This is a genomic window from Bartonella schoenbuchensis R1, from assembly GCF_002022685.1.
Taxonomy (GTDB): Bacteria; Pseudomonadota; Alphaproteobacteria; order Rhizobiales; family Rhizobiaceae; genus Bartonella; species Bartonella schoenbuchensis.
The window spans coordinates 1,252,501-1,367,843 of the sequence record NZ_CP019789.1 but is presented as its reverse complement, the minus strand read 5'-3'; the positions used below and the strand labels follow the sequence as shown (position 1 = coordinate 1,367,843).

The window sequence follows — 115,343 nt, the reverse complement described above, 5'->3', positions numbered from 1 at the left end:
TGACCGTAAGTTAGTAACGGAGGGCTATTCTGCGCTGTTCGCTCGAGAAGGAGTGGCTACAACAGGTCTCCTTCCTTCAGATTTTAGTGAATGGATTTCAACAGCTCCTGAGCATGAAGTAAATTCGATTGAAGCGATTCTTTTAGGAAAATGCGAAAATCAAATTGAGCTTCCAAAGGAAATCCGCACATACAGCTCTGCACCTATTTTAGCTATGACGGAAACAAACGTTCTAGATCATACAATAGAGCTTTTTCAAGCAGGCATCGATGATGTTTTACGCAAACCAATACATGTGCGTGAGATTCTCGCACGTATTGCTGCCATTCGCCGCCGCATCGGAGGTGATGTTCGTAGCGCTAACGCTGCAATAAAAATTGGCCCCATCAGTGTCTTTAATGATGGACGCGATCCGCGCATCAACGGTATAGACTTTCCTCTTCCACGCCGCGAAAGACGTATCCTTGAATACCTTGTAACAAACTACGGTAAGCGCGTTAACAAAACACAAATTTTTAACTCTATCTACGGCGTCTTTGACGACGCTATTGAAGAAAACGTTGTTGAAAGCCATATTAGTAAACTCCGCAAAAAGCTCAAATTGAAAATCGGTTATGATGTTATCGATTCAAAACGCTTTCTTGGTTACAGTTTAATAGTTAAAAATTAATGTTTTTAAAAACCTCTACTTTTTTTCTATTTTTCTGCTTTTTTCTTAAAATACACTATAGTTAGCGCTCATAATTTCACTCTCTATCTACGCCAAAGATAAAGTTATTTGTAAAATGTGTCTTTTTTAAGATCATTTTATTTCGATAGAAATATTAAGCAAAAGTTTCGCGCAAGAAAGTTTGCTTATGATAACGTAATAGGCTAACATTAACAGGAGATAATATGAGTATTTATGGAATGATGCGTACGGGTGTTTCAGGTATGAACGCTCAAGGGACACGCCTTTCTGGTGTAGCAGAAAATGTCGCTAATGTTAATACGATTGGATATAAACGTACAGATGTCCAATTTTCTAATTATGTGATACCTTCTGGAGATTATGCTTATGTTCCTGGTGGGGCGAGGAGTTATGTTGGTCATGACATTTCAATCAGTGGTCCGGCGCGTGCGACAGGTCGGATGGGTGATGTGATGATTGATGGTAATGGTTTTTTCCGTGTCGCAGATGAAAATGGAATAGAATATTTAACGCGTGCAGGCTCTTTTTCTCGTGATAAGGATGGATATGTCCGTAATCTAGCTGGTTATTATCTTTTAGATGAAGATGGACAAAGAGTTCAAATTAAAGGTGGACCGACTGATTTATTTGGTCCTGAGGTCACGACAAAGATTGATTTTAAGGTAAATTTTGACGCCAGTGCAGAGGCTTTGGATGTTCATGGAGATATTGATCCTAATGACCCTGAAAGTTATAATCATAAAAAATCGGTAACCACTTATGATAGCCAGGGTAAGAAGATTCAAGTTGATTTCTATATGCGTAAAACTGATGATAATAAGTGGACAGTTGATGCCTATGTTGGAGGGGAGAAGGTCGGTACCACGGATTTAGTTTTTGATAAAGATGGTAATCTTAAAGATCCGGTAGATGATTTTACATTAACGCTTCCAGAAAATGATGGGGAAGATGGTACTTTTGAAGTTGCTGTAAACTTAGGTGGGGTAGGAAAAGATTCCTTGGTTACCCAGGTAGGTAATTTATCTGCTTTCGAACTCGAAGCAGATGGTATGGAATCGGGTGCTTTTGACGGTTTCACTTTTGGTCGCAATGGTGAGATTGAGGTAAGATATACTAATCACCAGATGCGTGTTGTGGGGTACGTGGGTATGACCACTGTGACATCCCCAGAAAGTTTGACTGTTTTAAGTGGCTCTGTTTTTGGAACTAATAGTCGCACAGGAGGCCAAATGATGGGACGTCCTGGAGATGGTGTATTTGGTTTGTTGTTCTCAGGCTATCTTGAAGATTCAAACGTTGAGATGAGCGATGAATTAACGGATATGATTGAGGCTCAACGTAATTATACGGCCAATTCCAAAGTCTTTCAAACAGGCTCTGAATTAATGGATGTTATTGTTAATTTGAAACGATAATTTAGGTAAAATTTAAAGGGATTTCAAATTATGGGGTTTAACTCAACAATTAACACAGCACGAAACTCTCTCAAGGCGACTACAGGTCAATTGGGTATTGTTTCGCAAAATGTAGTTGGCGCTCAAGACCCGAACTATGTCCGGCGAACTTCATATATAGAATCAGGGCCAAAAGGTGCTGTTCATCTTATGGTTCGCCGTGATGGTGACATCCATTTGTTGAATAATTATTTGGTCAAATCGAGTCAAGCTGCTGTTTCTGGCAGTGTCGCTAATGGGCTTAATCGTTTGTCTAACATTTATGGGGTAGATGAGTTTTCACGTGCACCTTCACAATTGCTTAGCGATTTTCAAAAAGCACTACAAACTTATGCGAATGATCCGCAACAACGTTTTGCAGGAGATGCGGCCGTTGATCGTGCGCGTGATTTAGTTTACAGTTTAAATGAAGGCAATCGCGAAATCGAAAAGCTACGTAATGATGCAGATAGCGATATTCAGGACTCTGTTGATCATATTAATGATTTATTGCAACAGTTTCATGAGCTTGATCAGTATGTAGTTCGAGAAAGGAATGCGGGGCGGGATGATAGCATCTATATGGATCAGAGAGATACAGTCTTAAAAGCTTTATCTCAAGAAATTGGCATCAATACAGTGTATCATTCTGATGGAAGTATGACCATTTATGGTATGGATGGCAGTACTTTATATGATAAGACCCCACGGGAGGTAACATTTCAGTCGAGCGGCTCCTTGCCAGCTGGTGTTGCGGGAAAGCAAGTCTTTGTTGATGGCGTGCCATTAGGTCACCCATCTTTTGTTGAACCCAATGGGGGTGGCAATCTTGGTGGATTGTTGAGGATACGTGATGAAATAGCACCACAGTATCAAAAACAGCTGGATGAAATGGCAAATGCTTTACTGCAGATGTTTCCAGGGCCTCCTTCCTTATTTTTAGATGATAATCAGCCAGATGGTGTTATTGGTCCTATTGAGGGGTTATCAGGGAGAATACGGCTTAATTCTGTATTTGATAGTAACACAGAAGGCGGCGGACCAGAACATTTTGGTGAGGATCTTCAATCGTTAGTGGATGCTTTTGATCAAAAGCGGACATTTGGAACAGATACAGGTTTGTTTCCCGAACAATCTATTATGGATTTTAGTAAAAATTCAATTGGTTGGCTTGAAGGATTACGTTCAGATGCGGATAAAGACGCAAAATATCACAGTACAATGTTTTTACATGCGTCTGAAGCATTATCCAACGGAACAGGTGTAAATACAGATGATGAAATGGTGTTAATGTTACAATTAGAACAGACATATGCAGCCACCACACGTATTATTAGTACGGTTGGTAAAATGTTAGACGATCTTATGATAGCAATTCGGTAGGTATGAAATGAGAGTTCCATCAGTTTCAACATATGTTTTAAGTAATGCTCGGCGTGATGTAATTGCTAATGGGCAGTCTGAATTAATGCAAGCAAGCTATGAAGCGACTACTGGAAAATTGTATGATCCAGGTCTTACATTAGGGCGCAGAACAGGACGCTTGGTGAATATTGAAAGCCAGATGAGTTATCTTGAAGGTTTTAGTAATACCAATAAATTGACGATGTTAAGAATGTCCTCTATGCAAGCTGCAATACACAGTTTGGTTTCATCAGGTGATGAAGCAGCTGCACCAGGAGCGTTGACTCTTTTTAATAATATGCTTGTGGGCGATCCAGGAAGTGCAGCGCCATCTGTGATACAAGCAGTTGCACAGGATTCTTTGAGTGCATTTATTTCTGCTTTAAATACCAATTATAATGGTGAATATGTATTTGGTGGGACTAATACTAGTGAACAGCCGTTGAACTTTTATACAGTTGGTGGTGAAACTGGGCCTAGTAAGGTCGTAAGAGATACATTTGATGAATTTCTAGGCGGTAGAAAACCGGAAGATCTTACCAGTGAAGAGATGGAAGAATTTATTGATGGGCCATTTAGTAGCTTGTTTGATGAAGAGAATTTCACTCAAATTTTTTCAAATGCTCAAGATGGCTCTATTGAAAAGCGTATTTTGTCGAATGGTGAGACAGTCAATGTTGCAGCGAGTGCTAATGAAAAAGGATTTCGCGATGCCATGAAGAGTATGGTTTTGGTGGCAGAGTTTGGCGATATTGGTTTGTCAAAAGATGCACAAGAAGGTCTATATTCAAAGGCGCGGACTTCTAATGATCAAACATCTACAAGTAGTTCTACGAGTGAAATTATTGCTATAGCCTCCAGAATAGGGAGTGCTGAAGCGAGAGTAAAAACAGCTACACAACGAATTGAGATTCAGAAAGATCTTCTCATGAAAGCAAAGATTGATTTGATTGGTGTTGATTCAACAGAGGCTGTTCAGAAAGTTCAAGCGTTAGAAGCGATGTTAAATCTTTCTTATACTTTGACAGGGCGGATAAGCCAGTTAAGTCTTGTTAATTATTTAAGATAAGAGGTGCAGTTATTTGATGTACCAAATGCGATATGAAGATGTCATGGAAGATGATGCAATGAGCGCGCGTGAGCGTGAACGTTCTTTGTTTGATCGTTGCATTAAACTTTTTTTGGATGCAAAAGCAAAAGGTCCTGGTTCACATGAGGTTAATGAAGCAGTTCAATTTGCTCGGAAGCTTTGGATCATTCTTATTGAAGATCTCGGACAGGCAGAAAATGCTTTGCCACCAGAATTGAAGGCATCTCTTATCTCTATTGGTTTTTTTATTTTAAAGGAAATTCAGAAATTAGATGAGGGAAAGGTTGCTGATTTTGATGTTCTCGTTGAGATCTCAGAATCTATCCGCGATGGTCTTTCCACTAATCCAGAAATGTGTGAATGAGGAGGCAACCAATGTATTTAACATTAAAGCCGAATGAAAAAATTTTTATTAATGGTGCAGTTTTACGTGTAGATCGTAAAGTGACTTTTGAATTGCTCAATGATGTGACTTTTCTTTTAGAGGGGCATGTTTTACAAGTGGAAGATACTGATACGCCACTTAAACAACTTTATTTTTCTGCTCAACTTATGTTGATTAACCCAGGAGAAGCTGAACAGGCATTGGCAGTTTTTGTTGGATTGTTAAAAAAATTACTTCAAACTTTTACGGATAGTGATCTTTTGGAAGGGTTGAAAGAGTGTATCTATTTAACCGAGCAAAATAAAATGTTTGAAGTGTTGAAAGTTATTCGTGGTTTATTCCCAAGAGAAGCGCAAATTATGGGGAAAATACCTTTAACAAATGCAAACGCAAGAGAAGTTAGACAGGTTAGCGAGGTGTGATATGACGTTAGGTGCGATTGGTAGTGGTAGTCTTGAAAGTTTTCTGCGCAGAGATAGTGGAAGACAAGATGTTGTTGAAGCTAAGAAAGACACAGATTTCGATACATTTATAAAATTGTTGGTAGCACAGATGAATAATCAAGATCCAACCAATCCTATGGATTCAACAGAATTTGTAGCACAATTAGCAAGCTTTTCAGTTGTTGAACAAACTATAAAGACAAATGATAAACTTGATCAGATACTTTCAAATGGTTCCATTAATGGAGCAGAAGGATATGTTGGAAAATATATTCAATTTGAGGATGCTGATGGTAAGATAATTGAAGGATATGTTGAATCTATAGATATCTATACTGATGGTATGGTTGCGACATTAGATAATAATGAAAAAGTGCTTATCGGTCCGGGTATTACGGTAATGGGCAGTAAACCTGATTCAGATACTGATCAATCTCATGTTGAGGCTGAGGTTGAAGTATGAATGAAGCTGATGCTATTGATATGGTAACGGCTGCTATATGGACCATTTTAATTGCCAGTGGTCCAGCAGTCCTTGCTGCTATGTCTATAGGGATTTGTATTGCGTTATTTCAGGCGTTAACACAAGTGCAGGAAATGACTCTGACCTTTATTCCAAAAATCATTATTATTTTTCTTGTTTTAGCGCTGACAGCTCCATTTATTGGAGGGCAAATTTATGCGTTCACGCAGTTGGTTTATAATCGAATAGAAACGGGTTTTTGAAAATTTAAACATCATGTTTTAGCAACAATGTATTGGGAAATTTTCATCAATCTTTGATTATTTGTTTTTAATGAAATTTACCCTTTATATTTGAACATATCCGCTTATTTTTGTGATCAATGGGTTTGCAAGGAAATTCTACAATTTTAAAAATACTTAAAGCAAATAGATTTTTTCAAGAAGAAATTTGGCAATTATTTCTTCAATTTTGAGAAGGGCTTTTTGGATTGTTGTTATAAGAGGAAATTTATTTTAGCTTATAGCTAAACATACGTAAAGTATAATCTCTACTGTATCAATCTTCTATTCAAATGCTGACGTACCGTTTTTATCTATTTTTCTATAACAATTTATAGGGTCTATAGAGTTTTTAGCCAAAATGCTTAATATCTATCTTGATGCTGTCGAATAAGCTAAAATAACTATGAGACTCAACAAGTTGTTTTTGTGATCTACCGGTATTATTCTCGAAAACCATTATCGATGACTTATTTATTTGTTTACAGTGTATCTACATGGTCTGATTGAGGGAGAAAAAGCGGGGAATTAAATCTTGACCGTTCTACCTATGGATTACTTTGCTTAATTTAAGTGATAGATAGGTATGAAGGAAGGCCCCATAAGTCATAAGTTTCTCAGGTTCAGTTTTGGATTGTGGAATGTAGTCTCTTCCTTACTGATTTGATTATGATAAGCTTTTGCTAGTTCCTACAGCAGTATCCACTGATCAACGAAGTTTATAGTTTATATCTATAGAGGAAGCATGGGAGAAGGAAACAACACATCAAGCTTTTGCATAGTGTGTATATGGTTGAATTATTTCAGCACAGTCGAAGATCTGTTTAGAGCGTTTGAAGAATGAATGGTTGGTGTTGGTAAGATAGTATGCAAGTCATTGTGGGGTTTTATAAATGCGTGCAGGTAACTGAATTATGCTTTCTCCAGTGTATGATTGAGTTTAGTGAGCTTAGTAATATTTGGCGGTAGTTAGTTTTTGAACACATACCCTATTTGTTTATAAGTTTGATTTATCGTTTATGGTTTAGGTGTGTTTATTTTCCCTTTTATGTTTTGTAGGTTTATTTTTTTTATTTTGGGTCTGTGTTTAGGATCGTGTTTAGAGAGCATTTTGTTTTGTTTTGATGTTTTTTGTAGAAGGCTTTCTGGGGGCGTTTGATTTGGGGATCAAGCCATTCATGTGTGTTTTCATTTTTGTTTTTTCTTTTTTTTAAGAAGATTTTGTCTCTTTTAATCAGGGTGATTTAAAGAGGATGTATGGGTTTATGGTTATGCGTTGTGTGTTAAAACATCATGTTTGTTTGTGTGTTCTCTCGACAGCTGTTCTGGCGGGTCTTGCTCTTATTACGGCTCAAACAAAAGTGTATGCCAAATCACTGAATTGTAATGGGTTTGTTAATGATAGGGCTAGTGGGGATCCTGATGATCCTAGTGGTGATAGTAAAACTGGGAAAATCGAGTGTGATGGGGAGGGGAGGTATGAGAAGAAGTATGGGAAGGGGAAGTATGAGAGGGTGACGGGTGGTATAGGTGGTAGTAGTGGGGAGCTGAGTGGTGATCGAACTATAGATATGGGTGCGGATCTTAAGCCTGCTGTGAAGGTGCATGGGGGGAGGGCTGAGATTACGATAGTAGGTAAGCTGACGATCACGGATAAGAGTAGTAAGAGTACTGGTCCGGCGATTCAGGTGGAAAAGCAAGGGAAGCTGACGTTGAATGATGTCAATGCTACAGGGGTGTATAAGGGGATATTGGTTAAGGATTCAAAGTCTTCTGTTACGGTACTTAAAGGATCGATAGGGGTTAGGAGAGATGGAGATTATGTGATTGGGGTGAAGGATGGGGGAGAGGTGACGTTGATGAGGGGGGTGACGGTTAATGGAGGGGGGATAGTGGTGGGTCAGGGTGGGGGGACTGTAACGTTGGTGGGTACGAGTTTTAGTAATGTCAAGACGGGGATAGTGTTTATGGGGAATGGAAAGGCTAATGCTACTGTGATGGGGGGAGGGGCGAAGATTAATTTAGCAAGTGGGGGTACGGGAGTGATAATGCAGGGGAAGGGGAGGGGAGAGGTGATGAATATGACGATTCAGGGAAGGGGGGGTATTGGGGCTGATGTGACGGATGGGGCGTTGATGTTGAATATGGTGACGATTGAGGGGGTTGGAGTGGGGGCGAGGGTGACAAAGGGGACGTTGACAGTGATGGGAGAGGCGATGATTAGTGGAACTACGATGGGGGCTGATGTGTCGGGAAGTGGGGTGTTGACGGTGATGGGGAATGTGATGATTATGGTTACGGGGCGTAATGGTACGGGGCTTAAGGTGACGGGGGGGAGTGCTACTATGGTGGGGGGGTCGATTCAGGGAAGTGGGGGTGTTGGGAGTTATGGGGTGATAGTGGATACTTCGGGGACGGTTGAGTTGAGTGGAGGGGTGGAGGTTTCAAGGTTTGAAACGGGGGTGTATGTGAAGGGGGGGTGTTTAAGATGACTGGGGGGTCGATTACGGGAATGGGAAATAGTCAGGGCACGGGGATATATGCGGCGGGGGATGATGTGACGTTGAGTGGAGGGGTGGATATTTCAAGGGTTAAAACGGGAGTCTATGCGGAAAAGGGGACGTTTAAGATGACTGGGGGTCGGTAACAGATTTTGCGAGTTATGGGGTGATGGTGGGAGATGGGGTGAAGAGTGCTACTTTGATGGATGTGACGATTACGGGAAAGGATAGTGGGGATAGCTATGGGGTGTATGCGAGGGGAGGGAAGGTGACGTTGAATATGGTGACGATTTCAAAGGTTGGAGTGGGGGTGAGGGTGGAGAAGGGGGTGTTGATAATGAATCAGGGGTCGGTAAAAGGGTTTACGGGAACGGGGGTGATGGTGGGGGATGGGGTGGAGAGTGCGAGTTTGATGGGGACAACGATTACGGGAAAGGGAAGTGGGAGTACGGGGGTCTATGCGAGGGGAGGGAATGTGACGTTGAATATGGTGAATATTTCACAGGTTGAAATGGGGGTGGAGGTGGAGAAGGGGGTGTTGATAATGAATCAGGGGTCGGTAAAAGGGTTTACGGGAACGGGGGTGATGGTGGGGGAGGGGGTGGAGAGTGCTGAGTTGACAAGGGTGATGATTACGGGAGGGGGAAGTGGGACGGGGGTGTATGCGAGGGGGGCGGAAGGGATGGTGATGAGGTTGGAGGGGGTGACGATTTCAAGGGTTGGAACGGGGGTGGAGGTGGAGAAGGGGACGTTGATAATGAATCAGGGGTCGGTGAAAGGGTTTACGGAATATGGGGTGATGGTGGGGGAGGGGGTGGAGAGTGCGAGTTTGACGGGGACAACGATTACGGGAGAGGGAAGTGGGACGGGGGTCTATGCGGTGGGAGGGAATGTGACGTTGAATATGGTGAATATTTTAAAGGTACAAACGGGGGTGAGGGTGATGGGGGGTAAAAGTCTGACGATTACTGGGGGGTCGGTGAAAGGGTTTACGGAATATGGGGTGATGGTGGGGGAGGGGGTGGAGAGTGCGAGTTTGATGGGGACAACGATTACGGGAAAGGGAAGTGGGTATGGGATACATGCGGTGGGAGGGAATGTGACGTTGAGTGAGGTGGAGATTTCAAAGGTGGCAATGGGGGTGGAGGTGGAGAAGGGGACGTTGATAATGAATCAGGGGTCGGTAACAGATTTTGCGGGAACGGGGGTGAGTGTGGGGAGTGGGGTGAGGAGTGCGAGTTTGATGGGGGCGAAGATTATGGGAGATGGAAAGGGTACGGGGGTGATGATGATGGGGGGTGATGTGATGTTGAATATGGTGAATATTTTAAAGGTTAAAACGGGGGTGAGGGTGGAGAAGGGGATGTTGAAGATTCTTGAGGGGTCGGTAACAGAGTTTACGGGAACGGGGGTGATGGTGGGGAGTGAGGTGAAGAGTGCGAGTTTGATGGGGACAACGATTACGGGAGATGGAAAGGGTACGGGGGTGTATGCAGAGAGGGGGACGAACTTGACGATGATGTTGGAGAATGTGACGATTTCAGGGGTTGGAACGGGGGTGAGAATGATGGGGGGTAAAAGTCTGACGATTACTGGGGGGTCGATCAAAGAGGTACAAACGGGCATAGTTATGATGAAGGGGGAGAGTCTGATGATTAGGGAGAACTCGACGATTAATTTTATGGGTGAGTATGGGGTGTATGTGGGGAATGGGGTGACAAAAGCTGATTTGGTGAGGGTGATGATTGAGGGGAATGGAAAAGGAACGGGAACGGGGATATATGCGGTGGGGGGGAATGTGATGGTCAGTGGAGGGGAGATAAAAAGGTGCAAATGGGGATAGCTATGTCAAGTGGGTGGTTGACGGTGAAGGATGGGACGAAGATTGAGTTTATGGGGGATTATGGGGTGTATATGGGAAGTGGGGTGAAGAGTGCGAGTTTGACGGGGACGGTGATTAGGGGGAATGGAAAAGGGAAGGGTACGGGGGTGTATGCGAAGGGGGGGACGAACTTGACGATGACGTTGGATAAGGTGGAGATAAAAGGGGTTGAAATGGGGGTCTATATGGAGAAGGAAGGTAAGAGTTTGACGATTAGTGGGAGTTCGACGATTAGTTTTATGGGGGATTATGGGGTGTATATGGGGAATGGGGTGACGAGTGCTGAGTTGAATGATGTGACGATTACGGGAAAGAATAAGGGTATGGGGATACATGCGATGGGGGGACGAACTTGACGATGACGTTGGATAAGGTGGAGATAAAAGGGGTTGAAATGGGGGTCTATATGGAGAAGGAAGGTAAGAGTTTGACGATTAGGGGGAACTCGACGATTGAGTTTGTGGGGGATGGAGTTGGGGTTGGGGTGTGGGGAGAGGTGAAGAGTGTTAGTTTGACGCAGACGGTGATTACGGGTGGGGGAGTTGGGAGTATGGGGGTGTATGCGATGGGGGGTGGGACATTGGAGATGACGTTGGACGATGTGAGGATTTCAAAGGTGGCAATGGGGGTAGTGATGGGGCGGGGTAAAAGTTTGATGATTAGTAGGAACTCAACGATTGATTTTAAGGGGGATTATGGGGTGTATATGGGGAATGGGGTGACGAGTGCTGAGTTGAATGATGTGACGATTACGGGAAAGAATAAGGGTATGGGGATACATGCGATGGGGGGGACGAACTTGACGATGACGTTGGATAAGGTGGAGATAAAAGGGGTTGAAATGGGGGTCTATATGGAGAAGGAAGGTAAGAGTTTGACGATTAGGGGGAACTCGACGATTGAGTTTGTGGGGGATGGAGTTGGGGTTGGGGTGTGGGGAGAGGTGAAGAGTGTTAGTTTGACGCAGACGGTGATTACGGGTGGGGGAGTTGGGAGTATGGGGGTGTATGCGATGGGGGGTGGGACATTGGAGATGACGTTGGACGATGTGAGGATTTCAAAGGTGGCAATGGGGGTAGTGATGGGGCGGGGTAAAAGTTTGATGATTAGTAGGAACTCAACGATTGATTTTAAGGGGGATTATGGGGTGTATATGGGGAATGGGGTGACGAGTGCGAGTTTGATGGGGACAACGATTACGGGAGATGGAAAGGGTACGGGGGTGTATGCGGTGGGAGGGACGAACTTGACGATGACGTTGGATAAGGTGGATATTTCACAGGTGGCAATGGGGGTGTATGCGAGGGGGGGTAAAAAGCTGACGATGAAGAAAGGGTCAGTTGATTTTACGGGAAATTATGGGGTTGGGGTCTATCTGGGGAATACGGCGATGGCTGAGTTGAATGATGTGACGATTACGGGAAGTGGAAAGGGGAGTACGGGGGTCTATGCGATGGGGACGGAAAATGTGAAGGTTGGTTTGACGGATGTGAAGATTGAGGCGGTTGAAATAGGGGTGATGATGTTGGGGAAAGGGAACTTGACGATGGAGAATGTGACGAGGATTAGTTTAGCAATTGGGGGTGGGTACGGGGTGATGGTGGGGGGTGATGTGACGGCTGAGTTGAAAGATGTGAAGATTATAGGAGGGAGAAGTGGAAAGGGTATGGGGGTCTATGGGATGGGGGGGACGAACTTGACGATGACGTTGGATAAGGTGGAGATTTCAAAGGTTGAAATGGGGGTGATGATGTTGGAGGGTAAAAGTCTGACGATTACTGGGGGGTCGATAAAAGAGGTACAAACGGGGGTAGCTATGATGAAGGGGGAGAGTCTGATGATTAGGGAGAACTCGAGGATTAATTTTATGGGTGGATATGGGGTGATGGTGGGGGGTGAGGTGACGGCTGAGTTGAAGGGGACAACGATTACGGGACAGGATAAGGGAGTGGGGGTCATAATGGAGAGCTCGGGAAAGATGACGTTGGAGGGGGTGGGGATCTCAAAGGTTAAAACGGGGGTCTATGCGGAGAGGGGGACGTTGATAATAGAAAAGGGAACAACCATTGACTTTAAAGAGAGTGGATGGGGCGTTTATGTGGAGAAATTGGTGAAGAGTGTTAACTTGAATGATGTGACGATTAAGGGAGAGGATAATGGGTACGGGGTGTATGCGGGGGGAAGGAAAATGTGAAGGTTGATTTGACGGATGTGAAGATTTCAAAGGTTGGGAAAGGGGTCTATGCGAGGGGAGGAAAGAGCCTGATGATTAGGGGGACAACAGAGATTAGTTTTATGGGTGAGTATGGGGTGAAGGTTGAAGGATTGGTGAGTACTTATTTGACAAAAACAAGGATTGTGGGAACTGGAAGTGAGAGGGGTAGGAATAATGGGGTGAGTGTGGGGGTCTATGCAGTGGGGGGTGGGATAGTGACGTTGGAGGGGGTGGATATTTCAGGGGTACAAACGGGGGTGAGTGCTGAGGGAAGTCAGCTGACGGTGACGTTGAGTGGGGGAGTAAAGATTTCAAATGTACGAACAGGGGTAGCTATGACAGGGAGTGGGACGTTGGCAGTGGAGGATGGGACGAAGATTGAGTTTAAGGATGGATATGGGGTGATGGTGGGAGGGGTGAATGCTCGTTTGACGGGGGCGAAGATTATGGGGAGTGGAAGTGGGTACGGGGTCTATGCGATGGGAGGGAAGGTTCTCTTAGAAAAGGTGACGATTGAGGGAGATGGAAAAGGAAAGGGTACGGGGCTGTATATGACACGAGGAGCAGTGCGGTTGAAGGATACTATCTTGAGAGATGTTGCAAAGGGTATGACTATCTCACAAGGGGTTGTCCACATGGTGGGAGGATCGGTTACCTTTAGTGGAAGGTATGGTATCAGTGTTTCAGGGGGGAATGCTTTTTTAAGTGGTTTCAAAATTACAAGACAAGAGAATAAAGGTACAGTTGCAGTTGCAGTTGAAGATACAGTTGCAAATACAGTTGAAGATACAGTTGAAGGTGTAGGGGCAGGGGCAGGGGTGGAGGTGAGTCACTCAGCAAAAGTCATGATGAAGGGGGTGAATATTGAGGGGGTTAAAACGGGGGCTTATGTGATGGGGAATGGGTTTCTGGTGATGGGTAAGGGATCCATTAGTTTTAAGGGAGACTACGGTATTTATTTTGATCAGGGGTATGCTGTATTAAATGATGTCCATATTACAGGGTCTGGTCATAAAGGTACGGGGATAAAGATGGGGTATGGACAGCTGTTGATGGTTGATACTACTTTGAAAGAGGTTGCAGAGGGTATGACTATCGTAAAGGGGAATGTCAGTATGGTGGGAGGATCGATAGAGTTTAAAAGAGAGCACGGTGTTTTGCTCAAGCAGGGGAGTGTTTTGTTAAATAATTTGTCTATGAAGTATAGGGGTAGTAATTCCGATGCTACTTTCTTAAAGGTCGAGGCAGATAGCGTTGTAGACAAAGAGGGTAAAAGGGTTTTAAACACTGCGGATATTAAGGGAATAGGCATTAAAATCGACGGGCAGGATAAAGCAAGGGGTGTGTGATGTTGTTATGGTTCAGGTGTGTTTATTTTCCCTATGTTTTTTATAGGCTTATTTTTTTGTTTTGGGTCTGTGTTTAGGATCGTGTTTAGAGAACATTTTGTTTTGTTTTGATGTTTTTTGTAGAAGGCTTTCTGGGGGCGTTTGATTTGGGGATCAAGCCATTCATGTGTGTTTTCATTTTTGTTTTTTCTTTTTTTTTTAAGAAGATTTTGTCTCTTTTAATCAGGGTGATTTAAAGAGGATGTATGGGTTTATGGTTATGCGTTGTGTGTTAAAACATCATGTTTGTTTGTGTGTTCTCTCGACAGCTGTTCTGGCGGGTCTTGCTCTTATTACAGCTCAAACAAAAGTGTATGCCAAATCACTGAATTGTAATGGGTTTACTAATACTAGTGCTAGTGGGGAGGCTGGTGATCCTAGGGGTGATAGTGAAACTGGGAAAATCGAGTGTGATGGGGATGGGGTGTATGAGGGGGGGTATGGGAGGGTGAGTATGAGGGGGCAGTATCAGAGGGTGATGGGTGGTATAGGTGGTAGTAATGGGGAGCTGAGTGGTAATCGAGATATAGATATGGGTAAGGATCTTAAGCCTGCTGTGAAGGTGCATGGGGGGAGGGCTGTGATTACGATAGTAGGTAAGCTGACGATCACGGATAATGGTAAGCGTAATACTAATCCGGCGATTCAGGTGGAAAGGCAGGGGAAGCTGACGTTGAATGATGTCAATGCTACAGGGGTGTATAAGGGGATATTGGTTAAGGATTCAAAGTCTTCTGTTATTGTGACTAAAGGGGTGATTGGGGTTAGGGGAGATTATGTGATTGGGGTGAAGAATGGGGGAGAGGTGACGTTGATGAGGGGGGTGACGGTTCAGGGAAGTATGGGGATAGTGTTTATGGGGAATGGGGTGGCTAATGCTACTGTGATGGGGGTAGGGGCGAAGATTAATTTAGCAAGTGGGGGTACGGGAGTGATAATGCAGGGGACGGGGGGAGCTAATGCTACTGTGATGAATATGACGATTCAGGGAGGGGGAGTATTGGGGCTGATGTGACGGATGGGGCGTTGATGTTGAATATGGTGAATATTTCAAGGGTTGAAATGGGGGCGAGGGTGACAAAGGGGACGTTGGAGGTGATAAAGGGGTCGATTCAGGGAACTACGGTGGGGCTTAGTGTGACGGGGAAGGGGAGTGCTACTATGGTGGGGGGATCGATTCAGGGAGGTGGGACTGGGAGTTATGGGGTGATTGTGGAGAGCTCGGGGAATGTGACGTTGAGTGAGGTGGAGATTTCAAGGTTTAAGATGGGGGTGTATGTGAAGGGGGGGACGTTTAAGATGACTGGGGGGTCGATTACGGGAATGGGAAATAGTCAGGGCACGGGGATATATGCGGTGGGGGATGATGTGACTTTGAATATGGTGAATATTTTAAAGGTTAAAACGGGGGTGAGGGTGGAGAAGGGGGGGACGTTTAAGATGACTGAGGGGTCGGTAACAGAGTTTACGGGATATGGGGTGATGGTGGGGGATGGGGTGAAGAGTGCGAGTTTGATGGGGACGGTGATTAGGGGGAATGGAAAAGGGAAGGGTACGGGGGTGTATATGGAGGGGGGTGAGACGTTGGAGATGACGTTGGAGAGGGTGGAGATAAAAGGGGTTGAGACGGGGGTGAGGGTGGAGAGGGCGAAGAGCTTGACAATGGCTGGGGGGTCTGTAACAGAGTTTACGGGAACGGGGGTGATGGTGGGGAGTGAGGTGAAGAGTGCGAGTTTGATGGGTGTGGAGATTACGGGAGGGGGAGATAAGGGGATTGGGGTGTATGCGAAGGGGGGGACGGGGATGGCGATGAGGTTGGATAAGGTGAATATTTCACAGGTTGAAATGGGGGTGGAGGTGGAAAAGGGGGTGTTGATAATGAATCAGGGGTCTGTAACAGATTTTACGGGAACGGGGGTGATGGTGGGGGATGGGGTGACGAGTGCGAGTTTGACGGGGACAACGATTACGGGAGGGGGAAGTGGGAGTACGGGGGTCTATGCGAGGGGAGGGAATGTGACGTTGAATATGGTGACGATTTCAAAGGTTGGAGTGGGGGTGGAGGTGGAGAAGGGGACGTTGATAATGAATCAGGGGTCTGTAACAGATTTTACGGGAACGGGGGTGATGGTGGGGGATGGGGTGACAAAAGCTGATTTGACAAGGGTGACGATTACGGGACAGAATAAGGGTACGGGGATACATGCGATGGGGGGTGGGACATTGGAGATGACGTTGGATAAGGTGGAGATTTCAAAGGTTAAAACGGGGGTAGTGATGGGGCGGGGTAAAAGTTTGATGATTAGTGGGGGGTCGATAAAAGAGGTACAAACGGGGGTAGCTATGTCAAGTGGGTGGTTGACGGTGAAGGATGGGACGAAGATTGAGTTTATGGGGGATTATGGGGTGTATATGGGAAGTGGGGTGAAGAGTGCGAGTTTGACGGGGACGGTGATTAGGGGGAATGGAAAAGGGAAGGGTACGGGGGTGTATGCGAAGGGGGGGACGGGGATGGCGATGACGATGACGGATGTGAGGATTTCAAATGTGGCAATGGGGGTGATGATGGGGAAGGGGGTGTTTAAGATGACTGGGGGGTCGGTAACAGAGTTTACGGGAACGGGGGTGATTGTGGGGGATGGGGTGACGAGTGCGAGTTTGATGGGGGCGAAGATTACGGGAGATGGAGATAAGGGGATTGGGGTGATGATGATGGGGGGTGATGTGATGTTGAATATGGTGAATATTTCAAGGGTTAAAACGGGGGTGAGGGTGATGGGGGGTAAAAGTCTGACGATTACTGGGGGGTCGATAAAAGAGGTACAAACGGGGGTAGCTATGATGAAGGGGGAGAGTCTGATGATTAGGGAGAACTCGACGATTAATTTTATGGGTGAGTATGGGGTGTATGTGGGGAATGGGGTGACAAAAGCTGATTTGGTGAGGGTGATGATTGAGGGGAATGGAAAAGGAACGGGAACGGGGATATATGCGGTGGGGGGGACGGGGATGGCGATGACGATGACGGATGTGAGGATTTCAAAGGTTGGAGTGGGGGTGTATGCGAAGAAGGGGGTGTTTAGGATGGAGGGAGGGTCGACGATTAGTTTAGCAAGTTGGGGTAACTATGGGGTCTATGTGGGGAGTTTGGTGACAAATGCGAGTTTGATGGGGATGAGGATTACAGGAAGGGGAAGTGGTCAGGGGGTGTATGCGAGGGGGGGACGGGGATGGCGATGAGGTTGGAGGGGGTGACGATTTCAAGGGTTGGAACGGGAGTGAGGGTGATGGGGGGTAAAAGTCTGACGATTACTGGGGGGTCGATCAAAGAGGTACAAACGGGCATAGTTATGATGAAGGGGGAGAGTCTGATGATTAGTGGAAGCTCGACGATTAGTTTTATGGGGGATTATGGGGTGTATATGGGGAGTTTGGTGACAAATGCGAGTTTGAAGGGGATGAGGATTACAGGAAGGGGAAGTGGTCAGGGGGTGTATGCGAGGGGGGGGACGGGGATGGCGATGAGGTTGGAGGGGGTGACGATTTCAAGGGTTGGAACGGGAGTGAGGGTGATGGGGGGGTAAAAGTCTGACGATTACTGGGGGGTCGATCAAAGAGGTACAAACGGGCATAGTTATGATGAAGGGGGAGAGTCTGATGATTAGTGGAAGCTCGACGATTAGTTTTATGGGGGATTATGGGGTGTATATGGGGGACAAGGTGACAAAAGCTGATTTGGTGAGGGTGATGATTGAGGGGAATGGAAAAGGAACGGGAACGGGGATACATGCGATGGGGGGGAATGTGATGGTCAGTGGAGGGGAGATAAAAAAGGTGCAAATGGGGATAGCTATGTCAAGTGGGTGGTTGACGGTGAAGGATGGGACGAAGATTGAGTTTATGGGGGATTATGGGGTGTATGTGGGAAGTGGGGTGAAGAGTGCGAGTTTGACGCGGACGGTGATTAGGGGGAATGGAAAAGGGAAGGGTACGGGGGTGTATGCGAAGGGGGGGACGAACTTGACGATGACGTTGGATAAGGTGGAGATAAAAGGGGTTGAAATGGGGGTCTATATGGAGAAGGAAGGTAAGAGTTTGACGATTAGTGGGAGTTCGACGATTGAGTTTGTGGGGGATGGAGTTGGGGTTGGGGTGTGGGGAGAGGTGAAGAGTGTTAGTTTGACGCAGACGGTGATTACGGGTGGGGGAGTTGGGAGTATGGGGGTGTATGCGATGGGGGGTGGGACATTGGAGATGACGTTGGACGATGTGAGGATTTCAAAGGTGGCAATGGGGGTAGTGATGGGGCGGGGTAAAAGTTTGATGATTAGTAGGAACTCAACGATTAATTTTATGGGTGAGTATGGGGTGTATGTGGGGAATGGGGTGACGAGTGCTGAGTTGAATGATGTGACGATTACGGGAAAGAATAAGGGTATGGGGATACATGCGATGGGGGGGACGAACTTGACGATGACGTTGGATAAGGTGGATATTTCACAGGTGGCAATGGGGGTGTATGCGAGGGGGGGTAAAAAGCTGACGATGAAGAAAGGGTCAGTTGATTTTACGGGAAATTATGGGGTTGGGGTCTATCTGGGGAATACGGCGATGGCTGAGTTGAATGATGTGACGATTACGGGAAGTGGAAAGGGGAGTACGGGGGTCTATGCGATGGGGACGGAAAATGTGAAGGTTGGTTTGACGGATGTGAAGATTGAGGCGGTTGAAATAGGGGTGATGATGTTGGGGAAAGGGAACTTGACGATGGAGAATGTGACGAGGATTAGTTTAGCAATTGGGGGTGGGTACGGGGTGATGGTGGGGGGTGATGTGACGGCTGAGTTGAAAGATGTGAAGATTATAGGAGGGAGAAGTGGAAAGGGTATGGGGGTCTATGGGATGGGGGGGACGAACTTGACGATGACGTTGGATAAGGTGGAGATTTCAAAGGTTGAAATGGGGGTGATGATGTTGGAGGGTAAAAGTCTGACGATTACTGGGGGGTCGATAAAAGAGGTACAAACGGGGGTGAGGGTGATGGGGGGTAAAAGTTTGATGATTAGGGAGAACTCGAGGATTGAGTTTATGGGTGGATATGGGGTGATGGTGGGGGGTGAGGTGACGGCTGAGTTGAAGGGGACAACGATTACGGGACAGGATAAGGGAGTGGGGGTCATAATGGAGAGCTCGGGAAAGATGATGTTGGATAAGGTGGGGATTTCAAAGGTTAAAACGGGGGTGTATGCGGAAAAGGGGACGTTGATAATAGAAAAGGGAACAACCATTGACTTTAAAGAGAGTGGATGGGGCGTTTATGTGGAGAAATTGGTGAAGAGTGTTAACTTGAATGATGTGACAATTAAGGGAGAGGAAAGTGGTATGGGCACGGGGGTGTATGCGGTGGGAGGGGCGGGGAATGGGGAGTTGACGATATCGTTGGAGAAGGTGGAGATTTCAAAGGTTGGGAAAGGGGTTTATGCGAGGGGAGGAAAGAGCCTGATGATTAGGGGGACAACAGAGATTAGTTTTATGGGTGAGTATGGGGTGAAGGTTGAAGGATTGGTGAGTACTTATTTGACAAAAACAAGGATTGTGGGAACTGGAAGTGAGAGGGGTAGGAATAATGGGGTGAGTGTGGGGGTCTATGCAGTGGGGGGTGGGATAGTGACGTTGGAGGGGGTGGATATTTCAGGGGTACAAACGGGGGTGAGTGCTGAGGGAAGTCAGCTGACGGTGACGTTGAGTGGGGGAGTAAAGATTTCAAATGTACGAACAGGGGTAGCTATGACAGGGAGTGGGACGTTGGCAGTGGAGGATGGGACGAAGATTGAGTTTAAGGATGGATATGGGGTGATGGTGGGAGGGGTGAATGCTCGTTTGACGGGGGCGAAGATTATGGGGAGTGGAAGTGGGTACGGGGTCTATGCGATGGGAGGGAAGGTTCTCTTAGAAAAGGTGACGATTGAGGGAGATGGAAAAGGAAAGGGTACGGGGCTGTATATGACACGAGGAGCAGTGCGGTTGAAGGATACTATCTTGAGAGATGTTGCAAAGGGTATGACTATCTCACAAGGGGTTGTCCACATGGTGGGAGGATCGGTTACCTTTAGTGGAAGGTATGGTATCAGTGTTTCAGGGGGGAATGCTTTTTTAAGTGGTTTCAAAATTACAAGACAAGAGAATAAAGGTACAGTTGCAGTTGCAGTTGAAGATACAGTTGCAAATACAGTTGAAGATACAGTTGAAGGTGTAGGGGCAGGGGCAGGGGTGGAGGTGAGTCACTCAGCAAAAGTCATGATGAAGGGGGTGAATATTGAGGGGGTTAAAACGGGGGCTTATGTGATGGGGAATGGGTTTCTGGTGATGGGTAAGGGATCCATTAGTTTTAAGGGAGACTACGGTATTTATTTTGATCAGGGGTATGCTGTATTAAATGATGTCCATATTACAGGGTCTGGTCATAAAGGTACGGGGATAAAGATGGGGTATGGACAGCTGTTGATGGTTGATACTACTTTGAAAGAGGTTGCAGAGGGTATGACTATCGTAAAGGGGAATGTCAGTATGGTGGGAGGATCGATAGAGTTTAAAAGAGAGCACGGTGTTTTGCTCAAGCAGGGGAGTGTTTTGTTAAATAATTTGTCTATGAAGTATAGGGGTAGTAATTCCGATGCTACTTTCTTAAAGGTCGAGGCAGATAGCGTTGTAGACAAAGAGGGTAAAAGGGTTTTAAACACTGCGGATATTAAGGGAATAGGCATTAAAATCGATGGGCAGGATAAAGCAAGGGGTGTTTATGTAAATAATGGTGGCCGTGTGATGTTGTTATGGTTTAGGTGTGTTTATTTTCCCTTTTATGTTTTGTAGGTTTATTTTTTATTTTGGGTCTGTGTTTAGGATCGTGTTTAGAGAGCATTTTGTTTTGTTTTGATGTTTTTTGTAGAAGGCTTTCTGGGGGCGTTTGATTTGGGGATCAAGCCATTCATGTGTGTTTTCATTTTTGTTTTTTCTTTTTTTTTAAGAAGATTTTGTCTCTTTTAATCAGGGTGATTTAAAGAGGATGTATGGGTTTATGGTTATGCGTTGTGTGTTAAAACATCATGTTTGTTTGTGTGTTCTCTCGACAGCTGTTCTGGCGGGTCTTGCTCTTATTACGGCTCAAACAAAAGTGTATGCCAAATCACTGAATTGTAATGGGTTTACTAATACTTATGGTACTGGGGAGGCTGGTGATAGGAGTGGTGATAATCCAAATGGGAAAATCGAGTGTGATGGGAGGTATGGGGGTACGGGTGATGGGGGGACGCTGAGGGGTCCGAGAACTATAGATATGAAGGATGAGCCTAGTAATCCTGCTGTGAAGGTGCATGGGTCGAAGGCAGATATTACGATAGTAGATAAGCTGACGATCACGGATAAGAGTAGTAAGATGCCGGCGATTCAGGTGGAAAAGCAAGGGAAGCTGGTATTGGCGGGAGAGGTTGATATTCAAAATGTGTATAAGGGGATAGTGGCTGATGGTAAGGGATCTTCTGTTACGGTGACTAAAGGGGTGATTGGGGTTAGGGGAGATTATGTGATTGGGGTGAAGAATGGGGGACTGTGACGTTGATTGATGGGGTGAAGGTTAATGGAGGGGGGATAGGGGTGAAGGATGGGGGACTGTGACGTTGGGGGGAGAGGTGAAGGTTCAGGGAAGTATGGGGATAGTGTTTATGGGAGATAAGGGGACGGCTAATGCTACTGTGATGGGGGTAGGGGCGAAGATTAATTTAGCAAGTGGGAGTACGGGGGCGGTGATGATGGGGGATGGGGCGTTGATGTTGAATACGGTGACGATTGAGGGGGTTGGAGTGGGGGCGAGGGTGACAAAGGGGACGTTGGAGGTGACAAAGGGGTCGATTCAGGGAACTACGGTGGGGGCTGAGGTGTCGGGAAGTGGGGTGTTAGAGGTGAATGGGAGGGCGACGATTGTGGGAACTACGATGGGGCTTAGAGTGACGGGGTCGGGGAAGGCTACTATGATGGGGGGGTCGATTCAGGGAGGGGGAAGTGGAGGGAGTTATGGGGTGATTGTGGATACTTCGGGGACGGTTGAGTTGAGTGGAGGGGTGGAGGTTTCAAGGTTTGAAACGGGGGTGTATGTGAAGGGGGGGACGTTTAAGATGACTGAGGGGGAGATTACGGGAGATGGAAAGGGTACGGGGGTGTATATGGAGGGGGGTGTGACGTTGAGTGGAGGGGTGGATATTTCAAGGTTCGCAACGGGGGTGAGGGTGGAGAAGGGGGTGTTGATAATGAATCAGGGGTCGGTAAAAGGGTTTACGGGAACGGGGGTGATGGTGGGGAGTGAGGTGAAGAGTGCGAGTTTGATGGGTGTGGAGATTACGGGAGATGGAAAGGGTACGGGGGTGATGATGATGGGGGGTGATGTGAAGTTGGATAATGTGAGGATAAAAGGAGTGGCAATGGGGGTGATGATGGAGAAGGGAGGTAAGAGTTTGACGATTAGTGGGAGTTCGACGATTGAGTTTGTGGGGGATGGAGTTGGGGTTGGGGTGTGGGGAGAGGTGAAGAGTGCTGAGTTGACGCAGACGGTGATTACGGGAAAGGGAAGTGGGACGGGGGTCTATGCAGAGAGGGGGACGTTGATAATAGAAAAGGGAACAACCATTGACTTTAAAGAGAGTGGATGGGGCGTTTATGTGAAGGGAGGGATAAAGAATGTTAGCTTGACGGGGACAACGATTACGGGAGAGGAAAGTGGATACGGGGTCTATGCGGTGGGGGGGGACAGATATGACGATGACGTTAGATGATGTGAAGATTTTGCAGGTCACAAAAGGGGTGAGTATGGAGAAGGGTGAGAGGCTGATGATTAGGGAGAACTCGACGATTAATTTTATGGGTGAGTATGGGGTGTATGTGGGGAATGGGGTGACGAGTGCTGAGTTGAATGATGTGACGATTACGGGAAAGAATAAGGGTATGGGGGTATATTGATTAATATTATGCAAGAATTTTGTGATGGACAATTCTTGTTATATTTTTTACTCGAGCGTTTTTACAATCATGTGTTTAGAAAGAAATGAAATTATACATAATTTGATTATGTAACAGAAATATAAATATCGCTACACATTACTAGAAGCTCTATTTGCATTTTTCATCACATTGATAACAAAATATTACATTAGCGACTAAATCAGAATATTCACAAACTTACTTTGGTGTTATGAATAGTAATCTGACTATGTGACTCTACTTTAATTATTAGTTACTCTTTCTACTACTCTTGTTGCTTCATAGAATCCTTCTTGTTCTATTACTGCACCTTGCTGAATTGATTGCTTTTTTTGCTCTTTATGTTTTTCTAACGAGAAAACGTGATTAATTTCTGTAACAAGTTTTGTCGTTTTCTGACTAATAAGCTCATTAATATGTGCTATCATATCAGAGATATTTGCAGAAAGGGGATAATGAGGCATAGGTTCGATAATAGGAATAGGTTTTGCCATTTTCTGTGTTGGCTCCACCCCATTGTTAGAGGCTTCCATTGTCCCTATCGTTGTTGAAGCCAACGTTATAGAATGCATAGCAGACGCAATAGTTTCTGGCTTCATTGTTGTATTCCCTCATTATTTACCAAACCATACCTAGATATATAGATATAATGTTTGTGAAATTATTATTGTCACTTTTTATAAAAGTGTCCTTTAGATTAATAGATTTGTTTTATAAAATCAAGCGTTTAAGAATCCCCCTTTGAATTCAACAAAGAATTTAGTTTTTAGAGATAGAGAATTATAGTTTTAATAAGCGTGAGAGAAAGACGCATAAATTAAAGTCGTTAAATCAAAATGGCTGGGGAACCTGAATTCGAATCGTTAATTTATAGTATATAACCTATTGATTTTATTGATATTTTTTTAAGGTTAGGGATAAAATAATCAGGTTAGGGAATAGGATTTTTCAACTTGTCTTAACAAACTGCATTAAAATCACCCTGATTTTTTATTAACAGGCTTCCACTCACATAACTGTTTACCGTGCTCATTATGCTTTAAAATGTCTCGTGCTAGGTTTGGACTGATCGTATTGAGATCTTGTCTGTCTAAATAAATAGGCATCCACCCCACACAAGAAGCATGTTTATTTGTCGCGCAGCCAGTTAGAGAGATCAGCGCGCACATTATCATCACTTTTTTTGTTAATCTCATCTTCTATTTTTAACCTTGTTTTGGCTGCCTTTAAAGCTTCCTCTGTCTGTTTGTGCTGTTCAACTTTCTTTCCAATCTGACAAACATTCATCAAAATCTCGAAAAGAGCAGCGGATGTATCAAGTATAATCGCAAGGTATTTTTGCACTTAGATAGCTCTGCCTTTCTTGTAATCTTTTAGATAAGTTCTTTTGACACGATCTGAGACGAGAACAATAATCAATCCTACAAAAATAGCAGCCATCCACCAATGATCCGAGATTGCTTTACCAATATGAACAAGTGGCTCTACAAGAGCACTCATTTTTCCTATAGAGAGTTTAAGATTATCAAATAGCCCCATTTGTTCTGCTCCCATGAGAGCTGAAGTGGCAGCAAGACCATAACCCGCCGTTTGGGTTTTATCTGCATCTTTAATAATGTTTGTACCCTTTTTTCTCAAATCCGCTATACTTACACCAGAGCGACGGGGACTAATCATTGGAGTGGCCACGTCAAGCGCTTCTTGAGTTTTGGTACCAACAACACCATCAACTTCTAAATTATGATCAGCTTGAAAAGAAAAGATTGCACTGCGTGTATCTGGTCCATAATCACTATCAATGGCAACAGGATAACCAAGATCATTGAGACGTTTTTGCAGCGCTTCAACACGGTAGCCTTTACACCCTAGTCGTAAACCATTGGCACGAACTGAATTACTAACCTCTGCTGATTTTTTTGTGATGGCACAATAAGCATTACGCATGCGTCGGCCATATTCTTTAACCATACCACTGCCATTGTAAACGCGTGCAATGGCATCAAAATCTTTGTCTCGTAAACTTGAAGCAAGGCCACGTCTTTTGAAAAAAATAAACATCGCTCTTATTTGTTCGTCTTCACACGAACACATGCTGGTGACAAAATCTTGGACACTATTCCAACCAAGGATACCATAGTTATTTCCCATAATTTGACCAGCACCATAAGAAGCAGATTTTAAGGCAGCTTCTTCATCAATGGTCATAGCTGCAATGAGCAACTTCAAAGCTTGAGTGTTGGTTTTTTGTTCTTTATATCCCCCGTCTTTAGGGCTGATCCACTCCTGTCTCGCAAGATCTTCTGTAATAGCTTGTTTACGCTTATGAGGGGGTAAATTCTTATAAAACTGATGTTTTTCAAAAAGTACTTTTACACGCCCTTCATCATCAAAACCTTTACCATTTGACTCAACAGAAATAATGGCAGAAACTACAGTTTCTTCACACCCGATCTCTTGTGCTAAAGATTTAATCAAACCTTGGGTACGCGCTTTACAGTCACCATTGAGTAATTGTTCTACAATCTCTGTCATGTATCTTCCCCTTCCATATGAATAACACCTTCACCTTCATCATAAGCATGAGGTGGGGCGTTATCATCTATTGTGTCATCTTTATCGGGTGTAGTGTTTGTGACGTTTTGCGCCGTATTCTCTTGCGCTTCATCAAATAGCTCACACTCTATGCTTGTTGTATAACCGCCTTGTGTATCCAACCGATGTTTGACACTTTTAATGCGCCATTGCTCTGGAATGTAAGGACGGAAAGGTGGTGCTTGAATAAGCTTCATTTCAGATTGAATGAACGGATCTCCGCCCATATCACACGAAAAGGTCGCTTTACCACGTAATGATTGATTACGATAAGCAGCAATAGCAGCAACAGCTTCTGATTGATTGTGGTAAGTATATTTTAATTCATGAAAAGGTGCCTGACCGGTTTTGACCTCTTTCTTTTCACCACTGCGTAAATCATGATAGGTTGCTATCACACCTCCTTTTTTTTCTTCCTCTTGCTTTTCAACTTTGTCTTGTTTTTGAAGTGGTTTTAATGAACGCAAAGGTGATTCATCCATATGAATGGATGTTTCTTCATCATACTCTTCAATATCTTCTGGGTTTTGTGCTGCTGATGCTGCTTTTTGATCATCCCCTTCACCTGGTGTTAAGCCCTGTGCTTCACCTGCTTCATCGCGTGCATTATATTTAAAATCCCAAGAGCTACACATCCTTTCATGAATAGCGACCACAGGCAACATCTCTCCAGTGGTAGCCTTGCCTTCACCACGTTTGGCCAGAACAAGTCTGCTATCCATAGGTTTTGTTACAGCGTCATATTCTGCAGCAAGACGTGCTGCAAAAGCCATATCGCTTTCACCCGTTTGATCAATGTGACGTACGACAATCTTTGCAAGAGAAGGATCAATCTCGGGAATATAGCCATTGCGCGTTGCTATTTCTTGAATGATCTTGCCTAGTGTTGTCTGATGATAAGACTGGCTTTTTGGAGTTCGGTAAGATGTATTCATAGAAGCCGCTCGTCCCGTCACACTTAAACTTTGTGGTGGACTGCTGACAGATATTTCATCAATCAGGTAGGATCCCATGTCACGCGCTTTACCGTCTTCATAGCCAAGTGTTATAGAAAGAACTGTCCCAATTAAAGGGATCTCTAAAAAACCATTATCACTGATACGAGCACGGTCATCGAGTTCTATGGTGATCCGATCACTTTTGTCTTCTGCTTCATCAGTTATTTCAATGGATAGAACATAATCCATTAAAGCTTTTGTGACATCCTCACCATTAGACATCACCCTACAGAAAGGTTTCATTATTTGCTGCCCCAGAGCCTAATGACAGGTGTTGCTTGAGGGTAGGGAAGGGCAGGTAAAACAATTGTGACCCCCGCTTTTAAAATGGGTCCAAGATCTGCCAGTCTGTGGTTGGCTGTATAAACACGCTCAACAGCCAGTGCTTGCTGACCCTTTGGATAGTGTTTCCAGCAAATGGCATCAACCATATCTCCATTTTTGGTAACGTAAATATCACTCACCAAATGCCTCCATCTCCACCATATTCTCTAAGTTGTAATGTGAATTCTTGCTTGCGTGGATCACCGTTTAGACGAAAAAAGCTCTGTTTTTCATCTACGGAAAGAATAACAAATTTGCCGAAAATTTTGCCTTTTCCACTGACCAGCAAATGTGGCCCCATATGAGCCATACTCCGTAGTCTGTTTAACTGGCCATAACTTCTCTTAAAACCCGGACAAATCACGCCTGATAAAGAATATTCTGCATTGGCAATGGCCGGCAACTGAAACGCTGCTTTACTACCCAGACGTCCTTGTTCTACCCATGGAACATCATAAGTCATCTCAAGTTCTTGATAAGCAGCTGTTTGAACAGAAAAAATAAAATCCCCCAATGCTAACATCATGACGCTTAATCCGAAAAACTTGAGTTAATCGCTAAACGTTGCTGTCTAGCCTGATCTGCAAGAGCTTTTTTGATAGCAGCACTGATCTCTTGTGGAGAGCCGTTGCCCCCATTGATGATTAAATCGCCAGTTTTAATAGATGCATCAAAATTAGTGGGCTTATTATTATGTTCCTTATATGGCATAATCGGTTCAGGCGCTTGAAATACCACTACGGAAGGTTGTTTGCCTCCATCGTTAACATATTCTCCATTTCTGTAATCACGTTGTTCAGGAGGGATGTTTGGAACAACAGTTGAATGAATAATCTTTTGTGCGTATGTTGTTGTCTCTTGTGTGAGATTCTTTAAACTCTCGGTCGTGCTTTTGCTTACTGTAACGTTGAAGCCTAACTTGTCTTTGACAAAATCAGGCATCCAACTCATTAATTTTTGCACCGCACCATGAAGCCATTGTGCCATAGCATTCCATTTGCTTTTAATGCCATCCCACAAGCCCATAATCAGATTGGAACCGGCTTCAGATAAATTGAGATTAGAAAACCAATCAAAAAATTGATTAATTGTTTCCCCAAGAGAGTCCCATAACCGCCCACAGGAGGCCATGACCTCATCCCAATTTTCATAAAGCCAAACAGCTGTTGCAACAAGCTTCTTAATACCATTAACGATATAACCGATAAGCGTATACTTCATGATGAAGTCACCCAGCTTAACAAAGGCATCGCAAATCTTATTGAGTGCTATAGTAAGCACTTTCTTGACTTTATCCCAATAGACATAAAGTGCGACCCCTGCTGCAATAAGCCCTATAATAGCTGCCGCAATCCACCCAACAGGTGTAGTCATAATGGCTGTACCAAATGTAAAAAAGGCTGTAGTAAGTGTGTAAATCGCTGTTATAAGTGGCCCCATAATAAGGGTAACAATAGTTGTACCAAATGTAACAAACGCTGCACCAACCACAGCAAGTGCTGAAACCAGTGGCCCCACAATGAAGGCCACAAGGGCTGCAAGACCTATTTTAAAAAGAGTTATTTCACCAGTGAGTGGCTCTAACCATTTAAACCAGCCTTTAATACTTTCTGTAACATTTGTGATATTTTGCCTTAATTCAGAAGTAGGATCACATAAATCCCGTATAGCTTTCTTTAAGGTTTTCGCCCAATTTGCGACAGTTGTTTGAATGAGATCACGATTTTCATCAATCAGCTTTGAAAAGGCATCAATCATATCATTGATTACCGGCATGAACCGTGCCCCAATAAAAGTGGCAACACCACCCAGTTTTTTCTTAAAAGCCCCGAGCTTATCACTTAAATCTGCGGCATAGTGGGCAACATCAGCCCCCATAAGCCAACCGCTCTTTTTTGCCTTTTCAAATAACTCTTTAATGGGCTCCATACCTTGCGAGAGCATGGCGGCCATTTCTTTACCATCGCCGCCAAAAAGCAAGGCGGCGATATGTTGTCTTTGTGCTTGATTGTCTATCTTACTCATCTTATCGGTAATTTCTTCCAATAGATCTGAGTTTGATTTAAGCTCTCCAGAGGCATCTTTTACAGAAATGCCAAGCGCTTGAAACCCCATAATCCCTCTTCTTTGTCCAGCTAAAGCTTGTGCTGAACGCCTGTTTAAAACAGCCAGAGATTGTTGGAATTTCTCGGCAGAATAACCTGAATTATCTGCTGCATCACCCCATAACTGAAGATCTTTAACGCTCATACCTAAATGGCGTGAAGCGTGGTGAAGACTATCCCCCATATGCATGGTTTTCATAGTCACTGCAGTCAAGCTTGCAGCAAGACCGCCACCAGCAAGGCCTAATGCTCCTGATAACATAGAAACACGGTTGGTTACTGTACCAAGAGCATTGTTGACCCCTTTTAAGCTTGCTGTCATTTTGCGTGTTGCCGCTATAAGGCGAGGAATTTTAAACTTATTTGATAGTTTATTTGATAAGTGCGTCAAACGCTTTTGAATACGTTTAATGGGTGCGGTTATCTTGTCTTCAAGGGTCAATCGCACCTTAGCGTCTGCAACTGTTTTACTCATTTTTTCTTATACCTTTCCGCGGCTTCATTGCGCCAAAACCAGAGCTCTTGAGGTTCCATTTCCATCATCTCTGATGGGGGCCAATGAAACACGACAGCAATGTCGGCCATGAGTTTAGCGGCTGTTTCCCAGGTTAGATACCCAGCCGCTTCATAAAACCCTCCAATATTTTTCCGATCTTTATCATATCAATCATAGCAAGTTCACTAATAGCCTCTTCAGGCCACTCAGAAAGACGTGAAATCAGAATTACCGTTTGCTCAACACCTTCTGTTTTTTCAATAGCTTGAGCGTCTTTTACCTTTGGAGGGCGTAAGGTGATTTCAGTGCGCTCTTTTCCTTCAACTTTAATGGGCGAAAGCAATTTATAAGTAATATTTTGTTTTATAGTCATTTTACATTCCTAAAAGTTCTCTATGTTTTGCTAATTGATCAACGCCATTGAATCTTCTCACCATGTTGTAGATATCAATCTCAACGATTTCCTTGTCATTTTGAACATATTTGAAATAATGCAATGTATAATTGATTGTTGTGGTAGACTTAGCACCAGGCTGCCATTGGCCAGGTTCATAGCTCTTGCAAAATCCACGCATGGAGATTACAATTCCTTCTTCTGCTGCACCTTGTGCTTGAATTGCACCACGCAGAGAAATATCAATATTGGGTTTACCCAAAAGACCTAGAAGTTCGTCAGAACAATCTGCAACAGTCATAGAAAGTGTGAGCTCTTCCATTCCCATTTCGATTCCAACGGGAGCATCCATGCCACCTGCACGGAAACTTTCAACAACGAAATTTAAGCTTGGTAAAGTAACACTGTCACATTTTTCTCTATAGGGAATCCCATCAACATAAATGTTAAAATGCTTCAAAGCTCTTGGTATTCTTGGTGCAATCATTAAAGGATCTCCTCTATGTAATCATTAACAATACGCGAACGGAACGTAATACGTTCTGCTGGCGTGGTTGGTTGGAATTCGACATTGAAATAGACTTTTCCGCTTTCAATGGCGCTTGGTGTATTAAGTTCTGGGTCGGGATAACAACGCCCTTCAATAATGGCGCCTTGTGTTTTCAAGTCACGCAAATAAGCATTAACGCTTTCACTCACATCGCTCATGTAAGTCTTTGTGATGTTTCGATCGACTGCCCACATATGCCCATGCAAAATGGCATCATTGATCATATCTGCAGTTCTCACCACGGATATAAAAGCAAACTTTGGATCTGATGAAAGTGTGCGATTTCCCCATAAGCGATAGCCATTCTCACGAATGATTGTTGTGATATTCTTTTCATTAAGCAAATTAGCACGACTAGAACTGTCACCAATGGCAAAATCAATGGGCCGTGCTGTGCCACTAATGCTATTGATCACTTTGTTTGAAGGAGAATGCCAAAAACCGTGAGTGAAATCTGTTTTAGCAATAATACCGGCAACTACTGAACTTGCTGGTTCTTGTAAAATTCTTCCTTTACGCAAAACGCTTACAAATGGATCAGCTATGATAGCACGCTTGGAACCGAAATCTCTTCGCGCTTCAATAACTTCTTCATCCGTTGTGTTTGGTCCATCAATCACCACAATAGCGCGTAAACGCTCAGCAATACCAATCAGCTCTGCTGCTACGGGATTAGACATTTTTTTGATTGTAGCTTCAGCTGTGGCACCTTCTCCATCACCTTCAATGGTGACACGGGGTGCTTTTTCATAACCACTTCCACTCTTACTAACAGTAATGAAGTCTACTTTATTGTTCCAAACACTAGCTGTTGCCTTGGCATTGCCTTCTATTGTAACAGTAGCCTTAGTGTAACCACTGCCTCCGTCTGTGACTTTTATCCGATCCACGCCAGTAGGGCGTTTGTGAGTAAAACCAGGAGCAATCAGAATGCGTGGCGTTTGCCCAACGATGGATTGTGCTCCTATTAAAGCATGGACACCTTCGTAAGCGCCATTGGCATTGACGCCACCTAAAACATTCGCCAGTGTTTCGTTTTCATCTTTGCTTTCTTCTACTCGCACTACAACAACAATGGCACCTGCTTGTTTGAAAATCAGATCAACAGCATTGGGTAGTGTACCTTTACCTGAGTTATATTTATCGAGTTTGGCTGCTTTGAAACGAGATCCCGATATTAAAACCGGTGTGTTAAGAGGAAAAACGTCCTCATCTGCACTGGGTGCTGTACCTACAATGCCTATAACTGCCGATTGAATTGGCGTAATAGGACGTGTGCCGTCGTCATTCTCAATGACTTCAACACCATGTAAAAAACTTGATGCCATTCTTTGTGCTCCTTAAAATGATTGGCTGATAAAAAATAAAGGCCAAATAAATCTATTTGGCCTTGGAGAAATTTCTAAAAGATCTTGACTTAGTCCCAAAATGGTACTAATCTAAATAAAAAGTCAGGATATCCTTATGAAGATTATTAAAATTTCCACACTTCAAACTTTTTGGATACAACATCCTGATGCTGAGCAACCTTTAAAAGCGTGGGTAGATGAAGCAAAAAATGCACAGTGGCGTTCTCCTCATGATATTAAAGAGAAATATAAAAGTGCGAGCATACTAAAAAATAATCGCGTTGCTTTTAATATTAAAGGCAATGACTATCGCTTAATTGTATCAATTTTTTATCCAGCAGGTTGGCTTTATATAAAGTTCATAGGAACGCATAAACAATACGATGCTATTGATGCTAATACTGTAGAATTAAAGGAGTTTTAGCAATGAATATCAAACCCATTCGCACTGAAGAAGATTATCAAAAAGCATTAGAAATTGTATCTACAATGTTTGATAATCAACCTGAAATGAATACCTCAGAATTTGATAAAATGGAGATCCTTGTTTTGTTAATTGAGGCTTATGAAACGGAACATTTTTCTGTTTCTCCTCCTCATCCAATTGAAGCAATTAAATTTAGAATGGAGCAAATGAACTTGAGTGCTAAAGATTTAGTTCCTGCAATTGGCCATTTAAATCGTGTTTATGAAATATTAAACGGCAAAAGAAAATTAACTCTGCGTATGATTAAAAATTTGCACCAACAATTTAATATTCCTCTTGAAAGCCTTATAGCTTAGATGATTATCCTTTCATACAATTTATTTCACAAACTCTACAGACGACTCTAAAACGCCTCCCTCATCAACAGGAGGATAAAATTGTCCGTCTTTATAAGTCCAACCAATTTGGGCTTCATTTGAGACAATGGCTTCACCTTCAAATGGGTAAACATAATCCTCTGGTGCAACAATAATGTTGGTTACCACACCATTTTCAACAACTGCGTATTGCATAAAAACTCCTTTGTAAAAATCTTTAAAGCATTAATTAATTCTTCCATAGTCTTATGAGGACAGCACCATTAGCTCCCTTGCCGCCGATACCGTTAATCCCACGAGCACCACTACCGCCACCGCCATAACCTGCCCCTCCAACTCCTGAGACAAGGTTACCTAAACCACTTCCCCGCTCTCCAGTAGCTCCTTTTATGGCATTGCCTGCATTACCACCAAAACCACTTCTTGTTTTATATTCTCCATGCCCTCCACTATAACCATTACAAGCTTTGACGAGACCGGGGCGTTCATCAGTTACCAAGCCAAAGTTATCTCCTCTACTTCCGTATCCGCCGCTTCCTATGCTCTGTGTAGTACCAGGATTGCCACCCCCCCCACCTGCAACGGCAATAAAATTATTGCCTATAATTGTGTGTCCTCCAGAACTGCCACCATAGCCTGGTTTAAGACCTTCCCCCCCACTACCAATAACGATATCGTGATGTCCATTCAAACTTGATTTATAACCATACCACGCTACGCAACCACTACCACCTCCACCACCGGCAGGATAATCATTATTCTTTGCAGTACCGCCACCTCCACCACCGCCCCATGCTTGGATCTCAACTTTGGTTTTATCAGTTACCCAATATGGCCACTGGATTCTCATACTTTGAGTGATAAGTAACTCAGCATCAGCAAGATTAGAGTAATCTGTACTTTCATCAGGTAAAGACTGTTTCAGTTTTTCGATTTCTTTTGACATAGCTTCATCCAATTGCGATTTGGTATAAACGGGTTTGCCATCAACCTTAAGAGGCCCTTTAAGCAAGCTTTCAGTTGCATTTAACTGTGTCACTACTTTATCATTTTGTTTCAAAGTTAAAGAAGAGGTTTCAGTTAATTCAACACCTTCTTCAATACTAACTTTTCCTTTAAAAACATTCGTATCTTCCCATTCATTTTTACCCGACAAACGCCCATAACCTGTTAATCCTTCGTTGATGCTTTCTAAATGCTCCTCAAGACCTACAATATCTTCAATCGTATGCTGATGTTCGCCTAAGAGTGAGAGAGCAGAGCCAAATGCAAAGTGATCTTCACCCGATTTATATAAAACATGATTTTCAGCTGCATTCTTAGCACCTTTAACATCAGTTAAATCAATCAGAGCAAAGGTTTTATCTGCTGCCATCTTGCCACTTAGTGCATCTTCAAGCTCGCTTACTTCACTTATCACATGAGTGTGCTGTAAAGGTGCTTTACCATCTGCTTTTTCATCAAGATCAGAAACCGCATGATCAATTATTATCAAATCTTCGCATGTAATAGGAAATTCAGTGCTAATAAAACGGCCTTCTAAAGGTAACTCCATTGTTAACTTCTTTGTTTTTGCCATTGTATTACTCCCTGTCAAACTTAAATACTAAAAGCTTTATAATTTTAGATTTATCTATTCTTTTTCATATGGTTTTTTCCATATTCGTATAAGAACAGCACCGTTAGCTCCAGGACCGCTGGGATTAAGTTGAAAATGAGAACCAGCACCGCCACCACCAAATCCACAACCTGGTTTGCCTGAAATAAAATGACCCCTGCCAGTCCCTCCACAGCCCCCCCTTGATGTATCCCCTCCAGCATCACCACCAAAGCCACTTTTAAATCTAGCGGATCCTTGCGTTCCCGGACTGCCATTGCCTCCTTTGGCAATACCCGGGCGACCGTCCGTTAATTCGGTAATGGTTTTTCCAGCTCCACCATCAACACTTTGTCCTGACCCCACGTCAGTGGCTCCCCAGCCGCCTCTACCGCCTCCGGCTACGATAAGATCCTGTCCGACAGTTGTTTTCCCTCCAGGATTGCCTGTTTCATTTTTATTTTGTACAGAAGATCCCCCTTTACCAATGACAAAATTTTCATGTCCATTTAAATGTTTTTTAGGGCCATACCATACTGAGCAGCCACCGCCACCGCCGCCGCCACCGAAATATGTTATATTAGCACCGCCACCAGAACCGCCACCGCCCCACGCTTGGATCTCAACCATGGCTTCATCGGTTATCCAATCTGGCCACACAATCCTCCCACTTTGCGTGTAGACTAATTCTGCATCAGCAAGCTCTGGCCAATCAATGAACTTATCAATTAAACTTGTGTTTTTATTAGGTAAAGACTCTTTCAGCTTTTCGATTGCTTCCGATATGGCTTTATCGGCTTGCGGTTTGGTATAAACGAGTTTACCATCAACTTTAAGGGGACCTTTAAGCAAGCTTTCAGTTGCATTTAAATTCGTCACTATTTTATCATTTTGTTTCAAAGTTAAAGAAGAGGTTTCAGTTAATTCAATACCCTTTTCAATATTGACTTTTCCTTTGAAAGCATTCGTATCTTCCCACTCATTTTTACCTGACAAGCGCCCATAATTTTTCAAATCTACATTGATGCTTTCTAAATGCTCCTCAAGACCTACAATATCTTCAATCGTATGCTGGTGTTCTCCTACGAGTGATTGAGCAGTACCAAATGCAAAGTGATCCTCACCTGATTTATATAAAACATGATTTTCAGCTGCATCGTTGGCACCTTCGATATCAGTTAAATCAACTAAAGCAAAGGTCTTATCTGCTGCCATCTTACCACTTAGTGCATCTTCAAGCTCGCTTACTTCACTTATCACATGAGTGTGCTGTAAAGGTGCTTTACCATCTGCTTTTTCATCAAGATCAGAAACGGCTTGGTCAATGATTGTCAGGTTTTCACGTAAAATAGGAAACTCAGCACTGATAAAGCGACCTTCTAATGGTAATTCCATTCCTAATTTCTTTGTTTTCGCCATTATATTAACCCTTGTTACATAATTCCTGCACCAAAATCACTCACCATGGAACGTGCAGCAGGACCGCCAGTCAATGTCAGTTTCAAACGCGCTTGCTCAGCTGTTTTGTCTTCACTTACAAATTTACGTTCCGTCCAAAGTGGTTGTTGGAGTTGTTCTATTTCTTCTAATTTCAAAGAAGTAAAATCACCATCATCCAGCTGGATCTCCATTTTGAAAGTTGAGCCACCCGGTAAAAAAGTTTTAATATAGCTGGTTAGTCTCGACTTTTCGCCAAAGGAAAAAGCACGTGTGACGTAAGTTGCTTCCTTTTTAATCTTACCCGAGATCAATTCAACGGGAGCAAATAACACTGGCGATAGTTTCTCGGTCCCTTTTAAAATGGCTCGTAACTGGACTTTTTCACTGATGTATTCCGTTAAACTAAGTAATTGGAACGGTAAGAGTTGATAAATTGTACCGTTGTTGCGTTCAATTTCAAAGATGACAGAACATTCACTGGAGGGCAGTTCAATTGCTGCACGCACCTGTAAATCAGAACATTCCTTAAGATCAAATTCACCTAAATCGACAGTTTTTTCTGTTTGTGTATAACGAGCAGCAAGTACACGAAATGCTAAGGCCTCATCTTGGTGAGCTGTCCATGTTTGTGCATTAACAGAGGAAAAACGAGGTCCTGTGATATAAGGATGACTGGAGACGTATCTTTGGTTTTCTTCATCAAAATCTCCAAGTTTTGCAAGAGAAACAGAATGATCGCCATCATCTGTTTTAATGACAAAAGCTGTTAAGCGATCGTTTTGTACTGTCAATGGGACACTATAGCGTGCTGCAGCCCATCCCGTTTCAGCCTCTTTCATCGAATAGAAAGCTTGTGCTTGAATGTCAGCTGTAGGATAGCCATTGTCCGTTGTGACTAAGTCAATCATCAAATCATTGGAACGATTGCCAATCTTACAAATATGAAAGTCAATTCCTGTTATTTGCCGCGTTTCATCAGGTGTAAAGACCTGCGCTTGTGGATCAGATTTTTTCCATACACGCACTGTTGTTACACGCCGCATAACCTTCACATCAATCGTACCTTGACCCGTAAAAAGGCCCGTAGCCGTCGTTTTTCCTTTACCAACAGCAATGACGTTCTTTGTTCCTGCTGTGATATTTTTAGGAATTTTAAATTTCCCTTCAATAATGCCTTGAGCATTGGCAGCAAGTGTTTCCTTTGGTAAAACACTAACGCCATCAAATGTTAGACTTTCTAAAACCTCTCCTTTACCAAAGCCTTCAATCTTAAAGTTGAGATCAATTTGCCTTAAGAAATCAATTTGCTCTTGATGTGTACTGACCAGTTCATCCTTTACTTCTGTTTCACGCCCACCGCCAGGACGACTGCCCATAGACAGTTCATTTGTTACACCTGAAAGCCAATCTGTGCGTTGAACACGCCAGAAGTCAGTTGCAGGGGTGAGGGCAAGTGTGCCTGGTAATGGATCAAAGTTTTGATAAGGATTGATTTTCTCGCAAGCAGTCATCAACTCTTGCGCAATGATCACTTCATTCTCCCAATCAAGGGTAACAGGCTCATTTAAGGTAGCGTAGTAAAATGTAGGCTCAATCGCAAGGCGTAATAAGCCATGACCTATGGCCCCCGTTTGTTCTATTCCTTCGTCGCGAAGGCTATCATCAAGAAAAGGATCAGCAATCATCCCTTTTTTGGAGACAGGTTCTTTTGAATCAACATTGCTCTTAATCTTTTCAAGCTGTAACAACCGATCAAGATCAAGAACACGGTTAAAATAGCGCCACATTTCAGCATAAGGGGCAACACGCGTGCCATTATTATCGACACGTGGATAATCAAGCCAATTGTTTGTGATCGTTGCAAGTGATAATATATCATCAGGAACACTGGGTGCTATGGGATTGTCTGCTGAAATTCCCTGAATATAAACTACATTCCCTTGAGCATTTAAGCCTATGCGGTCAATACGAGGGAGTTTATAGGTGTAACTGACAATAATATCTCCACCTTCAGCACCATCTAAGACAGTAATTTCTCGTGCTGTAATCTTATCAGCATTCACCTTTGCACGATAATGATAGGTGACTTCATAAGTGCTACCTGGTTTAGGTTCATCACCGGATAAAGACCAGTCAATCGTATCACCAGTCTTTTTAAAGTCTACGCCTTCTTTAAATTCCTTTTTATCCTGAGTCACCTTAACAAAACTGACAATACTTTTATCGGGAACACCATCACGCCCTGAGGCTACTGCACCACGTGTGACATTAGTGGTCTTTTCTTTTGTGAGTAAAATAGAGTGAACAGTTGCGATGGGAAAATAATAAGTTTCAAACGTAAAGCTTGCCTTCTCCGATTTAGTTGCCTTGGCTTTCTTGGATGTAAAGAGATGTGTTTCACTTGGCACTATGCCTTCACAATAGTCTTCTGGCTCTTCATGCCTTAAAGCAGCAAGGCGTTTATGTTTAAAGCCATTAATATTGGCTTCACCTTCTTCTATACTAAATATTTGTTTGCCGTCATTTTGTCCTAAGGCTGTCACCCGACAACCATTGACAATGTAATGTCCATGAGCGCGGTCATAAGTTGCAATAGCTTGCAAAGCAGGTTCTAACAATGAAGGGGGCTTTTGATCAATCAAAGTGCCATCTTGCAAGACATAGACAGGGAAGAAAACACCTTCTTGCTTGTCATTTTGTAAAGCCCATACAAGTTTTGCTGTTTCCCTTGCTGCTCCTGGTTCACCTTCTGCCAATGTGCCTGGAATTTGACCTAATAACTGTGGATCATCTTCATGGGTTATCCATTGTTTTTGGAGTTTCACACCGATCTCTACACGTCCAAACATGGGGACATTGTTTAAAACGGTTTCTGATACAGGGAAGATATCACCTGCAATAAAGATCTTTCCCTCTGTCAAAGTAACTTTTTTGTTTTCTTGATCAACAAAAGCATCGGCACGCTCAATACGGTCACCTTCTTTAGCGACAAGTCTTCCTAAACGATCATGACGGCCACGAATAATGGTTTGAACTTCATTGAGTTCTGCGCTTTGAATAAAGGAACGCTCTCCATAGAATACAACACTTTGTTGCTCGTCTTTGCCTACAGATCGGTCAATTGCAAACGGTAAACCGCTTTCATGCTCCATATTAAAACCTCAATAAAATTTTGAATTGTTCACGAACATCTTTACGTAAAGATAGAGAGACAGGGGTTTTAAGAATCTCCACGCCATCAATAAGCCCATCTGGCCCCAACCACAGTCTTCCAAAGGGAATAAGCTTTGTAGGGGTCGCATGAACAAAAATAGAGACAGATGCTGCTTGTTTATTATCAACATCATGAAATTGCGTTCGCGCAGCAAGCAAAACTTTTGTACCCTTTATAAATGGTGTAAAGTGATGACCTGAATGACTGTAAACTCCATCTGAAACTCTTGTCACTTGCTGGACAATGTTACATCTTCGATAACCAATCAGCTTATCATCGTTATCTCTTAAAGCCAGATAAAGGGTGCGACCTTTAAACCAATCCGCCATCAAGATATCGCGCCCATTTTTTTGATCTGATACCCAAGGAACATTTGCTTCATTCCATGGATAATCTAAACTTTTCCAGCTGAACTCATCATCCTCATCATCAACAAAATTCAATAGGTTATGTTCGCTTTTTTGTGCTGAACCCCAAGGGAAATTGGCTCTATCCCATGAGTAATCCAAACCTTCCCAAACGAGCTCTTCTTGATCATCAATCCAATTGCCAATGAGCTTTCCGTCTTCTTCAGTTAAAGTAAGGCTTATTTCTGTAGAACGCCCAAAGGAAAATACTGTGCCACCTTCTGTCGCGCACGCACCACTTTGAGAGTCAAATATGCTGTCATCTAAGCGAGATATATTCCCCTCTACAATGGGGGCGTCATAACCATGAACACCACGCCAAAAATCAGAACGTAAACATTCAGAAAGCTTGACGATCCCTTCAATGGCTTTAAGTTTGTCTGTATCAGGCAATTGATCAAAATAAAGCTGAAATGAATTCCACCATTTTCGCTCTGGCCATGCTCCTACGAAATGTGCACTAAGGTCTAACCATTCAAGCCCTTTATCAATAGCCGCTAAAGATCCACGTACCCGCTGCCACCCAGGTCCCGTTTCAAGCAAAACATAGAAGTCTGGAACATAAGATGTCAGTTCTCCAAGCCCATATTCTTCAACTAACCATGGCAAGAAGCTTGGGTCTATGATATCAAGCTTTGCACGAGAGATAAAATTGATTGAATCTTCAATACTTTTATGAAAGTCACAAGCATCGGCAAGGCGCTTTTCAAATTTTGTTGTGTTTGTTGGAAGTAAGCACCCAAGCATTACTATAGACGACCTTTGAAGTTGAGTGTTACTTTACCAATGGCTAAAACCTCTTCACTGGAGACGGCAGTATCATGCGTAGGGGTAACAGCAATGACTTTCTGCACACCAGGGATCATCAGTTTTGAAATCCACCATGATGAACTCAATTCACGACCAAGGGCTTGCTCTTTCTTCCAAGCTGCCCGTAAATTTGCCTCCATTTGTGTTAAGATCTCTAAAGAAATTTCAGGTAAAAGCCAAACATCTGCTTCTAAATCTAAAACTGTTGTTACTGCAGCGTGAACTTCAATTGTATCATTCGTCATAATCACGCTTTTATCCGTCAGCACTTCTTTGACTCTTTGTAATAAATCCTCACTGGCTGTTCCTTGTTCATTCTTGCCAAAAATAGCCACGTGAATAGTAGGATTTCTCCCTTTTCGATAAATGATCGCATCCTTCACACGGTTATCTGCTGATAAGGCGAAATATCTGTAATAAGGCTCTGTTCCACCCCCTTTACCAGCCCGTACACGAAGCTTAATGCGTTCACGATAACTGTCATCACTTTCACCCTCCAAGCGTTCAACACCATGCCATTGCCCTAAAGCATCAAGAGCTTCCCCCTTGGCAAAGTCAAGAACGGTATTACGTGCAGCCTCATTAATACGCTGCCTTAATAAAAACTCCCTATAACTTGCAACCTCAATGATTTTAACTGCTGGATCACTTTCCAAAGGTGTGTAATTAGGCAAAAGCTGTTTTAAACTCTCAAGAGAGGCAGCACGTATTTCTTCAATAGAAAGCTCTGGAATGATTTCTGGTTTTATGAAATCCTCATTCATCCTATCTGTAATCCTTCCATAGTTATTGGCTTTCCTGAAGGGACGTAAATTCCTTCAAAAGATATGGAAATTTTTCCCTCTTCAACAGAAGTTAAATTCACTTGTTTAAGCTTAAAACGAGGCTCCCATCTATCTAAAGCCTCTGCAACGGCTGCATAAATGGCCACCTTAAAGGTTTCATTGACCGGATCATCAATCAGATCAAGAACACGTGATCCGTAATCACGACGCATAACCCGTGTACCTATCCGCGTCATTAAAATATCCATGATGGACTGACGCAAGTGGTCAAGCCCGATCATGGATTTGCCTGTTTCACAATTCATTCCTATACTCAAATGGGGCCTCCCGTCATAGCACCACCAGATGTAACACCAGGGTGTTTATGTCCGCTTCCGACGTTAACGCTATTATGTTTTAACCCACTTGACTTAACAGACACCTCACCACCCGCTTTGAGAGAGGTGCCACTACTTGATTTAAGGGACATATGACTGCCTGACTCAAGGGATGCACTACCACTTGATTTGAGTGACATATCATTGCCTGACTCAAGAGAAACTCCATCACTTGATTTGATAGAAACATCTCCTTGTGCTTCTAGTGTCATGTTTCCATCTGCCTTTAAAGTCATATCGCTTTCTGAAATAATCTTTATGCCCTCTGGAGCGGTGATTTCTAATTCACCTCCTTCACCTTTTATTGAAACGCCATCGGAAATTGTTAAAATGAATTTGCCTTCTGACTTAATCGTCAATGAATAAGTGCTTGTCTCATCATCATATTCAACCGTTGTGCCATCAGGGTATATAGTTGTATGAATATTGCCCTTATCAGCTGCTTGATTGGCATCTGTATGAATAGAGCCAATAATCATCCCTTGTGATAAATCACCTGATGTGGAAAGGACAATGACTTGCTCGCCCACATCACGCCCTTCATAGGAACGCGTTTTTCCTGCACGGGCCTGTGTATCTGGAATCCAATCACTTACAATATTACCACTTTGAACACGATAGCGTGCGTTTTTATGATCAACGTGGCTAATCTTGCCTACCATAACCATATTGGCCACACGCCTTTTTAAATCTGTAATTTCGCTATCACGCCGCTCTAACATGGGGAATTTCCAGTGGTTTGATATTGATCCTTATTGTTAAGACCTGTATCGGGATCAAAGCCTACACAAGGCTCAAAAAAGGCAGCATCTTCTTCTTCAGAAGGGATATTGGTTACATAAGTGACTTCAAAGGTTAAAATAGAACCATGCAATGCTAAGGAGCCATTATCACCAAAAGCCATGGCAATGTTTTGTAAGCGACAGTTTTCAACTGTGTTGTTAAGACTAGGATTGCTATGGAAAATCGCTTCAATTTCCCAGGCTAATTGATCAACAAAACGTGCTCCATTGTCTCTCGTGTCATAGCATTCAACATCAACCGTTAAAATACGTCGTCTTGCCCCATAATCGTGCCCATCTTCTATTGTTTCGTTTTGGGTCGACACATTAACGAACGGATGCTCTTCATTAAAGAAATTAAAGTCTCGCATGTTGTAAACTTCATCGCCAGCAGATGTCTTGCCAGCTTTAATCAACTCAACAAACGTTTCTCTTAATGTATCTCGTGGATGCATCTTAAATCCTGTTATATTGTCAAATGAAAAATTCATTACTCCATGTAATAAATAGTTGGTTAAGTAAGGTGGTAGTTTTTTGTTTCTCCACCCCGGTAAAATTTACCGTAGTTATAAAGTTTTTTCTTTCATTAAAATACTGTTCAATACGATTTTTAATTCAGTTTCTAAATTCAGATTTCATTTCTGAAAAGGCATGTAAGTCATGGGCATTGACTGTAATTCGAATAGATGTATCTCTTCGAAGCTGTAATTCTTTTCTTTATAGCTCTATATGAATTAAAGTACACTTTTTTGTTGACGATATCATATTTTAAGTGTACATAAAATATATGAAGATAGTGTGGGATGAACCAAAAAGAGTTTCGAACATTGATAAACATAAGCTTGATTTTTCAGATGTTATTTATTTTGACTGGGAGCACGCCTTTATTGATGCAACACATTCAAACCGCATGAAAGCTATTGGACATTTTGCTGATAACACAGCAGTTATTATTTTTGCAAAACTGGGTATTGAAGCAATATCTATTATCAGTTTTCGTCAAGCAAATAAGAAAGAAAGAGAGGTTTTTAATGACTATCAAAAAAACCTTTAAAGAAGGATGTGGCTACACAAAAGAAGATTGGGATGCAGTGGATTCGCCACCACTTACAGACGAAGAGCTTGCACGCTTAAAACCAGCTAAAGAAATTTTACCTACCTCCTTCTTTAAATATGTAACAGAAGAGCGTCGTAAGCGTGGACGCCCACCAGTTAAATCTCCCAAACAAGCGATTACTCTACGTCTTGACCCCAAAGTTATTGCCTCTTTTAAGGAACAAGGTAAAAACTGGCGCACGCGTATGGGTGAAATCTTAACAAAAGCAAGTGGTTGCTAAAACCAAATGCAAAAAAGGAATTAAACCACAATGTTAATTATCTCTCCACCTGTGGAGATGAGAGAGTAATAAAAAAATTTACTTTACATCAGACACAGCGTCCTCACGAAGGATAAGCTTATACATATTTGATTCCGAAGCTTGTACATTTGCGACAGAAAAATTCTCTTGAGAAGCAAGAAGAACAATACGATCTCCTAGTTCAGGAAGCACGCCTCCAATATCATTGATGCAAACATCAAGTTCTTTTCTTGGGATTGTTGTTTTTACTCTTCCCCCAGCTTCTGGCTCTGCATGCTTAATGCTATAAATCGCTATGATATGAAAAGATTGCCCTGTTTTCTTTCGTGTATAGATAACGGGCTGCCCAAAAGTGTCGCGTACATCTTCAATCATTTGACTGAGCAGCCCATACCATTGCATTTTATTGTGCTTTCACTACTGCTTTGAAGAGCATTTCAGGACGCGCGCAAATGAAGAGTGGATAACTGTATACTTCAGCTCTCACCCACGCGTCATTATCGCGATCTATAACAAGTGTAGGATAAAGAGGTTTACCGACTGTATTAACAACCTTCCAACTTTCACCTGGAGCAAATGTTTTTTGGAATACACCAGGCACATTAACAGGAACAAATTGACATTCATCAGGCTTAATACCTATGCTTCGTTTTGTCTTGGATTTAGTATTCATATTATAATCATGAATGTTGCAGTAATTAACAAACGTCGCACCAGCAAAATCAAAACTTCCAAAGCTTCCTAATTCAATAGCTCCAGGCGTTGCGATACCTGCTGTACTATTTAATGTTTGTGCTAAAGATGTGTTGAGATAAGTTTCACGAATTGTTTTGTGATTTTTTAACTTGAAAAAGAATTCATCTCCACAAAACCCAATAATTCGTGAACGAGTGGAAAATGTATTGCCTGAAGCTTTAACCATCTTGATGCGAATTTGATTAACCATATAAGAAACATCGGTTGTGTCCTCATTTAGTTTAAAATCAATAGGCTCTGGTGGTGTGATCCCCCATTCCTTATACCAATCATAAAGCACTGATCCATCAGCATCGAGAACAATACCTTGGATAGCTCCAAGCTGCATATTTTCCCAAGTCAGTTCAATTTCCTCAATCAGCTTCTTTTGCCTTTTAGCGATAAATTTCATCGCTGTTTCAAGCTGATCTTCTGTACCAAATTCTCGCCGATCTTGAATTTCTTCCGCCTTTATTGTGTCGCTTTTAGCAATACGTGTTGTTGGAAAAAACCGAACGTTGCGACTATCTCTACCTGCTTCTATTAAAGGTGAGCCGCGTTCACTTGTTGGAATGAGTGATAATTTGTTGTCACGTCTCTCAATGCCAACTGTTGTCTTGTTTGTCTCAACTTCCTCAAAAAGGTTAAGTGAACCAATCAGATCAGGTTTAAACGCGTAATTCTCAATCGCTTTCATCATTGTTGCCATTGAGAATGCGTTGTGATTAAAAAAACTTATATCCATATTTGTATGTCTCCTATCGCAATAGAATGTTATTTTTTTCTAAGATCTGAATGGCTGTTTTCTTTTTCTTTTCGTCAATTTTGTCAGGCCATATCAGTTCAGATTTTTTTACTGTGCATAAACGCACTGTAATCGTTGCACGTTGATCGCTTTGTGATACATCAACATTGGCATAAGAAATTCCCGCTGGAATTTCACTGCCATCTGATGCATCAGGATTAAACGGCACATATTTACCCGTTGATGTCACAAGCCCCATGACGGTTCCCGCTACAACTTCATCTCCTTGTGCAAAGATTACTTCCTCGTTTGACATGTCAGGATCATAACGCCCAAGATAAGCGCTATTACGAGGGCCTTCATAAAAAACTTTACTCATTGTATTGTGCTCCAAACTTTATCCCATTTTGCATAAATATTTGCTTGAGTGTTTCCTTCCGGATGGGGTGCATAAGGCGATACGGCTAAAGCCTCGCTTTGTGACGTAGCATTAGCTAGAATAATGCTCTTTGCTTCCTCTAAACTCATACCATCTTGAATAGCTTGTGCAGCATTAAAAGAAACACCTAGACGCTGAGCTTGCTTTTCCAGAGTCATAAAGCTCTGAGCACGCTTTCTTTCTTGTTCAAGTGCCGCTTGAATACCTGCATCCTTGTCTTCATTAAAGACCTCAGCGTTAACACCAGTGTCGACAGTGCTTACTTCTGCAGAAGCTTCAATTTTTTCGCTTTCCTCTCCTGCAGGCAATTGTGCGGAAAGCTCACCATCATCTTTGGCGCGATATCTTGTCCGTAATAGATTCACCATATATTTAATTCCTTTGTTTGATTTCATATTCATGATTATTGAATGGAAGCGGTTAGAGCTTCCAAAGCTTGTGCAAATGTGCCTTGCGCATCTGCTAACCCAAGCTCTACAGCTTGGGTGCCTATAAATGTCTCTGCTTTCGTGTCGCGGATCGCTTGAGCACTTGTAGGTCTGTTTTGTGCAACTAAATCGACAAACATGTCATAGAGAAGCGCACAATCTGCTTGCATCTTTTCAAGGGCTTTATCAGCCAATGGCTCGTGAGGATTACCGTGAACTTTGTGATCTCCTTCATAGACAAAAGTCCATTTATATCCGTCCATTTCATCAGCACGGGACTGATCAAGGTGAGCACACACAACCCCAATTGATCCAACAATACCCGTGCGTGCAACCCAAATTTGAGAAGCCGCACAAGCAATGGCATAAGCTGCTGAACAGGCCATTTCATTAGCATGTGCCCAGATGGGTTTATTGTATTCTTGTGAAAGCGCACGAAACGCGTCAACTAAATCAAAAACACCACCTGCTTCGCCGCCGCCACTATCAATATCCAGTAAAATTGCACGAACATCAGGTTGCCCAATGGCTTCTTGAAAAGCCTCGCGCAGACCATTGTAAGAAGTTAATCCTGACGCAGCACTAAGCCACGCACCACGACGTACAAGCGTGCCATGAACCGGAAGAATAGCGACATGATTTTTAACCACATAAGTTTCTGGAGGAGCTTGAAAGATAGAATCCTCTTGAGAAAATGCCCCAGGGGAAAATTTATTTCCCTCAAAAAGGCGTGGTGTCATTAAATTGAGAATGACATCAAACTTTGTAGGGGCGAGCATATGCGGTACATTAAAAAGTCGTGAAACCAAAAAGGGCATATCAATGTTATTCTTCATCTTCATGCGCTTTATTGTTGTGATCATTTTCATCGGGTTCGTCAGTGTTACTCAAACCAGTAGAAAAATCTTCACCATCTGTGTCGAATGATAATCCTCGTGCTTGTGCGTCTTTTTGCTCTTCTTCAAATTCTGCATGAATGGTATCAATATCAAAACCACGCTCAGCAAGTGCCATGCGTCGTGTTTTTAAACCTGCTCGGATTTCTTCTTTCTCAGCTGAGATGTCTTTGTTTGGATCAATCATCTCAAGTGGTGGCGCAAAGCTTTCACATTGGATCCATGGTAAAGGATTTTCTTCCCATCCTGGCAACTCAACACACCCAGCAAGCACGGCTAGTTGGACAAAGCGTTCCCAAATAACGCGATTGAATTGAAAAGCGATGATGTTTTCACGCCATTGTTTGATGTGACGTCTAAACTGAATAATGGATGTGCGTACGTTAGAAAAGTTACCTCGTGTTACATCACCTGTAACAATGGCATAAGGTATATTTAAAGCTGCACTAATTTTTAAATTATTGCGATATTGAAAGGCTTCATAAGAACCTCCAACTTCTACAGGATTGGAGAATGTAATTTGTCTATTGCCATCCACGACATTGATTGATCCTGGCGTCATTGGCAAGTCGGGAAGTGTTTGTGAAGGAGGTTCGGATTTATTTTCACCATGATTGTCTGGCGCTATCGTCTCACCAGAGTCTGATCCTGTGATAAAGACAGCAAAAAGAGCAGCGGTTCTTTTTCTCTCAAGTTCTGCATCATCATAACTTTCAAGTTGAAAGATCTTCGTCATACAGCGCGTGACTTTGGGGCATCCACGCAGTTGTCCTGCAGTGCGGCGATCTTTAATATGAATAACCAATTCAGCAGGCACTCTAATGCGTTCTTGACCTGTAAATACCTGAGTTATCTGAGGATCATCGTGAGGGTGACGTTTCCAAAAATGATAAGCGACACGCTTACCCTTTGCATTAAATTCAATTCCCATACGAATGGTGTTGCCTTTAGTTTCTGCTGGTCCGTTATAGGTTAAGTCCAGCATTTCTGAAGGGTAAATTTGTAATTGAAGTGGTACACGTGAGCGCTCATAAAAGTCGGTATAGTGTAGTCTTACAAAACACTCACCAGTTAAAAAAACCTCACGAGCAATTGTTGCTTGAAGACCATAAAAATTAGCATCTTCATCATAATCAGCTTCATCGACCCATTGCCACCAAAGATCAAGAAGCTTTTTCTTTTCTTCCTGAAACCCTTCAATTCTAGGGTAGGGCTTAATCCCATCACTTACTGCTGCTGAAACCCATTCTTCCGTTGCAGATCCGTAAAGGGGTTCATTATCGTAAAGCCATCTTGAACGAGCAACAATTGTATCGCCACATTCTTCAATAGCTTTATTGATGTGTTTTTTTGCAGGGTCAAATCCATTTAATCGACGGCTACGGCTTGCGGCTTCAAAATGTGGGTTATGATTGATTTGATTTACAAGAGAAGACATCATTAATAACCTCGTGATGTGTTAAGATAAAAAGAGTAGAAAGGGTATAAAGGCTTGTACCCTTCAAGAATTGCTATTTCCTCAGCCAGCATTGTAAGGGCTTTGCGTATATCTTCAGTAGAACGATGATTGACTTGCTTATCACCGTGACGGACAGATTGTGCTCCTGAATAAAGTGCGTTTTCCAATTGCTCGCGTCGTTTTTTAAGCTGTGCAAGTCTTTCGTATTTCCAGTTCACTTGGTTTGATTTTTCGTACATAAATTGCTCCCTATTCCCTTGCATGTAAGCACTGATCGATGTTCTGATAAATTGCTTTTCAGGTTCTGGTTTTAGTCTTTTTGGGTAGTATGAATCTGTTGAAGGGCTTTCAATGTTTTTCAAGCGCTCTTCTAAGATGTCGACTTCTTTATTGAGATTAAGTCCCGCTAAAATCAGACCCTGTAAGGCAGCATAAGCATAAACCCTACAGTCGAGAGCCTCGTTTCTTGCTGTGTCACTTTTATGCCATTCCATTCGCTGATGGCCTTTAAAATATTTGACCACCTTTTTTTCAGCAGTCAGCTGCTCAAAATATTCTCGATCAAGGTTTTTATGAAAGTGCGTTGCACCAGCTCCTGACGCTTCAGGACCTGAATTTTTAAAGCGACTTGTGATGGTATTTTTTGCTGAATCAACACCAACGATATATAAATTAATTTGTCCTTTGTTATTTTTACTGGGGCGACGTGGCCATACAGGGCGTGGTCCTGCTTGTCCTTTAATGCCCCAGATACGCTTTCCTTCACGAGGACGCACATAATTGTAAACGTCTTGTGTATGGTTGCCTCCTGTATCAATACAAGCTGCTGCTATTTGTATCCCGTCTTTGAAACCAGGATGTGGCCATCGTTTTTGAAGATACTCATCCAACTGATCCCAAACGTCTAGAGAAGAGGGATTACCCGGTAGAACTTGATAATCAATATTCCAACTTTCTTCATCACGCCCCCAGCCCACAACTTCAAGCTCTAAGCGATCATTTTGTACATCAATACCCGCTGTAAGGAGGACTACTTGAGCAGGGGCAAGAGGATAGTCTTCACGTTGTGCATACAAGCTATCCGGATCAATGACTTCTCCTGATTTATCTTCCCATGGTTCACCTAGAACAGTATTGACAAAAGCCTGTAAACGCGCAGGATCATTTTTCACCTTTAAAAATTTGCGTACACACTCTTTCCATGTTCTCCAAGGTGAATACAGTGCTGAAATATGGTAAGAGCGCAAACCAGGCTCGCTTGGCTCTTGTGTTGGTATCCAACAAGCCCCCCTTTCTTCAGACAATAAATCTTCTTTACGATGTTCAGCATGTTCATGACCACAATGCGCACAAACAAACACAGCTTTTTCAGGAGCCCCTTTTGGCCATTTAATTTGCGACCAAACAATGGGCTGAAGCGTACCACATCCATCACAAGGCACATTGTAATATCTCTGATCTCCTAAGACAAAATCTTGAGCTATACGACTTATGTCACGATGAGTTGGTGTTGATAATTTAAAAATCTTGCGTTTGACAAAAGACGAGGTGCGTTCTTCAGCAAGAGTTAATGGGTCACCATCTCTATCAACACTCAGCGGATAGGCGTCAACTTCATCAAGGACCAAATAACGAACAGGCATCGATCGCAAACTAGCAGCACTGTTTGCTCCTGTAAGCATCAATGTTCCACCATCAAATTCTTTCGAGAACATTGTATTCCCCTTGTCTCTAGCGCGGGCAGGGGAGATACGTTCGCTTAATGCAGGGCTAGCTTCAATCATAGGGTCAAGACGGTTCTTAGACACTCTCTTAGCCAGATCAACTGTAGGCATCACATAAAGAGCAGGGCCAGGACTATGATGAATAGCATAACCACAAAAGTTTAACGCAGCCTCTGACATACCAATCTGCGCACCTTTCATTACTACCGTTGTTTCAACTGGTACGTAAGAGGAAAGATTGTCCATGATTTCCCGTAAATAAGGGGTGCGTTTAGTTCTCCATAATCCAGGTTCAGCACTGGCTACTGTATTCAAATAACGGTTTTTATCTGCCCATTGTGAAACTGTATAGGGAGGATCTGGTTTACGTGCTTCATTGGCAATTAAAAAAACTTCCTTAATTACTGTATCAATCACTTTTCTCCTCCTTATGATCGGGATGGTTTTGATCATGAAAAGGAAGAGGAATATCAACTGCCTCCTGTAAAGCTTCTCGTATATAGTAATCAATGGTACCAATGAGGCTTGCAGTATCACAATCGACCTGAGCTGCAATACGCGCACCGTAACGATGAGGAAAATGCAACATGGCATCACGGTGGGTTCTTGCAAAACAACTTACCGCCTTCTTCATTTCTTCACGATCAACAGTTGTCTCTCGTAACTGCTCAAGAGCAATTTTTTCTCTTTCAAGAGCAACTTGCATTCTCTTGAGTTTTATCTCGTATTCGTTAGCTCCTTCTATAGAATCCTGCTTTGTTTTTGTGCGAGGTTTTCCATCATCGCCTACAATATAGGCTTGCTTGGTGGGATTCTCATTCCATAGAACAGTGGCTAATTCTTCATTGATAGAACCGTCATCATAAATGGCTTCATCAAACTTTCCCGTTTTAAAACGAGCAACAACTGCATTAGGATAAACACCCATCTTCTTCGCAAAAGCACGAATCGACAGTCCTTGTCTGTTCTTTTTATTCATAATCTTCCGTGATTGAATGTTTTTTATTGATTTTTTCTTTTAAATTGGTATCATATCACGATACATAAACTAATAAATGAAAGTAATTTGGTGATTGAAAACTTTGCGGATAAACGATGTAAGGACCTTCTAGAAGGTAAGCTACCAAAAGGTTTTCCGGTAGCCTTGATGCGCATGGCTCAAAGAAAATTATTTATGCTCGATAAAGCAGCTAATCTTAAAGATCTACGTAGCCCCCCGGGAAATCGCTTAGAAGCATTGAAAGGTGATCGCCGTGGTCAATATTCTATCCGTATCAATGACCAATTTCGTATTTGTTTTGAGTGGCGTTCTAATGGTGCTTATAAAGTTGAAATTGTAGATTATCATTGATCTGTAGGAGTTTGAGATGAAAAATTACATAGCGATCCATCCCGGAGAAATTCTACGGGAGGAATATTTAAAAGAATATGCCCTTTCTGCTTATGCTCTTGCTAAAGCATTAAATGTTCCACGTACCCGGATAGAGCGTATTGTTGCTGAAAATAGCCCTATAACTCCTGATACAGCGCTAAGATTGGCCTATTTTTTTGATACCACAGCTGAATTCTGGCTTAACATGCAAGCTGCTTACGACGTTAATGTACTACAAACTGAAAAAGCTGATGAATTTGCTAAAATAGATAAATTTAAACAAATGGCTTAAAAGCTATCTCGCCATGGAAGGAAGATAGCGTATGATAATTGTTATTTTCCAATAAGTTATGTGTACAATGTACAGTCATTTAAAAATTCTGTCGCTAGCGATATGTTGCGCTTGATTGCCCCGCAACACACGTATCCCACTGGAAAGTACCTTTTAAAAACTTTTCTCTCGATAATTTGGTTTTGAAACATTAAAATCATCATATTGTTTGTATATAATTGGTATAGTTTAAGAGCGTGGGGCCTTTTGATTGACCATATATTCTTGCCGAGCAATTTGGCTCTGTATATTTTTGGTTAGCCTCTCACGTGCATGGTGTTCAATAGAACTTGAGACCTTTGGTTTAGACATGACATAAGCAATCGAGGTGCCTTCTTGTTTTGCAATTGGGAACCTATCTCCAGAGGTTCTCATAAAGACATGTCCGCCCATTTTTAAATCGACACGCTCTGGAAATTTTCCTCCCCGAATAAAACCATGGGGCATGATCTCTCTTTTACCGAAGATTTTATAAATCACGCCACGTTTCGTTTCCCTTGCCTTAAAAATCTTAAGAGGAAGTAGAGAAGCTGAACCAATGATATCCGTTTCAAGAAATTTTGCCGTGGCTTTGCCGCTAATATAAATACCTTTCTTAACACGCTTTGGTGGAATTGAAGCATCCTCTGCAACTTTCTTTTCAGCAAAACGCTCAACTTGCTTTGCTGTAGTGTTAATAGCATTACGCAAAGCCCAATGAAGACGTGGGGCTTGAAGACTTGTAAAAGTATTTTCTGCCTGTTGCAGATACCACTTGGCATGGATCTTTAACGCCAAAACCTAAGCCTTTTTTGTCGCACGCGTTGTGGATTTAGAAGTTTTTGCTTTTGGAGATTGTTCGTCGGATTCTATAGACGTTTGCTCAACATCTTGAGTGTCTACATTTACAGAGACTTCTTGCTCATTAGGCTCTTTTTGAGATTGTTTGTCAGATTCTATAGACGTTTGTGTAATCTGCTCAACAACCTGTGTAACTTCTACAGAAACCTCTTGCTCATTAGGTTTAGGTTTTTCATTAACGTTTTGTGATAGCCATTCTTGATAAACTTTGGCAGCACCGGCGCGTTTAAGACGACAGTAAACCTGATAAGAAACCTCAACGAATGGCTCACTTTTTGTGGAAGGCTCAAAACGAACGATTGTTTTGTTATCACCAAGAACAGACATAGGTCTTGTGATAACTACTTGTACTTTTCCCATAATTATTCCTTTGGAGAGATTGAGACATAAAAAAGACCTCACTCTCAGGAGGAAAGAAGAGTGAGGTCAATAAGTGTATGTCAATAAATAGGAGTGACTAAATTTGAGTTGTTTAATAAAAAAACCCTGCAAACGCAGGGCTTTTAACAACAAAACTCAAAAGAAAAATTTACATAAATCTGTAATTTTAGGCGCAATAAAACTAACGCCGCAGTGTCATTAAATACTATTTATATCCCCATGTCAACTAAAAAATCATAATCTGGTATTTTTTATTTCAATCAACCTAAATATGGTACTTTCTAAGCGCAAATGGTTATTTTAGTTTTTATATATATTTTTTCTATGTCCCACAGCCAAAACCAAGACCAAAAGCTCTTTATCGTGGAGATCACATAATATCCTATAATCTCCCACACGATATCTCCACAAGCCTGATAATGGACCTCTTAAAGGTTTACCCACTACACGCACATCTTCAAGGACGGCAATGTGCTTATCTAAAAAATCAACAATCCGGCGCGCTTCTCTTTTATCACATTTTTTTAAAAATTGAGAGCTTTTTTTTCATATTTAATCGTCCAAACCAAGCTCTTTCCTCACCTCTTCAGAGCTATAAAAAGTAGCATCTCCCTTTCGAACACGTTCTCTTACTTGTGAAGCTAAATAATAATCCTCAGCTTCCTCTATTCCCTGTTCAATAATCTCACGCAAATAAAAAGACTTTGTACGTCCTGTTTTAAGGGCTAAATTATTCAAACGCGTTTCAAGATCACTTGGCAATCGAATAGATATTGTCATAGCATATTCCTCATCTCTTGTGTTCATTGTAATACAAGTATAACGCATTGTACAGAAAAACGTTTTACGTCATGTCTTTTTTTTCGAAAGTTTGTGTATCTTATTTTAACGCTTTTGCGAAAAATATTTCTGAAGAGCATTGAGAGCCATGCGTAGAGAACTGACAAGGTATGGCAGTTGTTGATCTTCAATAACGATATACTGTAACGCAGCGTGAAGGTTATACTGACGATATAACCCTTGTGCTTCTCTGATAACCTCTTGCATCGCTTTATAACGATCAGTTGCTATTTCAGCCCATCTCTCAAGACTGTCTTGATCGTGACTAGGATTTACATCGTCATAGACTACTCCCGGAAATCCTTTCGCACACCGATAATCGTTTAACACTCGAATATACTGTTGTGATGCATCGTACTGATCTTGATTAATCTTTTTTTCCAATAAATATAACCGCCCTACATAAGTGCCAATAAGCGGATTTTTCGCATCTTGAATACTCGCCCCATAACGCTTGGCACGCATTTCAAGTGTCTGTTGATATGAAGATTTATCAGGCGTTTTTGCACGTGAGATACGTCCATTGGGTTCTCTTATTTGACCTTCTATTCTAGGTTTTCCCCTTTTTTTGCGTTTCTTCATGAACAACTCTCCTGATTAAAACGGAATTCTGTCATTCAAAGTTGTTTCTAAAGACTGTTGTTGTCTACTATTCTCCCATGCCGTTGCTTGCTCTTGAGTGGTCATGTCAGGATCAGACTTTTGAACGCTATCAAGGATCTTCAATTCACCCTTATATTGCGGCAAGACAATTTCTGTTGTGTAGTGTGTTTGCCCGCTTTTATCTTGCCATTTACGCGTCTGTAATTGACCTTCAACATAAACCTTGGAACCTTTACCCAGATACTGAAGTGCAACCTTTGCAAGATGTGGATTAAAAACCACTATAGAATGCCATTCTGTTTTCTCTACCTTTTCACCTGTTTTTTTATCTACATATCTTTGAGAAGTGCCTATACGAAAATTCGCCACTTCTACTCCAGATGGCATTGTTCTGCTTTCTGGATCGGCACCCAGATAGCCAATTAAAGTTACTTTATTAAGCATGTCTTTATATCTTTTCTAAGGAAAATAATTGAAATGAAATACGGATATGAAAAGCTGCTTTTACTATAGCATGACACAGTGCATTTTTCCAAAGAAAAAACAGCATAAATTATTGAAAATAAACAGTTTATTTGTGATTTTATCCGTGCATAAATGCTGTTTTGTGCTATAATTTCATTGGGTTGGTTTTAAGCAAATCATAAACCAGCGCAATCAACTTTTTTTTAAACAAAAAACGCATTGCAATTACTTGTTTTGAAGCAAATGTATGCATGTGTCACAGAGGACAAATTGCACTCGCTCTCTCTAAACTACCTCAGTGGAAATTTAAAATAAAACATATTTGATTTAAAACTCTTGACGTACATATATAAATGTATTAACAATAATGTATGAAAATAAGATTTGAGTGGGATAAAATCAAAGCGGAAAGCAATCTCCGAAAGCATCGTATAAGTTTTGAGGTAGCTGTTCGTGTTTTTGCAGATCCACTTGCTATGACTAGACAGGATCGTATTGAAAATGGAGAATATCGTTGGCAAACTTTGGGGCTTGTAAATGGCTTCTTATTACTACTGGTAGCTCATACTATCTATGACGATAAAGATGGGAGAGAGGTAATTCGTATTATTTCAGCACGACGTGCTAGTTTGAAAGAGAGAAAACGTTATGAAGAAGAAAGTTCGTTATGAGGTTGATGTGAGTAATCTACCGTCTTTAACTGATGAACAGCAGGTTGAAATTAATGAGTTGGCTAGAATGCCTGACAATGAAATTGATTATAGCGATATTCCATCACTAGATAATGAATTTTGGAAAAATGCTGTTCGTAATCCATTTTACAAGCCAACTAAAACTATAACGACTGTGCGTGTAGATTCCGATGTATTAGCGTGGCTTAAGAGTCAAGGTAAAGGTTATCAGACGCGAATTAATGCTATTTTACGCAACGCTATGCTCCGTTCAATGCGATAGGCTGACATGATATTTCTCTATTCAGTGATGTATGTAACTTGCTCTGCATACAAACAAAAAATTAACCTCTCCCCACCTTTAAAGATGGGAAGGGGAGTGTGGTTTACTTCACACTTGATAGGATACTCCATCTGAGCACGGACTATAAGCTTTCAACAAAGGATCCAACATTCGGGGAAGTTCTGAATCGCCAAAACCTGTAAGAACTGCCAGAATCTTGAGAGTATCTGGAGTTTCTTTTTGAAGCTTTGCAATTAAAGCTTTTTCTATTGTATCCATAGTCTGAACTAGAGCGATACAATCCTCTTCATCATCATTTTCATAACTTTCAAACTGAAGCAAGGATATCCATAAATCACATAAAAAGTCGATACTGTTACTCATTGCACACCTCCATGGAATTGTTCTCTTAGGCATGCCAATCCTTTGACTGTGATTTTTGCACTGGAAACGCTCATTTTTGTTCCGTCTGATTTTTGAATGGTGTGGATTACACAATCCATCAGTCCTTTCCTAATTTTATCCTGATAAGGTAACATGGGTCCACCCGGAAAATTACGATAAGCCCACTTATGAAACTGTAAGTGCTTAGTAAAATCTGTGGGACGTACATCTAACATCTTTGCAGCTTCATATAAAGCAAACAGGCCGTCAGACCGTTTTAAATGTTCAAGTGCTTCTGCTTTTGGTTTAAGTGTTTTAACTTCAGTTCTTAAATCTTCCAATTGTGTAATGCTCTCTAAAAGCAGTTGCCTAATTGTGAGAGGATTCTGTAAAGCATTTGCGAGGTCTAGTTGGGAATTTCCTCCTTGTTTTTCCAATTCTTGCCAGCGGTCTATAATTTTAGCTCGTAATGTTGTGCTGTAACCTGATACAAGAATTAAACATTCACGTTTTGGAAGATAATAGCAGGGGCGACTTTCCCCTTTTTTATCAAAGTAATTGCCCATCAAACTAACCGCCCCAAATTTGGGGGCGTTAAGTTCTTCAAGCATTTTCTTGATATCACGCATAACGTGGTCATGCCTTTTACCACATAATTCAGCAATTTCATGGCTAGACATAGTTTGAACCGTCGCACTGTTAGCAGTGCTTTCTTTTATTTCTATGAGAGTGTTCATATTTTTTCACCTAGTTGTAATAAACGTTTTTGATTGACACTCAAAAAGAGTGCCGGGTGCTCAAAAACACGGCAACTAGCCCGTCGTTATGCTTTCCCCATAAAGGGTATTGTATAGCATAACTACACCCGACAAGATCACTATACGTCATACGCATACAATGAGTCAAAGCCTTTAATATGTGCGGAAGACTGATTATTTCGGCAACCAATCCGCTAGTTGTTTTAAGGTGTTTTTGAAGCACCTGATTCGCATATAGACGTATTCCTGCTATGTTGTCAATAGATAAAAGCAATTGTCTAATTGTGAGAGGATTCTGTAAAGCATTTGCGAGATTTAAAGGCTGTTTTGCTTTCCGTTCGCATTCAATGAAGTACTGACGGGCTTGTTTACCTTTCTTGTTATTCTCAACCATAGACAGCTCTTTTGCTACACTTAAGGTGAGATGATATTCTTTTAATACCACATTTTTACGTTTCCCAATTTTGGGAAGCGTTATAATATAGTCTTTTCCTTCTTCAAATTCATACTGATTAATGCGGTTTGTAATCCAATCCGCAAACTTTTTGCCGACTTCCAAAAAAGCGTGTAAGTCACGTGCATTGACTGTTTGAACAGTTTCCTGTCCAACAGTTTGTTCTGATATTGTTATGAGAGTGTTCATAATGAACTCCTATGCAGTTAAATGTTTGTTAATGACACCCAGAAGGGCGCCGGGTGTTAACAAACACGGTGCATAGTCCGTCGTTATGCTTTTCCCATGAGGGTATTGTATAGCATAACCACACCCGACGAGGTCACTATACGCTACACGCATACAATGAGTCAAAGCCTTTAATTTACGGAAAAAAGACTGTCTCGGCAATCTATCCGCTATGCACTTAAGGTGTTTGTTAAGCACCTGATTCGCATATATAAACGCTTCCGTGATTTTGTCAAACAAAAAATTCACCGCACTTAGTTAAGTAAGGGGGTTTCGCTAAAATTTTAGCGAAAGTCATATCCTTCCTTTGTTTAATAGACATACGGCCGCCTCTGCCTTTGCTCCCCAAAATGGGGGAGCAAACAAAGTCTTGATTTTCAACAAATTCAAATTGATTAATACGTTCAGTAATCTAATCTGCAAAATCACTCCCCTCAATTTTGAGTTCAGTACTTTAATTCTTCAAAGCCATTTACTCTAAAGAAAGTGGACAGTATTTAACCTAAGTAATCCTACAAAGATGTTTATGAAGATGTACATTTTAAGGTAAATAGTGCACACGAAAATCACAAAAAAGTACCACAACAAAACATCCCAATAAAAATGAAATTCCCATTTGGAATCCCAAGAGAAAAAAGGCAAAACAACTTCTTGTTTGAGATTGTTTGGAAAAATTAATAAAAGAAGTGCGATAACAGCTATGTGCAAAAAATTATGCAAATATTTTTGCAAATAATCTGTTACAATGTTCAAATCTGTTGTTTTTTCATATTGATGTTTAGGGTTGTGATACAATTCTGAAGCAAGTTTGGAATTAAAGAAGGCTGCCATAAAAATCATGGTTATCAAAATAGCAAGCGATGAAAACATTAAAACAGCTTGAATAAATTCGGTGTTTTTTTCTATTTGTAAAAACTGCAACACCGCAAATCCTATGCTGTATGTTACTACAGTTCTAATCTTTTTAAACATATCCAATTGTCCCGATTTTTGCATCTGTTCTACTTTTCTCAAATTAGCCCCGTACAGAGCGTTTTATGTTCCCGATGTGGAATTCATTAAAAAACTTCCAAATCTTTCTCTAAGGTGCGTTTTTGTTGATTTAAATGCATATCTAATCCAAAAATGATCAGCACTTTTCTCTATTTTGCTGTTCTAAAACTCATCAAGCCGTTTTTGTCAGTGGAATGACGTTCTCTCGTCTCTCTTGTTGTTTCACTGTCTTTGCTTGTGTATTCAGAACAGCCTTGCGAACAAGATTTGCTGTTGTCAAAAGACCTTCTTCTAAATCACGGCACAATCGCACAAATTCACAAGTGCTAGGGAAAAATGTCTCGGATATAGTTTTCACTTCACCACGCAAAATACGTTTAACTGTTTCTATAAGTGCCCACTCTGAAACTGTCTCAAGAGCCATTCCATACGCAAGCGACATACCTTCATCATCTGAGTTTTGCGATATTTTCAAACCACACGAAAGTATACGCATAGCTGTTGCAATGACCTCTCCATCAGCTTTCACAGCAAACAGTTCTTGAAGTCGCTCATAAGCTTTCAACGCTATCGTTTCTTGCTGTTTCGTCAATGAGCTCCCAGCTTTCAAGTGTAATGGGAATCCCGGCGCTATCATTTTGCAAATTTGCCTTAAAGAAACCTCTAGAGTTGAGATTACGGATGTTGTCTGCGATACGTTCGCCAATGCTTTTTTCCCGTTGGGGGTAATTTCCATAAACGCCATTTCGTTTTTCCTTTTCCAGTTTTGCTTTTTTCTTAGCTAAAGTTCCATAGTCAGAAGTAACCCAGTTGTACCATGTCAGTTGCCAATCCGTTTTGGTTGCATCCTTTCCCGTCTTGGCTATCCAGAAGTTTTTAAATCTCTCAAACTCTGACAACGCCTCATCATGCGTTAAGCCCTTGTCGATTGCGTATTTCAAGTTAGGTTCGAAATCCTCAGGAATGCGACATCCCCGTTTATCTCCAGACCGCTTGGTTTTCTTTTCAGTGCTTTTTTGCTGTGAAACGGGTGATTGGTTTTCTGATGAGGGTGCATCGTGATCCAACTGCTGCTCAACAGCATCATCGGTTGTTTCACTTTGAACCGAAACTTCAGTTGCTAAATCTTCCAAAGCATTTTCTTTTTTGATAACACGATAGTGTTAGTTTTTTTATTATATATGTTATTGTTATTGTTAATGGCATCAACAAGCATATCGTTAGCATCATGCTTAATAATGCTAGATATATCACTAGCATTGTGCTTAACATTATTACTTGAATTATCTAACTTTTTTTGTTTGTCCCATCTCGCTTGTGCTGCTTTGGAAGCTCTTTCCGAAAACTTATTTAAGTTTTCTTTGCTGTCATTTAATTCTTCTTCAACCTGCTGACTCCACAAACGGCCATCTTCTAAACGAGTAACATGACCAATGCTCAGTAAAACATCTAATGCTTTTACAAATGTTTTGACTGTGCAACCGGTATACCGAGCTAAAACTTTCATGTTATTTAAAAGTGGCTCACTAGTACGCAACATTTCTAGCTGTAATCTTATATAAACGTTGCTTTCAATAGGAGACAAATAAGTCAGATCAAGTATCCACTTGTCTGCAAAAAGCCTTGTCCATGACATTTTAGTTGACATAACTTTCCCCCTCTCTTTTCTTATTCCATCTTGCAGTGGCTGCTTTGGAAGCTTTCTCTGAAGTTTTTCTACTCATATTGACATCAAATGCTAATGATGTGTGCCATAAGCTGTCATCTTCTAAATGAATAATATGACCATAGCTCATTAAAGCTTCTAATATCTTGTTAAACGTCCGCACTGAACAGCCACACAAATTTGATAAATAAGAAGCATTATTCAAAATAGGTGTGCCCTTATCAATCATGAGAAACACCAATATTGCGTAAACGGCGGTTTCTGCTGGCTTCAAACCCATAAGCTCTTTTAAAAATTGATTATGATAAAACTTTACCCAGTTTTTTTGAGTAGACATTACATACCTCCTTAGTTTAGGTAATATACGGCCATGCACGCTATGACAGAGCGTCTAGCGCGTAGCTCTATTGAAACAATATTTTTGAAAAAGTAGCCTTCTTAAGAACTCTGAACACTAAACTAATGAGATGGCCACGTTTAAATGGAATACGAGGTTAAGCTTGAGCACATTCCTTTTGTTCAAAAGGAATAACTTTTTTGGGCGATGAAAGCTCTATTGATTTAGCTAGCTGTTTTACGTTGGCTTCAGGATTGTTTTGTCCATTTAGTACATCAAACAACTTTACCTTTACATCCAGCTTTTTCTTTTGCTGCTGTAACGCCTTATTTTTTTGCTCAATTAGATTAGACAGATTTTCAAGTGCAATTTTCTCTTCTTCAATCAATTGACCTTCTTCTTCAAGAGCCTCTTCATAGCGTTTTAGACAACTTTCGACTTTTGACTTATGCAACATCTCTTTTAATGAAGGGACATTTTCTTTTAGTAAGCGAACATTTTCTTGAGTAGAATGTTGTATGACGAGTTCATTTGTATTATCATCAGACGGTATTGTGTCTGTGTATTCTTCTATTAATTTACTTGCATTCTCTATTCTCTTATTACGATTTATTAATCCGTAAAATCGTGTATAAATTTCTTTTAACATTTCCTTTGCTTTCATAATCTTTCTTCTGTTTGATAGGACGAATTATTCTGTTGATGCTCATTATCTGTGGAAATTTCCAAAAACGTAGATGTTGTTAGCTGTGATCCATCTGGTACAGTAAGATTTTTCGCGGAATAAACAGCATCTTTATGGTGTTTTGTCATTGGAAAGTAGATTTTACGAGATTTGTTCTCATATGTATGAAGAAACCAATTTATTGTAATCCAAGATAACCCTTTGGATTGAGACAATTGAATAATTATGTTCCAATATTTAGGAGAAATACTATTACGATCGCGCATTTTACGCGCGGCTTCATAACTACATCCAACTTCTTCTGCGAATTGGCGTATAGATCCCCAGAACTCAATTAAATTTTTAACAGAAAAATTATTAACCATAGCAACAACAGTACATTACGTACAATTTAAAATCAAGATAAAATCGTACACATTGAACAGAAAAAATAGTGGATAATGTACAAATGATTCTTTTACCAAAAGATAGACTTAAAATGGCACGTGAGCGCGCTGGGTATTTAACACCGAGCGAAGCCGCACGTGCTATACCAAGTCTCAATGTTAATACATTAATTAGTAATGAAAATGGAAATCGCGCTATCTCGCGTCAAATGGCTGGACGATATGGAGAGGTATTTAATGTAGATCCTGGATGGATTTTGTATGGCAAGTCTTCTCAAGATAATCCTAGCCTCAGTGAGAGCGTTCCTTTAATTTCGTGGGTTAGTGCTGGAGAATTAAGTGAGCAAGACGGTATAACGGATTTTTTGGATTGTTCTATGATCGAAGCTGTCAATCTTCCAGCGGGTGAGTGGATTGCTTTGCGCGTGGATGGTTCGTCCATGAATAAAATTAGTCCTCCAGATTCTATAATATTTGTAAATATGCGAGATAAGAAACTTGTACCAAATGCTTGTTATGTCATTGCAGATGAAACTGGAAAGGCAACATATAAACGATATAGGCCAAATGATAATCCTCCTTTTCAACCCGCCTCATATGATAAAACAATAAATGCTCCAAAACTCGAAGGTGCTATCTCAATAATAGGTCGTGTACGGCGTACTATTCTTGAAATGTAATACTATAATCATCTTTCATCTACTTAAAATTAAATGCTATCAGTGGAATCGCGGCTGCGTTTTGTTGATTCCTAACAACAAGCCTGAGCATTTTTGACACTCTATATAATAAAGTGATTCTTATAGAGATAAAAAAACACAGATTATTTCCCTTTTTTTATTATTTTTATAAAATAAGTACAAAATGTACTTGACTATATTTGGTACATAATGTACTGACTTATATACACTACAAATAAACATTTACTAACATGGAATGGAGGGGATGGAAAATGAATAAACAGGTTTCTGTAACTGATCATGAGATTCTGTTAGCTGTGTGTGATGATGGTCATCACCTTTCTTCATCAGGACCAATTGATGAAACTGAAATCATGAACATTATTAACGGTGTAGGTGATGTTGTAAGTATCCTCCGCATTGATCTTCATTCAAACCGTTATGATGATATTTCTGAAGAAGTTGCTGAACTTTATGTTCAAAAATACTTAAACGATAATGACCATTATTATTTTGTAGAAGATGCCCCATATCCCTTTATAGCTGACAGCTGGGCATACAGTGATGTCTTAGACAAAATAAGAGAACGGGAAAATACAAGTCCATTCTACAGTAATTGTCAGCAATAACCCTTTTTTCCCAACACATCTGAAAATTAATCCAAACACTATGAGGTTTGCAATGGAAGCGCTTATCGCTATTCATAACAATACAATTAATCAAGAACCTGTTCAGACAGTCAATGCACGTGAATTACATGCTTTTTTGGAAATAGGAAAAGATTTTTCTACTTGGATTAAAGATCGTATTGGTCAATATGAATTTGAAGAAGGAAAAGACTTTATAAAAACACAAGATTTGCGGTCCCCAAAATTGGGGAACGCAAAATCTAGAGCTGTCCTTGTAATAAACTATCATCTTACTTTAGACATGGCGAAAGAACTTGCTATGGTTGAACGTAATGAGAGAGGTAAACAAGCTCGTCAATATTTCATTGAGTGTGAACGGAAAGCAAAACAAGTAACAACCCCTCAAATTGACTATTCAAATCCCCAAGTCATGTTAGGTGTTTTTACGCACTTAAAAAATGAAAATGAACGCAAAGATCATGTCATTGCTCAGTTAATCCCAAAGGCAGAAGCACTTAAACGTTTAGAACGATCTGATGGTTTGTTTGGTATAAGCGAAGCAGCAAAAATATTAGGCTTACTCCCCAAAGATTTAACAAGCCGCTTGCTTAATAATTATTGGGCTTATCGTAGTGGCATGGATAAACGTTTGTTACCTCGTCAGGATAAAATCAATAGAGGATTGATGGATTGTGAAGCCCACACCATTCAAACCGCCAGTGGAAGAGGAAGAACTGTTCTCAGTGCAAAGATTACACCCAAAGGATTAGCATACTTAAGTGAGCAACTCCAAAAACAGACGCTGCATTAAGGATAAAGATAATGACAACTTCTATCGTAGCAACAGTGGCGCAGAAATATGGTTTATCAGAACAAGAATTTTGCAAAAAGATCATAAAGAATTGTATCAATTTCAATATTTCTAAGGAAGATTTTGAAGATTTTATCTACCTTGCCGATAGGTATAGGTTAAATCCTCTAGACAAAGAAATATACGTCATCCCTAAAAGAGGGGGCGGTATTAGTGTGATGACTTCTATTGAAGGATGGCTCAATATCATACGTTCACGTCCTAACTTTAATGGAATGAAATTAAAAAAGAACGCGATAATGAAGGCAAGGTAATTGCTTATGAATGCGCTATATATTTGAAGAACATTAAATATCCAATAGAAATCTCTGAAGAGATGGAAGAATGTAAACGCGACACGGAACATTGGAGAAAATATCCTATTCGTATGTTACGTCATAAGGCTATTACACAGTGTGCACGTTATGCATTCGGTCTTCCTAATATCTATAACGAATATGAAGCTGATTGTATTGATGAGGCTTTTATCAGTGAAGTTAATCACAATCCCCAAAACGAGAGGGTATCTGATGAAGTGCTTGCACAAATCAGAGAATTAATGGAACAAACAAAAACAGAAGAAAAAAAGGTACTCTCTTTTGCAAAAGTCGCAAGCCTCACAGAAATGTCTCATGAGACGGGGCAAATTATTTTAGAAGGTTTAAAGGAAAGGCAACGCTTCCAAATGGAAGAAGAGCAACAAACTTTGCCTTCACCAAAACAACCACACACACCAACTCAACAAGATCTACCAGGGGTGTGATATGGAACAAAGAACACCAGAGTGGTTTCAAGCTCGTTTAGGTAAAGTCACAGCTTCAAATATTAACAGCATCGTTGATAAAACAGCTAAAGGCTCACCTACAAGTAAATATGAAGAGTACAAACTCAAACTCATTGGAGAACGCTTAACGGGCATAACAAGTCTATCTTATGAAACACATGCTATGCGATGGGGACGTAAATATGAAGACAGTGCAATTCAAAAATACAGCCTTAGACGTTTGGTTACTGTCACACGGTGCGGATTTATTCCTCATCCGACAATTGAAATGGCAGGGGCTAGTCCTGATGGTCTTATTGGTGATGAGGGGCTCATAGAGGTCAAATGCCCTCAACTAACAACGTATACACGTTTTTTGCTAGATAGTGAAATCAAGCCTGAATATATCTTACAAATGCAATTCCAAATGGCTTGCACAGGGCGAAAATGGTGTGATTTTGTTAGCTACAACCCCTTGTTTGTAGATAAATCACCTCACTTATGTATCAAAGTTCAACGCGTTCAACGCGATGATGAGCAGATTGAACGTATCAATAAGGCTGTCGAAACTTTTTTAGAAGAAATAGAACAAGAAACGCGTGTCTTTACGCAAGCTGCTTAACCCCATAGGGGGTGCTTTTTTCCTCACGTCTCCTTCTAAAGCGCCCCCACCCAATTTGAAATCACTTTCACACACATGCACACTTTTCACCACAGGTGGGGTGCACTCAAAATTAAGGAAATTTAACATGGCTCATCGCTACCCTACTATAACACAGCCAGCCATTGCTCGGGCTTTACGAGAGGCTAAAAAGCAAGGTTGTGAGTTAATCGAAATCAAACCAACCGGTGAACTCTTAATTTATCTCAAAGCAATAACAACACCATCAACTAAAGACTGTAATCTCTTTAACATTGATGATTTTCCTCCATTGGAAGATGAGCAAGGAGAATATAATACTCAAAACACTTGCCGTTCTGTTGACGGTATTAAGTTCTAGTCATGCCTAAACCACGGCCTCCCCACCTTATCAAAGAAATTACGCGCCATGGTAAAACCATATGGTATGTGCGTATCGGGCATGGTCAAAGGTATAGGGTATACGGAACTTATGGAACGCAAGAATTTGTTGACAATTATACACTTGCTCTCAAAGAAGCGCAAAACGGCCTTCCAAGACAAATAAAACGTACTAGACTTATGGAAGGTTCTTTTGATTGGCTGATGCACCAATATTTGCAAAGTATGCAATGGCATAATCAAGCGGAATCAACCAAAAAAGTTAAACAAAGAATCCTAAATAATATTTCTCAACATATTGGTACTTGTTCCTATAAAAGTATAGAAAAACAGCATATTCTTGATGCGGTAGAGAGAAGACGTGAGACTCCTGCCGCTGCAAGGCATTTTTTGACAGCCTTAAATGGTCTTTTCAATTGGGCAGTTGATAATTCTCTTTTGCACAGAAACCCTGCCTTTAATATCAAACCACCCAAATCCTTTAATACAGAGGGTTTTTCTCCATGGTTAGAAGAAGACATCGATAAATATCATCAACGATGGCCTCTTGGAACGCATGAACGCGTATGGATTGATGTTCTTCTCTACACAGGCTTACGACGGGGAGATGTTGTGCGCGTCGGTTGGAAGGATGTAACGGATAATATTATTCATTTAAAGACAGAAAAGAGCAAGTTCCAAACAGATGTGTTTCTTCCCATTTTACCTGAGTTAGCAAAAACTCTTGAAGCCGGTCCCATCGGAAATGAGACATTTATTTGCGGGAAAGAAGGAAAAAAACTTACTAAAGAAAGTTTTGGCAATCTGTTTAGGAAAGCATGTAATGCAGCGGGAATAAAAAAATCAGCCCATGGTTTGAGAAAATTAGCCGCAACAAGAGCTGCCAATGCAGGAGCTACTGTTTCACAACTCAAAGCAATTTTTGGATGGACTGAAGACGATATGGCATCACTCTATACAAAGACAGCTGATAGAAAACGACTCGCCATAGAAGCAATTAAAAAGCTTCAAAAAGGTGCGGGATAGTGCACAAAAAAACTTAATAGAATCAATGGAATCAAAAATCCCTAACTTCTATATAACTCATTGATTTTATTGATATTTGGCTGGGGAACCTGGATTCGAACCAAGATTAACGGAGTCAGAGTCCGCTGTTCTACCATTAAACTATTCCCCAACATGCAACTTTCATTGTTTCTAGCAGATTTTAAAGTGTGTGCAAGTTTAAAAGAAGAATCTTAAAATTATTGATAATAGAGAGCTATGGGCACATTATTGATTGTTTTTACTTGAATATCCATATCATAAATCTCTTTGAGAATTTCTGGACGTATAATTTCTTTTGGGTTGCCACAATAAGCTGCTTTGCCGTCTTTGAGTGCAACAATCATGTCTGAATAAGATGATGCAAAATTAATATCATGCATGACAAGAAGAATGGTTTTTTTTAATTCATTGGCAGTACGGCGTAATTGCTTCATTATGGAAACGGAATGTTTCATATCAAGATTATTCAATGGTTCGTCTAATAATACATAATGAGTATCTTGACAGATGACCATTGCAATAAAAGCTCGTTGACGCTGCCCCCAGAAAGTTCATCTAAAAATCGTGTTTTTAGATCTTGTAAACCCAGATATCGAATAGCACTGTCAATGAACTGTTTATCTTCATTATTATACCGACCTTTTGAATAAGGGTAGCGTCCAAAGCTCACTAAATCATATACGGTTAAGCGGACGGACAAAGGATTATCTTGGCGCAAAAGTGAGAGTTTTTTAGCTAAAACATCATGGGGAGTTTTATAAATATCAAGACCATCGATGTTAATTGTACCTTTGTCACTTGGCAGAAGACGTCTTATCATCATTAAAAGAGTTGATTTTCCAGAACCATTGGGACCAATAAGAGAAATAATCCCCCCTTTGGTAGCTGAAGGCATAAATTATCAATAACCAATCTGGCTCCATAAGTTTTGGAAAGATGATTGATTTCAATCATTTGAATTTTCCCTTCATCAACAAAGTTAAGAAAACAATACCACCACAACATTCAATAATAAAACTTAAGCGTCCTCCCATATTTAAGAATTGTTCTAAGATAAATTGTCCACCAACCAAACAAATGATGGCCAATAATATTGCGATTGGCACAACAACACTGTGTTTTGCCTGAGGTGATAATTCATAAGCCAAATTAGCCACTAACAATCCAAAAAATGTGACTGGCCCAACAAGTGCTGTCGAAATGGATACAAGAATAGAAACAAAAATGAGAATAACTGTAGCACTTTTGCGGTAATCAACTCCAAGATTAAGAGCAGCTTCATGCCCGAGAGCAAGAACATCAAGCAAATAATGCAAACGCCAACCAATCAAGCTAATGATGAGGACAATGATTGTAGAAAAGCTTACTAATGATGTATTTAATTTATTAAAATTCGCAAACATGATGTCAGTCAAATTCATCATTTGATCTGGGTTGAGTTGTAATTGCATAAACATACGCAAGCTGAAGAAAAATCCGCCTAAAACAACGCCAATTAATAAAGTAAGATGAAATCCTCTAAGGTTTCCTGAAAATAGAAAATGGAAAAGACTTATTGAAAAAACAATCAAAATAAGTGCTTCAAAAATAAATTGTCCTTCTTCATTCAAAAAGGGTAAAGAAAGAGAACCAAGATAATAAAGAGTGGCAGTTTTAATTAAAATATAAAGTTGATCAAACCCCATAATAGAGGGAGTAAGAAGACGATTGTTAATAATTGTCTGAAATAAAACAGTAGAAACAGCTATTGTATAAGCAATAAGAAGAAGAGAAACTAATTTTGTTAAACGAAATGTCCACGTATAAATAGTTATGTTCCATGTCATATAAAGGCTGCTTACAACACATGCTATGACAATAAGCGTTGTTAATACGAGAATAGTTGCTTTCTTTTTACCCAAAACGTTTTCTCCAGTGTAAAAGAAGCAAAATGAAAATAAAGCTGCCAATAACACCCATCATTACGCTGATAGGAATTTCAAAAGAATGGTGAATAATTCTCCCTAAAAGATCGCAAATTAGTACCATTCCTGCGCCACTAATTGCCACCCAAGGAGCACTACGGTGCATATTATCGCCTTTGTAACTTGAAACAAGATTTGGAACAATGAGTCCAACAAAGGGAATACGACCAACTGTGCAGATAACCACAGCAGTAATTAACGCAATGATAAAGAGCCCCCACAACATGACTGCACGATAATTAAGGCCAAGATTGTTGGTTAAATCTTCTCCAAGACCAGCCACTGTAAAGCGATCGGCAGTAAAATAGGCAAGTATGCATAAAGGAAGGGATAACCATAACAGTTCGTATTTTCCATCAAGAATCATTGAAAAACTACCAAACAAATAAGCTTGAAGGGAAGGAAGTAGCATTTCATAATCGGCAATAGCGTTGGTTAAGGAACCAATAACATATCCCAACATAATTCCTGTAAGTGGTACAATGAGGGTAGATTTTAAAGGGATCTGGCGTAATAAAAACATAAAGAGTAATGTGCCAGCCATGGCAAAAGTTGTAGCAACAGCCATTTTCCCAAGAACAGGCATATTGGGAACAAAAATCATAACAAAAAGAATACCAAGTGATGCAGATTCGACAGTTCCAGCAGTTGAAGGTTCAACAAAACGATTACGCGTAAGAAGTTGCATAATCATACCTGAGAGTGCAAGCGCCATGCCTGCTAAGAGCACTGCAGCTGTGCGGGGAATACGTGTTTGCCAGAAAAGAAGCCACGCATTCGGATCTCCTGAAAATAGGCTAGAAGGTGTTACATCGGAATAACCAACAAAAATACTTACGACAGAAAGTAAAACAATAACTATTATGGCTATCCAGTAACTTTTCATACTGAACTTCCTTTAAGAAAAATGAAAATAGCAGAGGTTAAAACAACCTCCGCTATTAAATTTTATTTTTATGGTAAGCAAGTTATTTGTAAAATTATTTACTTTTTGCAAAAGCTTCGTTGAGTTGTTTTGCTGCTTCATATAATCCGGTTAGACCACCACTTGCTCGATACCAACTCCAAGAATCCAGATAGATGATCTGGTTTTGTTTCCAAGCTGTTATACGGTGAATAAGTTGATTGTCGAGAAGTTGTGCTGCAGATTGTCCTTCCCGCCCGATTGCAGCATCGCGATCAATAACCAATAACCAGTCAGGATTTGTGTCGAAAATAAATTCAGGTGAAATGAGTTGTCCATGCTTTTGCACAATCAGTTTATCTGTTGCAGGAGAAATTCCAAAACTAGAATGAAGGATATCAAAACGTGATTTAGGGCCCAAAGCACTTATTTTTCCACCAGAGGTCATAAGTATCAGCCCTGCGCCTTTCCCTTCGGTGTTTTTGCGAACTTTTGCTAATATTTCATTGAGTTTCTTGATTTCTTGTTCAGCTTCTTGTTCTTTGCCAAAAATTTTTCCAAGGATAGTGATATTGCGTTCGATGTCTTTAAGAGAGTTTTCATTTCCTACTGTCAAGTCAATAGTTGGGGCAATTTTTGATAAATCTTTATATTTGGATTGAGTACGTGAAGAGATGATAATAAGGTCAGGCTGAAAGGTGGCAATTTTTTCATAATTTGGTTCAAAAAAAGTACCAATTTTTTCATAACGTGCATCATCAAAATGTTGCAGATATACAGGCTTTTTGCCTTCAGGAACCCCGACTGTTACATTGATACCAAGGTGGTTCATATTATCAAGTGATGCAAGATCAAACACTACAACTTTTTTGGGAGAAGCGGGAATAGACGTAGAACCTGAAGCATGCTCAATGGTTACATTTGCCCAAGAAAAAGTCGCAAAACTCATTATTGCAGTCAAAATAGACGCTACTCGTATTATATGTTTTGGAATCATTGTTTTATCCTTTTCCTTTAAAATACTAGAACCCATAATGAGACTTTTTTTACACACAATTAAAATAAAGCATACCATATAAAGCACATTATGTTGTAAAGCAGCTCAAAATATGTTATGGGCCCTTTCTTGGTTATTTAGTATTTTTGTAAATTATTTCTATTTATTTCTGTCGGGATAATCAAATGATGATCACAGTGCTTAAAGACCGTAGGTGTTTGTGTGTTTTTACAGTAAGTGTTCTTTGTTTTTTTCAAAATATAGATGTTAATGCGTACCAACACCAACGTGTACGTACTTTGTTACAACAAAGACAATCTTCACAAGCAAAAAAGTTGATGCAGGAAGTGGTACTGTGATTATCACCAATATGGGCTCCGAAGATCCTTTCCATTTTATATCTACAATAATGCAAGTGATAGTAGGTAACAGAAAACAACCAACGGGTGTAATACAAAATAGTCAGGTTAAAGACTCACTCGAGCAGCTTAAGGTTGATAACGGTGGGATGATTGCAATAAGTGACGGAGTAGTTCATACAAGTTCTCCTGGAATGAATGTGGCTGTTATATCAGTCAATACAGGTTCAAGTGTCAGTTTGGTTAGAACAGATATTAGCATGCTAGGGGATTCTCAATTTAATGATCGTAATAGTGGTTTGTTTACTTCTTCTGCTGCCACAAGTACGATGAATGGTGGGTCAATTGATTTTATAAATGGAACAGGTGTCAGATCGTTTTTAGGAGGTACTACTGATTTAGATGGAGTGGAAATTAATGGGCATGGTACTAACACAGAGAGTGTGAAAAATAGTATGGCTTTTCATGCAAGTCTTGGTGGTTGGATTAATTTTAGGAATGGTAGTGTTGATGTTATTCGTGCACACGGTTTTTTAATTGACAATGCGCCTTTTGATCTTTCTGCAAGGGGAGGTGCAGGTGCATCGCCTATCGATCCTAGGATTAGTAAGGTTAATGTTGAAAATTCAACCATCTTAGTGAAAGGTGAAGCATCTTATGGTATATTCTTCCATAGAAAACCAGCCCAAGAGAGAGGACAAACAGGGGGGGTTTTATCGGGGCTTGTTTCCTTTAAAAAAACAACTCTCCTTGTTCCAGATAATACAGCTATTTATAATGATAGAACTGAAGGTCATGTTGCCTTATTAAGCTCAAAGATTTCTGGCGATTTATTATTAGAAGCTAAAAATGGATCTTCTGTAACAGTTATGGCTGATGCTTCTTCACTAAGTGGTGGTGCTCGCGTTTTTGATGAAAGTACTGGTGAACTTTATTTAACTAACGGTTCGAGATGGATTATAACAAGAAGTAAAACTCAAGATCCACAGTGGTCATCTGTTTCATATGTGATGGTTAAAGATAGTGCTATTGTTTTTGAAAGACCAACTTCAGACGATTATCAAACACTGCGTATTGGAAAAGGATCAGGTGAGGCTTACAATGCAAAAGAGGGTGGTGCACAGATTTATCTTAACGTATCTTTGGAAGGTGGTAGCCGCTCAAGTGATCAAAAATCTGATCGAATTTTGATTTATGGTGATGTTTCTGGAAAAACTACGGTTCATGTGCTTGGTATGTCAGGCCATTTAAGAGAAAAAGTGAGCACAGGTAAAAATGATCCGGGTATATCCATTATACAGGTTTCTGGAAAAGCAAAGCAAAATTCTTTTGTACTAGATTCTAATTATGTTGTGCTGCCTAATTTTCCTTATCAATATCATCTTATTGCATATGGTCCTGGTTCTAAATTTGGGAAAGCGGATCCTCGGCAAAGATTGGTTGAAGGTAAGGGAGATTTTTGGGATTTCCGTCTTGAAAATAAATATATCAAGTTTGGGGTTAAAGCGGTTATTCCACAAGTTCCAACTTATCTGCTTTTGCCCAATGCTTTGTTCTATGCTGGGTTGATAGATATCAACAATCAAACTGAGCTGTTAGGGACAATGGTGACATCATTTGATCCATTTTTTAATGGAAAGCCGGCTTTTTTCGTACGTGGTTATGGTGGTAGTCACAACTACACTTCTGACTTATCTACTTTAGAATATGGCTATGGCGGCAAGTTTGGTTATCACGCAATAGAGGCGGCTGCTCTTTTGAATAGGTTAGAGAGTGAACAGAGTAGCACGTTTATTGGGGTTATAGGCACTTATGGTAAATTGTCACTCCAACCCCAAGATGTTGAAAAAAGTAAGAAAAGCAATTTTGATCAGTGGTCTGTAACGGCTTATGCTAGTTTGCAGCATAATATGGGATTTTATATTAATGGCCTTTTATCATACGGTTTATCTCGAGGAGATGTAGAAACACTTGCACGAGGTAAAACAGCAAGAATAACGGGCAAGCCACTGCGTGCAGCTTTAACAGGTGGTAAAGCTTTCTTAACTGGACATGAAGGCCTTGTTTTTGAGCCACAGATGCAGCTTATCTATCAATATTTGATGTTTAATTCCACGCGGGATATTGGTGGTTTTGATATTAAAATGGGATCTCCTAGCCAATTAACAACGCGTTTGGGTGGGCGTCTTACCAAATTCCTTACTAGAATTGGAGAGGGGCGTTCAGTGTCCTTCTATGGCAAGCTGCATCTTATGGGCAACTTTGGAGGAAAGCAGTTTGTGCAATTCAAAGATACATTCCAATTAGGTGCGTTTGGTTCTTCTATGGAAGCAGGTGTGGGTGTGCAGGCTCAGTTGTCATCTCAAATAGCTCTGCATGGTGATGTGGTTTATCAGCAAAAATTAACTAAAGCTGGTTTTTCGGGAAGTACTTTCTCAGGAGGGCTACGTTATCGTTTCTGATCTATATTAATGTTATACCAAGAAGCCTTCTTGTTGGTATTTTAATTCTTTGATAACGTAAAGCTTGCATATCAACCTTTTTATTCAACGTAATGTCAATATCGCTTAACTTATTGATTAAAGCACAATTTTTCTAGAGCATGAATAAAAGCGAGTGGTAAGAGTAACTAAAATATACTTTTGAGATAACGTTAACAGAACTTCAATATATCTATAGCTTTTAAAGAAAAAGTTTTGCAAATATACCTAGCAATAAATATTAGCTACTCTTCTTTTGAATGAATCAGAGGAACAGATTTTTTAATTGTAATTGCTATAGAAGATGCAATCAGAACTTTCAAAAAATCACCTATTAAAAAACCTAGTGAGCCCATCAAAGCTGCTAACAAAGAAATCTTAGTAACATAAGCTAACCACAATATTCCAAAAAGGTGCACAATCCCAAAACCACCTATAATATTTATGATTACTAATGTTATAAAATTTAACCGCAGCCAAAACAATTGGACCATAAAGCCAATAAAAAATGCAGCAATTGGAAAGCCAATCAAATAGCCACCTCCCGCTCCTAAAAAGCTACCAATGCCTCCACGTCCGCCAGCTAATAAAGGTAGACCAATGGCAACAAGTAAGAGAAACAATACTGATGCTAAAGCCCCTCTTTTTGCCCCAAGTATAGATCCAGCTAACATTGGCCCCATAGATTGGGCAGTAATGGGAACCCCATTTAAAAAGGGGAGAAAAATAGGAGGGAAAAGACCTAAAACTGCATAAAGAGCAACAAATAGAGCAATATAAGCCAGATCTTTCGTATTCATCAAACTATTCTTTCAATATGAGTATTCCCATCATCCTTAGAAAGTGTATCATCAATATTACTATCATAAGAACGAGCTTCTAATGCCTCACCAACCTCTGAAGCCATTCTTATTATTCGTATAATTACAGGTATTGCAAGGGCTATAATATTTGTATCCAATCCGCGTGCTTTTTGTGCTTCACGTACCTCATTGAATTTTTCACTAACAACTGGAATAAATCTGATTGCCATAGATAAAACCATACTCAATTTTGATGGATTAATACCAAAGCGTCGGAAAGGTTGAAGTCCTGATTCAATTGAATTCATCATATCAGAAACTTTGGTTGTAAATGAGATAAGTGATGCTAGAGGGATAAGAATGATAAAATGCAGTATAACTTCAAAGCCTATCAGCCAATTATTAAAAATAGCTTGAAAAATAAATATAAAAACTAAAAACAAGCTCATCAGTTTAAGCTGTCTTACCATATTGCTCAAAGGAATCTTAGCAATTCTATATAATAAAACCACTGATAATAAAAACAGGCACAAAATAGGTATAGATGAAACCATAGATATAATGGTTCCACATACAGTAAGGAAAAGTAATTTAACTCCTGGTGGAAGCTTGTGAATAAATGTATCCCGTGGAAGGTATAGACTGATCATGACATTTTCATCATATATTCTTTGATAGCAATCGAAGGCACGTCATCAACAACTATTTCCCCTTTATCAAAGACTAATACTCTATCAAATTTTTTTAAAAATTCTAAATCATGCGATACAACAATTGCTGTTTGTGGCAATTCTTCTATAACTTGCGCAACTTTGCGTTTATTACGTAAATCGAGTAAAGTTGTTGGTTCATCAAAAATAATATAGTCTGGTTTCATGACTATCACGCCTGAAATAGCGATTAATTGTTTTTGACCACCACTTAATAAATGTACTGCATGATTTTTGAAGTTCTGCAGATCATAACGCTGTAAGATCTCATCAACACGTTGCTTGATTTCTTCCTTACTTAATTTCAAATTTTTAAGGCCAAACGATAAATCCTCGTGCACCAATGGTAACACGATTTGATTATCGGGATTTTGAAAAACAAATCCTACTTTACGTTTTACTGCTTTTGCATCGCGTTTTGTATCCAGTCCATCAACGCTCACAAAACCATTTGACGGAAGTTGTAAACCATTAATAAGGCGAACAAATGTACTTTTTCCAGAACCATTTGCACCAATGATTGCAATTCGTCTTTCAGTAAGCTGTACAGTGATATTTTTTAAAACACACAAATCACCAAAGACTTGCGTCACCTTATCAAATTTTATTATCCCCAATATCTATTCCAATCAATTCATTGATATTGCCTTTTTTAGAGTTATCGCTTCAGTTTATACGCTAACAATAAAAGTAAACACCATATGGGAATGATAACAACTGCCAAACTCATATCAGGCATGTGTGCAGGGATGTATGATTCAATAAAGGTTTGTCTAATTCCCATTGTGTTAAAAAGTTGGATCATTAGCCCATTTTCTCTAAAACCACTTGCAAACATAATGCCAAACAAAACTGCAAGAAAGCCAAGGCAAAGATAATTTGCGTAAGGATATAAACCAAATCCATAAACAAACGGATCTTTTTTGTCTTTATGCGCTTTTCGAAATTTCAAATGAACAATAATAATAATAGCCCAAGTAAGCGCTGCTGTCGCAGTTGTAATGCTCATAATATGGATAAAAATATTCTCTGGTATAAAGAAATTAATAATAACTATCACTGCAGTACAAACCGATGAAAAAAGGATGGCGATATAAGGAACACGAGCAGCATTTAATTTACTAAAGATACGTGGTGCATTTTTTTGCGCAGCTAAACTATAAAGCATACGCCCATTGGAATACATGCTACTATTGTAAACTGAAATGGCAGCTATAATCACTACAAAATTCAGAATATGACCAGCTGCAGGAATGCCGATTGTTTCAAAAATAGCAACAAAAGGACTACTGTCTTTTCCAATCATATTCCATGGCATTATCATCATAATGACGCTAATAGAACCAACATAGAAAATAATGATCCGCCACATCACCTTACGGATGGCCGTTGGAATTGTTTTTTGTGGATTTTCAGCCTCTCCAGCAGCAACACCAATAAGCTCTATTCCCCCAAAAGAAAACATTACTATAGCAGTAGCTAGTGCAACCCCCATTGCCCCATAAGGAAAGAAACCACCATGATCCCAAAGATGGTGAATGCTTGCTTGAGAGCCATTCATTCCAGTGACAATAAGAAAGATTCCAAAAACAATCATACCAACAACAGCAGCTATTTTGATAAAAGCTAAACCAAATTCAAACTCTCCATAAAGGCGAACATCAATAAGATTAACCAATGTAACAAGTACAAGAACAATAAAAGCTGATTTCCAGTGATCAATTAAGATCCAGTGGTCAAGATATAAACCAATGACTATAAGTTCAGTCATACTCACAACAATATAAAGAAACCAATAATTCCAACCTGTGATAAAACCGGCCAAATGTCCCCAATATTTATAGGCAAAAAAACTAAAAGCACCTGAGGTTGGTTCTTCTGCTAACATTTCCCCTAACATTCGCATAATAAAATAGACAATCAATCCTCCAATAAGATAGCCTAAAATAATTGAAGGGCCGGCTAATTGAATAGCTTCTGTTGATCCATAAAAAAGACCCGTTCCAATCACGCCTCCTAAAGCAATCATTTGAATATGGCGACTTTGAAGACTACGCTTCAATTCATTGTTTTTTTCTTCAAGCATTATTATTTATTACTCTTGTGGTATTTAACTTTTATAAAATAGCCCAATAATATAACTATTTCTGTTAACGCGTTATATGGATATTCCGTTAAAATAATAAAATCGGATAGGCTCCTTGTATTCTTTATTTGAATTAACGATATTCATATTGTCAATTTTGTCATATTGACTGTTATAATATCAATCGTTGATATTGATAGTGCATACTGTGCGAATGCATCATATGGGCTACAACACAGTTAGATCAAGTATTGGTGTAGATCATGAAAAGCTTCTTTAAAATCTATTATCTTTAACAACTACAAATTAAAATCCTCTATTTTTGAATGTATGTACTATCTCGTAATCACTATAGATCTATTAAGAAACGCTGAGTACTTAGTTCTGATTAATTTGAAAATATGAAGTTGCGCACAATTTTCATTCCCAATCCTTATTTTATGGAAAATCTGTACGGAAGGGTACCAAATACGCTGGAATGGTTAAATTGTCTATAACCATCATGAGGTTATTTCTAAAAAAACTTCTTTGTATTTTTGAAAATACTGTAATCTTCCCTACAAACAATATATCCAAAAATGGTATAATGGCTGACTTTTGTAAATGTGATATTTATAAAGTAATAATAAGAATATAAATCTTGTAAAGACAATAAAATTCTCTTTAAACTGCATCAAATAAATAATAAAAATATAAAGTTACACTAAAAGATTATTCATTTTATAGTTTTTTACAAAGTATATCTTTTAAAAACAAATATTTATCACAATTATGTGGAAGATATACACGCTAATTTCAGTAAAAATAATTTAAAATTTTTACTCGACGAAAATTTTGAAAAAACTTCATTCTTTTTAAGCTAAAAGTTTCTTTAAAGCATTAAATCTTTTAAATATTGCATCCAGTTTTTTCATTTTAAAATGCTTAGATCAAGAGAGTTTTTTCACTTTTAAAATACAGATATTTTTATACTTCATAAAAGCATTTAAACATTATTTTGCCACTTTAAAAGCGTAATCTCTTTTTACATTTTTCAAAGTGGGGTGTAATTGTAAATTGAGTAAAATAGTTTGTTTGTGTTTTATACTACCAAAAGCAAAAGATACGGCTTTATTATTAATTCCCGTAAATCTCCTTTTTCAATTCCAATAATGGTTGAGTCTTGTGAATTCTTATAAAAAATTTGCATACTTGCTTTTGCGCATACTTTTGGTTATTACCCTCGAACTGATTTTGATGATTAATGAATAAATCTATGCCGCATTAGCTCAGTTGGTAGAGCACATCATTCGTAATGATGGGGTCGCTGGTTCGAATCCGGCATGCGGCACCATTTTTCATCTTTAGCATATTGTAATATATAGATTTTTTCTTGAATTGATAATTTTTAGCCCACCTTTTCAATCTACTTATTACGGTTGATTACAGCTGATAAAATTTTCATTTGCTCTGCATTTTTCTTTGATGTGAAAGCCAGTATCTCTTTTTTGCTCTATTTTGACTGGTTCTATTTGAGTATGGTGCAAAAAATACCTTTTAAATATCCAATTACCCATGATCGCTTTAATACGCTGAAGGCTAAGCATATTTGAGCTGTTTTTGATCTTGTGACATATTTATTGCCATCATTAATATATTTCATAACCTTTTTATTTTTACAAAAATTAGGTAAAAACATTTAAGAATAATCTTTCATATAATGTGAAGGGGTTGCATTAAGATTTGCATTTATGCTTTGTTTAGTTTTACCAAAAGGTATCAATAGTTTTACTTAATGTATTTTATCTGATTGATTATCTCACTCTATGAATGCGCTGAACCTTGGTGTTGATTAGTATGTGGACTACAATCGTGGTTCATGAAATTGTGTTTTTTGCACTCTGTGCGAATTATTTTAATTGCATTGATAAGATAAATCAAAGTTGCTGTTGCTATTCTAATCATAAAACACTGGCGCGCTGGTTTGACTTTTATGAATATCTTATTATCAACCGGTTCATTAAAATTTTGAAAAATTAAAGATGCGTTTGTGAAAAAACAAAAGTAGGATTATAGAGTTTCCTATAACTTTAAAGAGATACCTTTGAAAGGATTATGCCCTCACTGTTGAGATGTGGCAAAAGTTTTCTACGATAAAAAATGACAAGAAAAGCAGAAAAACTTGTTTATTTTTATTGAGAGAGAATGAATTGCCAAATAACGCTTCATATAAGCTTTATATATTGACGATTTAGTTTTGAAATAATGATAAGCTACTTGAATATCTAATAAAGTTAAAGAGAGCGCAAAACAATATTCATCATTCTAACGTAATATGATGAGTAAGTTTTTAAGAGTTTTAAAATAGTCCGATACTCTGTTGTTTTGTACTGAAGTACAAAAATATTGAAATACGACTAAAAAATTAATGTGACTGCTTTGTATGCAAATAATAAGGCTTATAAAAGCGCTCTCCAAAATCATTAGGATAAAATCAAAAAGGTTTTATAGATTGTCCAATCTTTATGATTAAAAACCTAATAAAACAGTACAAAAAACAGTCAAATTATTTCTGTTACAAAAAATCATGATAAAAAAGTTAGTGTGTTTTAAAAGAGCAAATCCACGGAAATTGCAGTGAAAAATATTATTAAGTTTTATGCGATTTATAGATGGCTCTATTTTAGTTTTCTATATCCTGTTGTGCAGAATTATGAAAATCTTGAAAAAAAGGACTATAAAATTCTAATTAACATTATAAGGATAATAAAAAGGCTTAATTAAAACGTCAAAATGAAATTCTAAATACTATTAAATTGCAATAATTCTGATAGATTTTGGAAACTCCAAATCCTTTAAGATTTTGGATTTGTTATTGAAAGCTTACTATTCTAGGTTTGAATGAATTTTGCTACTTATGAGGGAAAACACACGAGATAGAATTGAGCTGTTAATAGGCTGGATCATTATCACGGATAATAAAATATAAACACCAAATTGTTTTTAATTCTACAAATTTCACTTTTTTATGATTGCATCACTTTTATTGTAGCTTCTTTTGGAAAAATGTGCGAATAATATCCATTATGTGTTTTAAAAGTTATTTCTGGAGGTGTTTATGAATACGAAATATTTAGTTAGTACGTCTATTTTCACCCTGTTTACAGCTTCTATGACACAAGCAGCAGATATTAGAATTCCTCGAGAGTCAAGACCAGTTGTTGCGCCTGTTGAAGCGAGTTCTGTTGTTTCACCAGTTATTGCTGCGCCTATTTTCTCTTGGGATGGTTTTTATCTTGGAGGCCAGATTGGTGGTTTTTCGAGTAAAAGTGATCGGAGTCTATACGCTAAACAGGGGTCTAGTAGAGAATGGGCACCAGTTGGGAAAGATGCATTGCCTCAGCTTTCTGGTTTTATGGGAGGTCTTTATGCGGGAGCCAATGTTAGTCTTGGGAATAGTTTTGTTCTAGGTGTTGATACGGATATAGCCTGGTCTAATAAACAAGATACAAAAGTTATTAATAAGAGGGAGTATGAAATCCCAGAAGATGTGGTGTATCTACAAGGACAAGAAGTAGGTGAGGTTCCTCTACGACGGCCAGAAATACCAGACATGGAGGTAGTTCTTCTACAAAAACAAGCGGAAAATGAAATTCCTCTGCAACGGGAAGGAAGTAATGCACTCTATAAGGTCTATGATAGTGATCGTGATCAGCCGCAAATGCAAGAAGAGGCAGAAAGGCGTACAAGAAGGTCAAAACGAGCTGTAGGAGAATTTTCACCATTTGGAAGGAGATCATCCCATGATGGTGGGGCAGAGACGATTCCAGGTGAGGCAGAAATAGAAAGACCTATTGAAGTTTATAATCATACTTTAAGACAAAAATGGTCTGGTGCTACACGAATGCGTATAGGTTTTGTAGCTGATCGTATTATGCCTTATATCGCTGTTGGTGTTACTTATGCGCAACTTCAAGACATCTTTTCACGGTCAGTTGAGGTGGCGGGTAAGGAAATAAACTCTTTTAATTTATCGGATGAAACAAAAATGATGGTAGGTTATACCCTTGGCGGTGGTATTGATTTTGCGATGGCTGATAACGTCATTTTGCGTGTAGAATATCGTTACTCAGATTTTGGTAAGCAGAAATTTGCTAAGGATAAATTGGAGCTTGATTACAAGACCAATGATTTTCGTGTGGGTGTGGCCTATAAATTCTAATGTGTTATAGAATTAATAATTCTGAAGTTCAGTTTATGATAGGTTTTTATTGTTTTTAAAGGTGTAACAAAAGGACAGTGCTTTTTAGAGTGGCAAGAATATTAATTTAACAGGAGTAATGTTGCCATCAAAATAAGAATGATTAAAGAAAATTGGAAGTTTTTTAACTGTCCATTTCAGCTTAATATAGCACATTCTTTTGCGTGCTTTGATTGGAGTATAATTGGCATTATAAACAGTTTATCTGTTACACTAAGTCAATTAGTGCTTCGAAAAAGTAAATTAATTTTAGTATGGTTTATTTACGTATTTAACTTAAAAATGATATAAAAACACCATCCAAATGAATATGAATTTGTTGTGATACGAATAAAATGTCGATTTTGGTGTTTGTTTTTGTTATTTCTAAACTGGTGCTGAAGACAAGCTTGCAGTGGATTTCTGAAATTATTTTGCTTTATCCAGTATAAATATTTTCTTTGGGTGGCGTGTGCATTAAACTTCTGAAAAAATCTTTGGGAAATTAGTGTCAAAAGGTTTTTATATTTTTTAGTCATTATTGATTAATAAAAGTAGATTTATCAGAACTACTTTTTTCTGCTTTTTACATCGTTATCTAGGATTTTACATATCATTACGCGATATTAAGCTAAAAATAATAAAGCTATTCATAATGTAAATTTTTGAATAGTTAAGATGCGGAATTCTGTTTATCGTGATCGATTATAATTACAGATAAATTTAGATGATCACAACGTATTTTAGTGTTAATAGAGTTTTAGATGGTCTTTGCAAATATGAGAAGCTACTGTTTTGACAGTTCTTTTGATGAAAATGACTTAGACTACTGCGTTGGGAAAGTACTTGTCTACCAAGGCATAAATAATTGCTGTTGTTTCAGCATCTAGAATTCCATTATAGTTCTCTTGGCGAAAATGAAGCTGAAATGCTCGGATTAGATTCTTATATCCGCATTTAGTTTTTGCGGTTGAGGTATCGTATCCATACTGCTTTAGTTTAGCAACAACCTGTTTTTTTGCTTTTTCCAAGCATGTGTGATTACAAAACTCTTTTTGGTAACAATTTTTTAATTCATCATCATACCATGCTCCTATACCTGCTTCATAAAGCTGTTTCCATGGGAAAGCTGCTCCTGGATCATTTTTTCTTCCAATGGCAATATCACTATGACCAACGACATTAATTGGCGTGATATCTGGATAACGTTGAAGAATATTCAATGCGAGTTCTTTTATTGCATCAATTTGTGTTGGGTTATAAGGGGGGAATGTAAATACTTCATTTTCAGTGGTTGCTAGATTAACGATTTCAATTCCAATGGATGTATCATTTAGATTATTATGTTCACTCCATGAACTTACACCAGCATGCCATGCACGTTCATGTTCATCAACTAAGTTAAAAATATGGATATCCTTAAAACCGGCTTCAAGATAAGTTTTCTCTGAAGGATCAGGAATAAGATAGTGAGCACTAACTAAGGGGCCTGTAAGAAGAGCGATGGACGTTTCAAAATTAACCGCAGTGTAATGCATAACTAAAAAACGAACTCGACGATTAAAACTTTGTATAGCACGATAACTATTGTAATCAATTTTATACATAAACAATCCTCTTTAGAATTTATTTCTGCTTATACATTATAATAAAGCATATAGATTAATATTGGTGTTATTTGGAAAATTGTTTACGGTACAAAATTGGTACCCATTAGTGGACTATAACTAAAGATATTATACCATAAATTGAATATTTTCTTTTTCTCTACTATAAAGAGTTTTTAAAAGGCAAGAACGTAATTTTGAGGAAATATCTACTTTTAATTTTACTCTTTTCTTGAATAAAATTCACAAATTCAATTTCTAAAAAATACATTATGCATAAAGCGATTGTTCTTTAGAAATCATGAAGTTTAGACAGGACCTACACTGTAAATGAGCTATTATTTATTATCGTGAAAGAGTATTTATGATAAGTTCTACGGTATTAAATATTTTTCTAATATTATCCTAACATTCTAATAGATAGTTTATAATTCAGCATTCTATTTTTTATCTTGAGGGTATTAGAGCGTATTTTTGGAAATTTATTTGTTATAAGTTAAAACGTCTTTTAAATATCCGATTCGGAAATAATTACAATTCTCATTGTGATATAAAAGAGCAAAATCACAACGTCACCTTTCCACCCTCTTAAAACAATCAAATTCATTTTCAGAATATTTTACACAAAGCTAAAATCGCTTAAAAGCGATTTTAGTGAATATTATTTATTAGGTTGTAGAATTTACTCTCTTATTTGATTTGTATTGCATTAACACAAAAACAATGTTAATGAAACACAAATTGTACAATGCTTTTTTAGTGATTAAAAACACATACGTTGTTATATACCCCTTACCATTTTACTCAAAACGCAAAAAAAAAATCAAGAAACATCCCCGCAACTTCAACACAATTAATCAACTATTCACATGTTTCTGCACCCCCTCAAAACACCGCAATAAAAAAACCTTTTTCCTTTCCCCAATTTCATCACCAAAACACCCAATTTCCCAAACAAAACCGACCCAAATCCCAAAACTAACCCAAAACTTTTATCTCAAACTGTAACTTTGTTGCCACTTTACGAACACCCCAAAATAAACTATACGTACAAAACTAAATATTCCCTTTGATACAAACAGTCTTCAAAGGAAAGCTTATTTTTAAACATTCTATACTTAAAAATTTAGGTGCTTTATGACTAAAAAATTTACAACATCTTCACAATATTTAAAAATCACTACAACAACATCCAACCTCATTACAAAAACACACTCAACCCAAAAAACCACAAAAACAAAAATATCCAATTTTCACATTCCTTTTCAAAACTCCCCCTAAATTACTAAACTACCTAAACAAACTTTTCCAACACATATCCTATTTGTTTATAAGTTTGATTTATCGTTTATGGTTTAGGTGTGTTTATTTTCCCTTTTATGTTTTGTAGGTTTATTTTTTTATTTTGGATCTGTGTTTAGGATCGTGTTTAGAGAGCATTTTGTTTTGTTTTGATGTTTTTTGTAGAAGGCTTTCTGGGGGCGTTTGATTTGGGGATCAAGCCATTCATGTGTGTTTTCATTTTTGTTTTTTCTTTTTTTTTAAGAAGATTTTGTCTCTTTTAATCAGGGTGATTTAAAGAGGATGTATGGGTTTATGGTTATGCGTTGTGTGTTAAAACATCATGTTTGTTTGTGTGTTCTCTCGACAGCTGTTCTGGCGGGTCTTGCTCTTATTACGGCTCAAACAAAAGTGTATGCCAAATCACTGAATTGTAATGGGTTTACTAATACTAGTGCTAGTGGGGAGGCTGGTGATCCTAGGGGTGATAGTGAAACTGGGAAAATCGAGTGTGATGGGGATGGGGTGTATGAGGGGGGGTATGGGAGGGTGAGTATGAGGGGGCAGTATCAGAGGGTGATGGGTGGTATAGGTGGTAGTAATGGGGAGCTGAGTGGTAATCGAGATATAGATATGGGTAAGGATCTTAAGCCTGCTGTGAAGGTGCATGGGGGGAGGGCTGTGATTACGATAGTAGGTAAGCTGACGATCACGGATAATGGTAAGCGTAATACTAATCCGGCGATTCAGGTGGAAAGGCAGGGGAAGCTGACGTTGAATGATGTCAATGCTACAGGGGTGTATAAGGGGATATTGGTTAAGGATTCAAAGTCTTCTGTTACGGTACTTAAAGGATCGATAGGGGTTAGGAGAGATGGAGATTATGTGATTGGGGTGAAGGATGGGGGAGAGGTGACGTTGATGAGGGGGGTGACGGTTAATGGAGGGGGGATAGGGGTGAAGGATGGGGGGACTGTGACGTTGGTGGGTACGAGTTTTAGTAATGTCAAGACGGGGATAGTGTTTATGGGGAATGGAAAGGCTAATGCTACTGTGATGGGGGAGGGGCGAAGATTAATTTAGCAAATGGGGGTACGGGAGTGATAATGCAGGGGAAGGGGAGGGGAGAGGTGATGAATATGACGATTACGGGAGATGGAAAGGGTACGGGTGTGGGGGCTGAGATGATGGGGGAGGGGACGTTGATGTTGAATATGGTGAATATTTCAAGGGTTGGAGTGGGGGCGAGGGTGACAAAGGGGACGTTGGAGGTGATAAAGGGGTCGATTCAGGGAACTACGGTGGGGCTTAGTGTGACGGGGGGGAGTGCTACTATGATGGGGGGGTCGATTCAGGGAGGGGGAAGTGGAGGGAGTTATGGGGTGATTGTGGAGAGCTCGGGGAATGTGACGTTGAGTGAGGTGGAGATTTCAAGGTTTAAGATGGGGGTGTATGTGAAGGGGGGGACGTTTAAGATGACTGGGGGGTCGATTACGGGAAAGGATAGTGGGGATAGCTATGGGGTGTATGCGATGGGTGGAGATGTGACGTTGAATATGGTGAATATTTTAAAGGTACAAACGGGGGTGAGGGTGATGGGGGGGACGTTTAAGATGACTGAGGGGTCGGTAACAGATTTTGCGGGAACGGGGGTGATGGTGGGGGAGGAGGTGGAGAGTGCTACTTTGATGGATGTGACGATTACGGGAGGGGGAAAGGGTACGGGGGTGTATATGGAAGGGAAAAAGGTGACGTTGAATATGGTGAATATTTCACAGGTTGAGACGGGGGTGTATGCGAAGAAGGGGACGTTTAAGATGACTGGGGGGTCGGTAACAGATTTTACGGGAACGGGGGTGATGGTGGGGGATGGGGTGAAGAGTGCGAGTTTGATGGGTGTGGAGATTACGGGAAAGGATAGTGGGGATAGCTATGGGGTGTATGCGAGGGGAGGGAAGGTGACGTTGAATATGGTGACGATTTCAAAGGTTGGAGTGGGGGTGAGGGTGGAGAAGGGGGTGTTGAAGATGGAGGGGGGGTCGGTAACAGAGTTTACGGGAACGGGGGTGATGGTGGGGGATGGGGTGAAGAGTGCGAGTTTGATGGGGACAACGATTACGGGAGGGGGAAGTGGGAGTTATGGGGTGATTGTGGAGAGCTCGGGGAATGTGACGTTGAATATGGTGACGATTTCAAAGGTTGGAGTGGGGGTGGAGGTGGAGAAGGGGACGTTGATAATGAATCAGGGGTCGGTAAAAGGGTTTACGGAATATGGGGTGATGGTGGGGGAGGGGGTGGAGAGTGCTGAGTTGACAAGGGTGATGATTACGGGAGAGGGAAGTGGGACGGGGGTCTATGCGGTGGGAGGGAATGTGACGTTGAATATGGTGAATATTTTAAAGGTACAAACGGGGGTGAGGGTGGAGAAGGGGATGTTGATAATGAATCAGGGGTCTGTAACAGATTTTACGGGAACGGGGGTGATGGTGGGGGATGGGGTGAAGAGTGCGAGTTTGATGGGTGTGGAGATTACGGGAAAGGATAGTGGGGATAGCTATGGGGTGTATGCGATGGGAGGGGCGGGGATGACGATATCGTTGGATGGGGTGAAGGTTTCAAGGGTTGGAACGGGGGTGAGGGTGATGGGGGGTAAAAGTCTGACGATTACTGGGGGGTCGATAAAAGAGGTACAAACGGGGGTAGCTATGTCAAGTGGGTGGTTGACGGTGAAGGATGGGACGAAGATTGAGTTTATGGGTGAGTATGGGGTGTATATGGGGGATGGGGTGAAGAGTGCGAGTTTGATGGGGACGAGGATTACGGGAGGGGGAAGTGGGTATGGGATACATGCGGTGGGGGATGTGACGTTGAAGGATGTGAGGATTTCAAAGGTTGGAGTGGGGGTGTATGCGAAGAAGGGGGTGTTTAAGATGGAGGGAGGGTCGACGATTAGTTTAGCAAGTTGGGGTAACTATGGGGTCTATGTGGGGAGTTTGGTGACAAATGCGAGTTTGATGGGGATGAGGATTACGGGAAGGGGAAGTGGTCAGGGGGTGTATGCAGAGAGGGGGACGAACTTGACGATGATGTTGGAGAATGTGACGATTTCAGGGGTTGGAACGGGGGTGAGAATGATGGGGGGTAAAAGTCTGACGATTACTGGGGGGTCGATCAAAGAGGTACAAACGGGCATAGTTATGATGAAGGGGGAGAGTCTGATGATTAGTGGAAGCTCGACGATTAGTTTTATGGGTGAGTATGGGGTGTATGTGGGGAATGGGGTGACGAGTGCTGAGTTGAATGATGTGACGATTACGGGAAAGAATAAGGGTATGGGGATACATGCGATGGGGGGACGAACTTGACGATGACGTTGGATAAGGTGGAGATAAAAGGGGTTGAAATGGGGGTCTATATGGAGAAGGAAGGTAAGAGTTTGACGATTAGGGGGAACTCGACGATTGAGTTTGTGGGGGATGGAGTTGGGGTTGGGGTGTGGGGAGAGGTGAAGAGTGTTAGTTTGACGCAGACGGTGATTACGGGTGGGGGAGTTGGGAGTATGGGGGTGTATGCGATGGGGGGTGGGACATTGGAGATGACGTTGGACGATGTGAGGATTTCAAAGGTTGGAACGGGGGTGAGGGTTGAGGGAAGAGAAACGTTGACGATAACGAAGGGATCAGTTGATTTTACGGGCAATAATGGGGTTGGGGTCTATCTGGGGAGTTTGGTGACAAAAGCGAGTTTGAAGGGGACAACGATTACGGGACAGAATAAGGGTACGGGGGTGTATGCGGTGGGAGGGGCGGGGAATGGGGAGTTGACGATATCGTTGGAGAAGGTGGAGATTTCAAAGGTTGAAATGGGGGTGAGGGTGATGGGGGGTAAAAGTCTGACGATTACTGGGGGGTCGATAAAAGAGGTACAAACGGGGGTAGCTATGATGAAGGGGGAGAGTCTGATGATTAGTGGAAGCTCGACGATTAGTTTTATGGGGGATTATGGGGTGTATATGGGGAATGGGGTGACGAGTGCGAGTTTGATGGGGACAACGATTACGGGAGATGGAAAGGGTACGGGGGTGTATGCGGTGGGGGGTGAGACGTTGGAGATGACGTTGGATAAGGTGGAGATTGAAGGGGTGGCAATGGGGGTGTATGTGAAGGGAGGGAAGAGCTTGACGATGAAGAGAGGGTCAGTTGATTTTACGGGGAATTATGGGGTTGGGGTCTATCTGGGGAATACGGCGATGGCTGAGTTGAATGATGTGACGATTACGGGAAGTGGAAAGGGGAGTACGGGGGTCTATGCGGGGGGAGGGAAGGTTCTCTTAGAAAAGGTGACGTTTGACGCGGTTGAAATAGGGGTGACGATGTTGGGGAAAGGGACGTTGACGATGGAGAATGTGACGAGGATTAGTTTAGCAATTGGGGGTGGGTACGGGGTGATGGTGGGGGGTGATGTGACGGCTAAATTGAAAGAGATGAAGATTATAGGAGGGAGAAGTGGAAAGGGTATGGGGGTCTATGGGATGGGGGGGACGAACTTGACGATATCGTTGGAGAAGGTGGAGATTTCAAAGGTTGAAATGGGGGTGAGAATGATGGGGGGTAAAAGTTTGATGATTAGGGAGAACTCGAGGATTGAGTTTATGGGTGGATATGGGGTGATGGTGGGGGGTGAGGTGACGGCTGAGTTGAAGGGGACAACGATTACGGGACAGGATAAGGGAGTGGGGGTCATAATGGAGAGCTCGGGAAAGATGATGTTGGATAAGGTGGGGATTTCAAAGGTTAAAACGGGGGTGTATGCGGAAAAGGGGACGTTGATAATAGAAAAGGGAACAACCATTGACTTTAAAGAGAGTGGATGGGGCGTTTATGTGGAGAAATTGGTGAAGAGTGTTAACTTGAATGATGTGACAATTAAGGGAGAGGAAAGTGGTATGGGCACGGGGGTGTATGCGGTGGGAGGGGCGGGGAATGGGGAGTTGACGATATCGTTGGAGAAGGTGGAGATTTCAAAGGTTGGGAAAGGGGTTTATGCGAGGGGAGGAAAGAGCCTGATGATTAGGGGGACAACAGAGATTAGTTTTATGGGTGAGTATGGGGTGAAGGTTGAAGGATTGGTGAGTACTTATTTGACAAAAACAAGGATTGTGGGAACTGGAAGTGAGAGGGGTAGGAATAATGGGGTGAGTGTGGGGGTCTATGCAGTGGGGGGTGGGATAGTGACGTTGGAGGGGGTGGATATTTCAGGGGTACAAACGGGGGTGAGTGCTGAGGGAAGTCAGCTGACGGTGACGTTGAGTGGGGGAGTAAAGATTTCAAATGTACGAACAGGGGTAGCTATGACAGGGAGTGGGACGTTGGCAGTGGAGAAGGAGACGAGGATTGAGTTTACGAATGGGTATGGGGTGATGGTGGGAGGAAAAATGATGGCTAAGTTGATAGAGACGAGGATTACAGGAAGTGGTACGGGGGTCTATGTGGGGGAGGGAAGGTTCTCTTAGAAAAGGTGGTTGTTGAAGGAAACAATCAGGGTACAGGGCTGTATATGACACAGGGAGCAGTGCGGTTGACTGGTACTACCTTGAGAGATGTTGCAAAGGGTATGACTATTTCAAAAGGGATTGTGCACATGGTGGGAGGATCGGTTACCTTTAGTGGAAGGTATGGTATCAGTGTTTCAGGGGGGAATGCTTTTTTAAGTGGTTTCAAAATTACAAGACAAGAGAATAAAGGTACAGTTGCAGTTGCAGTTGAAGATACAGTTGCAAATACAGTTGAAGATACAGTTGAAGGTGTAGGGGCAGGGGCAGGGGTGGAGGTGAGTCACTCAGCAAAAGTCATGATGAAGGGGGTGAATATTGAGGGGGTTAAAACGGGGGCTTATGTGATGGGGAATGGGTTTCTGGTGATGGGTAAGGGATCCATTAGTTTTAAGGGAGACTACGGTATTTATTTTGATCAGGGGTATGCTGTATTAAATGATGTCCATATTACAGGGTCTGGTCATAAAGGTACGGGGATAAAGATGGGGTATGGACAGCTGTTGATGGTTGATACTACTTTGAAAGAGGTTGCAGAGGGTATGACTATCGTAAAGGGGAATGTCAGTATGGTGGGAGGATCGATAGAGTTTGAAAGAGAGCACGGTGTTTTGCTCAAGCAGGGGAGTGTTTTGTTAAATAATTTGTCTATGAAGTATAGGGGTAGTAATTCCGATGCTACTTTCTTAAAGGTTGAGGCAGATAGCGTTGTAGACAAAGAGGGTAAAAGGGTTTTAAACACTGCGGATATTAAGGGAATAGGCATTAAAATCGATGGGCAGGATAAAGCAAGGGGTGTTTATGTAAATAATGGTGGCCGTGTGATGTTGAAGAGTGCGATCTTTTCCGATGTTCTAAATGGGGTGATGGTTGCTAATGCACAATTCCGGATGGAGGATGGGAAGATTAACTTTCATGGGGATTATGCTGTTAATCTTGCAACGGGGAATGTTTTGTTGAAGGGTGTTATTGTGGAATATAAGGGAGATAACAAGCTTCTTAAGGATGTTGACATTCCAGACTTCATCAAGGTGAAAGGGAAAGGGGCAAGTTTTACTGCGATAAAAACCGTGATTAGTGGTGATCGATGGGGAAGGGGAAGAGGATTGCATGTTACAAAAGGAGGACATGCTACTTTAAACCAATCGCACTTTACAAAAGTTCAAAGTGCAATAACCGTTAAAGAAGGATCGGTCTGGATGGGGAATGGATCAATAAAGTTTAATGGAGAGCACGGTGTTTTGCTCTATGAAGGAAAAGTCATTTTAGAAAAAGTTCTGATGAGCTACGAAGGTAATAAAAGTGCTGACTTTATTAAGGCGGAAGGAAGAGAATCTGTAATTAGAGTAATAGATACAATAATCAATGGAAATGATAAAGGAAAAGGTGCTCATATAACCAAAGGTGGACATGTAAGACTAATTAATTCAAACTTGAATAAACTTGATACAGGAATAACTGCTGAAAATGCTGAAATAACTATGAGTAATACTTCAATGAGCTTTAAAGGAAGTCACGGTGTAAGTTTAAGTGTAGGAAAAGCTATTCTAAATAAAGTAAATATGACACATACAGGCAATAATGATACAGACTTCCTTAAAGCTCAAGGAAAAGGAGCAAATCTTGATGCAAACAAAGTCATAATTAAAGGATCCAAAAACAAAGGAAAAGGACTACATGTCACACAGGGAGCAAAAACAACACTTCTCCAATCTGAATTAACAGGTATTGCTAAAGGAATCCATATCGATAGTGGAATAGTAAATGTTAGAAGGTCAACTATTACAGTAGAAGGTACAGAAAGCGATGAATCTTACGGTATAAGCCTTTGGGGATCTCAAAAATCAACTGAAACACACCTTAAAAGATCTCGAAGATCTACGTCAAATAATTTAACAACAGCCCATCATATACCTAAGATATCAGAGGTAGGAGTCGTTAATTTAACACTAACAACCTTAAAAGTTCCAAATAGCATAGCTATTCATGGAAAAACAGCAAAAAGCTTTATTACCTTGAAAGATTCAAATATTTCCGGTGATTTATTATTAGAAGCCAAAAATGGATCTGCTATAATGCTTGCAACTAATAATTCCTCACTAACTGGTGGTTCGCAAGTTGATAATAACTCTAATGCTCTATTTTATTTAACTAATAAATCTAAGTGGTTTTTAACAAAAAGGAAAAATCAAGATTTTAAAAAACCATCTTCATTAATTTCAGGTATAATGCTTAAAGATAGTGCAATTATCTTTGAGAAGCCAACTTCAGACGTTTACCAAACACTAAATATTGGAAAAGGATATCATAGTATTTATCTTGCTCAGGGTGATGCACAACTTCACCTTAACATTCAAGTGGGTCAAGATGGCTCACTTGACGATGATAAAACCGATCGTGTTTTAATTTATGGTAGTACTGCTGGAGGAACTACTAAAATTCATATGAGTGCGTCGAGTAATGGAATAAGAGGAAGTGGTCAGGGAACTGTAAGCTCAAAAGCAAATAGAAATAATAACAAGCAAAGTGTATCAATAGTACAGGTTTCCGGAGCAGCAAAAAAAGACTCTTTTCAATTAAACCATGGTTATGTTACACTAGGTAACTCTCCTTACCAATATCATCTTGTTGCTTACGGTCCTGGTTCTGAATTAAAAGCAGATCCTCAAAAAAGATTAGTGAAAGGGGATGGAGACTTTTGGGATTTCCGTCTTGAAGGTAAAAATATTCCATTTGACCCTCGTCATACAGATATAGTGCCAATTAAGCCAGCAATTGTTCCACAAGTTCCAACTTATTTGCTTTTGCCCAATGCTTTGTTCTATGCTGGGTTGATAGATATCAACAATCAAACTGAGCTGTTAGGGACAATGGTGACATCATTTGATCCATTTTTTAATGGAAAGCCGGCTTTTTTCGTACGTGGTTATGGTGGTAGTCACACCTATACTTCTGATTTATCTGCTTTAGAATATGGCTATGGTGCAAAATTTGATTACCGTGCAGCAGATGCAGCTGTCCTGCTAAGTACATTAGAAAGTGAACAAAATAGCGCATTTATTGGAGCTATAGGCACTTATAGCAAATTGTCACTCCAACCCCAAGATGTTGAAAAAAGTAAGAAAAGCAATTTTGATCAGTGGTCTGTAACGGCTTATGCTAGTTTGCAGCATAATATGGGATTTTATATTAATGGCCTTTTATCATACGGTTTATCTCGAGGAGATGTAGAAACACTTGCACGAGGTAAAACAGCAAGAATAACGGGCAAGCCACTGCGTGCAGCTTTAACAGGTGGTAAAGCTTTCTTAACTGGACATGAAGGCCTTGTTTTTGAGCCACAGATGCAGCTTATCTATCAATATTTGATGTTTAATTCCACGCGGGATGTTGATGGCTTTAATATTAATATGGGATCTCCTAGCCAATTAACAACGCGTTTGGGTGGGCGTCTTGCTCAAGAATTTGCTTTAATGGAAGAAGATAGCTCAGTGTCTTTCTATGGCAAGCTGCATCTTATGGGCAACTTTGGAGGAAAGCAGTTTGTGCAATTCAAAGATACATTCCAATTAGGTGCGTTTGGTTCTTCTATGGAAGCAGGTGTGGGTGTGCAGGCTCAGTTGTCATCTCAAATAGCTCTGCATGGTGATGTGGTTTATCAGCAAAAATTAACTAAAGCTGGTTTTTCGGGAAGTACTTTCTCAGGAGGGCTACGTTATCGTTTCTGATCTATATTAAGGTCACATGGTTCTTGTGTAAAAAGTGGAAAACAAGATATAATTCTTCATGTTCTAGAGCTGCTTATTAATAAGATAGTAATTTACGCCATAAGATAAGGCTTGTACTGTAAGTATAATTTTTAGCAAAAGTAGAGATTAAAGAAATCAGCAAAACAAAAAATATGAAATATTATTATACTACTTATAATAAACAATACGTTGCAAGATTGTAGCTATAATGTTTATTATAAAAGGAGGGAGGAAAGTATATGAAAAAACTTATTTTTTCTTTTTTAATATTTCTATTTTCATTTTCTGTTTTAGCTGATGACCTTAATGATAAAATAGTGTATCGAGCAGATACGAGAAGTCCTAAAGAAATAAAAAAGCTAGGGGATTTTACCCTTGGGGTATAGACGGGTCACGGCCGTTTGCGCCCCCATCAGATATAAATTTATTGGAACATGTAACAAATATAGATTTACACCCTCATGCATTGGGATTGCATGGTGGTTATGTATCTACAACGACTTCTCAAGATGTTGCAATTAATTTGCTCTACTCTCATGGCTGGACGTCGCCAAGTTATGTCTATCATATAAGAATAACGCCTAATCTTATTGATGTTAACGCTGCATTGAGACAATATTCTCCATATCCAGACCAATACGAAATGGCTGCGCTAGGTGGTATTCGTTGGGAACAAGTTACTGGATGGGAAAGAGTGATAAATGGAAATGTTGTTGGTGGGTTTATTCAGAATCCGGACTATGTTGATGCATTATATGGAAATTTTTCAAGACCAGACCCTCAACCACAACTAGCAGGTTTCCCTTATTATCATGAAGCATGGCATTTTGAACCGTGGGTTAATTTTGCTGTTTGTGAGTTAAAATCAGAATGTTCACCAACTAAATCAGCACAGGAATTTGGAACAGATTGGTTTTGGAAAAGTTACCATGCTATAGTAGAGAGAGCGATGGTTGTTCTTGAATGATGATGGGAAAGATGAATTTTGATTGAAAGGAAAGAATTTCTATAAAAGAAAAATAACATAATAGCGGACTTATATAAATAAATTGTGAATAAATAAAAATATAACTTGAGTTAGTATTAATTTTAATTTAAAATGAACAACATTTTATTTATAAAATGAATTAAATAAAAAGTCCTGTTGAGTACGAAGGCGTACAATATATTGATCTTCGAAGAGGCGGGTGTTGTATTGTGTAATGATTTCATTTTTTTTAATCTCAGATACAACTGTCGCCTTTTCTAAAAGGCCACAAGGAATAGCTTTGTGTACACGTGCTTCTGAAGCACTCATTGTCCAAGCACGATAGCTATATAAGCCGATTGAGTCTAATTGATCACCAGGATGGAGATCCTTTTTTGCAACAGCGCAAACTTCTGCCACTGGATAATTAAGTGGTGTCATATCTGCTTTACCGTACAGTACTGCACGTGCACAAGTAAGTGGAACCTCCATCGAAGTTAAATGATATGGGCGATAAAAGGTGAAATATGGTCCTTCACCGACTTTTAAATCTTCCATACGTTCACGTAAACGTGGATGTGCTATTTCAGCTATTACAAAAACACCAGGAGATACCCCTTGACCTGTTGAATAGTCTACAACACCATACCTATCCAAAATACCACCATCTTTTTTTGGAATAAGTACTTTGTTTAAATCTTCAAGTGATGCTTGTGGACCATGCATCCCAGGACAATCTGGAAGAAGACCTGTGGCATTAGCAATGGCTGCCATTTCAACCATCGTTTTAGAACCATCAATAAATTCAACTAACATGCGAACATTCATATTCCGTCGCAAAGCTTCTTCTTCATATAAATCTGGTGTAGCATCAAAAATAAGTGGATTATTTTTTCCTTTACCAGCTGCAACAATTTTATGCCCAAGAGCTGAAACAAATTCGATAAGTTCCATACAAGAAGAAGGTTCGTCACCAGCACCAAGCGTATAAATTAAACCTCGTTTATCCGCTTCATGTTTAAGGTAAGCACCAATTGTAACATCTGCTTCAACATTCATCATGACAAGGTGCTTATTATTTTCAAGCGCTTTAAGACCAACTTTAGCACCTGTTTCAGGATGACCTGTCGCATCAACAATAATATCAATTTGTTCATGGCGCAAAACAAGATCAAGATCATCTGTAACAGCAATTAGACCTTTTTCAATAGCTTGAATCAAAGCTGTAGCATTTTCAACTTCACGCACATGACCTTCTTCACCATATGCTAAAACAGCAGCATTAAAAACACGTAACGGTGTTCGAGTAGCAACAGCTGCAATTGTTATACCATCCATATGTACAACACTTGACAACAAATCTGTACCCATTTCACCACAACCAATAAGTCCAATACGGATAGGTTGATAATTTTCTGCACGTTGTTTCAAATCATGTGCTAAACCTGTCAATCTTACGTTACTTGCCATTATTTTTTCCATCTGAAAAAGGAAGATTATTTATTCGCGGAACACACTTGTCTGTAAAATATTTCATCTTTTATAATTGATGCTCTAATCAATGGGTTTTATAAAAGCAAGGGAGAATATATAAGCTTTTTGTCAAATAAAATAGGAATGACATTATGCAGCGAACAATAGCGATACAAGATATAAAAAATTTCATTGGAAAAGAAATTGGCTTATCACAATGGCGCTTAGTTACACAAGATATGATTAACCAATTTGCATCTGCAACAGATGATCATCAATGGATCCACGTAGATGAAGAAAAAGCAAAAAAAACACCTTTCGGTGGTACTATTGCCCACGGTTTTTTAACATTATCGCTACTGTCCACACTGGCTTATGAAGCACTGCCAAAATTAGAAGGTGCGACAATGGGAATTAACTATGGTTTTGATAAAATACGCTTCGTAAGCCCTGTAAAAACAGGTGCACAAATACGCGCCCGCTTTATTTTAGACGACGCAAAAATTCGCCCCTCTGGTAGAGTCGTCCTCCATTATAAAACTACAATAGAAATCAATAAATTAAAAAATCCAGCTCTTATCGCACATTGGCTTGTTATTGCTATGATTGAAGAGAAAGAAATAAACTCTTTAATTTCTTAATGCTTTGTTCTATCAAATTTCTGTGCAACTCGATTACCAAACCATTGAACAAAAATATTGAGAATAATCAAAAAGATAATAACTATTGTCATAATAGAAGTATTATAACGCTGATAACCATAGCGTATCGCCATATCGCCCAAACCCCCACCACCAAGGTATCCAGCAAGTGAAGTGGCACTGATAAGAGAAATCACCATAACCGTAAAACCAGTAATTAAACTAGGAAGCGCTTCTGGAATAAGCACATATCTAACAATTTGAAAACGACTAGCCCCCATAGAACGAACGGCTTCAACCAAACTATATTCAACTGTTTTGAAAGATAATTCTGCTATACGAGCATAAAAAGGAATAGCTGAAATAGTAAGAACAAAAATCACAGAAAAAATTCCCACACCACTTCCTACAACAATACGCGTAACAGGAAGAAGGTAAAAAGCAAGAATTATAAAGGGAATAGCACGCACACTATCAATAATAATACTTAAAGGACGATTGATAAGACGTGATGAAAAAAGACTTCCATACGCAGTTGTATAAAGCAATAAGCCAAGCGGAAGACCTACAATAAGTGCCATAAAAGAAGCAGTAATTGTCATAAATAATGTATCAAAAACAGCACCAGGAAGCTCATGAAAAAGAACATTAAACATAACCTAAAACCTCACAATATCGCCCTTTTTCCGTCAACCATCTGACTGCTTTTTCCAAAGCCACTTTATTTTGACTTGGAAGAGCCAAAAAAAGGCGACCTATACTCTCACCTTGAACCGTATCAATACCACCATGCAAAATACGTGCTCTTAATCCCACCTCATCTTCAAGGAGACTTAAAAAAGGTTGCCGAGCAATTTCACCAGCAATATTAATTTCAATAACAGCTTCTTGACCCACTGATTTAAGTTTTTGCGCTAATTCTTTAGGAAGTTGTGGCGTTACAAGTTTCAACATAGCAATCGTTGTATCTTCTTGCGGTGATGTAAAAATATCTTTTACACATCCTTCCTCTACAATACGCCCTTGATTCAATACAACAACACGATGCGCAATAGCACGAACAACTTCCATTTCATGTGTAATAAGTACAATAGTTAAATTGAGACGATTATTAATATCCGCAAGAAGCTCCAAAATAGATTGCGTCGTTTCAGGATCAAGCGCAGAAGTTGCTTCATCTGATAATAATATTTTTGGATTAGCCGCTAAAGAGCGTGCAATTCCAACACGCTGTTTTTGCCCCCCTGAAAGTTCTGCAGGATAATGATACTCTTTTCCAGACAATCCTACCAATTCAATAAGCTCAAAAGCGCGTTGATAACGTTGTTTTTTATTTATACCTGCTAATTTGAGAGGTAACGCGATATTATCAATAACTTTTTGTGAAGATAAAAGGTTAAAATGTTGAAAAATCATCCCAATACGTTGACGATAAGGTGCCCATTCTGTTTCTGATAGATTTGAAACATTAACACCTTCAAAAAAAATACCCCCTTCATCAATTTGTTCTAAGCCATTCAAACAGCGCATAAGTGTAGATTTTCCTGCACCACTACGCCCGATAATACCAAGAATTTCCCCTGCATGAATATCAAGAGATAAGTTATCAATTGCCGGAGTAGACAACGCGCTAGAAAAATAGCGACTAACGTTTTTTAAAGAAATAAGAGCAGAGGTTTCCATTCGTAATTACCAAGATGTTTGAACAGCTGTACCAAAAACCTCTTTAAGTTTCACACGTACAGGTTCACTATTATAAGCAGCTACTAATTTCTTAACCCATGGCTCATCTTTATCAATAGTGCGCACAACAATGACATTATTATAAGGATTATTTTCTACTTTTTCCCACGCAATAACATCTTCTTGTAAGTCTAACCCAGTAATTACAGCCCAATTTGTATTTACAATCGCAATATCAAAATCATTGATTGCTCGTCCTAGGATACCAGCATCCAATTCACGAATCCTCAAATTTCTAGGGTTTTCAACAATATCAAGTGGAGATAAAAGAACATTCTGAGGATCTTTTAACTTAATGAAACCTAAAGAATCAAGAAGAAGCAAAGCTCTCCCACCATTTGATGGATCATTAGGGATACCAACACTTGCCCCGTCACGTAGATCTTTTATATCTTTAATTTTGTGGGAATAAACACCAATTGGGGAAATAAATGTATAACCAGCAACCGAAAGTTTATAACCACGCTGCATAATTTGATTATTCAAATAAGGTGCATGTTGAAAAGCATTCGCATCAATATCTCCTGCATTAACAGCATCATTAGGCAAGGCGTAGTCAGAAAAATAAACAAGTTCAATATCTAGACCGGCTTTTTTAGCTTGTTCAACAGCAACTTTCCAAACAGTTGCTTCCTCTCCTTCCATAACACCAAGTTTAATTTTTGACTTATCTGCTGCCAGAGCAAAAGGAACATGGGAAAAAAATGCGGAAAGAAAAAAAGATATTCCTATTACAATATACCAAGACAATTTATTCAATGTCATATGTGTTTATCTTTCTTTTACTTTTCAAGATTTTCTAAGGGAAATTCCAATATACTCAATATTTTTGGAAAGAAAATTGAAGAGTATAAAAGCTTAATAGAATATTCAATCATTTTTATTGAAAAGATAATGTTATTTTTTGCTATGAATAGCTGTTATTCAAATAAATAGATTTTTTAAGTATTTCAATTTCAAATTGAATCGAAAAACTCTACTAATTATTTTTTTAAAATCCACTCTACAAGCATACAACAAGTTTTTTACCTTATATTACTGTTTTTGTTTAAGCTGCTGCTTTAGGTTTGATCAAACCATTAGAGACAAGTAATTCAGCAATTTGAATTGCATTTAATGCTGCTCCTTTTCTCAAATTATCAGCAACAACCCAAAAAGTTAAACCATTTTCAACAGTAATATCTTCACGAACGCGACTAATAAAAACATCATTTTCACCAGTGCACTCGTAAGGAGTGATATAACCACCGTCTTCACATTTATCAATAAGTTGGCAGCTTGGTGCATCACGTAAAATGGTGCGTGCTTCATCAGCACTCAACGCTTTTTCAAACTCAACATTAACGGCCTCAGCATGGCTAATAAAGACAGGAACCCGAACAGCAGTAGCTGTCAATTTGATCCTAGGATCAAGAATCTTTTTTGTTTCAGCCATTACTTTCCATTCCTCTTTAGTATAGCCATCTTCCATAAAGACATCGATGTGGGGAATGATATTAAAAGCAATGCGTTTGGTGAATTTTTTTGATGAAATTGGATCGGCAACAAAAACTGCTCTTGATTGCTCAAACAACTCATCCATCCCCGCTTTACCAGCTCCAGAAACTGATTGATAAGTAGAGACAACAACGCGCTTAATAATTGCTGCATCGTGAAGAGGCTTTAAAGCCACAACAAGTTGAATTGTTGAACAATTAGGATTGGCAATAATATTATGTTTAGAAAAACCACCTATAGCTTTTGCATTAACTTCAGGTACAATTAAAGGCACATCAGGATTATAACGCCAAGTAGACGAATTATCGATTACCACACAACCGGCTGCACCAATTTTGGGAGCATATTCTTTAGAAACGCTTCCTCCAGCAGACATAAGGCATAGATCTGTATCAGAAAAATCATATGTATCAAGTGCTTTTACTTTTAAAGTTTTATCACCATAAGAAACACTTTGCCCTAATGAACGCCGTGAAGCTAAAGGAACTATTTCACTGGCAGGAAAACCTCTCTCTTCCAAAATTGCCAACATTTCACGACCAACATTTCCGGTTGCACCAACAACTGCGACTTTGAAATTCATTTTTCTACACTCCTATCCTTTCCCGTTGTACAAAACTAACATCTTATCAACCTCTTTCTTTGTACTGTAACCAGGAAAAGATAAGTTAGTTAGAGGCATAAAATAATCTTCACGTTGTTCTCAAGCTCAATTCAGCACTCCATAGTGATTTAATTGATCAGCTATGCATATATTTATCGTGGTCATAACACTATAACGGCTTCACATTTGTAATGTACCGTTTCTTTTAAATTTTTGAAAATAAGAAAAATCTTAAACATTATATATCAAGCTATACAAATACCTTCTTGATACAAGCTTTAGTTTATTGAGTTCATTATTTTTTGTCAATTGTTGTACTTTAAAACTTTTGAATTCTGAATAATGACTCTACAATATATTGACCCTATTTTGCACCGATCAAATCTTCTTCGTTTCATTATTAAAATACGAAGCTATACATAAATCATTTTCAATGATTTTTTAAACCTGCTTGGAATTTTCAAGTTATTTACGCTGTTCATCAGAACAAACAATCAAAATCTTTATTTTACTTACCACACAAAATCAGTTCATTTTCCAACTACAAACAGCAGATCTAATTCTCACATTTCCAATATAATATGGAAAATATAATCTCACTTTAATTAAAGCATTTCTTTTGTAAAAAAGGATGCATAAAGATTGGTTAGGGAAGAATTTATACAGGTATTAATTTGATCTATAAATTACTTCTTAAATACAAAAGTTATTTATTTTTCATTTGGTTGTAAAGAACGAGCTTCTGAAGCAAGCATAATAGGAACACCATCACGAATAGGATAAGCCAATTTTGCTTTAAGTGAAATCAACTCTTGTGTTTTTCGATTTAAAGAAAGTGTTCCTCCTGTAATTGGACAAACAAGCAATTCAAGCATTTTGGGATCAGTAATCATTTTTTCATATTTTCAGATCCATTAATTTAAACGATTATATGTTCCTTTTTCTTTCATCAGTGAACGCTCAGTTAAAGCAAGAAGAGTTTGAGCACGGCTTGCAATGTCTGGCGCTTCTAACAAGGCTTGTTTTTCTGCAGGTGCAAAAGGTATAAGAATTGAGAGAGTATCCACTAATACAGATGTAGGCGTTTGTATAATACTATTCCAATGATGTTCCATTTCATGGATAGTTAGATAATGCTCAACAGTGCTTAATAAATTTTCTCGGTTAATGTTTTCTGAAACATCAGATTCTTGCAGATCTTTCGTATTTGATCGAATAATAGCAACCCTATAAGATTTTGTGTTCATCAATTCTTGCTCTAAAGTGAAACGGCAAATTCCCTGAAGCACAATGAAGAGTCGTCCATTACCGGTTTCATTGTAATTTGTAATACGACCGATACATCCTATTTTATAAAGTTGTTTAGATAAGCTATCTATATCTGATGAAAGTGGTTGAATCATTCCTAATAGACGATTGGATGCCATAACGTCTTCAACCATTTCAAGAGTACTTGGTTCAAAAATATTAAGTGATAGAAAACCACCCGGTAACAACAATGCACCTTCTAAGGGAAAAAGAGCAATCTGCTTTGGCAAATCATTTTCACAATTATAATAGATATTGCCAGCTTTCATGGATATTTGTGACCTTTATCTGATGTAAGTTTAGTGCCAAAGTAACCACAGTTTATAATATCATTTGGTTATAAGAAAGACTATATTTATAAATTAACTTCTCTCTATAAGATACTTTATTATCTATGAACGATGATAAAAAACTGCAACTTTGTATTTTTTCATCTACAAGAGAAAATATAAAAGAAAGTGGAAGTAATCGTATGAGATGCCTTTAAATAAAGCTTTGCAACTCACTCAAAAAATACCCACTATTAGATATTATCAAGCCTCATCGTCGTAATTGGATTATTGCTAAACAATATAATGCTTCTTTAAAATTTTAAATTGTCTTTTTTGTTTATAATCCTTGTACTTTCTTGTGTTATATTTTAACGCAATAAATTATTAAAAAGAATCCACATAATTTCAAAATCTTTTTAATAGCCTATGTATATCAAAAAATTTAAAATTTAGGGAATACTAATCAATTTGCTAATGACAGTGTGGAGAAGATAGAATATAAATAACAATATGTCAGAAAGAGCGTTATCATCACTTTCTTAGTCTTATGCGTAAGATAAACAAAACGCAAATTTTCACACCTGTCACTAAAGGGGAAAGTCTATAATTTTTAAAAAACTATAAGGGCTATAAAAAGCTAATTTGAAAAGTGGCTAGATCTATGCCAAAAGCTTAAGCTTTTTAGTAAATCCCTTAAGACTTATGACAAACAAGAATAAAAGTTACCATATTATAGTGATGGTGCGACTTTGGAGAAATTATGAATACACTATCGCAAAAACCTGAAACACCTTCTTTTAAAAATCTTCCCTTACATGAATTACACGAAAAAGCAGGAGCAAAATTTGGTCCTTTTGCTGGTTGGATGATGCCTTTAACTTATCCTCTAGGAGTTTTAAAAGAACATCTCCACACCCGTGCTCATGCCGGTCTTTTTGATATTTCTCATATGAAATTGATCGTTGTTGAAGGGCCACAATCAGCTGAATTTTTATCCTACGCCCTTCCTGTGGATGCTGCACTTTTGAAAGAGCGCCAATCACGGTATAACTATTTACTTAATGAACAGGCTGGTATTCTTGATGACCTCATTCTTACTCGTTTAGAAAATCACCGTTTTATACTGGTCGTTAATGCAGGTAATGCACAAGCTGATCTTGCTGAACTAAAAAAACGCGCCACTAACTTTGATTGTCATGTGAGTGCGCTTGAGAGAGTACTTCTTGCTCTTCAAGGGCCACAAGCAGCATCTGTTATAGCTGATGCGGATTTACCTGGTAATGAACTGTTATTTATGCAAGGGTTTGAACCACGCAAAGATTGGTTTGTAACACGTTCTGGTTATACAGGGGAAGACGGTTTTGAAATTGCGTTGCCAGAAGATCAAGCCCACGAATTAGCAGAAAAATTGCTCAGTGATTGTCGTGTTGAATGGATTGGTCTTGCAGCGCGTGATAGTCTTCGGTTAGAAGCGGGGTTGTGTTTACATGGCAACGATATTACATCTGACATCACCCCTATTGAAGCTGCACTGACATGGGCTGTTTCCAAAAATGTTCGTGAAAAAGCTGCGTTTTATGGAGCGAAAGCTTTTCTTGAAGCATATGAAAAGGGGCCATTACGCTGTCGCGTTGGTCTAAAGCCGCAAACGCGTCAACCTGTGCGTGCGGGTGCCGTTCTTCTAGATGATAAGGGTAACCAGATTGGAGTAGTAACATCGGGGAGTTTTGGTCCTTCTTTTAACGGCCCAGTAGCAATGGGTTATGTCCCTGTTGATTGGAAGGCTGAAGGAACAGAAGTATTTACTGAATTGCGTGGTAAAAAAATTGCGCTATCTGTTCATTTGCTCCCTTTTATTAAGCAACGTTATTTTAAAGGGTAATATTTTATGTCTAAGATTTATTTTACACAAGATCATGAATGGATTAGCATTGAAGGAAAAGTGGCCACTGTTGGGATCACTCATCATGCTCAAGAACAGTTAGGTGATTTGGTTTTTGTTGATTTGCCACAAAGTGGTACACAGCTCTCTAAGGGAGATTCTGCTGCTGTCGTGGAATCGGTTAAAGCAGCTTCAGATGTTTATGCACCTATCGATGGCGAAGTTGTCGAAATTAATGAGGCATTGGTAGATGATCCTGCGTTGGTAAATCAGAAAGCCGAAAAAGAAGGTTGGCTATGGAAAATGACGCTACAAGATGAAACACAACTTGATGGGTTGCTGGACGAGAATGCTTATAAAGCGTTGATTGGATGAGTGCTATGCAAGAACGTCGTTTTTTTTCTCGGCATATTGGGATTCGACCTGGTGAAACACAAGAAATGCTAAATGTTTTAGCGCTTGATTCAGTTGACACATTGATCTCTCAAGCTATACCCCAGTCTATTCATTTAAAGCGTCCACTTAATTTGCCACAAGCGGCAAGTGAAAAACAGGCCTTAGAAGAATTGTCCAAAATGATGGAGCGCAATCGTTTGCGCAAAAATTTCATTGGTCAGGGTTATTATGGAACATGTGTACCATCTGTTATTTTACGCAATCTTTTTGAAAATCCAGCTTGGTATACTGCTTATACACCTTATCAAGCAGAAATTAGCCAAGGGCGTTTAGAGTTATTATTTTATTTTCAAACATTAATTAGTGAATTGACAGGTTTGCCTGTTGCTGCTGCTTCACTTTTAGATGAAGCAACAGCTTTAGCTGAAGCCAATGCGGTGGCATTTCGCTTTGCTCGTGAAAAGAAGACAAAAATTTTGATTCAAAGTTTATTGCATCCTCAAACTTTGAGTGTCATTCAAACGCGCGCTGAAACACAGGGCATTCACATAAACACGCATGGCGAAATTTGCGCAAATACAGCGGCTATTGTTTTATCATGGCCAGATACAAAAGGTTGCTTTAATGATTACAGTGAAGTCATTAAAGAAGCAAAAGAAAAAGGAGCGCTGGTAATTGTTGTGGCTGATCCTTTGGCGCTCACTATTATGGAGTCGCCAGCAAAATGGGGTGCAGATATTGTTGTTGGCTCTATGCAACGTTATGGTGTTCCAATGGGTTTTGGTGGTCCTCATGCGGGCTATCTTGCTGTGAGTTCTGCTTTAACACGTTTAATTCCAGGGCGTATTGTTGGTCAATCAGTTGATACGAAAGGACGTGTTGGTTTTCGCTTGGCATTGCAAACTCGTGAACAACATATTCGACGTGATAAAGCTACATCAAATATATGTACAGCGCAGGCTTTGTTGGCTAATATGGCTGTGGCTTATGCTGTTTGGCACGGGCCGCAAGGTTTACAGGCAATTGCTAAGAGAATTCACCACTTAACATGCCGTTTTGCTAGTGGTTTAGAAGCAGCAGGTATACATTGTGAAAATCGACACTTTTTTGATTGTGTCAGTATTTTTGTTGAGGGGAAAGCTCAAGAAATTGCAACTCAGGCAAAAGCCAAAGGGTATCTTATTCGTGTTATTGACAATGATAGGGTTGCAATCAATTTTGATGAATTATCAACAGAAGAAGATGCCTGTGCTTTAGCACAGCTTTTTGGGGCACAACTAGCAGACAAGTCTGATTCAAAGCTTTTGGGTAAAGAGCGTGATGCTGCTTTTCTTTCACAGCCATTTTTTAGTGCGATTCATTCAGAAACAGATATGATGCGCTTTTTGCGCCGCTTGTCAGATAAAGACTTAGCGCTGGATCGAGCAATGATTCCACTTGGTTCTTGTACAATGAAGCTTAATGCAGCGGCTGAGTTAATACCTGTGAGCTGGCCTGTGGTTGCTAATATACATCCTTTTGCTCCTCAAGGAGATGAAGAAGGTTATCGAGAAATGATCAGTCAGCTAAATGCGTGGTTGTGTGAAATTACAGGGTTTGCTCAAGTTTCTTTTCAGCCAAATTCTGGTGCTCAGGGTGAATATGCTGGGCTTTTGGCTATTCGTCGATATCATCAATCTCGTGGCGATCATCAACGTAATATTTGCCTTGTTCCTGCATCTGCACATGGTACCAATCCAGCTTCAGCCCATATGGCTGGTATGAAAGTTGTTGTGGTTCAATGTTTAAATGATGGCGATGTCGATATTGATGATCTTAAAGCCAAAGCACAATTGCATAAGGACTGTTTGGCAGCTTTAATGATCACTTATCCTTCAACGCATGGTGTTTATGAGGAAAGCATTAAAGACATTTGCGCTATTATCCACGAAAATGGTGGGCAAGTTTATTTTGATGGGGCCAATTTAAATGCGCTTGTAGGTCTTGCACGTCCAGCAGATATGGGAGCAGATGTTTGCCATATGAATCTTCATAAAACATTTGCAATTCCTCATGGTGGTGGTGGTCCTGGTGTTGGGCCGATTGGTGTAAAAGAGCATTTAAAGTCATTTTTACCTGGTCATGAACAGCATAAGACAACACACGCAGTTTCTGCAGCTCCTTATGGGAGTGCTTCTATTCTTGTTATTACGTGGATGTATATTCGGATGATGGGAGCAGATGGCTTGAAGTATGCAACACAAACAGCAATATTAAACGCTAATTATATTGCTGCACGTCTTTCAAAGGCTTATTCTATTCTTTATCGGGGCAAGCATGGGTATGTTGCTCATGAATGTATTGTTGATACACGTTTATTGAAGGAACAATATGGGGTTAGTGTTGATGACATTGCAAAACGTTTGATAGACTATGGATTTCACGCACCGACTATGTCATTTCCAGTTCCCGGAACTTTGATGATTGAACCAACAGAATCAGAGCCAAAAGCAGAAATTGATCGTTTTTGTGATGCTTTATTATCTATCGCTGAAGAAGCTAAAAAAGTCGGTGAGGGTGTTTGGCCAAAAGAAGATAATCCGCTAGTAAATGCACCGCACACATTGGCAGATACTTTAGATGATCAGTGGAAAAGGGCTTATTCGCGGCAAGAGGCTGCTTTTCCTAACCACCATGTTGATCCAGCTAGTAAATATTGGCCACCTGTTTCACGCATTGATAATGTTGCCGGCGATAGAGCATTAATCTGTTCTTGCCCGCCGCCATTAACGGATTAAATATCATAAAAATCCACTCATTGTGTGTGGATTTTTAGAATTATATTAATAACGAGTGCTATCAAATTTTGTTGTGTTGAAAATCAGTTTTCAGCTTATGTCATTGACTGATGAATTGGCTATTTTTTCTTTTTAAAATACAAATATTTGTAAATTCTCATAGATTAAGTTGAGAATTTACTGCCAATTTTATTGAATAAAAGAAGAGAAGAAGAATTCAAACATAAGTTAAATTCCCTTTGTTCATTCAGTACATATTTGCTGCTGAAAATCTGATTATCTTTCTTATGAATTAATTCAATTTGATTCTTGTAGAGATAGAGAATAAGTATATCCTTTTCATTCCTAAAGAGGCTATGTTGAAGTTACAACCAGCGAGGCTGCTTTTCTTAAAACGCTAATTTTTAGAAATTAATTTTATTGGTAGTTTTTTGATGGCTTAAATATAAATACGTTTACAACGAGCACTAAGAGAAGAAAGAATTTCGTGAGGAACGGTATTTGCATCTATAGAAACATCTTCAATTGTTTGATGTTCTCCGATAAGCTCTACCCAGTCACCTCTTTTAGGTTTGCCATGTTCAAGGTCGGTTGCATCAACAATTATAGAATCCATAGAAATCCGTCCAACGATGGGGAGTTTGTATCCTTTGAAATAAACAGAACCTTTGTTAGAAAGATTGCGCATCCATCCATCCGCATAGCCAATAGAAATAGTTGTAAGAACACTTGGCCGGCGGGTAATAAAACTCCCTCCATAGCCGATTGGCACACCTTCTTCGACAAAGCGGCTTTGAATAACCTGAGCTTCAAGTTTTAAAACAGGTTTGATGGGTACTGTGTGTTTTTTATGGAGATTGATTCCATAAAGTGCAATGCCTGGACGAACAAGATCAAAATAAAAATCTGGACCAAGGAAAATTCCTCCAGAATTAGCAAGTGAAACTTTACACGCAGGTAATTGTGCAAGCATTGTTTTTATGGTGGTTAATTGTGTATCATTAGATGAATGTGTGAAATCATCTCCATTGGAAAGATGGCTTATAATATATTTTATATCTGCTACTTCAAACAGGGTAGGGCACTTGATAAGTTGTTGTAATTCTTTTTGATCAAGACCTAACCGATTCATATTGGTATCAATTTGAACGATTGCTGGGAATTTTTTACTCTTTTCTTGACAAAGTATTTGCCAACTTTCAATTTCATGCCAAGAATTAAGAACAGGGACAATACCAGCTTGAGCTACAAATTCTTCTGCAGCAGGTGGAAGACCATTAAGAAGAGCAAGAGTAACATCAGACGGTAAGATGTTTTTTAATTGAAGCGCTTCTTTAATTTGAGCAACAAAAAACGTACGACAACCAGCTTGATAAAGTGCAGGAGCAACTTTTTCAACACCTATCCCATAAGCGTTCGCTTTTACGACGGCTGAACATTCTGTAGGAGCAACATGTTGAGCTAAAGCTGTGTAATTGGCAACAATGGCACCAATGTCAATAGTTACGACAGCTGTATAGGGAAGCGGTGTTTTGGTTTCATAATCAACGGATTTATTCATTGTAAAATCTTATCTGTATAATAAATCTGTGTCAGTAATAAATACGAGTTTTTTTGAGTTGTTGCTTGTATAAACTTGTACAGAGAATTCAGCTATTGTTTTTATTTTTAAAGTCATAGCGGATTATATATAATAAAAACAATCTTTAGAAATAAAATGTTTAGCTTTGATATGATCAATGGGAATATTATTCCCGATTTGTATTATGAGATTCACGTAATTCATACCATAATTAACAAACAAGCTATTTTTTGCTTAAATACATATTTTAGAAATAAAGGATATTTCCTATACTTGTAATAGTATTTATTAAATCTATAGAAAAAACAAAAAGCATTCTCAAGCATTGTGAGATATGTGTATTATTTATGGTAAATATTTAAATTGCTTTTAAAAGAAGAAATAAAAATTTTTGTTTTAAGATTTTAGGCAGTCAGTTTTTCAAAATTAAATTTTGACAACAAGTCATGCTTGTTATTGGTTGTTTGTTAACGCTAGCAATATGATAATAATTAAATTAACTCATTATAAAATGATTATTTGATAAAAAATTATTTGGTATGACAGACATCTTTTCGGATGTTTTTATTTGATTGGTTTAAGTCCTAAAAATATTATTTTAACACTATATGTTTAAGAGGGATATTGGCAGATGGTTGTGCAACCATTATACCATTTACAAAATTTGAAATTCAATATTCAATAAGGATATAAGGATAAGGAACGATTTTATGAGTGGTACCACCAATGTTCAATCAAACATCAGTAGTGTTGCATCAAACTTTCCGATTCCTGATAATGTATTTGCGCTCACTGTTCAGGAGGTTTGCCATTATACAGATCATTTGTTTAAATTTCGTCTGAACCGGCCAGAAACTTTTCGTTTTCGTTCAGGTGAATTTGTTATGATTGGCTTACCGAATGCAGAAAAGCCAATTTATCGTGCGTATTCAATCGCCAGTCCATTTTGGGATGAACAGCTAGAGTTTTTTTCTATCAAAGTCCCAGGAGGGCCATTGACCGAACATCTCCAAAAAATCAAAATTGGTGATACGGTTTTAATGCGTAAAAAATCTACAGGAACATTGGTTCTTGATGCTCTTATTCCTGGAAAGCGTCTTTATCTCCTTTCAACAGGTACAGGTGTTGCTCCTTTTGCAAGTCTTATTCGTGACCCTGAAACTTATGAGAAGTTCTCTCAAGTTGTGCTTGTTCAAACAACACGTGAAAAAGATGAGTTGACATATGCAAAAGATCTTGTTGCATCTTTGTACCAAGATCCCCTTATTGGTGAGTACGCACAGCAGTTAAAATTTTATCCTATGACTACTCGCGAACCTTCAGAGTATATGGGGCGCATTACTAATGTAATGAAGAGCGGTGCTTTTTTTGAAATGGCTGATTTGCCAAAAATTAATTCTGATGAAGACCGTGTAATGATTTGTGGTTCAATGGCAATGCTGAAAGATTGTGCAGCGATGTGTGAATCTTTCGGGCTTATTGAAGGAGCAAATAATGCACCGGCCACGTATGTTGTAGAACGTGCTTTTGTAGGATAGAAAAGAATCTATATCGCGCTGCTATGTATTATGAACATGGCATTTTGCAGATCATATGAGCTAACAATATCAGAGTTTATTTTTAGATAAAAAGTGAAAGGCACTCTATTTTGAGTGCAAGGTAATTTTTCTCTATACAATAATATGATAAGTATAGTTTAATTTAAGCTCAATATATAAAGAGTTAATATGAATAAGTCTTGAAATTGAATGAAACGCGGGTTATTGCAAGAATATGGAAAAGAATTTTAAAGTTGCTGCTCTTTATTGTTTTGCAGATTTGGAACATTATCATCAATTACAAAAACCCTTGCGGGATTTATGCCAGGCAAATGGCATTAAAGGTACTTTGCTTTTAGCAAAAGAGGGTATTAATGGAACAGTTGCTGGTTCTTGTGCTGCAATTGAGGCACTAGTCCACTTTATTACTGCACAGCCTGCTTTGCAGAAGCCAGAACTTAAATATTCATGGGCATCAAAGATGCCTTTTCATCGTATGAAAGTGCGATTAAAGAAAGAAATTGTTACAATGGGGGTAGAGGGTGTTAATCCGTTGGAAATTGTTGGCACTTACGTAGAGCCTGAAGATTGGAATGCCCTAATACAAGATGAAGAAACAATTTTAATTGATACACGCAATGATTATGAATATGCATTGGGTAGTTTTCAAGGAGCAATTGATCCTCGTATTAAAACGTTTCGTGAATTTCCTGAATGGATAGCTAAGCATGAAGGTGATTTGAAAAAGAAAAAGAAAATCGCCATGTTTTGCACGGGCGGTATACGGTGTGAAAAATCAACAGCTTATGTGCGTGGGCTTGGTTATGATCAAGTTTATCACTTAAAAGGCGGTATTTTACGCTATTTAGAAACAATGCCAAAAGAAAAAAGCCTATGGTGGGGTGAATGCTTTGTTTTCGATGAACGTGTTTCTGTAAGTCACGGTCTTGAAGAATGTGGGCGCGAATTATGCCGGGCTTGCCGTTATCCTCTTAATGCTGAAGGCAAATCATCTCCTCATTATGAAGAGGGTGTATCGTGTGATGCTTGTTATAATACACGCAGTGACGCTGATAGACAGCGTTTTCGAGAACGTCATAAACAGTTCCAGTTATTAAAATCACGTGCAATGCATTCCTATCAAGAACGATGATGATTGCTGTTTTAAATATTCAAAGCTTTTATTTTTTCTTCTATTTTAAAGGAAGGGCACTTTGAATAAAGGTTATTGGTTAGCCTATTATTGTGCGCAGAAGATAGGAATATAAGCTAATTTACGTTTTTGAATAAAGTGTATCTTGGCTATCATTTTTTGTCTAAAAATAAAAAAAATGATTGAAATAAATAAAAATTAGTCTTATACGCAACATTGCCCAAAGTCGCACGTGCCTGTGGGTGTCCGCTGGTTCTCAAATGGTGAGATTAACCGGTACGGTACCTGGAACTAACCGCTCCAGTCATTCTTACGGCCAATCGAAAGAATGAGGACATCTTGAAGCAACGACGGTGCGGGCCTTTCTGGTGTCTTCCAGCTATTTAAAATGCTGGGATAAACTATAGAGGCACACCTCATTGCCTTCAGTGCGGAAGTTTTTGTGCAACTCCAATCAAAAAGGCAGACAAAATAGAACAATGCGGTTTTCGCGCTGTTCCTTCGTTGCATACAATGCTGATTTATCCTGATTATCTGAATAATAGGGATAAAAATAGTGGTTTGTGTGTATTTTGTCCTTTGGTTAAAGAGGGAGGCTCTTGCCTTTCTTAAGGAGAATTGCAAATGACAACGCAGCGTATTCGCGATTTCCTTTCAACACATCGTCCAAAAGGTCCATGCTTGATTGTTGACCTTGATGTTGTTCGTGAGAATTATTTAAATTTTGAAAAAGCTCTTCCTCAATCACGTATTTTTTATGCGATTAAGGCAAATCCAGCACCTGAAATTTTGAGTTTGCTTACTTCTTTAGGATCATCTTTTGACGCTGCTTCTGTAGCAGAAATTAAAATGGCTTTAGAGGCAGGAGCAACAGCTGAGCGTATTTCTTTTGGGAATACTATTAAAAAAGAACGTGATATTGCTTATGCTCATACTCTTGGCATTTCGCTCTATGCGGTTGATTGCGTTGAAGAAGTGGAAAAAATTGCTCGTGCTGCGCCAGGAGCTCGCGTTTTTTGCCGAATTCTTACCAATGGTGAAGGGGCAGAGTGGCCATTATCACGCAAATTTGGCTGTGTTCCTGATATGGCGGTTGATGTGCTACGCCGGGCACACCAATTAGGCTTGCAAGCATATGGTGTATCCTTTCATGTGGGATCTCAGCAGACACATTTAAACGCTTGGGATCACGCTTTATCGGATGTAGCTTTAGTTTTTGAGCGTTTGGAGAAAGAAGGTATTCAGTTAAAATTGGTTAATATGGGGGAGGTTTTCCAGCACGTTATTTGAAAGAGGTTCCTACAGCTCAAGTTTATGGTATAGCGATTTTTGATTCGTTAAAAAAATATTTTGGTAATCGTATCCCTGAGACGATTATTGAACCGGGGCGTGCGATAGTGGGCAACGCTGGTGTTATTCGTACAGAGGTTGTGTTGATATCCAAAAAGGCAGATAATGATAATATTCGCTGGGTTTATCTTGATGTGGGAAAATTTAATGGCCTTGCCGAAACTATGGGTGAAGCTATTCGCTATCCTATTGAAACAATTCATGATGATAAGGCAATGGAGCCTTGTATTTTAGCGGGTCCAACGTGCGATTCAGCAGATGTCATGTATGAAAAAACACCTTATCTTCTTCCTTTATCTCTAACCATTGGCGATGAATTGTTAATTCACGGGACTGGTGCTTACACAACAACTTATGCATCTGTTGCATTTAATGGTTTTGAGCCTTTACGATCCTATGTAATCTAAGCTTTTTTATAAATGCATGATATTACTTTATAAAGCACGCAGTTGAAATGGTAAAAGAATAAGACTGTGCTACTTAATAATCAAAATACAAAGTTTTTCTCACACTTTATGATGTAAATTAGTGGTTTGGAGAAATATTAGTAGATATAGCTGTCTTTTTGAGGAAGATGGTACAAAAGGTTAAGATACTAAAAAGAATAGTCATTATAAAAAAGATATCACTAAAAGCCATGGTTTGTGCTTGTATGAGAACCATATTAAAAAGTTGGAGCAAAGAAAGACTATGGGGATCAAAAGTAGCAGAGCTAAACTGCATGGTGAGATTTGAAAGCATTTCTGTTGCTTGAATATTTCCATGCTGAATAGTTTCAGCTGTTCGTCCATAATGAAGGTCAGTACGTTGTGTCATAAGAGTGCTGATAATAGCAAGCCCCACTGCACCACCAAGATTTCGTGTTAGATTGAAAAGACCAGAGGCATTTTTCATTCGCTCTGGTGGTAATGATCCAAAGGCAATATTATTAATAGGAACCATACACAACATAACTGAAATACCACGAAAAATTTGCGGCCAAAAAAGCTCCCAAAAATCCCAATCGTCTGTGATGGAAGTAGCCAACCATGTTCCCCATGCAAAGCTTGCAAGCCCTATAGCTATCATAAGACGTGCGTCCATTCGCGCAGAAAGGAATCCTGCAAGAGGAGCGGTCAAAAACATAGCTAGACCTGAAATAAAAACTGCATTTCCAATCATTAGGGCATCATAGTGACGGATTTGACTTAAATAAACAGGATAAAGATAAGTAAGGCCATAAAGACCTATCCCAAGCGTAAAAGAAAACATTGACGCGATCGAGAAATTGCGATCAGAAAAAGCAGTAAGGTCAACAATTGGTTCTTTTACAGTAAAGGCACGCCAGAAAAATACGCCAGCAGATAAGAGCATAATAATAAAAAAAGTAAAGATCAAATTATCATTAAACCAATCATGACGTGCACCTTCTTCTAGAACATATTCTAAAGACCCTAAAAAGATTGCCATAGAGATAAGGCCCCACCAGTCAAATTTAGCGAATAAGGACAAATCAGCTTTGTCAAAGTCAATTAATTTCCAAGTTATAATTGAGATGATGATTCCAAAGGGCACATTAATAAGAAAAAGCCAATGCCACGATAAAGTATGACTGAGATAACCGCCTACTGTGGGGCCAATGGTGGGTGCTAGTGTTGCTACTAATCCCACAATAGGCGAAATAATTGGAAGTTTAGAGGCAGGAAAGATTGTATAAGAAGCAACAAAAACACTGGGAATGATACCCCACCAATAAAGCCTTGGAGTACTCTATAAAATATCATTTGTTCAATAGATGTTGCTGTGGCACAAAGAATAGATGAAATAGTAAATCCAACAGTTGATAGACTGAATAAAATACGTGTTGAAAGTAAACGCCCTAAAAAGCCGGAAAGAGGTAACATAATAACTTCTGCTATAAGATAGGAAGTTTGAATCCATGAAATTTCATCAGGACTGGCTGATAAACCCGCTTGAATTTCAGCCAAAGATGAAGAAACAATTTGAATATCCAAAATAGCCATGAACATACCAAAAGTCATAGCGATAAAAGCTATGATTTTACGCATTTCTATACGCTCTTGAGAAGAAATAGGCGTAGATGTTGGTTCTTTCATGACGAGATCATTGATTTTGTTATAAAGAATTTTTACCTTGAGGTCTTGTCCGTGTATCGATTTTTACTAAAACACTCATTCCTGCTCGGATACGCCCACTTTTTAATGCATCGTCGGGGATGGAAATGCGCACTGGAATACGTTGGGTAATTTTAGTGAAATTACCTGTGGCATTTTGTGGTGGTAATAGAGAAAAAACAGCTCCCGTTGCAGGTGAAATAGAAAGAACTTTGCCTTTAAAAACCTCATTTTTAAAAGCATCAACAGAAATATAAGCAGTTTGCCCACTGTAAATGTTTTTCAGCTGTGTTTCTTTATAATTTGCTTCAATATATAATGTATGGATAGGTACTAAAGCAGCAAGGCGTTGACCGTTGACAACAAAATCACCTGTTTTCGCTGTTAAATTTCCAATAACTCCATTAAATGGAGCACGCAAAATAGTTGAATCAAGGTCACGTTTTGCTTTATCGCGCATGAGTTCGAGACTTTTTGTCTCACTTTCAATTTCATTTCGTTGAGCCTCTAGCACTCGAATATTAGCTTGCGCTGCAGCTATTTGTGCATCTGTGCGAGCAACATTGGCAATGGCCTGTTCATAGGCTGATTTTGCATTGTCAAAATTAGATTGAGAAACATAATGATCAGCTTTAAGTTCTGTAGCACGCTGTAAGGT

Annotated in this window: 110 protein-coding genes, 2 tRNA genes and 5 pseudogenes (2 of these 117 only partly in view); 53 read left to right on the top strand and 64 right to left on the bottom strand. The window is 39.8% G+C overall.

Features of this window, described 5'->3' with window-relative positions:
- From BscR1v2_RS06110 to BscR1v2_RS06015, 21 genes are all read left to right on the top strand, one after another.
- On the top strand, positions 1 to 670 hold the 3' portion of the coding sequence (locus tag BscR1v2_RS06110; protein WP_078690097.1) for a response regulator transcription factor. It extends 17 nt beyond the left edge of the window; only the last 670 of its 687 coding nucleotides appear in the window; its start codon lies beyond the left edge, outside the window; it ends in the stop codon at positions 668 to 670.
- Between the two features lie 224 nt (positions 671 to 894).
- Positions 895 to 2,106 (top strand): flagellar hook protein FlgE, encoded by a 1,212-nt coding sequence (locus BscR1v2_RS06105; protein ID WP_078690096.1) that lies wholly within the window; start codon positions 895 to 897, stop codon positions 2,104 to 2,106.
- Positions 2,107 to 2,136: 30 nt separating this feature from the next.
- The gene (gene flgK / locus BscR1v2_RS06100; protein ID WP_078690095.1) at positions 2,137 to 3,507 is read left to right on the top strand and encodes a flagellar hook-associated protein FlgK; all 1,371 of its coding nucleotides are present in this window, start codon (positions 2,137 to 2,139) and stop codon (positions 3,505 to 3,507) included.
- A gap of 7 nt (positions 3,508 to 3,514) precedes the next feature.
- Complete coding sequence (locus BscR1v2_RS06095; RefSeq protein ID WP_078690094.1) at positions 3,515 to 4,597, top strand: flagellar hook-associated family protein; 1,083 nt, start codon at positions 3,515 to 3,517, stop codon at positions 4,595 to 4,597.
- 16 nt (positions 4,598 to 4,613) lie between these two features.
- The gene (flaF, locus tag BscR1v2_RS06090; RefSeq protein ID WP_010704215.1) at positions 4,614 to 4,982 is read left to right on the top strand and encodes a flagellar biosynthesis regulator FlaF; all 369 of its coding nucleotides are present in this window, start codon (positions 4,614 to 4,616) and stop codon (positions 4,980 to 4,982) included.
- Positions 4,979 to 5,425: a flagellar biosynthesis repressor FlbT gene (gene flbT, locus BscR1v2_RS06085; RefSeq protein ID WP_418214928.1), complete on the top strand. Its 447-nt coding sequence runs from the start codon at positions 4,979 to 4,981 to the stop codon at positions 5,423 to 5,425. Before flaF ends, flbT begins: the two co-directional genes overlap by 4 nt.
- Before the next feature lies 1 nt (position 5,426).
- On the top strand, positions 5,427 to 5,909 hold the full coding sequence (gene flgD / locus BscR1v2_RS06080) for a flagellar hook assembly protein FlgD (RefSeq protein WP_010704213.1): 483 nt from the start codon (positions 5,427 to 5,429) through the stop codon (positions 5,907 to 5,909).
- Positions 5,906 to 6,172: a flagellar biosynthesis protein FliQ gene (gene fliQ / locus BscR1v2_RS06075; RefSeq protein WP_010704212.1), complete on the top strand. Its 267-nt coding sequence runs from the start codon at positions 5,906 to 5,908 to the stop codon at positions 6,170 to 6,172. The genes flgD and fliQ overlap by 4 nt, the downstream gene beginning before the upstream one ends.
- Before the next feature lie 1,271 nt (positions 6,173 to 7,443).
- The gene (locus BscR1v2_RS06070) at positions 7,444 to 8,682 is read left to right on the top strand and encodes a hypothetical protein (protein WP_078690092.1); all 1,239 of its coding nucleotides are present in this window, start codon (positions 7,444 to 7,446) and stop codon (positions 8,680 to 8,682) included.
- The gene (locus BscR1v2_RS08025; RefSeq protein WP_210188391.1) at positions 8,679 to 8,837 is read left to right on the top strand and encodes a hypothetical protein; all 159 of its coding nucleotides are present in this window, start codon (positions 8,679 to 8,681) and stop codon (positions 8,835 to 8,837) included. The genes BscR1v2_RS06070 and BscR1v2_RS08025 overlap by 4 nt, the downstream gene beginning before the upstream one ends.
- Positions 8,838 to 8,860: 23 nt before the next feature.
- On the top strand, positions 8,861 to 10,534 hold the full coding sequence (locus BscR1v2_RS06065; protein WP_078690091.1) for a right-handed parallel beta-helix repeat-containing protein: 1,674 nt from the start codon (positions 8,861 to 8,863) through the stop codon (positions 10,532 to 10,534).
- Entirely contained in the window at positions 10,525 to 10,929 is a 405-nt protein-coding gene (locus tag BscR1v2_RS06060) for a right-handed parallel beta-helix repeat-containing protein (protein ID WP_153301998.1), read from the top strand. Before BscR1v2_RS06065 ends, BscR1v2_RS06060 begins: the two co-directional genes overlap by 10 nt.
- Before the next feature lie 2 nt (positions 10,930 to 10,931).
- Positions 10,932 to 12,767 carry a right-handed parallel beta-helix repeat-containing protein gene (locus BscR1v2_RS06055; protein ID WP_078690089.1) on the top strand — a complete coding sequence of 612 codons (1,836 nt, stop codon included), beginning with the start codon at positions 10,932 to 10,934 and terminating at the stop codon, positions 12,765 to 12,767.
- Entirely contained in the window at positions 12,764 to 14,137 is a 1,374-nt protein-coding gene (locus BscR1v2_RS06050; RefSeq protein WP_078690088.1) for a right-handed parallel beta-helix repeat-containing protein, read from the top strand. Before BscR1v2_RS06055 ends, BscR1v2_RS06050 begins: the two co-directional genes overlap by 4 nt.
- Before the next feature lie 241 nt (positions 14,138 to 14,378).
- On the top strand, positions 14,379 to 15,191 hold the full coding sequence (locus tag BscR1v2_RS06045; protein WP_078690087.1) for a hypothetical protein: 813 nt from the start codon (positions 14,379 to 14,381) through the stop codon (positions 15,189 to 15,191).
- Complete coding sequence (locus tag BscR1v2_RS06040) at positions 15,188 to 17,416, top strand: right-handed parallel beta-helix repeat-containing protein (protein WP_078690086.1); 2,229 nt, start codon at positions 15,188 to 15,190, stop codon at positions 17,414 to 17,416. The genes BscR1v2_RS06045 and BscR1v2_RS06040 overlap by 4 nt, the downstream gene beginning before the upstream one ends.
- On the top strand, positions 17,407 to 17,760 hold the full coding sequence (locus BscR1v2_RS06035; RefSeq protein WP_153301996.1) for a right-handed parallel beta-helix repeat-containing protein: 354 nt from the start codon (positions 17,407 to 17,409) through the stop codon (positions 17,758 to 17,760). The genes BscR1v2_RS06040 and BscR1v2_RS06035 overlap by 10 nt, the downstream gene beginning before the upstream one ends.
- 52 nt (positions 17,761 to 17,812) lie before the next feature.
- The gene (locus tag BscR1v2_RS06030) at positions 17,813 to 21,046 is read left to right on the top strand and encodes a right-handed parallel beta-helix repeat-containing protein (protein WP_078690084.1); all 3,234 of its coding nucleotides are present in this window, start codon (positions 17,813 to 17,815) and stop codon (positions 21,044 to 21,046) included.
- Between the two features lie 193 nt (positions 21,047 to 21,239).
- Positions 21,240 to 21,785, top strand: a complete 546-nt coding sequence (locus BscR1v2_RS06025; protein ID WP_078690083.1) for a hypothetical protein — start codon at positions 21,240 to 21,242, stop codon at positions 21,783 to 21,785.
- A 58-nt stretch (positions 21,786 to 21,843) separates the two neighbouring features.
- Complete coding sequence (locus BscR1v2_RS06020) at positions 21,844 to 22,998, top strand: hypothetical protein (protein WP_153301995.1); 1,155 nt, start codon at positions 21,844 to 21,846, stop codon at positions 22,996 to 22,998.
- A complete protein-coding gene (locus BscR1v2_RS06015; protein WP_078690081.1) occupies positions 22,979 to 23,182 on the top strand; it encodes a hypothetical protein in 204 nt (67 codons plus the stop codon). The genes BscR1v2_RS06020 and BscR1v2_RS06015 overlap by 20 nt, the downstream gene beginning before the upstream one ends.
- A 263-nt stretch (positions 23,183 to 23,445) precedes the next feature.
- Here the strand turns inward: BscR1v2_RS06015 and BscR1v2_RS06010 are convergent, their stop codons facing one another.
- The 11 genes from BscR1v2_RS06010 to BscR1v2_RS05955 form a co-directional block, all read right to left on the bottom strand.
- The gene (locus tag BscR1v2_RS06010) at positions 23,446 to 23,802 is read right to left on the bottom strand and encodes a hypothetical protein (protein WP_078690080.1); all 357 of its coding nucleotides are present in this window, start codon (positions 23,800 to 23,802) and stop codon (positions 23,446 to 23,448) included.
- A gap of 529 nt (positions 23,803 to 24,331) precedes the next feature.
- On the bottom strand, positions 24,332 to 24,547 hold the full coding sequence (locus BscR1v2_RS06000) for a hypothetical protein (protein WP_153301993.1): 216 nt from the start codon (positions 24,545 to 24,547) through the stop codon (positions 24,332 to 24,334).
- Positions 24,548 to 25,735 (bottom strand): N-acetylmuramidase domain-containing protein, encoded by a 1,188-nt coding sequence (locus BscR1v2_RS05995; protein WP_078690078.1) that lies wholly within the window; start codon positions 25,733 to 25,735, stop codon positions 24,548 to 24,550.
- Positions 25,732 to 27,036: a contractile injection system protein, VgrG/Pvc8 family gene (locus BscR1v2_RS05990; RefSeq protein ID WP_078690077.1), complete on the bottom strand. Its 1,305-nt coding sequence runs from the start codon at positions 27,034 to 27,036 to the stop codon at positions 25,732 to 25,734. Before BscR1v2_RS05990 ends, BscR1v2_RS05995 begins: the two co-directional genes overlap by 4 nt.
- The gene (locus BscR1v2_RS05985) at positions 27,036 to 27,257 is read right to left on the bottom strand and encodes a tail protein X (RefSeq protein WP_010704197.1); all 222 of its coding nucleotides are present in this window, start codon (positions 27,255 to 27,257) and stop codon (positions 27,036 to 27,038) included. The genes BscR1v2_RS05990 and BscR1v2_RS05985 overlap by 1 nt, the downstream gene beginning before the upstream one ends.
- Entirely contained in the window at positions 27,254 to 27,643 is a 390-nt protein-coding gene (locus BscR1v2_RS05980; RefSeq protein WP_010704196.1) for a phage tail protein, read from the bottom strand. The genes BscR1v2_RS05985 and BscR1v2_RS05980 overlap by 4 nt, the downstream gene beginning before the upstream one ends.
- A gap of 5 nt (positions 27,644 to 27,648) precedes the next feature.
- On the bottom strand, positions 27,649 to 29,697 hold the full coding sequence (locus BscR1v2_RS05975) for a phage tail tape measure protein (RefSeq protein ID WP_078690076.1): 2,049 nt from the start codon (positions 29,695 to 29,697) through the stop codon (positions 27,649 to 27,651).
- On the bottom strand, positions 29,694 to 29,807 hold the full coding sequence (locus tag BscR1v2_RS08570; protein ID WP_078690075.1) for a GpE family phage tail protein: 114 nt from the start codon (positions 29,805 to 29,807) through the stop codon (positions 29,694 to 29,696). The genes BscR1v2_RS05975 and BscR1v2_RS08570 overlap by 4 nt, the downstream gene beginning before the upstream one ends.
- A gap of 23 nt (positions 29,808 to 29,830) precedes the next feature.
- Entirely contained in the window at positions 29,831 to 30,091 is a 261-nt protein-coding gene (locus tag BscR1v2_RS05965; protein ID WP_078690074.1) for a phage tail assembly protein, read from the bottom strand.
- A 1-nt stretch (position 30,092) separates the two neighbouring features.
- On the bottom strand, positions 30,093 to 30,599 hold the full coding sequence (locus BscR1v2_RS05960; protein WP_078690073.1) for a phage major tail tube protein: 507 nt from the start codon (positions 30,597 to 30,599) through the stop codon (positions 30,093 to 30,095).
- A complete protein-coding gene (locus BscR1v2_RS05955) occupies positions 30,599 to 31,990 on the bottom strand; it encodes a phage tail sheath C-terminal domain-containing protein (protein WP_078690072.1) in 1,392 nt (463 codons plus the stop codon). Before BscR1v2_RS05955 ends, BscR1v2_RS05960 begins: the two co-directional genes overlap by 1 nt.
- Positions 31,991 to 32,126: 136 nt before the next feature.
- Between BscR1v2_RS05955 and BscR1v2_RS05950 the strand changes: the two genes are divergently transcribed.
- Both BscR1v2_RS05950 and BscR1v2_RS05945 read left to right on the top strand, forming a co-directional pair.
- Positions 32,127 to 32,435 carry a type II toxin-antitoxin system HigB family toxin gene (locus BscR1v2_RS05950; RefSeq protein ID WP_182480103.1) on the top strand — a complete coding sequence of 103 codons (309 nt, stop codon included), beginning with the start codon at positions 32,127 to 32,129 and terminating at the stop codon, positions 32,433 to 32,435.
- A 2-nt stretch (positions 32,436 to 32,437) separates the two neighbouring features.
- A complete protein-coding gene (locus tag BscR1v2_RS05945) occupies positions 32,438 to 32,794 on the top strand; it encodes a helix-turn-helix domain-containing protein (protein ID WP_078690071.1) in 357 nt (118 codons plus the stop codon).
- Positions 32,795 to 32,815: 21 nt separating this feature from the next.
- On the opposite strand, the gene BscR1v2_RS05940 is transcribed toward BscR1v2_RS05945, so the two are convergent.
- From BscR1v2_RS05940 to BscR1v2_RS05900, 9 genes and pseudogenes are all read right to left on the bottom strand, one after another.
- Positions 32,816 to 33,010 (bottom strand): hypothetical protein, encoded by a 195-nt coding sequence (locus BscR1v2_RS05940; protein ID WP_078690070.1) that lies wholly within the window; start codon positions 33,008 to 33,010, stop codon positions 32,816 to 32,818.
- Between the two features lie 34 nt (positions 33,011 to 33,044).
- Positions 33,045 to 34,394 (bottom strand): Bgr_08870 family protein, encoded by a 1,350-nt coding sequence (locus BscR1v2_RS05935; protein WP_078690069.1) that lies wholly within the window; start codon positions 34,392 to 34,394, stop codon positions 33,045 to 33,047.
- Positions 34,395 to 34,448: 54 nt separating this feature from the next.
- Positions 34,449 to 35,831: a Bgr_08870 family protein gene (locus tag BscR1v2_RS05930; RefSeq protein ID WP_078690068.1), complete on the bottom strand. Its 1,383-nt coding sequence runs from the start codon at positions 35,829 to 35,831 to the stop codon at positions 34,449 to 34,451.
- A gap of 14 nt (positions 35,832 to 35,845) precedes the next feature.
- Positions 35,846 to 39,004 (bottom strand): DUF4815 domain-containing protein, encoded by a 3,159-nt coding sequence (locus BscR1v2_RS05925; RefSeq protein WP_078690067.1) that lies wholly within the window; start codon positions 39,002 to 39,004, stop codon positions 35,846 to 35,848.
- Position 39,005: 1 nt separating this feature from the next.
- Positions 39,006 to 40,220 carry a phage tail protein gene (locus BscR1v2_RS08325; RefSeq protein WP_236828993.1) on the bottom strand — a complete coding sequence of 405 codons (1,215 nt, stop codon included), beginning with the start codon at positions 40,218 to 40,220 and terminating at the stop codon, positions 39,006 to 39,008.
- A gap of 2 nt (positions 40,221 to 40,222) precedes the next feature.
- On the bottom strand, positions 40,223 to 41,047 hold the full coding sequence (locus BscR1v2_RS05915; protein ID WP_078689701.1) for a baseplate J/gp47 family protein: 825 nt from the start codon (positions 41,045 to 41,047) through the stop codon (positions 40,223 to 40,225).
- Positions 41,044 to 41,385 (bottom strand): GPW/gp25 family protein, encoded by a 342-nt coding sequence (locus BscR1v2_RS05910; RefSeq protein ID WP_078689702.1) that lies wholly within the window; start codon positions 41,383 to 41,385, stop codon positions 41,044 to 41,046. Before BscR1v2_RS05910 ends, BscR1v2_RS05915 begins: the two co-directional genes overlap by 4 nt.
- The gene (locus BscR1v2_RS05905; RefSeq protein WP_078690066.1) at positions 41,382 to 42,167 is read right to left on the bottom strand and encodes a phage baseplate assembly protein V; all 786 of its coding nucleotides are present in this window, start codon (positions 42,165 to 42,167) and stop codon (positions 41,382 to 41,384) included. The genes BscR1v2_RS05910 and BscR1v2_RS05905 overlap by 4 nt, the downstream gene beginning before the upstream one ends.
- Positions 42,151 to 42,682 (bottom strand): annotated as a pseudogene (locus tag BscR1v2_RS05900) (hypothetical protein). Before BscR1v2_RS05900 ends, BscR1v2_RS05905 begins: the two are co-directional and overlap by 17 nt.
- Before the next feature lie 332 nt (positions 42,683 to 43,014).
- Here BscR1v2_RS05900 and BscR1v2_RS05895 point away from each other — a divergent pair.
- Together BscR1v2_RS05895 and BscR1v2_RS05890 are read left to right on the top strand one after the other, a co-directional pair.
- Positions 43,015 to 43,281, top strand: a complete 267-nt coding sequence (locus BscR1v2_RS05895) for a BrnT family toxin (protein ID WP_078690065.1) — start codon at positions 43,015 to 43,017, stop codon at positions 43,279 to 43,281.
- Positions 43,259 to 43,564, top strand: coding sequence for a BrnA antitoxin family protein (locus tag BscR1v2_RS05890; RefSeq protein WP_010704182.1), 306 nt, complete (start codon positions 43,259 to 43,261; stop codon positions 43,562 to 43,564). Before BscR1v2_RS05895 ends, BscR1v2_RS05890 begins: the two co-directional genes overlap by 23 nt.
- Before the next feature lie 78 nt (positions 43,565 to 43,642).
- Here the strand turns inward: BscR1v2_RS05890 and BscR1v2_RS05885 are convergent, their stop codons facing one another.
- The 8 genes and pseudogenes from BscR1v2_RS05885 to BscR1v2_RS05850 form a co-directional block, all read right to left on the bottom strand.
- Positions 43,643 to 43,987, bottom strand: a complete 345-nt coding sequence (locus BscR1v2_RS05885) for a head-tail joining protein (protein WP_010703931.1) — start codon at positions 43,985 to 43,987, stop codon at positions 43,643 to 43,645.
- Position 43,988: 1 nt separating this feature from the next.
- Positions 43,989 to 45,065: a major capsid protein gene (locus BscR1v2_RS05880; RefSeq protein WP_078689704.1), complete on the bottom strand. Its 1,077-nt coding sequence runs from the start codon at positions 45,063 to 45,065 to the stop codon at positions 43,989 to 43,991.
- A 13-nt stretch (positions 45,066 to 45,078) separates the two neighbouring features.
- Positions 45,079 to 45,444, bottom strand: coding sequence for a head decoration protein (locus tag BscR1v2_RS05875; protein WP_078690064.1), 366 nt, complete (start codon positions 45,442 to 45,444; stop codon positions 45,079 to 45,081).
- Positions 45,441 to 45,872 carry a hypothetical protein gene (locus BscR1v2_RS08320; protein ID WP_236828991.1) on the bottom strand — a complete coding sequence of 144 codons (432 nt, stop codon included), beginning with the start codon at positions 45,870 to 45,872 and terminating at the stop codon, positions 45,441 to 45,443. The genes BscR1v2_RS05875 and BscR1v2_RS08320 overlap by 4 nt, the downstream gene beginning before the upstream one ends.
- 41 nt (positions 45,873 to 45,913) lie before the next feature.
- Positions 45,914 to 46,768 (bottom strand): annotated as a pseudogene (locus BscR1v2_RS05865) (S49 family peptidase); the annotation flags it as partial.
- Positions 46,758 to 48,269, bottom strand: coding sequence for a phage portal protein (locus BscR1v2_RS05860; protein ID WP_153301975.1), 1,512 nt, complete (start codon positions 48,267 to 48,269; stop codon positions 46,758 to 46,760). The pseudogene BscR1v2_RS05865 and the gene BscR1v2_RS05860, both read right to left, overlap by 11 nt.
- Positions 48,269 to 50,428, bottom strand: a complete 2,160-nt coding sequence (locus tag BscR1v2_RS05855; protein ID WP_236828989.1) for a phage head-tail joining protein — start codon at positions 50,426 to 50,428, stop codon at positions 48,269 to 48,271. The genes BscR1v2_RS05860 and BscR1v2_RS05855 overlap by 1 nt, the downstream gene beginning before the upstream one ends.
- A complete protein-coding gene (locus BscR1v2_RS05850; RefSeq protein ID WP_078689706.1) occupies positions 50,421 to 50,990 on the bottom strand; it encodes a hypothetical protein in 570 nt (189 codons plus the stop codon). The genes BscR1v2_RS05855 and BscR1v2_RS05850 overlap by 8 nt, the downstream gene beginning before the upstream one ends.
- Positions 50,991 to 51,080: 90 nt before the next feature.
- Here BscR1v2_RS05850 and BscR1v2_RS05845 point away from each other — a divergent pair, with 90 nt between their 5' ends.
- Together BscR1v2_RS05845 and BscR1v2_RS05840 are read left to right on the top strand one after the other, a co-directional pair.
- Positions 51,081 to 51,362 carry a type II toxin-antitoxin system RelE/ParE family toxin gene (locus tag BscR1v2_RS05845; RefSeq protein ID WP_010703922.1) on the top strand — a complete coding sequence of 94 codons (282 nt, stop codon included), beginning with the start codon at positions 51,081 to 51,083 and terminating at the stop codon, positions 51,360 to 51,362.
- 16 nt (positions 51,363 to 51,378) lie between these two features.
- Positions 51,379 to 51,675, top strand: a complete 297-nt coding sequence (locus tag BscR1v2_RS05840) for a HigA family addiction module antitoxin (RefSeq protein WP_010704172.1) — start codon at positions 51,379 to 51,381, stop codon at positions 51,673 to 51,675.
- A 228-nt stretch (positions 51,676 to 51,903) separates the two neighbouring features.
- Here BscR1v2_RS05840 and BscR1v2_RS05835 read toward each other — a convergent pair whose 3' ends face one another.
- The 6 genes from BscR1v2_RS05835 to ssb form a co-directional block, all read right to left on the bottom strand.
- A complete protein-coding gene (locus BscR1v2_RS05835; protein ID WP_078690063.1) occupies positions 51,904 to 52,491 on the bottom strand; it encodes a hypothetical protein in 588 nt (195 codons plus the stop codon).
- Positions 52,492 to 52,494: 3 nt separating this feature from the next.
- Positions 52,495 to 52,914: a hypothetical protein gene (locus BscR1v2_RS05830; RefSeq protein WP_078690062.1), complete on the bottom strand. Its 420-nt coding sequence runs from the start codon at positions 52,912 to 52,914 to the stop codon at positions 52,495 to 52,497.
- Between the two features lie 321 nt (positions 52,915 to 53,235).
- Entirely contained in the window at positions 53,236 to 53,430 is a 195-nt protein-coding gene (locus BscR1v2_RS08510) for a type II toxin-antitoxin system RelE family toxin (protein ID WP_472255910.1), read from the bottom strand.
- A 57-nt stretch (positions 53,431 to 53,487) separates the two neighbouring features.
- Entirely contained in the window at positions 53,488 to 53,715 is a 228-nt protein-coding gene (relB, locus tag BscR1v2_RS05820; RefSeq protein WP_010703919.1) for a type II toxin-antitoxin system RelB family antitoxin, read from the bottom strand.
- Positions 53,716 to 53,820: 105 nt separating this feature from the next.
- Complete coding sequence (locus BscR1v2_RS05815; protein ID WP_078690061.1) at positions 53,821 to 54,357, bottom strand: hypothetical protein; 537 nt, start codon at positions 54,355 to 54,357, stop codon at positions 53,821 to 53,823.
- Between the two features lie 15 nt (positions 54,358 to 54,372).
- Positions 54,373 to 54,822 carry a single-stranded DNA-binding protein gene (gene ssb, locus BscR1v2_RS05810; RefSeq protein ID WP_078689834.1) on the bottom strand — a complete coding sequence of 150 codons (450 nt, stop codon included), beginning with the start codon at positions 54,820 to 54,822 and terminating at the stop codon, positions 54,373 to 54,375.
- Positions 54,823 to 55,214: 392 nt separating this feature from the next.
- Here ssb and BscR1v2_RS05805 point away from each other — a divergent pair, with 392 nt between their 5' ends.
- Together BscR1v2_RS05805 and BscR1v2_RS05800 are read left to right on the top strand one after the other, a co-directional pair.
- Positions 55,215 to 55,514, top strand: a complete 300-nt coding sequence (locus BscR1v2_RS05805; RefSeq protein WP_078690060.1) for a BrnT family toxin — start codon at positions 55,215 to 55,217, stop codon at positions 55,512 to 55,514.
- On the top strand, positions 55,492 to 55,797 hold the full coding sequence (locus tag BscR1v2_RS05800; RefSeq protein ID WP_078690059.1) for a BrnA antitoxin family protein: 306 nt from the start codon (positions 55,492 to 55,494) through the stop codon (positions 55,795 to 55,797). Before BscR1v2_RS05805 ends, BscR1v2_RS05800 begins: the two co-directional genes overlap by 23 nt.
- 108 nt (positions 55,798 to 55,905) lie before the next feature.
- Here the strand turns inward: BscR1v2_RS05800 and BscR1v2_RS05795 are convergent, their stop codons facing one another.
- The 10 genes from BscR1v2_RS05795 to BscR1v2_RS05745 form a co-directional block, all read right to left on the bottom strand.
- The gene (locus BscR1v2_RS05795) at positions 55,906 to 56,181 is read right to left on the bottom strand and encodes a hypothetical protein (RefSeq protein ID WP_078690058.1); all 276 of its coding nucleotides are present in this window, start codon (positions 56,179 to 56,181) and stop codon (positions 55,906 to 55,908) included.
- Positions 56,178 to 56,918: a phage regulatory protein/antirepressor Ant gene (locus tag BscR1v2_RS05790; RefSeq protein ID WP_078689711.1), complete on the bottom strand. Its 741-nt coding sequence runs from the start codon at positions 56,916 to 56,918 to the stop codon at positions 56,178 to 56,180. Before BscR1v2_RS05790 ends, BscR1v2_RS05795 begins: the two co-directional genes overlap by 4 nt.
- A gap of 40 nt (positions 56,919 to 56,958) precedes the next feature.
- Entirely contained in the window at positions 56,959 to 57,582 is a 624-nt protein-coding gene (locus BscR1v2_RS05785) for an antA/AntB antirepressor family protein (protein ID WP_078689712.1), read from the bottom strand.
- Between the two features lie 516 nt (positions 57,583 to 58,098).
- Entirely contained in the window at positions 58,099 to 58,635 is a 537-nt protein-coding gene (locus BscR1v2_RS05770) for a hypothetical protein (RefSeq protein WP_078690057.1), read from the bottom strand.
- A 151-nt stretch (positions 58,636 to 58,786) separates the two neighbouring features.
- The gene (locus tag BscR1v2_RS05765) at positions 58,787 to 59,206 is read right to left on the bottom strand and encodes a hypothetical protein (protein WP_153301976.1); all 420 of its coding nucleotides are present in this window, start codon (positions 59,204 to 59,206) and stop codon (positions 58,787 to 58,789) included.
- Positions 59,166 to 59,747: a hypothetical protein gene (locus BscR1v2_RS08305; protein WP_153301992.1), complete on the bottom strand. Its 582-nt coding sequence runs from the start codon at positions 59,745 to 59,747 to the stop codon at positions 59,166 to 59,168. Before BscR1v2_RS08305 ends, BscR1v2_RS05765 begins: the two co-directional genes overlap by 41 nt.
- Positions 59,735 to 60,262: a DUF1376 domain-containing protein gene (locus BscR1v2_RS08300; protein ID WP_153301991.1), complete on the bottom strand. Its 528-nt coding sequence runs from the start codon at positions 60,260 to 60,262 to the stop codon at positions 59,735 to 59,737. The genes BscR1v2_RS08305 and BscR1v2_RS08300 overlap by 13 nt, the downstream gene beginning before the upstream one ends.
- Complete coding sequence (locus BscR1v2_RS05755) at positions 60,252 to 60,617, bottom strand: DUF1376 domain-containing protein (RefSeq protein ID WP_078689717.1); 366 nt, start codon at positions 60,615 to 60,617, stop codon at positions 60,252 to 60,254. Before BscR1v2_RS05755 ends, BscR1v2_RS08300 begins: the two co-directional genes overlap by 11 nt.
- A 157-nt stretch (positions 60,618 to 60,774) precedes the next feature.
- Positions 60,775 to 61,281 carry a hypothetical protein gene (locus BscR1v2_RS05750; RefSeq protein WP_078690056.1) on the bottom strand — a complete coding sequence of 169 codons (507 nt, stop codon included), beginning with the start codon at positions 61,279 to 61,281 and terminating at the stop codon, positions 60,775 to 60,777.
- Positions 61,278 to 61,667 carry a hypothetical protein gene (locus BscR1v2_RS05745; RefSeq protein ID WP_010704152.1) on the bottom strand — a complete coding sequence of 130 codons (390 nt, stop codon included), beginning with the start codon at positions 61,665 to 61,667 and terminating at the stop codon, positions 61,278 to 61,280. Before BscR1v2_RS05745 ends, BscR1v2_RS05750 begins: the two co-directional genes overlap by 4 nt.
- An 83-nt stretch (positions 61,668 to 61,750) precedes the next feature.
- Between BscR1v2_RS05745 and BscR1v2_RS05740 the strand changes: the two genes are divergently transcribed.
- From BscR1v2_RS05740 to BscR1v2_RS05705, 8 genes are all read left to right on the top strand, one after another.
- Complete coding sequence (locus BscR1v2_RS05740; protein WP_010704151.1) at positions 61,751 to 62,368, top strand: LexA family transcriptional regulator; 618 nt, start codon at positions 61,751 to 61,753, stop codon at positions 62,366 to 62,368.
- A 272-nt stretch (positions 62,369 to 62,640) separates the two neighbouring features.
- The gene (locus tag BscR1v2_RS05735) at positions 62,641 to 62,997 is read left to right on the top strand and encodes a hypothetical protein (protein WP_078690055.1); all 357 of its coding nucleotides are present in this window, start codon (positions 62,641 to 62,643) and stop codon (positions 62,995 to 62,997) included.
- Between the two features lie 52 nt (positions 62,998 to 63,049).
- Positions 63,050 to 63,808: an antA/AntB antirepressor family protein gene (locus BscR1v2_RS05730; RefSeq protein ID WP_078690054.1), complete on the top strand. Its 759-nt coding sequence runs from the start codon at positions 63,050 to 63,052 to the stop codon at positions 63,806 to 63,808.
- An 11-nt stretch (positions 63,809 to 63,819) separates the two neighbouring features.
- Positions 63,820 to 64,122 (top strand): recombinase RecT, encoded by a 303-nt coding sequence (locus BscR1v2_RS08405; RefSeq protein ID WP_078690053.1) that lies wholly within the window; start codon positions 63,820 to 63,822, stop codon positions 64,120 to 64,122.
- Between the two features lie 23 nt (positions 64,123 to 64,145).
- Entirely contained in the window at positions 64,146 to 64,610 is a 465-nt protein-coding gene (locus BscR1v2_RS08400; RefSeq protein ID WP_250638027.1) for a hypothetical protein, read from the top strand.
- A 1-nt stretch (position 64,611) separates the two neighbouring features.
- On the top strand, positions 64,612 to 65,232 hold the full coding sequence (locus BscR1v2_RS05715; protein ID WP_078689727.1) for a lambda exonuclease family protein: 621 nt from the start codon (positions 64,612 to 64,614) through the stop codon (positions 65,230 to 65,232).
- Positions 65,233 to 65,359: 127 nt separating this feature from the next.
- Positions 65,360 to 65,611 carry a hypothetical protein gene (locus tag BscR1v2_RS05710; RefSeq protein WP_010704146.1) on the top strand — a complete coding sequence of 84 codons (252 nt, stop codon included), beginning with the start codon at positions 65,360 to 65,362 and terminating at the stop codon, positions 65,609 to 65,611.
- A 2-nt stretch (positions 65,612 to 65,613) separates the two neighbouring features.
- Complete coding sequence (locus BscR1v2_RS05705) at positions 65,614 to 66,657, top strand: tyrosine-type recombinase/integrase (RefSeq protein ID WP_010704145.1); 1,044 nt, start codon at positions 65,614 to 65,616, stop codon at positions 66,655 to 66,657.
- Positions 66,658 to 66,734: 77 nt separating this feature from the next.
- On the opposite strand, the gene BscR1v2_RS05700 is transcribed toward BscR1v2_RS05705, so the two are convergent.
- From BscR1v2_RS05700 to BscR1v2_RS05680, 5 genes and pseudogenes are all read right to left on the bottom strand, one after another.
- A tRNA-Gln gene (locus BscR1v2_RS05700) sits at positions 66,735 to 66,808 on the bottom strand.
- 67 nt (positions 66,809 to 66,875) lie between these two features.
- Positions 66,876 to 67,632 (bottom strand): annotated as a pseudogene (locus BscR1v2_RS05695) (iron ABC transporter ATP-binding protein).
- Positions 67,629 to 68,579, bottom strand: coding sequence for an iron chelate uptake ABC transporter family permease subunit (locus tag BscR1v2_RS05690; RefSeq protein ID WP_078690051.1), 951 nt, complete (start codon positions 68,577 to 68,579; stop codon positions 67,629 to 67,631). The pseudogene BscR1v2_RS05695 and the gene BscR1v2_RS05690 overlap by 4 nt, the downstream one beginning before the upstream one ends.
- The gene (locus tag BscR1v2_RS05685) at positions 68,572 to 69,528 is read right to left on the bottom strand and encodes an ABC transporter permease (protein WP_078690050.1); all 957 of its coding nucleotides are present in this window, start codon (positions 69,526 to 69,528) and stop codon (positions 68,572 to 68,574) included. The genes BscR1v2_RS05690 and BscR1v2_RS05685 overlap by 8 nt, the downstream gene beginning before the upstream one ends.
- Positions 69,529 to 69,622: 94 nt before the next feature.
- The gene (locus tag BscR1v2_RS05680) at positions 69,623 to 70,543 is read right to left on the bottom strand and encodes a siderophore ABC transporter substrate-binding protein (RefSeq protein WP_153301989.1); all 921 of its coding nucleotides are present in this window, start codon (positions 70,541 to 70,543) and stop codon (positions 69,623 to 69,625) included.
- A 355-nt stretch (positions 70,544 to 70,898) separates the two neighbouring features.
- Between BscR1v2_RS05680 and BscR1v2_RS05675 the strand changes: the two genes are divergently transcribed.
- Positions 70,899 to 73,364: an autotransporter outer membrane beta-barrel domain-containing protein gene (locus BscR1v2_RS05675; RefSeq protein ID WP_078690049.1), complete on the top strand. Its 2,466-nt coding sequence runs from the start codon at positions 70,899 to 70,901 to the stop codon at positions 73,362 to 73,364.
- A gap of 263 nt (positions 73,365 to 73,627) precedes the next feature.
- Here the strand turns inward: BscR1v2_RS05675 and BscR1v2_RS05670 are convergent, their stop codons facing one another.
- From BscR1v2_RS05670 to BscR1v2_RS05655, 4 genes are read right to left on the bottom strand one after another with little or no spacing between them, the layout of a single operon-like run.
- Positions 73,628 to 74,182: a biotin transporter BioY gene (locus tag BscR1v2_RS05670; RefSeq protein ID WP_078690048.1), complete on the bottom strand. Its 555-nt coding sequence runs from the start codon at positions 74,180 to 74,182 to the stop codon at positions 73,628 to 73,630.
- Positions 74,182 to 74,835: an energy-coupling factor transporter transmembrane component T family protein gene (locus tag BscR1v2_RS05665; RefSeq protein ID WP_078690047.1), complete on the bottom strand. Its 654-nt coding sequence runs from the start codon at positions 74,833 to 74,835 to the stop codon at positions 74,182 to 74,184. Before BscR1v2_RS05665 ends, BscR1v2_RS05670 begins: the two co-directional genes overlap by 1 nt.
- On the bottom strand, positions 74,832 to 75,512 hold the full coding sequence (locus BscR1v2_RS05660; protein WP_078690046.1) for an energy-coupling factor ABC transporter ATP-binding protein: 681 nt from the start codon (positions 75,510 to 75,512) through the stop codon (positions 74,832 to 74,834). The genes BscR1v2_RS05665 and BscR1v2_RS05660 overlap by 4 nt, the downstream gene beginning before the upstream one ends.
- Positions 75,513 to 75,553: 41 nt before the next feature.
- On the bottom strand, positions 75,554 to 76,981 hold the full coding sequence (locus BscR1v2_RS05655; protein ID WP_078690045.1) for an amino acid permease: 1,428 nt from the start codon (positions 76,979 to 76,981) through the stop codon (positions 75,554 to 75,556).
- Positions 76,982 to 78,238: 1,257 nt separating this feature from the next.
- Between BscR1v2_RS05655 and BscR1v2_RS05650 the strand changes: the two genes are divergently transcribed.
- Together BscR1v2_RS05650 and BscR1v2_RS05645 are read left to right on the top strand one after the other, a co-directional pair.
- Positions 78,239 to 78,314 (top strand) — tRNA-Thr (locus tag BscR1v2_RS05650).
- A 1,764-nt stretch (positions 78,315 to 80,078) separates the two neighbouring features.
- Positions 80,079 to 81,182 carry an outer membrane protein gene (locus BscR1v2_RS05645; RefSeq protein WP_078690044.1) on the top strand — a complete coding sequence of 368 codons (1,104 nt, stop codon included), beginning with the start codon at positions 80,079 to 80,081 and terminating at the stop codon, positions 81,180 to 81,182.
- Positions 81,183 to 82,021: 839 nt separating this feature from the next.
- Here the strand turns inward: BscR1v2_RS05645 and BscR1v2_RS05640 are convergent.
- Complete coding sequence (locus BscR1v2_RS05640) at positions 82,022 to 82,807, bottom strand: N-acetylmuramoyl-L-alanine amidase (RefSeq protein ID WP_078690043.1); 786 nt, start codon at positions 82,805 to 82,807, stop codon at positions 82,022 to 82,024.
- 1,584 nt (positions 82,808 to 84,391) lie between these two features.
- Here BscR1v2_RS05640 and BscR1v2_RS05635 point away from each other — a divergent pair.
- From BscR1v2_RS05635 to BscR1v2_RS05615, 6 genes are all read left to right on the top strand, one after another.
- Entirely contained in the window at positions 84,392 to 85,171 is a 780-nt protein-coding gene (locus BscR1v2_RS05635; protein WP_078690042.1) for a hypothetical protein, read from the top strand.
- Between the two features lie 23 nt (positions 85,172 to 85,194).
- Positions 85,195 to 87,453: a right-handed parallel beta-helix repeat-containing protein gene (locus tag BscR1v2_RS05630; protein ID WP_078690041.1), complete on the top strand. Its 2,259-nt coding sequence runs from the start codon at positions 85,195 to 85,197 to the stop codon at positions 87,451 to 87,453.
- A gap of 2 nt (positions 87,454 to 87,455) precedes the next feature.
- Positions 87,456 to 89,600, top strand: a complete 2,145-nt coding sequence (locus BscR1v2_RS05625; protein WP_078690040.1) for a right-handed parallel beta-helix repeat-containing protein — start codon at positions 87,456 to 87,458, stop codon at positions 89,598 to 89,600.
- A 5-nt stretch (positions 89,601 to 89,605) separates the two neighbouring features.
- Positions 89,606 to 93,367 carry an autotransporter outer membrane beta-barrel domain-containing protein gene (locus tag BscR1v2_RS05620; protein WP_078690039.1) on the top strand — a complete coding sequence of 1,254 codons (3,762 nt, stop codon included), beginning with the start codon at positions 89,606 to 89,608 and terminating at the stop codon, positions 93,365 to 93,367.
- 260 nt (positions 93,368 to 93,627) lie between these two features.
- Positions 93,628 to 93,774, top strand: a complete 147-nt coding sequence (locus tag BscR1v2_RS08005; protein WP_153301987.1) for a hypothetical protein — start codon at positions 93,628 to 93,630, stop codon at positions 93,772 to 93,774.
- Entirely contained in the window at positions 93,771 to 94,355 is a 585-nt protein-coding gene (locus tag BscR1v2_RS05615; RefSeq protein ID WP_078690038.1) for an enterotoxin A family protein, read from the top strand. The genes BscR1v2_RS08005 and BscR1v2_RS05615 overlap by 4 nt, the downstream gene beginning before the upstream one ends.
- Positions 94,356 to 94,499: 144 nt before the next feature.
- On the opposite strand, the gene BscR1v2_RS05610 is transcribed toward BscR1v2_RS05615, so the two are convergent.
- Positions 94,500 to 95,825 (bottom strand): NAD(P)H-dependent oxidoreductase, encoded by a 1,326-nt coding sequence (locus tag BscR1v2_RS05610; protein WP_078690037.1) that lies wholly within the window; start codon positions 95,823 to 95,825, stop codon positions 94,500 to 94,502.
- Between the two features lie 155 nt (positions 95,826 to 95,980).
- Between BscR1v2_RS05610 and BscR1v2_RS05605 the strand changes: the two genes are divergently transcribed.
- Positions 95,981 to 96,469, top strand: coding sequence for a MaoC family dehydratase (locus BscR1v2_RS05605; RefSeq protein ID WP_078690036.1), 489 nt, complete (start codon positions 95,981 to 95,983; stop codon positions 96,467 to 96,469).
- Here the strand turns inward: BscR1v2_RS05605 and BscR1v2_RS05600 are convergent.
- The 6 genes from BscR1v2_RS05600 to BscR1v2_RS05575 all read right to left on the bottom strand — a co-directional run bounded on the left by BscR1v2_RS05600 (position 96,466) and on the right by BscR1v2_RS05575 (position 101,890).
- Entirely contained in the window at positions 96,466 to 97,125 is a 660-nt protein-coding gene (locus BscR1v2_RS05600; RefSeq protein WP_078690035.1) for a methionine ABC transporter permease, read from the bottom strand. The two genes, BscR1v2_RS05605 and BscR1v2_RS05600, sit on opposite strands and share 4 nt — an antisense overlap.
- Entirely contained in the window at positions 97,118 to 98,152 is a 1,035-nt protein-coding gene (locus tag BscR1v2_RS05595; protein WP_078690034.1) for a methionine ABC transporter ATP-binding protein, read from the bottom strand. Before BscR1v2_RS05595 ends, BscR1v2_RS05600 begins: the two co-directional genes overlap by 8 nt.
- 6 nt (positions 98,153 to 98,158) lie before the next feature.
- Complete coding sequence (locus tag BscR1v2_RS05590) at positions 98,159 to 98,977, bottom strand: MetQ/NlpA family ABC transporter substrate-binding protein (protein WP_078690033.1); 819 nt, start codon at positions 98,975 to 98,977, stop codon at positions 98,159 to 98,161.
- A gap of 283 nt (positions 98,978 to 99,260) precedes the next feature.
- Positions 99,261 to 100,292 carry an aspartate-semialdehyde dehydrogenase gene (locus BscR1v2_RS05585; RefSeq protein WP_078690032.1) on the bottom strand — a complete coding sequence of 344 codons (1,032 nt, stop codon included), beginning with the start codon at positions 100,290 to 100,292 and terminating at the stop codon, positions 99,261 to 99,263.
- A gap of 731 nt (positions 100,293 to 101,023) precedes the next feature.
- A complete protein-coding gene (locus BscR1v2_RS05580) occupies positions 101,024 to 101,206 on the bottom strand; it encodes a Trm112 family protein (RefSeq protein ID WP_078690031.1) in 183 nt (60 codons plus the stop codon).
- Between the two features lie 21 nt (positions 101,207 to 101,227).
- Positions 101,228 to 101,890, bottom strand: a complete 663-nt coding sequence (locus BscR1v2_RS05575) for an LON peptidase substrate-binding domain-containing protein (RefSeq protein WP_010704120.1) — start codon at positions 101,888 to 101,890, stop codon at positions 101,228 to 101,230.
- 763 nt (positions 101,891 to 102,653) lie between these two features.
- On the opposite strand from BscR1v2_RS05575, the gene gcvT reads away from it, so the two are divergent.
- From gcvT to gcvP, 3 genes are read left to right on the top strand one after another with little or no spacing between them, the layout of a single operon-like run.
- Entirely contained in the window at positions 102,654 to 103,775 is a 1,122-nt protein-coding gene (gcvT, locus tag BscR1v2_RS05570) for a glycine cleavage system aminomethyltransferase GcvT (RefSeq protein WP_078690030.1), read from the top strand.
- 6 nt (positions 103,776 to 103,781) lie between these two features.
- Positions 103,782 to 104,150: a glycine cleavage system protein GcvH gene (gene gcvH / locus BscR1v2_RS05565; RefSeq protein ID WP_010704118.1), complete on the top strand. Its 369-nt coding sequence runs from the start codon at positions 103,782 to 103,784 to the stop codon at positions 104,148 to 104,150.
- A 5-nt stretch (positions 104,151 to 104,155) separates the two neighbouring features.
- Complete coding sequence (gene gcvP, locus BscR1v2_RS05560; RefSeq protein ID WP_078690329.1) at positions 104,156 to 106,948, top strand: aminomethyl-transferring glycine dehydrogenase; 2,793 nt, start codon at positions 104,156 to 104,158, stop codon at positions 106,946 to 106,948.
- 439 nt (positions 106,949 to 107,387) lie between these two features.
- Here gcvP and alr read toward each other — a convergent pair whose 3' ends face one another.
- Positions 107,388 to 108,509, bottom strand: coding sequence for an alanine racemase (alr, locus tag BscR1v2_RS05555; RefSeq protein WP_078690029.1), 1,122 nt, complete (start codon positions 108,507 to 108,509; stop codon positions 107,388 to 107,390).
- 731 nt (positions 108,510 to 109,240) lie between these two features.
- Between alr and BscR1v2_RS05550 the strand changes: the two genes are divergently transcribed.
- From BscR1v2_RS05550 to BscR1v2_RS05540, 3 genes and pseudogenes are all read left to right on the top strand, one after another.
- Positions 109,241 to 110,068 (top strand): ferredoxin--NADP reductase, encoded by an 828-nt coding sequence (locus BscR1v2_RS05550; RefSeq protein WP_078690028.1) that lies wholly within the window; start codon positions 109,241 to 109,243, stop codon positions 110,066 to 110,068.
- A 235-nt stretch (positions 110,069 to 110,303) separates the two neighbouring features.
- On the top strand, positions 110,304 to 111,221 hold the full coding sequence (gene trhO, locus BscR1v2_RS05545; RefSeq protein ID WP_078690027.1) for an oxygen-dependent tRNA uridine(34) hydroxylase TrhO: 918 nt from the start codon (positions 110,304 to 110,306) through the stop codon (positions 111,219 to 111,221).
- Positions 111,222 to 111,845: 624 nt separating this feature from the next.
- A pseudogene (locus BscR1v2_RS05540) lies at positions 111,846 to 112,978 on the top strand (type III PLP-dependent enzyme).
- A 118-nt stretch (positions 112,979 to 113,096) separates the two neighbouring features.
- Here the strand turns inward: BscR1v2_RS05540 and BscR1v2_RS05535 are convergent.
- Positions 113,097 to 114,667, bottom strand: a pseudogene (locus BscR1v2_RS05535) (DHA2 family efflux MFS transporter permease subunit).
- Positions 114,668 to 114,686: 19 nt separating this feature from the next.
- On the bottom strand, positions 114,687 to 115,343 hold the 3' portion of the coding sequence (locus tag BscR1v2_RS05530) for an HlyD family secretion protein (RefSeq protein WP_418214927.1). 300 nt of this gene lie beyond the right edge of the window; only the last 657 of its 957 coding nucleotides appear in the window; the start codon falls outside the window, past its right edge — the gene reads right to left on this strand; its stop codon occupies positions 114,687 to 114,689.

Excerpts from the sequence above, each read along its gene's own strand:
- BscR1v2_RS06105 (WP_078690096.1), top strand. The coding sequence starts at position 895 with ATGAGTATTTATGGAATGATGCGTACGGGTGTTTCAGGTATGAACGCT.
- flgK (WP_078690095.1), top strand. The coding sequence starts at position 2,137 with ATGGGGTTTAACTCAACAATTAACACAGCACGAAACTCTCTCAAGGCG.
- BscR1v2_RS06095 (WP_078690094.1), top strand. The coding sequence starts at position 3,515 with ATGAGAGTTCCATCAGTTTCAACATATGTTTTAAGTAATGCTCGGCGT.
- flaF (WP_010704215.1), top strand. The coding sequence starts at position 4,614 with ATGTACCAAATGCGATATGAAGATGTCATGGAAGATGATGCAATGAGC.
- flbT (WP_418214928.1), top strand. The coding sequence starts at position 4,979 with ATGAGGAGGCAACCAATGTATTTAACATTAAAGCCGAATGAAAAAATT.
- flgD (WP_010704213.1), top strand. The coding sequence starts at position 5,427 with ATGACGTTAGGTGCGATTGGTAGTGGTAGTCTTGAAAGTTTTCTGCGC.
- fliQ (WP_010704212.1), top strand. The coding sequence starts at position 5,906 with ATGAATGAAGCTGATGCTATTGATATGGTAACGGCTGCTATATGGACC.
- BscR1v2_RS06070 (WP_078690092.1), top strand. The coding sequence starts at position 7,444 with ATGTATGGGTTTATGGTTATGCGTTGTGTGTTAAAACATCATGTTTGT.
- BscR1v2_RS08025 (WP_210188391.1), top strand. The coding sequence starts at position 8,679 with ATGACTGGGGGGTCGATTACGGGAATGGGAAATAGTCAGGGCACGGGG.
- BscR1v2_RS06065 (WP_078690091.1), top strand. The coding sequence starts at position 8,861 with ATGGTGGGAGATGGGGTGAAGAGTGCTACTTTGATGGATGTGACGATT.
- BscR1v2_RS06060 (WP_153301998.1), top strand. The coding sequence starts at position 10,525 with ATGGGGATAGCTATGTCAAGTGGGTGGTTGACGGTGAAGGATGGGACG.
- BscR1v2_RS06055 (WP_078690089.1), top strand. The coding sequence starts at position 10,932 with ATGACGTTGGATAAGGTGGAGATAAAAGGGGTTGAAATGGGGGTCTAT.
- BscR1v2_RS06045 (WP_078690087.1), top strand. The coding sequence starts at position 14,379 with ATGTATGGGTTTATGGTTATGCGTTGTGTGTTAAAACATCATGTTTGT.
- BscR1v2_RS06035 (WP_153301996.1), top strand. The coding sequence starts at position 17,407 with ATGGCGATGAGGTTGGAGGGGGTGACGATTTCAAGGGTTGGAACGGGA.
- BscR1v2_RS06030 (WP_078690084.1), top strand. The coding sequence starts at position 17,813 with ATGATGAAGGGGGAGAGTCTGATGATTAGTGGAAGCTCGACGATTAGT.
- BscR1v2_RS06025 (WP_078690083.1), top strand. The coding sequence starts at position 21,240 with ATGTATGGGTTTATGGTTATGCGTTGTGTGTTAAAACATCATGTTTGT.
- BscR1v2_RS06015 (WP_078690081.1), top strand. The coding sequence starts at position 22,979 with ATGACGATGACGTTAGATGATGTGAAGATTTTGCAGGTCACAAAAGGG.
- BscR1v2_RS06010 (WP_078690080.1), bottom strand. The coding sequence starts at position 23,802 with ATGAAGCCAGAAACTATTGCGTCTGCTATGCATTCTATAACGTTGGCT.
- BscR1v2_RS05995 (WP_078690078.1), bottom strand. The coding sequence starts at position 25,735 with ATGACAGAGATTGTAGAACAATTACTCAATGGTGACTGTAAAGCGCGT.
- BscR1v2_RS05990 (WP_078690077.1), bottom strand. The coding sequence starts at position 27,036 with ATGAAACCTTTCTGTAGGGTGATGTCTAATGGTGAGGATGTCACAAAA.
- BscR1v2_RS05980 (WP_010704196.1), bottom strand. The coding sequence starts at position 27,643 with ATGATGTTAGCATTGGGGGATTTTATTTTTTCTGTTCAAACAGCTGCT.
- BscR1v2_RS05975 (WP_078690076.1), bottom strand. The coding sequence starts at position 29,697 with ATGAGTAAAACAGTTGCAGACGCTAAGGTGCGATTGACCCTTGAAGAC.
- BscR1v2_RS08570 (WP_078690075.1), bottom strand. The coding sequence starts at position 29,807 with ATGGCCGACATTGCTGTCGTGTTTCATTGGCCCCCATCAGAGATGATG.
- BscR1v2_RS05965 (WP_078690074.1), bottom strand. The coding sequence starts at position 30,091 with ATGACTATAAAACAAAATATTACTTATAAATTGCTTTCGCCCATTAAA.
- BscR1v2_RS05960 (WP_078690073.1), bottom strand. The coding sequence starts at position 30,599 with ATGATTGCACCAAGAATACCAAGAGCTTTGAAGCATTTTAACATTTAT.
- BscR1v2_RS05955 (WP_078690072.1), bottom strand. The coding sequence starts at position 31,990 with ATGGCATCAAGTTTTTTACATGGTGTTGAAGTCATTGAGAATGACGAC.
- BscR1v2_RS05950 (WP_182480103.1), top strand. The coding sequence starts at position 32,127 with ATGAAGATTATTAAAATTTCCACACTTCAAACTTTTTGGATACAACAT.
- BscR1v2_RS05945 (WP_078690071.1), top strand. The coding sequence starts at position 32,438 with ATGAATATCAAACCCATTCGCACTGAAGAAGATTATCAAAAAGCATTA.
- BscR1v2_RS05940 (WP_078690070.1), bottom strand. The coding sequence starts at position 33,010 with ATGCAATACGCAGTTGTTGAAAATGGTGTGGTAACCAACATTATTGTT.
- BscR1v2_RS05935 (WP_078690069.1), bottom strand. The coding sequence starts at position 34,394 with ATGGCAAAAACAAAGAAGTTAACAATGGAGTTACCTTTAGAAGGCCGT.
- BscR1v2_RS05930 (WP_078690068.1), bottom strand. The coding sequence starts at position 35,831 with ATGGCGAAAACAAAGAAATTAGGAATGGAATTACCATTAGAAGGTCGC.
- BscR1v2_RS05925 (WP_078690067.1), bottom strand. The coding sequence starts at position 39,004 with ATGGAGCATGAAAGCGGTTTACCGTTTGCAATTGACCGATCTGTAGGC.
- BscR1v2_RS08325 (WP_236828993.1), bottom strand. The coding sequence starts at position 40,220 with ATGCTTGGGTGCTTACTTCCAACAAACACAACAAAATTTGAAAAGCGC.
- BscR1v2_RS05915 (WP_078689701.1), bottom strand. The coding sequence starts at position 41,047 with ATGAATGAGGATTTCATAAAACCAGAAATCATTCCAGAGCTTTCTATT.
- BscR1v2_RS05905 (WP_078690066.1), bottom strand. The coding sequence starts at position 42,167 with ATGTTAGAGCGGCGTGATAGCGAAATTACAGATTTAAAAAGGCGTGTG.
- BscR1v2_RS05895 (WP_078690065.1), top strand. The coding sequence starts at position 43,015 with ATGAAGATAGTGTGGGATGAACCAAAAAGAGTTTCGAACATTGATAAA.
- BscR1v2_RS05890 (WP_010704182.1), top strand. The coding sequence starts at position 43,259 with ATGACTATCAAAAAAACCTTTAAAGAAGGATGTGGCTACACAAAAGAA.
- BscR1v2_RS05885 (WP_010703931.1), bottom strand. The coding sequence starts at position 43,987 with ATGCAATGGTATGGGCTGCTCAGTCAAATGATTGAAGATGTACGCGAC.
- BscR1v2_RS05880 (WP_078689704.1), bottom strand. The coding sequence starts at position 45,065 with ATGGATATAAGTTTTTTTAATCACAACGCATTCTCAATGGCAACAATG.
- BscR1v2_RS05875 (WP_078690064.1), bottom strand. The coding sequence starts at position 45,444 with ATGAGTAAAGTTTTTTATGAAGGCCCTCGTAATAGCGCTTATCTTGGG.
- BscR1v2_RS08320 (WP_236828991.1), bottom strand. The coding sequence starts at position 45,872 with ATGGTGAATCTATTACGGACAAGATATCGCGCCAAAGATGATGGTGAG.
- BscR1v2_RS05860 (WP_153301975.1), bottom strand. The coding sequence starts at position 48,269 with ATGATGTCTTCTCTTGTAAATCAAATCAATCATAACCCACATTTTGAA.
- BscR1v2_RS05850 (WP_078689706.1), bottom strand. The coding sequence starts at position 50,990 with ATGAATAAAAAGAACAGACAAGGACTGTCGATTCGTGCTTTTGCGAAG.
- BscR1v2_RS05840 (WP_010704172.1), top strand. The coding sequence starts at position 51,379 with ATGAAAAATTACATAGCGATCCATCCCGGAGAAATTCTACGGGAGGAA.
- BscR1v2_RS05830 (WP_078690062.1), bottom strand. The coding sequence starts at position 52,914 with ATGGGAAAAGTACAAGTAGTTATCACAAGACCTATGTCTGTTCTTGGT.
- relB (WP_010703919.1), bottom strand. The coding sequence starts at position 53,715 with ATGACAATATCTATTCGATTGCCAAGTGATCTTGAAACGCGTTTGAAT.
- BscR1v2_RS05815 (WP_078690061.1), bottom strand. The coding sequence starts at position 54,357 with ATGAAGAAACGCAAAAAAAGGGGAAAACCTAGAATAGAAGGTCAAATA.
- ssb (WP_078689834.1), bottom strand. The coding sequence starts at position 54,822 with ATGCTTAATAAAGTAACTTTAATTGGCTATCTGGGTGCCGATCCAGAA.
- BscR1v2_RS05805 (WP_078690060.1), top strand. The coding sequence starts at position 55,215 with ATGAAAATAAGATTTGAGTGGGATAAAATCAAAGCGGAAAGCAATCTC.
- BscR1v2_RS05800 (WP_078690059.1), top strand. The coding sequence starts at position 55,492 with ATGAAGAAGAAAGTTCGTTATGAGGTTGATGTGAGTAATCTACCGTCT.
- BscR1v2_RS05795 (WP_078690058.1), bottom strand. The coding sequence starts at position 56,181 with ATGAGTAACAGTATCGACTTTTTATGTGATTTATGGATATCCTTGCTT.
- BscR1v2_RS05790 (WP_078689711.1), bottom strand. The coding sequence starts at position 56,918 with ATGAACACTCTCATAGAAATAAAAGAAAGCACTGCTAACAGTGCGACG.
- BscR1v2_RS05785 (WP_078689712.1), bottom strand. The coding sequence starts at position 57,582 with ATGAACACTCTCATAACAATATCAGAACAAACTGTTGGACAGGAAACT.
- BscR1v2_RS08300 (WP_153301991.1), bottom strand. The coding sequence starts at position 60,262 with ATGTCAACTAAAATGTCATGGACAAGGCTTTTTGCAGACAAGTGGATA.
- BscR1v2_RS05755 (WP_078689717.1), bottom strand. The coding sequence starts at position 60,617 with ATGTCTACTCAAAAAAACTGGGTAAAGTTTTATCATAATCAATTTTTA.
- BscR1v2_RS05750 (WP_078690056.1), bottom strand. The coding sequence starts at position 61,281 with ATGAAAGCAAAGGAAATGTTAAAAGAAATTTATACACGATTTTACGGA.
- BscR1v2_RS05745 (WP_010704152.1), bottom strand. The coding sequence starts at position 61,667 with ATGGTTAATAATTTTTCTGTTAAAAATTTAATTGAGTTCTGGGGATCT.
- BscR1v2_RS05740 (WP_010704151.1), top strand. The coding sequence starts at position 61,751 with ATGATTCTTTTACCAAAAGATAGACTTAAAATGGCACGTGAGCGCGCT.
- BscR1v2_RS05735 (WP_078690055.1), top strand. The coding sequence starts at position 62,641 with ATGAATAAACAGGTTTCTGTAACTGATCATGAGATTCTGTTAGCTGTG.
- BscR1v2_RS05730 (WP_078690054.1), top strand. The coding sequence starts at position 63,050 with ATGGAAGCGCTTATCGCTATTCATAACAATACAATTAATCAAGAACCT.
- BscR1v2_RS08405 (WP_078690053.1), top strand. The coding sequence starts at position 63,820 with ATGACAACTTCTATCGTAGCAACAGTGGCGCAGAAATATGGTTTATCA.
- BscR1v2_RS05715 (WP_078689727.1), top strand. The coding sequence starts at position 64,612 with ATGGAACAAAGAACACCAGAGTGGTTTCAAGCTCGTTTAGGTAAAGTC.
- BscR1v2_RS05710 (WP_010704146.1), top strand. The coding sequence starts at position 65,360 with ATGGCTCATCGCTACCCTACTATAACACAGCCAGCCATTGCTCGGGCT.
- BscR1v2_RS05705 (WP_010704145.1), top strand. The coding sequence starts at position 65,614 with ATGCCTAAACCACGGCCTCCCCACCTTATCAAAGAAATTACGCGCCAT.
- BscR1v2_RS05685 (WP_078690050.1), bottom strand. The coding sequence starts at position 69,528 with ATGAAAAGTTACTGGATAGCCATAATAGTTATTGTTTTACTTTCTGTC.
- BscR1v2_RS05680 (WP_153301989.1), bottom strand. The coding sequence starts at position 70,543 with ATGATTCCAAAACATATAATACGAGTAGCGTCTATTTTGACTGCAATA.
- BscR1v2_RS05670 (WP_078690048.1), bottom strand. The coding sequence starts at position 74,182 with ATGAATACGAAAGATCTGGCTTATATTGCTCTATTTGTTGCTCTTTAT.
- BscR1v2_RS05665 (WP_078690047.1), bottom strand. The coding sequence starts at position 74,835 with ATGATCAGTCTATACCTTCCACGGGATACATTTATTCACAAGCTTCCA.
- BscR1v2_RS05655 (WP_078690045.1), bottom strand. The coding sequence starts at position 76,981 with ATGCTTGAAGAAAAAAACAATGAATTGAAGCGTAGTCTTCAAAGTCGC.
- BscR1v2_RS05645 (WP_078690044.1), top strand. The coding sequence starts at position 80,079 with ATGAATACGAAATATTTAGTTAGTACGTCTATTTTCACCCTGTTTACA.
- BscR1v2_RS05640 (WP_078690043.1), bottom strand. The coding sequence starts at position 82,807 with ATGTATAAAATTGATTACAATAGTTATCGTGCTATACAAAGTTTTAAT.
- BscR1v2_RS05635 (WP_078690042.1), top strand. The coding sequence starts at position 84,392 with ATGTATGGGTTTATGGTTATGCGTTGTGTGTTAAAACATCATGTTTGT.
- BscR1v2_RS05630 (WP_078690041.1), top strand. The coding sequence starts at position 85,195 with ATGCAGGGGAAGGGGAGGGGAGAGGTGATGAATATGACGATTACGGGA.
- BscR1v2_RS05625 (WP_078690040.1), top strand. The coding sequence starts at position 87,456 with ATGACGTTGGATAAGGTGGAGATAAAAGGGGTTGAAATGGGGGTCTAT.
- BscR1v2_RS08005 (WP_153301987.1), top strand. The coding sequence starts at position 93,628 with ATGAAAAAACTTATTTTTTCTTTTTTAATATTTCTATTTTCATTTTCT.
- BscR1v2_RS05610 (WP_078690037.1), bottom strand. The coding sequence starts at position 95,825 with ATGGCAAGTAACGTAAGATTGACAGGTTTAGCACATGATTTGAAACAA.
- BscR1v2_RS05605 (WP_078690036.1), top strand. The coding sequence starts at position 95,981 with ATGCAGCGAACAATAGCGATACAAGATATAAAAAATTTCATTGGAAAA.
- BscR1v2_RS05600 (WP_078690035.1), bottom strand. The coding sequence starts at position 97,125 with ATGTTTAATGTTCTTTTTCATGAGCTTCCTGGTGCTGTTTTTGATACA.
- BscR1v2_RS05595 (WP_078690034.1), bottom strand. The coding sequence starts at position 98,152 with ATGGAAACCTCTGCTCTTATTTCTTTAAAAAACGTTAGTCGCTATTTT.
- BscR1v2_RS05590 (WP_078690033.1), bottom strand. The coding sequence starts at position 98,977 with ATGACATTGAATAAATTGTCTTGGTATATTGTAATAGGAATATCTTTT.
- BscR1v2_RS05585 (WP_078690032.1), bottom strand. The coding sequence starts at position 100,292 with ATGAATTTCAAAGTCGCAGTTGTTGGTGCAACCGGAAATGTTGGTCGT.
- BscR1v2_RS05580 (WP_078690031.1), bottom strand. The coding sequence starts at position 101,206 with ATGATTACTGATCCCAAAATGCTTGAATTGCTTGTTTGTCCAATTACA.
- BscR1v2_RS05575 (WP_010704120.1), bottom strand. The coding sequence starts at position 101,890 with ATGAAAGCTGGCAATATCTATTATAATTGTGAAAATGATTTGCCAAAG.
- gcvT (WP_078690030.1), top strand. The coding sequence starts at position 102,654 with ATGAATACACTATCGCAAAAACCTGAAACACCTTCTTTTAAAAATCTT.
- gcvH (WP_010704118.1), top strand. The coding sequence starts at position 103,782 with ATGTCTAAGATTTATTTTACACAAGATCATGAATGGATTAGCATTGAA.
- gcvP (WP_078690329.1), top strand. The coding sequence starts at position 104,156 with ATGCAAGAACGTCGTTTTTTTTCTCGGCATATTGGGATTCGACCTGGT.
- alr (WP_078690029.1), bottom strand. The coding sequence starts at position 108,509 with ATGAATAAATCCGTTGATTATGAAACCAAAACACCGCTTCCCTATACA.
- BscR1v2_RS05550 (WP_078690028.1), top strand. The coding sequence starts at position 109,241 with ATGAGTGGTACCACCAATGTTCAATCAAACATCAGTAGTGTTGCATCA.
- trhO (WP_078690027.1), top strand. The coding sequence starts at position 110,304 with ATGGAAAAGAATTTTAAAGTTGCTGCTCTTTATTGTTTTGCAGATTTG.